This window comes from Desulfosporosinus sp. FKA (assembly GCF_002196785.1).
GTDB classification, from domain to species: domain Bacteria; phylum Bacillota; class Desulfitobacteriia; order Desulfitobacteriales; family Desulfitobacteriaceae; genus Desulfosporosinus; species Desulfosporosinus acididurans.
Window position 1 is genome coordinate 1 of sequence record NZ_NAHZ01000022.1, and the last position, 112,682, is coordinate 112,682.

General features: G+C 41.1%; 106 protein-coding genes, 1 other RNA gene, 3 pseudogenes and 4 riboswitches. Of the genes and pseudogenes, 90 read left to right on the top strand and 20 right to left on the bottom strand.

Features of this window, described 5'->3' with window-relative positions; genetic code table 11:
- The first annotated feature begins 353 nt into the window (after positions 1–353).
- The 7 genes and pseudogenes from B5771_RS06230 to B5771_RS06260 all read left to right on the top strand — a co-directional run bounded on the left by B5771_RS06230 (position 354) and on the right by B5771_RS06260 (position 6,059).
- Positions 354–569 (top strand): DUF5320 family protein, encoded by a 216-nt coding sequence (locus B5771_RS06230; protein ID WP_088186759.1) that lies wholly within the window; start codon positions 354–356, stop codon positions 567–569.
- A gap of 160 nt (positions 570–729) precedes the next feature.
- Positions 730–975, top strand: a pseudogene (locus B5771_RS06235) (NifB/NifX family molybdenum-iron cluster-binding protein); the annotation flags it as partial.
- Positions 976–1,183: 208 nt separating this feature from the next.
- Positions 1,184–1,381, top strand: a pseudogene (locus B5771_RS06240) (4Fe-4S dicluster domain-containing protein); the annotation flags it as partial.
- 88 nt (positions 1,382–1,469) lie between these two features.
- Positions 1,470–2,372: a YafY family protein gene (locus B5771_RS06245; protein ID WP_088186760.1), complete on the top strand. Its 903-nt coding sequence runs from the start codon at positions 1,470–1,472 to the stop codon at positions 2,370–2,372.
- Between the two features lie 71 nt (positions 2,373–2,443).
- Complete coding sequence (locus tag B5771_RS06250; RefSeq protein ID WP_088186761.1) at positions 2,444–2,902, top strand: GyrI-like domain-containing protein; 459 nt, start codon at positions 2,444–2,446, stop codon at positions 2,900–2,902.
- 64 nt (positions 2,903–2,966) lie between these two features.
- Positions 2,967–3,872 (top strand): radical SAM protein, encoded by a 906-nt coding sequence (locus tag B5771_RS06255; protein WP_088186762.1) that lies wholly within the window; start codon positions 2,967–2,969, stop codon positions 3,870–3,872.
- A gap of 399 nt (positions 3,873–4,271) precedes the next feature.
- Positions 4,272–6,059 carry a methyl-accepting chemotaxis protein gene (locus B5771_RS06260; RefSeq protein ID WP_088186763.1) on the top strand — a complete coding sequence of 596 codons (1,788 nt, stop codon included), beginning with the start codon at positions 4,272–4,274 and terminating at the stop codon, positions 6,057–6,059.
- A gap of 166 nt (positions 6,060–6,225) precedes the next feature.
- Here the strand turns inward: B5771_RS06260 and B5771_RS06265 are convergent, their stop codons facing one another.
- Positions 6,226–7,479, bottom strand: coding sequence for an MFS transporter (locus B5771_RS06265; RefSeq protein ID WP_088186764.1), 1,254 nt, complete (start codon positions 7,477–7,479; stop codon positions 6,226–6,228).
- Positions 7,480–7,653: 174 nt separating this feature from the next.
- A complete protein-coding gene (locus tag B5771_RS06270) occupies positions 7,654–8,223 on the bottom strand; it encodes a cysteine hydrolase (protein WP_088186765.1) in 570 nt (189 codons plus the stop codon).
- Between the two features lie 566 nt (positions 8,224–8,789).
- On the opposite strand from B5771_RS06270, the gene B5771_RS06275 reads away from it, so the two are divergent.
- Positions 8,790–9,503 carry a CsxC family protein gene (locus B5771_RS06275; RefSeq protein ID WP_088186766.1) on the top strand — a complete coding sequence of 238 codons (714 nt, stop codon included), beginning with the start codon at positions 8,790–8,792 and terminating at the stop codon, positions 9,501–9,503.
- Between the two features lie 207 nt (positions 9,504–9,710).
- On the top strand, positions 9,711–10,532 hold the full coding sequence (locus tag B5771_RS06280; protein WP_088186767.1) for a CsxC family protein: 822 nt from the start codon (positions 9,711–9,713) through the stop codon (positions 10,530–10,532).
- Between the two features lie 125 nt (positions 10,533–10,657).
- Here B5771_RS06280 and B5771_RS06285 read toward each other — a convergent pair whose 3' ends face one another.
- The 3 genes from B5771_RS06285 to B5771_RS24200 form a co-directional block, all read right to left on the bottom strand.
- Positions 10,658–11,116 (bottom strand): hypothetical protein, encoded by a 459-nt coding sequence (locus B5771_RS06285; protein WP_088186768.1) that lies wholly within the window; start codon positions 11,114–11,116, stop codon positions 10,658–10,660.
- 212 nt (positions 11,117–11,328) lie between these two features.
- Positions 11,329–11,454, bottom strand: a complete 126-nt coding sequence (locus B5771_RS25050; protein WP_282433325.1) for a hypothetical protein — start codon at positions 11,452–11,454, stop codon at positions 11,329–11,331.
- A gap of 70 nt (positions 11,455–11,524) precedes the next feature.
- The gene (locus B5771_RS24200; protein WP_047810665.1) at positions 11,525–11,674 is read right to left on the bottom strand and encodes a hypothetical protein; all 150 of its coding nucleotides are present in this window, start codon (positions 11,672–11,674) and stop codon (positions 11,525–11,527) included.
- Between the two features lie 378 nt (positions 11,675–12,052).
- Between B5771_RS24200 and B5771_RS06290 the strand changes: the two genes are divergently transcribed.
- The 13 genes from B5771_RS06290 (at position 12,053) to B5771_RS06355 (ending at position 23,298) form a co-directional block, all read left to right on the top strand.
- On the top strand, positions 12,053–12,712 hold the full coding sequence (locus B5771_RS06290) for a TetR/AcrR family transcriptional regulator (RefSeq protein WP_088186769.1): 660 nt from the start codon (positions 12,053–12,055) through the stop codon (positions 12,710–12,712).
- Positions 12,713–12,785: 73 nt separating this feature from the next.
- Positions 12,786–13,250: a hypothetical protein gene (locus tag B5771_RS06295; RefSeq protein WP_047810669.1), complete on the top strand. Its 465-nt coding sequence runs from the start codon at positions 12,786–12,788 to the stop codon at positions 13,248–13,250.
- A 200-nt stretch (positions 13,251–13,450) separates the two neighbouring features.
- The gene (locus B5771_RS06300; protein WP_088186770.1) at positions 13,451–14,125 is read left to right on the top strand and encodes a response regulator transcription factor; all 675 of its coding nucleotides are present in this window, start codon (positions 13,451–13,453) and stop codon (positions 14,123–14,125) included.
- On the top strand, positions 14,122–15,150 hold the full coding sequence (locus tag B5771_RS06305) for a sensor histidine kinase (RefSeq protein ID WP_088186771.1): 1,029 nt from the start codon (positions 14,122–14,124) through the stop codon (positions 15,148–15,150). Before B5771_RS06300 ends, B5771_RS06305 begins: the two co-directional genes overlap by 4 nt.
- Positions 15,151–15,308: 158 nt before the next feature.
- Positions 15,309–16,076: an ABC transporter ATP-binding protein gene (locus tag B5771_RS06310; protein ID WP_088186772.1), complete on the top strand. Its 768-nt coding sequence runs from the start codon at positions 15,309–15,311 to the stop codon at positions 16,074–16,076.
- Between the two features lie 66 nt (positions 16,077–16,142).
- Positions 16,143–16,712, top strand: coding sequence for a TlpA disulfide reductase family protein (locus tag B5771_RS06315; RefSeq protein ID WP_088186773.1), 570 nt, complete (start codon positions 16,143–16,145; stop codon positions 16,710–16,712).
- A 9-nt stretch (positions 16,713–16,721) separates the two neighbouring features.
- The gene (locus B5771_RS24710; RefSeq protein WP_088186774.1) at positions 16,722–16,856 is read left to right on the top strand and encodes a CD1871A family CXXC motif-containing protein; all 135 of its coding nucleotides are present in this window, start codon (positions 16,722–16,724) and stop codon (positions 16,854–16,856) included.
- Positions 16,857–16,881: 25 nt separating this feature from the next.
- Positions 16,882–17,694: a 4Fe-4S binding protein gene (locus tag B5771_RS06325; protein WP_088186845.1), complete on the top strand. Its 813-nt coding sequence runs from the start codon at positions 16,882–16,884 to the stop codon at positions 17,692–17,694.
- A gap of 35 nt (positions 17,695–17,729) precedes the next feature.
- A complete protein-coding gene (locus B5771_RS06330; protein ID WP_088186775.1) occupies positions 17,730–19,619 on the top strand; it encodes an ABC transporter permease in 1,890 nt (629 codons plus the stop codon).
- Between the two features lie 502 nt (positions 19,620–20,121).
- Positions 20,122–20,622, top strand: a complete 501-nt coding sequence (locus B5771_RS06340) for a MarR family transcriptional regulator (protein WP_088186777.1) — start codon at positions 20,122–20,124, stop codon at positions 20,620–20,622.
- Positions 20,623–20,895: 273 nt separating this feature from the next.
- A complete protein-coding gene (locus tag B5771_RS06345) occupies positions 20,896–21,465 on the top strand; it encodes a flavodoxin family protein (protein WP_088186846.1) in 570 nt (189 codons plus the stop codon).
- A 253-nt stretch (positions 21,466–21,718) separates the two neighbouring features.
- Entirely contained in the window at positions 21,719–22,102 is a 384-nt protein-coding gene (locus B5771_RS06350; RefSeq protein ID WP_088186778.1) for a hypothetical protein, read from the top strand.
- Positions 22,103–22,353: 251 nt separating this feature from the next.
- The gene (locus tag B5771_RS06355) at positions 22,354–23,298 is read left to right on the top strand and encodes a sensor domain-containing diguanylate cyclase (RefSeq protein WP_088186779.1); all 945 of its coding nucleotides are present in this window, start codon (positions 22,354–22,356) and stop codon (positions 23,296–23,298) included.
- 685 nt (positions 23,299–23,983) lie between these two features.
- On the opposite strand, the gene B5771_RS06360 is transcribed toward B5771_RS06355, so the two are convergent.
- Positions 23,984–24,424, bottom strand: a complete 441-nt coding sequence (locus tag B5771_RS06360) for a DUF2680 domain-containing protein (protein ID WP_088186780.1) — start codon at positions 24,422–24,424, stop codon at positions 23,984–23,986.
- A 163-nt stretch (positions 24,425–24,587) separates the two neighbouring features.
- On the opposite strand from B5771_RS06360, the gene B5771_RS06365 reads away from it, so the two are divergent.
- The 16 genes from B5771_RS06365 to B5771_RS06440 all read left to right on the top strand — a co-directional run bounded on the left by B5771_RS06365 (position 24,588) and on the right by B5771_RS06440 (position 45,749).
- The gene (locus B5771_RS06365) at positions 24,588–25,280 is read left to right on the top strand and encodes a response regulator transcription factor (protein WP_047810681.1); all 693 of its coding nucleotides are present in this window, start codon (positions 24,588–24,590) and stop codon (positions 25,278–25,280) included.
- On the top strand, positions 25,246–27,207 hold the full coding sequence (locus tag B5771_RS06370) for an ATP-binding protein (protein ID WP_348982938.1): 1,962 nt from the start codon (positions 25,246–25,248) through the stop codon (positions 27,205–27,207). The genes B5771_RS06365 and B5771_RS06370 overlap by 35 nt, the downstream gene beginning before the upstream one ends.
- Before the next feature lie 81 nt (positions 27,208–27,288).
- Positions 27,289–27,633: a toprim domain-containing protein gene (locus B5771_RS06375; protein WP_088186781.1), complete on the top strand. Its 345-nt coding sequence runs from the start codon at positions 27,289–27,291 to the stop codon at positions 27,631–27,633.
- 323 nt (positions 27,634–27,956) lie between these two features.
- Entirely contained in the window at positions 27,957–28,406 is a 450-nt protein-coding gene (locus tag B5771_RS06380) for a C-GCAxxG-C-C family (seleno)protein (RefSeq protein WP_088186782.1), read from the top strand.
- Between the two features lie 92 nt (positions 28,407–28,498).
- A complete protein-coding gene (locus B5771_RS06385; RefSeq protein WP_242966763.1) occupies positions 28,499–28,714 on the top strand; it encodes a DUF3231 family protein in 216 nt (71 codons plus the stop codon).
- A 383-nt stretch (positions 28,715–29,097) separates the two neighbouring features.
- Entirely contained in the window at positions 29,098–32,904 is a 3,807-nt protein-coding gene (locus B5771_RS06390) for a phosphoribosylformylglycinamidine synthase (protein ID WP_088186784.1), read from the top strand.
- A 379-nt stretch (positions 32,905–33,283) separates the two neighbouring features.
- Positions 33,284–33,604 carry a hypothetical protein gene (locus B5771_RS06395; RefSeq protein WP_242847162.1) on the top strand — a complete coding sequence of 107 codons (321 nt, stop codon included), beginning with the start codon at positions 33,284–33,286 and terminating at the stop codon, positions 33,602–33,604.
- Between the two features lie 48 nt (positions 33,605–33,652).
- Positions 33,653–34,009 carry a DsrE family protein gene (locus tag B5771_RS06400; protein WP_047810686.1) on the top strand — a complete coding sequence of 119 codons (357 nt, stop codon included), beginning with the start codon at positions 33,653–33,655 and terminating at the stop codon, positions 34,007–34,009.
- A 278-nt stretch (positions 34,010–34,287) separates the two neighbouring features.
- Positions 34,288–35,040 (top strand): carbonic anhydrase, encoded by a 753-nt coding sequence (locus tag B5771_RS06405; RefSeq protein WP_088186785.1) that lies wholly within the window; start codon positions 34,288–34,290, stop codon positions 35,038–35,040.
- A gap of 390 nt (positions 35,041–35,430) precedes the next feature.
- Positions 35,431–37,659 carry a YcdB/YcdC domain-containing protein gene (locus B5771_RS06410; protein WP_088186786.1) on the top strand — a complete coding sequence of 743 codons (2,229 nt, stop codon included), beginning with the start codon at positions 35,431–35,433 and terminating at the stop codon, positions 37,657–37,659.
- Positions 37,660–37,916: 257 nt separating this feature from the next.
- Positions 37,917–39,062 carry a M20/M25/M40 family metallo-hydrolase gene (locus B5771_RS06415; protein ID WP_088186787.1) on the top strand — a complete coding sequence of 382 codons (1,146 nt, stop codon included), beginning with the start codon at positions 37,917–37,919 and terminating at the stop codon, positions 39,060–39,062.
- 268 nt (positions 39,063–39,330) lie between these two features.
- The gene (locus tag B5771_RS06420; RefSeq protein WP_088186788.1) at positions 39,331–40,320 is read left to right on the top strand and encodes a MetQ/NlpA family ABC transporter substrate-binding protein; all 990 of its coding nucleotides are present in this window, start codon (positions 39,331–39,333) and stop codon (positions 40,318–40,320) included.
- Positions 40,321–40,335: 15 nt separating this feature from the next.
- The gene (locus tag B5771_RS06425; RefSeq protein WP_088186789.1) at positions 40,336–41,091 is read left to right on the top strand and encodes an ABC transporter ATP-binding protein; all 756 of its coding nucleotides are present in this window, start codon (positions 40,336–40,338) and stop codon (positions 41,089–41,091) included.
- A complete protein-coding gene (locus tag B5771_RS06430; RefSeq protein ID WP_088186790.1) occupies positions 41,088–41,861 on the top strand; it encodes an ABC transporter permease in 774 nt (257 codons plus the stop codon). Before B5771_RS06425 ends, B5771_RS06430 begins: the two co-directional genes overlap by 4 nt.
- Positions 41,862–42,241: 380 nt before the next feature.
- Complete coding sequence (locus tag B5771_RS06435) at positions 42,242–43,996, top strand: ABC transporter transmembrane domain-containing protein (protein WP_088186791.1); 1,755 nt, start codon at positions 42,242–42,244, stop codon at positions 43,994–43,996.
- 1 nt (position 43,997) lies between these two features.
- On the top strand, positions 43,998–45,749 hold the full coding sequence (locus B5771_RS06440) for an ABC transporter transmembrane domain-containing protein (protein WP_088186792.1): 1,752 nt from the start codon (positions 43,998–44,000) through the stop codon (positions 45,747–45,749).
- A gap of 127 nt (positions 45,750–45,876) precedes the next feature.
- On the opposite strand, the gene B5771_RS06445 is transcribed toward B5771_RS06440, so the two are convergent.
- Together B5771_RS06445 and B5771_RS06450 are read right to left on the bottom strand one after the other, a co-directional pair.
- On the bottom strand, positions 45,877–46,068 hold the full coding sequence (locus tag B5771_RS06445; RefSeq protein WP_088186793.1) for a PspC domain-containing protein: 192 nt from the start codon (positions 46,066–46,068) through the stop codon (positions 45,877–45,879).
- Between the two features lie 355 nt (positions 46,069–46,423).
- The gene (locus B5771_RS06450; protein ID WP_083996164.1) at positions 46,424–46,591 is read right to left on the bottom strand and encodes a DUF1540 domain-containing protein; all 168 of its coding nucleotides are present in this window, start codon (positions 46,589–46,591) and stop codon (positions 46,424–46,426) included.
- A gap of 172 nt (positions 46,592–46,763) precedes the next feature.
- On the opposite strand from B5771_RS06450, the gene B5771_RS06455 reads away from it, so the two are divergent.
- The 6 genes from B5771_RS06455 (at position 46,764) to cbiD (ending at position 53,239) form a co-directional block, all read left to right on the top strand.
- Positions 46,764–47,582: a flavodoxin family protein gene (locus B5771_RS06455; protein WP_088186794.1), complete on the top strand. Its 819-nt coding sequence runs from the start codon at positions 46,764–46,766 to the stop codon at positions 47,580–47,582.
- Between the two features lie 80 nt (positions 47,583–47,662).
- Positions 47,663–47,838: riboswitch (cobalamin riboswitch) on the top strand.
- A gap of 94 nt (positions 47,839–47,932) precedes the next feature.
- Positions 47,933–48,679, top strand: coding sequence for an AIR synthase related protein (locus B5771_RS06460; RefSeq protein WP_088186795.1), 747 nt, complete (start codon positions 47,933–47,935; stop codon positions 48,677–48,679).
- 117 nt (positions 48,680–48,796) lie between these two features.
- On the top strand, positions 48,797–49,312 hold the full coding sequence (locus B5771_RS06465) for an ECF transporter S component (protein ID WP_088186796.1): 516 nt from the start codon (positions 48,797–48,799) through the stop codon (positions 49,310–49,312).
- A gap of 27 nt (positions 49,313–49,339) precedes the next feature.
- Positions 49,340–51,142: an energy-coupling factor transporter ATPase gene (locus B5771_RS06470; protein ID WP_088186797.1), complete on the top strand. Its 1,803-nt coding sequence runs from the start codon at positions 49,340–49,342 to the stop codon at positions 51,140–51,142.
- The gene (locus B5771_RS06475; RefSeq protein ID WP_088186798.1) at positions 51,136–51,948 is read left to right on the top strand and encodes an energy-coupling factor transporter transmembrane component T; all 813 of its coding nucleotides are present in this window, start codon (positions 51,136–51,138) and stop codon (positions 51,946–51,948) included. Before B5771_RS06470 ends, B5771_RS06475 begins: the two co-directional genes overlap by 7 nt.
- A gap of 166 nt (positions 51,949–52,114) precedes the next feature.
- Positions 52,115–53,239 (top strand): cobalt-precorrin-5B (C(1))-methyltransferase CbiD, encoded by a 1,125-nt coding sequence (gene cbiD / locus B5771_RS06480; RefSeq protein WP_088186799.1) that lies wholly within the window; start codon positions 52,115–52,117, stop codon positions 53,237–53,239.
- 180 nt (positions 53,240–53,419) lie between these two features.
- Here the strand turns inward: cbiD and B5771_RS06485 are convergent, their stop codons facing one another.
- On the bottom strand, positions 53,420–53,848 hold the full coding sequence (locus B5771_RS06485; protein WP_088186800.1) for a YtxH domain-containing protein: 429 nt from the start codon (positions 53,846–53,848) through the stop codon (positions 53,420–53,422).
- 347 nt (positions 53,849–54,195) lie between these two features.
- A riboswitch (cobalamin riboswitch) is annotated at positions 54,196–54,376 on the top strand.
- A 132-nt stretch (positions 54,377–54,508) separates the two neighbouring features.
- Here B5771_RS06485 and cbiE point away from each other — a divergent pair.
- From cbiE to B5771_RS06570, 15 genes are all read left to right on the top strand, one after another.
- Positions 54,509–55,750: a precorrin-6y C5,15-methyltransferase (decarboxylating) subunit CbiE gene (cbiE, locus tag B5771_RS06490; RefSeq protein WP_088186801.1), complete on the top strand. Its 1,242-nt coding sequence runs from the start codon at positions 54,509–54,511 to the stop codon at positions 55,748–55,750.
- Positions 55,747–56,478: a precorrin-2 C(20)-methyltransferase gene (gene cobI, locus B5771_RS06495; protein ID WP_047810701.1), complete on the top strand. Its 732-nt coding sequence runs from the start codon at positions 55,747–55,749 to the stop codon at positions 56,476–56,478. The genes cbiE and cobI overlap by 4 nt, the downstream gene beginning before the upstream one ends.
- Positions 56,465–57,253 carry a precorrin-4 C(11)-methyltransferase gene (cobM, locus tag B5771_RS06500; RefSeq protein ID WP_088186802.1) on the top strand — a complete coding sequence of 263 codons (789 nt, stop codon included), beginning with the start codon at positions 56,465–56,467 and terminating at the stop codon, positions 57,251–57,253. Before cobI ends, cobM begins: the two co-directional genes overlap by 14 nt.
- A complete protein-coding gene (locus tag B5771_RS24715; protein ID WP_242966764.1) occupies positions 57,250–58,695 on the top strand; it encodes a cobalamin biosynthesis protein in 1,446 nt (481 codons plus the stop codon). The genes cobM and B5771_RS24715 overlap by 4 nt, the downstream gene beginning before the upstream one ends.
- The gene (gene cobJ, locus B5771_RS06520) at positions 58,692–59,381 is read left to right on the top strand and encodes a precorrin-3B C(17)-methyltransferase (protein ID WP_242966765.1); all 690 of its coding nucleotides are present in this window, start codon (positions 58,692–58,694) and stop codon (positions 59,379–59,381) included. The genes B5771_RS24715 and cobJ overlap by 4 nt, the downstream gene beginning before the upstream one ends.
- 11 nt (positions 59,382–59,392) lie before the next feature.
- Positions 59,393–60,160 carry a precorrin-6A reductase gene (gene cobK, locus B5771_RS06525; protein ID WP_242966766.1) on the top strand — a complete coding sequence of 256 codons (768 nt, stop codon included), beginning with the start codon at positions 59,393–59,395 and terminating at the stop codon, positions 60,158–60,160.
- Positions 60,157–60,522, top strand: coding sequence for a CbiX/SirB N-terminal domain-containing protein (locus B5771_RS06530; RefSeq protein ID WP_047810706.1), 366 nt, complete (start codon positions 60,157–60,159; stop codon positions 60,520–60,522). The genes cobK and B5771_RS06530 overlap by 4 nt, the downstream gene beginning before the upstream one ends.
- The gene (locus B5771_RS06535; RefSeq protein ID WP_088186805.1) at positions 60,519–61,163 is read left to right on the top strand and encodes a precorrin-8X methylmutase; all 645 of its coding nucleotides are present in this window, start codon (positions 60,519–60,521) and stop codon (positions 61,161–61,163) included. Before B5771_RS06530 ends, B5771_RS06535 begins: the two co-directional genes overlap by 4 nt.
- A 113-nt stretch (positions 61,164–61,276) precedes the next feature.
- Complete coding sequence (locus B5771_RS06540; protein ID WP_172408177.1) at positions 61,277–62,812, top strand: cobyric acid synthase; 1,536 nt, start codon at positions 61,277–61,279, stop codon at positions 62,810–62,812.
- Positions 62,813–62,822: 10 nt separating this feature from the next.
- On the top strand, positions 62,823–63,782 hold the full coding sequence (gene cbiB, locus B5771_RS06545) for an adenosylcobinamide-phosphate synthase CbiB (RefSeq protein WP_088186807.1): 960 nt from the start codon (positions 62,823–62,825) through the stop codon (positions 63,780–63,782).
- A 38-nt stretch (positions 63,783–63,820) separates the two neighbouring features.
- Positions 63,821–65,314 (top strand): cobyrinate a,c-diamide synthase, encoded by a 1,494-nt coding sequence (locus B5771_RS06550; RefSeq protein WP_088186808.1) that lies wholly within the window; start codon positions 63,821–63,823, stop codon positions 65,312–65,314.
- Between the two features lie 5 nt (positions 65,315–65,319).
- Positions 65,320–65,877 carry a cob(I)yrinic acid a,c-diamide adenosyltransferase gene (locus B5771_RS06555; protein ID WP_088186809.1) on the top strand — a complete coding sequence of 186 codons (558 nt, stop codon included), beginning with the start codon at positions 65,320–65,322 and terminating at the stop codon, positions 65,875–65,877.
- Positions 65,877–66,794, top strand: coding sequence for a GHMP kinase (locus B5771_RS06560; protein WP_088186810.1), 918 nt, complete (start codon positions 65,877–65,879; stop codon positions 66,792–66,794). The genes B5771_RS06555 and B5771_RS06560 overlap by 1 nt, the downstream gene beginning before the upstream one ends.
- A gap of 7 nt (positions 66,795–66,801) precedes the next feature.
- Positions 66,802–67,872: a threonine-phosphate decarboxylase CobD gene (cobD, locus tag B5771_RS06565; RefSeq protein WP_088186848.1), complete on the top strand. Its 1,071-nt coding sequence runs from the start codon at positions 66,802–66,804 to the stop codon at positions 67,870–67,872.
- A gap of 344 nt (positions 67,873–68,216) precedes the next feature.
- Positions 68,217–69,260 (top strand): ATP-binding protein, encoded by a 1,044-nt coding sequence (locus B5771_RS06570; protein WP_088186811.1) that lies wholly within the window; start codon positions 68,217–68,219, stop codon positions 69,258–69,260.
- Positions 69,261–69,371: 111 nt separating this feature from the next.
- Here the strand turns inward: B5771_RS06570 and B5771_RS06575 are convergent, their stop codons facing one another.
- Positions 69,372–69,974 (bottom strand): methyltransferase domain-containing protein, encoded by a 603-nt coding sequence (locus B5771_RS06575; protein ID WP_088186812.1) that lies wholly within the window; start codon positions 69,972–69,974, stop codon positions 69,372–69,374.
- Positions 69,975–70,060: 86 nt separating this feature from the next.
- Entirely contained in the window at positions 70,061–70,453 is a 393-nt protein-coding gene (locus B5771_RS06580) for an Rrf2 family transcriptional regulator (protein ID WP_088186813.1), read from the bottom strand.
- Positions 70,454–70,674: 221 nt separating this feature from the next.
- Between B5771_RS06580 and ssrA the strand changes: the two genes are divergently transcribed.
- Together ssrA and B5771_RS06590 are read left to right on the top strand one after the other, a co-directional pair.
- Positions 70,675–71,025: a transfer-messenger RNA gene (gene ssrA, locus B5771_RS06585) on the top strand.
- A gap of 230 nt (positions 71,026–71,255) precedes the next feature.
- A complete protein-coding gene (locus tag B5771_RS06590) occupies positions 71,256–71,915 on the top strand; it encodes a hypothetical protein (protein WP_088186814.1) in 660 nt (219 codons plus the stop codon).
- 266 nt (positions 71,916–72,181) lie between these two features.
- Here the strand turns inward: B5771_RS06590 and B5771_RS06595 are convergent, their stop codons facing one another.
- The 9 genes from B5771_RS06595 to B5771_RS06635 form a co-directional block, all read right to left on the bottom strand.
- Positions 72,182–72,544 carry a hypothetical protein gene (locus B5771_RS06595; RefSeq protein ID WP_088186815.1) on the bottom strand — a complete coding sequence of 121 codons (363 nt, stop codon included), beginning with the start codon at positions 72,542–72,544 and terminating at the stop codon, positions 72,182–72,184.
- A 225-nt stretch (positions 72,545–72,769) separates the two neighbouring features.
- Positions 72,770–72,970 (bottom strand): hypothetical protein, encoded by a 201-nt coding sequence (locus B5771_RS06600; RefSeq protein ID WP_088186816.1) that lies wholly within the window; start codon positions 72,968–72,970, stop codon positions 72,770–72,772.
- A 576-nt stretch (positions 72,971–73,546) separates the two neighbouring features.
- On the bottom strand, positions 73,547–75,115 hold the full coding sequence (locus B5771_RS06605) for a recombinase family protein (protein WP_088186817.1): 1,569 nt from the start codon (positions 75,113–75,115) through the stop codon (positions 73,547–73,549).
- Positions 75,116–75,552: 437 nt separating this feature from the next.
- Positions 75,553–78,156 carry a hypothetical protein gene (locus tag B5771_RS06610; protein WP_088186818.1) on the bottom strand — a complete coding sequence of 868 codons (2,604 nt, stop codon included), beginning with the start codon at positions 78,154–78,156 and terminating at the stop codon, positions 75,553–75,555.
- A gap of 172 nt (positions 78,157–78,328) precedes the next feature.
- Positions 78,329–79,333 carry a hypothetical protein gene (locus B5771_RS06615; protein ID WP_088186819.1) on the bottom strand — a complete coding sequence of 335 codons (1,005 nt, stop codon included), beginning with the start codon at positions 79,331–79,333 and terminating at the stop codon, positions 78,329–78,331.
- A gap of 815 nt (positions 79,334–80,148) precedes the next feature.
- A complete protein-coding gene (locus tag B5771_RS06620; protein WP_088186820.1) occupies positions 80,149–80,580 on the bottom strand; it encodes a CopG family transcriptional regulator in 432 nt (143 codons plus the stop codon).
- Positions 80,581–80,708: 128 nt separating this feature from the next.
- Positions 80,709–81,032: a DUF960 family protein gene (locus B5771_RS06625; RefSeq protein ID WP_088186821.1), complete on the bottom strand. Its 324-nt coding sequence runs from the start codon at positions 81,030–81,032 to the stop codon at positions 80,709–80,711.
- 15 nt (positions 81,033–81,047) lie between these two features.
- Entirely contained in the window at positions 81,048–81,506 is a 459-nt protein-coding gene (locus B5771_RS06630) for a JAB domain-containing protein (protein WP_088186822.1), read from the bottom strand.
- Between the two features lie 66 nt (positions 81,507–81,572).
- Positions 81,573–82,055 carry a hypothetical protein gene (locus B5771_RS06635; protein WP_088186823.1) on the bottom strand — a complete coding sequence of 161 codons (483 nt, stop codon included), beginning with the start codon at positions 82,053–82,055 and terminating at the stop codon, positions 81,573–81,575.
- Between the two features lie 463 nt (positions 82,056–82,518).
- Between B5771_RS06635 and B5771_RS06640 the strand changes: the two genes are divergently transcribed.
- The 29 genes and pseudogenes from B5771_RS06640 (at position 82,519) to B5771_RS06765 (ending at position 112,073) form a co-directional block, all read left to right on the top strand.
- Positions 82,519–82,995: a hypothetical protein gene (locus tag B5771_RS06640; RefSeq protein ID WP_088186824.1), complete on the top strand. Its 477-nt coding sequence runs from the start codon at positions 82,519–82,521 to the stop codon at positions 82,993–82,995.
- Between the two features lie 476 nt (positions 82,996–83,471).
- Positions 83,472–85,262, top strand: a complete 1,791-nt coding sequence (locus B5771_RS06645; RefSeq protein WP_172408175.1) for a deaminase — start codon at positions 83,472–83,474, stop codon at positions 85,260–85,262.
- Between the two features lie 550 nt (positions 85,263–85,812).
- Positions 85,813–86,541, top strand: a complete 729-nt coding sequence (locus B5771_RS06650; RefSeq protein ID WP_088186826.1) for a DUF4145 domain-containing protein — start codon at positions 85,813–85,815, stop codon at positions 86,539–86,541.
- 14 nt (positions 86,542–86,555) lie between these two features.
- Positions 86,556–87,488 carry a hypothetical protein gene (locus B5771_RS06655; RefSeq protein ID WP_088186827.1) on the top strand — a complete coding sequence of 311 codons (933 nt, stop codon included), beginning with the start codon at positions 86,556–86,558 and terminating at the stop codon, positions 87,486–87,488.
- Between the two features lie 413 nt (positions 87,489–87,901).
- Positions 87,902–88,291: a hypothetical protein gene (locus tag B5771_RS06660; RefSeq protein WP_088186828.1), complete on the top strand. Its 390-nt coding sequence runs from the start codon at positions 87,902–87,904 to the stop codon at positions 88,289–88,291.
- Positions 88,284–88,631, top strand: coding sequence for an IS66 family insertion sequence element accessory protein TnpB (gene tnpB / locus B5771_RS06665; RefSeq protein ID WP_088186829.1), 348 nt, complete (start codon positions 88,284–88,286; stop codon positions 88,629–88,631). Before B5771_RS06660 ends, tnpB begins: the two co-directional genes overlap by 8 nt.
- Positions 88,632–88,750: 119 nt before the next feature.
- A complete protein-coding gene (locus B5771_RS24720; protein WP_242966767.1) occupies positions 88,751–89,089 on the top strand; it encodes a hypothetical protein in 339 nt (112 codons plus the stop codon).
- Positions 89,090–89,141: 52 nt separating this feature from the next.
- A complete protein-coding gene (locus tag B5771_RS25185; RefSeq protein ID WP_348982939.1) occupies positions 89,142–89,507 on the top strand; it encodes a transposase in 366 nt (121 codons plus the stop codon).
- A gap of 865 nt (positions 89,508–90,372) precedes the next feature.
- A riboswitch (molybdenum cofactor riboswitch) is annotated at positions 90,373–90,503 on the top strand.
- A 172-nt stretch (positions 90,504–90,675) separates the two neighbouring features.
- Positions 90,676–90,870, top strand: a complete 195-nt coding sequence (locus B5771_RS24730) for a hypothetical protein (RefSeq protein WP_242966768.1) — start codon at positions 90,676–90,678, stop codon at positions 90,868–90,870.
- On the top strand, positions 90,870–92,354 hold the full coding sequence (locus B5771_RS06675; protein ID WP_348982940.1) for an ABC transporter substrate-binding protein: 1,485 nt from the start codon (positions 90,870–90,872) through the stop codon (positions 92,352–92,354). Before B5771_RS24730 ends, B5771_RS06675 begins: the two co-directional genes overlap by 1 nt.
- 16 nt (positions 92,355–92,370) lie before the next feature.
- Complete coding sequence (locus tag B5771_RS06680) at positions 92,371–93,402, top strand: iron ABC transporter permease (RefSeq protein WP_088186830.1); 1,032 nt, start codon at positions 92,371–92,373, stop codon at positions 93,400–93,402.
- Between the two features lie 49 nt (positions 93,403–93,451).
- Positions 93,452–94,579 (top strand): ABC transporter substrate-binding protein, encoded by a 1,128-nt coding sequence (locus B5771_RS06685; RefSeq protein ID WP_088186831.1) that lies wholly within the window; start codon positions 93,452–93,454, stop codon positions 94,577–94,579.
- A gap of 30 nt (positions 94,580–94,609) precedes the next feature.
- Positions 94,610–95,395 carry an ABC transporter ATP-binding protein gene (locus B5771_RS06690; RefSeq protein WP_088186832.1) on the top strand — a complete coding sequence of 262 codons (786 nt, stop codon included), beginning with the start codon at positions 94,610–94,612 and terminating at the stop codon, positions 95,393–95,395.
- 36 nt (positions 95,396–95,431) lie between these two features.
- On the top strand, positions 95,432–96,577 hold the full coding sequence (locus B5771_RS06695) for an ABC transporter substrate-binding protein (protein WP_242966770.1): 1,146 nt from the start codon (positions 95,432–95,434) through the stop codon (positions 96,575–96,577).
- A gap of 51 nt (positions 96,578–96,628) precedes the next feature.
- On the top strand, positions 96,629–97,294 hold the full coding sequence (locus B5771_RS06700) for a class I SAM-dependent methyltransferase (RefSeq protein ID WP_088186833.1): 666 nt from the start codon (positions 96,629–96,631) through the stop codon (positions 97,292–97,294).
- A 305-nt stretch (positions 97,295–97,599) separates the two neighbouring features.
- A riboswitch (molybdenum cofactor riboswitch) is annotated at positions 97,600–97,732 on the top strand.
- 150 nt (positions 97,733–97,882) lie between these two features.
- Positions 97,883–98,059, top strand: a complete 177-nt coding sequence (locus B5771_RS24205) for a hypothetical protein (RefSeq protein ID WP_172408176.1) — start codon at positions 97,883–97,885, stop codon at positions 98,057–98,059.
- Between the two features lie 176 nt (positions 98,060–98,235).
- Positions 98,236–98,445, top strand: coding sequence for a hypothetical protein (locus tag B5771_RS06705; protein ID WP_088186834.1), 210 nt, complete (start codon positions 98,236–98,238; stop codon positions 98,443–98,445).
- A gap of 426 nt (positions 98,446–98,871) precedes the next feature.
- Complete coding sequence (locus B5771_RS06710) at positions 98,872–100,413, top strand: hypothetical protein (RefSeq protein ID WP_242966771.1); 1,542 nt, start codon at positions 98,872–98,874, stop codon at positions 100,411–100,413.
- Positions 100,414–100,642: 229 nt separating this feature from the next.
- Positions 100,643–100,741 (top strand): annotated as a pseudogene (locus tag B5771_RS25190) (RNA-directed DNA polymerase); the annotation flags it as partial.
- A gap of 329 nt (positions 100,742–101,070) precedes the next feature.
- Entirely contained in the window at positions 101,071–101,280 is a 210-nt protein-coding gene (locus B5771_RS06720) for a helix-turn-helix transcriptional regulator (RefSeq protein ID WP_088186836.1), read from the top strand.
- A 684-nt stretch (positions 101,281–101,964) separates the two neighbouring features.
- Positions 101,965–102,675: a VTT domain-containing protein gene (locus B5771_RS06725; protein ID WP_088186837.1), complete on the top strand. Its 711-nt coding sequence runs from the start codon at positions 101,965–101,967 to the stop codon at positions 102,673–102,675.
- A 1-nt stretch (position 102,676) separates the two neighbouring features.
- The gene (locus B5771_RS06730) at positions 102,677–103,714 is read left to right on the top strand and encodes an AI-2E family transporter (RefSeq protein WP_242966772.1); all 1,038 of its coding nucleotides are present in this window, start codon (positions 102,677–102,679) and stop codon (positions 103,712–103,714) included.
- Positions 103,715–103,890: 176 nt separating this feature from the next.
- Entirely contained in the window at positions 103,891–104,580 is a 690-nt protein-coding gene (locus tag B5771_RS06735; RefSeq protein WP_088186838.1) for a response regulator transcription factor, read from the top strand.
- Entirely contained in the window at positions 104,573–105,925 is a 1,353-nt protein-coding gene (locus B5771_RS06740; RefSeq protein ID WP_088186839.1) for a HAMP domain-containing sensor histidine kinase, read from the top strand. The genes B5771_RS06735 and B5771_RS06740 overlap by 8 nt, the downstream gene beginning before the upstream one ends.
- Before the next feature lie 526 nt (positions 105,926–106,451).
- Complete coding sequence (locus B5771_RS06745) at positions 106,452–107,294, top strand: zinc metalloprotease HtpX (protein WP_088186840.1); 843 nt, start codon at positions 106,452–106,454, stop codon at positions 107,292–107,294.
- A gap of 305 nt (positions 107,295–107,599) precedes the next feature.
- Positions 107,600–109,339, top strand: coding sequence for an ABC transporter ATP-binding protein (locus B5771_RS06750; protein ID WP_088186841.1), 1,740 nt, complete (start codon positions 107,600–107,602; stop codon positions 109,337–109,339).
- Positions 109,336–111,204, top strand: a complete 1,869-nt coding sequence (locus B5771_RS06755; protein ID WP_088186842.1) for an ABC transporter ATP-binding protein — start codon at positions 109,336–109,338, stop codon at positions 111,202–111,204. The genes B5771_RS06750 and B5771_RS06755 overlap by 4 nt, the downstream gene beginning before the upstream one ends.
- A 278-nt stretch (positions 111,205–111,482) precedes the next feature.
- Positions 111,483–111,695 carry a hypothetical protein gene (locus B5771_RS06760; RefSeq protein ID WP_088186843.1) on the top strand — a complete coding sequence of 71 codons (213 nt, stop codon included), beginning with the start codon at positions 111,483–111,485 and terminating at the stop codon, positions 111,693–111,695.
- Positions 111,696–111,710: 15 nt separating this feature from the next.
- The gene (locus tag B5771_RS06765) at positions 111,711–112,073 is read left to right on the top strand and encodes a hypothetical protein (RefSeq protein WP_088186844.1); all 363 of its coding nucleotides are present in this window, start codon (positions 111,711–111,713) and stop codon (positions 112,071–112,073) included.
- The last annotated feature ends 609 nt before the right edge of the window (positions 112,074–112,682 follow it).

Consider the following 112,682-nt stretch of genomic DNA (forward strand, 5'->3'; position numbering starts at 1 on the left):
TCGGTAGATACCCTCAAAGAAACTACCAAATTTTTCACGAGAGAGTCGCTTTTAAGTTTATATCAGGGGGGTCAATTTTGAGTAAAAAAATTTAGAAAAAGGGGTCAAATTTCATTGACAATCAACACGCCGTATGTTTAGAAACGTCATGTACGACATCAGACAAGGAAAAAGGTGAAGAAGGGATACTTCGAACTTTATAGCTTCATATCGGTTGCTAAACGAAGTGTTCAAAATTAATAGTCAAAAAACTTATGACTGTAGATGCTTAATAATAATTGACATATGTTCAAAAATAATTATAATGGAAAATGAATAGGGCATATGCCAATAACTAAAAGGAGGTAAATACGATGCCAGGAAGAGATGGGTCTGGTCCAATGGGACGTGGATCAACGAAGGGAAGAGGCTTCAATGTTCGTTCTGAAGGTAATGTACGTCGAAGGGGAGCTGGTTTAGGTCAGGGACAGGGTCAATGTCAGGGTCAGGTGCAAGGTCAAGAAAGGGGTTACAGACGAGGTTTTGGAAGAACACTTCTGACAGATCCTTCCGCAACAAAAACACAATAAGAATTGTTTGAAGAGAAAAATTACTTGAAAGTAACCTTAATTTAAAAGCGAAACTTGTTAGCTTCTAATCAGTAATAAAGCAGCAGGAATCCCCTGCTACTTTATTACTGATTAAAAAGCTGACATGACAAATAGAGAAGGACATCTGCTTGCCGGATCTATACCAAACCCTGGACATAAGCCTGGTTTTTTACCAAATTTCTTAAACGATATGGGAGTTAACGTTGTGATTGCCGGGGGCATGGGTGGCAGCGCCGTCAGCATCTTCAACGATAAAGGTATCGAGGTTATTACAGGTGCATAAGGAATCGCTGAAACCGCTGCAAAAAGCTATTTGCAGGGTGTGCTTAAATCTACGGGCGCTGTATGTCACGAACATCAGCATCATGATGAATGTGGTAATTAAATGAGGAATCGGTGCTGATAAAATATTATACTTTTAGTTGACTTAACGGTAACCATATTAGTTTATAGTTACCGTTCTTTTTAGATTTCACACACTATTACGATTAATAACACGTGCTAATTTCGGTAAAAAGCGTATAGACGATGATTATCTGGTACAAACACAATTGCCCTGCGAATATTAATTAAATGTCGGAGGCGACTGTATGATGGGAGAACCAATAAGAGTTAAAAGTTTAGATCCAACCTTACGTGTTGAAGTGGCAGCATTATTGAATGGCTATGATTTTTCTAATTGTCTTACCTGTGGTATGTGTACAGCTGGTTGTATTTATAGTAATCTACATGCGGATCAAGATCCCCGTAAATTTATACGAAAAGTTGTCTTGGGTATGCGAGAAGAAGCGTTTTAGGCGTTTCCGGTTTCTTTTTGTACAATTAATATGACATAATGATGTCATATACTCGTGCTATGATATATGTAGGTGATGAAGTATGCAAATTAATCGACTGCTTGAAATCATATACATTCTTTTTGATAAGAAAGTAGCAACAGCTAAGGAATTAGCAGAGCATTTTGAAGTATCGCAAAGGACAATATATAGGGACGTGGATGCATTAAGTGCAGCAAGCATACCCATTTATGCAAACAAAGGGAAAGGGGGAGGCATTAGTCTTCTCGATAACTTTGTGATTAAAAAATCAATACTTTCTAAAAAGGAACAGACTGATATTTTAGCCTCTTTGCAGGGGATGAAAGCTTTAAATGTTCTCGATGTAGAGCCAGTTCTAAAAAAATTAGCAGCAATGTTTGATGCGAATTGTTCCAGTTGGATAGATGTTGATTTTTCTCATTGGGGTAGTTGTTCGGATGATAAGGAAAAATTCAATCTGCTTAAAGTAGCTATTATAAACAAAAATCGCGTAGAATTTGACTACTACAGTTCTTTTGGAGAAAAGACAGAAAGAAGCCTTGAACCTTTGAAACTTATATTTAAAGGCCAGGCTTGGTATGCTTATGGTTTTTGTACGGTTAAGAGTGACTATAGAATATTCAAAGTAACTCGGATAAAAAACCTTGCCATATTAGATGAAAAATTCACAAGAAATGTACCTGAAGATATCTGGAAGGAATCTAACGAAGTTACTAACAAAATTATTACGCTTGTCATGAGAATTGAAAAGAGCATGGCTTATAGGGTATATGATGAATTTGGACAGGACGCAATAACAAAAAACGCAGATGGAAGCTTTATAATAAGAACAAATTTACCGGAGAACGAGTGGGTATATGGGTATATACTGTCATTTGGCGATTATGGAGAGGTTTTAGAGCCGGTGCATGTCAAGAAAATCATTAAAAAGAAACTTGAAAACAGCCTAAAAAAATATTCATAATATGACATATAGTTGTCAAGTTCAGAGTAATATACTGATTTCATATACAATATGAAAAGGGGTATATGAAAATGAATTACGAATTAGTACTATTGGAAGCAAAAAAGGTAGCAGGATTTAAAATCAGAACCGGCAACAGTGATCCAAACATGAGTAGCAGTATTGGCATAGCTTGGCAGAGGTTTTTTGCAGAGGGGATATATCATTCCATACCTCATAAGAAAAATGATAAAAGCTTAGGCCTTTATACGAATTATGAAAATGGTGTCAGCGGGGCATATGATGTAATGATTTGTTGTGAAGTGGAAGATACAGTAAGCCTACCTGAGAATGTACAATCAGAAATCATTACTTCAGGGAAATACGCAAGATTTGTTATACATGGACATGTGCAAAAAGCAGTGGAGGAATTTTGGACGAAGCTTTGGTCTATGGACCTAGATAGAAAATACTCCTGTGATTTTGAAGAGTATCAAGGCGGGGGTGATATGGAGAACGCCGAAATACATATTTATATATCTTTGAATTAGAGGACCAAGGGAAAAAATGGCTTCAAGTAAAATGACGAATTTTTTTGAGGAAAAAGGTTTGTAGATGGAATTTATTAATGCGAAAACAATAATATCGGGGTATTCGGAAAACAACTCTTGGTTTGGCAATAACTATAACATGAATATCTATAAGGGTTGCAGTCATGGCTGCATTTACTGTGACAGCAGAAGTGAGTGCTACCGAGTCGATAATTTTGATAGGGTAAGAGCAAAGGAAAATGCTCTTGCCATATTAGAAAGTGAGCTTAAATCAAAGCGCAAAAAGGGAGTTGTTGGAACAGGAGCCATGAGTGATCCATACAATCCATTTGAAAAAGAATATAAACTTACAAGAAGCGCTTTAGAACTTATTAATCGCTATGGGTTTGGCGTATCAATTGCCACAAAAAGTGATTTACTCATTAGGGACATTGACATTTTAAAAGAAATCTCAAAACACTCTCCGGTACTGATAAAAATTACAGTTACAGCGGCTGATGATGCCTTGTGTAAGAAAATTGAACCACGTGTAGCTCTATCATCGCAAAGATTTGAAGCGATTAAAAAGCTTTCTGCCGAAGGTATTTTTACTGGAATATTAATGATGCCCATACTTCCATTTATAGAAGATACTGAGGACAATGTTGGCCAGATTATAGAATTTGCTCAAAGAAGTGGAGCAAAATTTATTTATCCTGCTTTCGGTGTAACTTTAAGACAAAATCAAAGGGATTGGTATTATGAAAAACTGGATGAACTGTTTCCTTCAGCTAAAGAGAACTATATAAAAATTTATGGAAATGCGTATGAATGTCGTTCTCTTAAGACAACGGAGTTGTGGAGTTTATTTCAGGATAAATGTAATAAGTATGGGATTCTTTATAAAATGAAAGATATAATAAAGGAATATAGGAAGCCTTACCAAACGGCACAGCTTTCATTATTTGATAATATTGAAAATGGCAGGTAGTTTTAGGCGATATCAATGTGTATTTTTTCAGATTGAGAGCTTGAAGGTTAATTTTGTTAGGAAGGTTGAGTTGTGAGAATACATTTAAAAGGTATATAGACTATTTCGGAATAGTTGCCGAGTCAGTTTGTTGGACTTGCACAGAATTAAATTGGACATTTTTTGTTCATACAGCTAAAGCCCCCAACTCTCATTTAGTTCTCAACTAAAACGGTGGGGGCTTTTACTATGACTTCTAATTATTACAAGAAGGTTTTAATTCTTATATTTATCGACTATATTTGACATCGAAGGAAGGAATTATGAAAATAATGTTGAAATATAAGAGACGTTATAAACAAATCGCTAATTCATAACTACATCGCAGCAGTTTTCAGAAACAGAGAGGAAGCCGGTAGTATGTTGAAACGACCAAAACTTAACCGAAGTATCTTAGCCTTAATTATTGTATCGGTCTTAGTCGCCCTGGGGGTTGGCACAATAAACATTTATAAAACCGAAGACAACAGCAAACAAAGTATGGACCTTTATACAAAAACTCTTAATGAAAGTTATGATCAAAATATTCGCTTTGTCACTCAACAAGCTATTAGTACCTTGAATGGCATTTATACTCAAGAGCAGCAAGGAAAACTCACGGAAGCGCAGGCCAAACAGTTAGCGGTAACCGTTATGACAAAGATTCGTTACGGAGATACTAATCAAGGCTATTTTTGGGGAGATACGATTGACGGCCTTTGCGTTTTTCATGGAACAAATCAATCTTTAATAGGGACTAATCGTAATAATGCCCAAGATTCCAAAGGCAATTACTATATTCAGGAGATCCGAAAAGCCGCTGTCGCCGGCGGAGGTTATATCAATTTTTGGTTTCCCAAAGCTGATCCTAACGATAAAACTCAATATCCTAAACGTGGCTATGCCTTGGAGTTTAAGCCCTGGCAATGGATTATTGGCACAGGAAATTATGTGGATGATATCCAAAGGACAATAGTCCAGCGTCAAGCAGCAGTTGATCAGGAAAATCGAGTATCAATTGCTTATACGATTACAGGAATGTTGTTAGTAATACTTGTTTCCGTGGGCTTTTCTTTACTCGTAAACCGGAGGCTAACGAAACAGCTTGAGCCCATGGCAGAAACTGCGATTGAAGTTGCTAAGGGAAACCTTAATGTTCCGGAAATTAAAGCGGAAGGCGACGATGCCATTGGGCATTTGGGTAAGTCTTTGAACACTATGGCAAAACAATTACGAGACCTTGTGCAACGAGTTAGTTTATCATCAGAACAAGTTGCTTCGACATCAAACGAACTGAGTAGTGGAGCAGAACAATCCGCTCAGGCGTCTAACCAAATCACCATGGCAATAACTGAGGTTTTCCATGGAACAGAGAAGCAGCTTGCAACCGTTGAAAATTCCAGAAATGTTGTTACCACTATTATGGATGGCATCAAAAAAATGCTATCTTCTTCGCAAGGCGTGGTGAGCACATCGGAAAAAGCCGCAGAAGCTGCTCTCCAGGGAAGTAAGGCGATTGAGCAAACGATCGAACAGATGAATATTATTGAAAAAATAGTGGGTGTCTCTGCAGAAGTGATCCAAGAACTGGGCGACGAATCGAAAGAGATCAGCCAGATTGTTGATATGATATCGAATATTGCCTCACAAACCAATTTACTGGCACTAAATGCCGCAATTGAAGCGGCACAGGCAGGGGAACAAGGCAGAGGTTTTGCGGTAGTTGCCGATGAAGTAAGAAAATTGGCTGAACAATCCGGTCAAGCCGTCCAGCAAATTGCAGACTTAATTTCATCAGTTCAAAGTAACACTCAAAAAGCGGTAACAACTATGGGGCAAGGGACCAAAGAAGTGTCCATTGGTATGGATGTCGTAAGAAGTGCGGGTCAAACCTTCAATGAAATCAGTGAACTAGTGAATTCAACGTTACTCGAAATACGGGGAATTTCTGAAGAAATAAAGCATACAGCGTCTGGAAGCAATCAAATTGTCGATGCAATTCAAGAGTTGGATGAGGCAAGCCTAATTATCGTGAATCAAACACAGACTGTTTCTGCATCAACTCAAGAGCAGGCCGCTTCCATAGAAGAAATTGCAACGGGGAGCAAAGTGCTTTCTGATATGGCCCAAGAACTAAAAGCTGCTACAGAGATGTTTCAATTGGCTTAATATTAGCTAATTTCATTTTTGGAGTGTTTGACATTGAGGCTATCGATGCCAAGACAGCTGAACTTCAGCAAGAATTGATGAATACGGTTCGGAATAATCAGGAATTAAGGCGATGGACGAAATGGGGGGATATGTCGGCAAGGAACTAGGGGAAATTTAGATCAATTCAAGAATTTTGTGGAGGGAGATCATAATCACGGAATAGCTTTCCATACAAAATAGTGGAAAGCAGTTGCAGGCTTCCGGCTATAAAAAAAGGGAGCGTAAGGATATCTATATCTAACATATAACCTGACAGAGTAGGTCCAACTGCAGAAGCTAGACGCACTGCCAGAGAGTTCATGCTTACAGAAAATCCTCGTCGCTCATCTCGTGTCAAACTGCTACTGAGAGCAGATCTCGCCCCTTGTGTACCCCGACTTAAAGCAGAGCGAATAATATACATGCTGGAGGCTAACCAATAAAATGGCATGAGTGGCAGTATCAAAATTAGTACTATGCCCGCTAAGCGAAACCATACAACAGATCTTACCAAGCCAAACCGTTGAGATATTATGCCAGTCACAACTGAGGACCCGCCAGCGAAGACAAACGAAAGTGCAAGGGTCAATCCAATCTCAGAGGAGGAAACGCCAAATCTTGTTGCAAACCAGTAAGAGATCATTGGACCTATAAAACCAGCGGCAAGGCCATTAAACAGATTGACCACTGCTAATTTTGCTATGCTTTTATTTTCTTGCCGTCGAATTGTTCGTTCCTTAGATAGTGACAAAGAAGATGAACGTAGAGCCTTTTCCTCTACGTTCGCATCTTTACGACATGGCCCAATTCCAGACGGAGCGGTAGCTACAACAATCATAGATGCGATAGCAGAGAGAAACATGAGGAAAAAAAGAGGATAGAAGCTCGATGCTCCAGGAAATGCTCTGTTCCAAAGGCTCGTTGCACCAGCAAGTAGGGAGCCTGCTGCCATTCCAAAATAGCCAAGTGCGGTATTTGTGCTAAAAACACGAGCCCGTAAGTGCAGTGGAACACAAGAGGCCATCCAAGCCTGTTCAGCAGGTGTAAATGGTCCTGCCGCACCATTCTGACCTCTGCCTAAGCCTGTAATTAGAATTATGACGGTTAGAAAAATAGGGTTGGAAGTCATAATCATCACTAATGTGGCCAAAGCCACCAAAGTTTCATAGAACAGAAGAAAGGGTTTTCGTCCTAGCTTGTCACTTATAATGCCAACAAGTAGAATTAATCCTGCTCCCGTGATGCCTGCAGCAGAAAGGACGCCGCCGATCGCAGTTGCGGACCAATTCAAATCTCGTAAGTAAAGGGTTAAATCAACAATGGCAATTCCTTGGCTAATGCTTCTTAACGTTCTTGCAATTTGTAAATGGAGTATGACTCTGTCTGAGCTAGTTCTCATCCTTTCTCCACCTCTATTTTTGGTAATTATTTTCAATTGCTACAAATGAAAGATAATCGAATGCCATAATTTATCTGGAAGATTGACTATTTTCTACTTCAGTAGACAAGCGCCTCTTTGGGACGAAATCCCAAAAAGGCGCTTACTTGTTAAGTTTGCTGAAAAGTTGCGCTTTTACCCTAAGGAATCGATCCAAGCGTCAACCGTAAGCACATCCGCCTGGCGGGGGAACACTTTCTCTGTAAGAATACGGTGAACTTCTGGGTCAGCATCTAGGCATGCATCTGAAAGCACCTTAAGCGCATAGTCTTTATCTGCAGCTTCTCGCAATGTTGATAGAACGACACCACTTGTTGCAATTCCACTTAGGATTAACGTTTCAATTTGACGAGATCGGAGAACGACTTCGAGGTTGCTGCCTGCAAATGCGCTAACTCTATACTTCGTAACGATAGGTTCGTCTGTTTTCGGCTTGACGGATTCGTGAATTTGAGTTGCAATGTCTGAAACAGTCATTCCACTAGATTTGGAAATTGCTGAGAACGCTTTGTTTTGAGGATTAATTTCGGGATAACCTTTGCTAAATGCAACTCGAACAAAAATGACAGGAATAGAGTGTCGGCGAGCGGCTTCGACGGCTCTTTGGATCGAAAGCACTCCTTTCTCGTGTTCTGCAAAACGCGATACGATACCGTTTTGCATATCCATGACCAACAGGGCAGTCTTGTTATGATTGGTTTGCAATGTGTTTTACAACTCCTTTTCTCAAGTTAAAATAACAGGGGAATTCTCCACATATTATAACTGGAGAGCTCTCCACATGTCAACAATGTATATTAAAATAAATTATAGGATCTCAAGGGGGCCTTGAGGCAGTGAATGTTGGTTTAGAAAACTGTTAGGAGCTAAGAATCGCCAGACTGTTCCATATTTTGTGGACGGTCTGGCTTCTTTGCTTTTCCTGGGCAGAATGATAACTTTAACGTCAATATCTGGCTGTACTAATGTCCTAAGGCGATTTTCATTTTACTAAAATATCTTTATCGAACTTGATGATTAAAAAATGTATTGAGATGAACTTCCTTCAAACCTGCGCGAAGTTTTGATTACTATTGAAATTTCAGAAGCTGCCAAGTATTTTGTAAAGTTTATCCATATTTATGGGACAGCACTTCGATGTCAAGCATAAACTGGGAGTAGAAAGTGGTTTAAGGTGGCTAAAGTACCTTTATTTATCAAAATTAGGTAGATAAAGGGGGAAATGTCATCAAGCCAAATTCATTATCATTATTAAGAAAGGAAGAGATTTTATGCCTTCTGACCCTAATCCTGCTTTTATCACAACTGCAAGTTTAGTACAATGTGCTCCACTGGCAGTTACTCAAACAGCTCCCGGCACAATATATGTTACAGTATCGATTCCGGCAGAATCAGTAATTACCCTGCCAACGCCAGCGCTTGAAATCAAGAGAGTCTCTAAAATGTTGAAAATAACCCAATGTCGGTTTTTTAATCCCATTCCGCCAATAGCTGCTGGTAAACCGGCCGATACTGCTAAGTTGTTCCTCGGAGGCTTTGTCCGTAAAGATATTCAGTATACGGAAGTGACAGCAGGCACCCCAACGCCTACGACAGTGGCTGGTACTATCAGAGATTTTGTCATAGATATTCCGGTTTCCTGTGTGGCAAACCTTGGCACTGGGTTTGCCTTACCACCTCAAAATTTTGATCAAGAACAAATATACGAGTATTTTAATAGCTCATCACTACCGTCAGGGTTTTCACCTAAAGACAAACTGCTATCAGGTGACCTTTCGGAATTTAACGTTGTAAGCAACAAGTTCCTAAATGTTCTTCCGACATGTGAATTGGTTTATAGTCAAATCAACGAAATGGATGATGCCCTCAACCGTGTACCACTAGCAGGAGGTCCTTTTGAAGAAGGTACTTTCACAACATTACAAGAAAAAATGGTTGTCGTCGCGCAAGTGAAAGTAACATTTCCCACGGTAATTGATCCGTGAAACTCATAGGACTATCGCCCAATAATACGATTGGAATTTTTCACACCTTAGCACTACCAGAAAATAGGTGAATCATAATTGGCCCCGGAGAATAATTCTCTTCGGGGCACAAAACACACCTGTTCAATTAAACTATAGTACGTGATTTGTTTGTGCCAGTTGTAACGGGGGATAAAGTACGAGTTTTTAGGGAGGAAATAAGATATTATGTGTGAGTGTTATTCTTCAATCGTGAAGATCCCAAAACCTTATTCTATTCCTGCTCAGGCCTTTAATTCTAATGATCTGACAAGTTCGTCTCTTATTGAACCGGTTGACCAACCTCAGTCTAATCCATCCTTTCCAATAACTGCAACTCTACCGGTATATAGACCAATGGCAGTCACACAAACCGGAAATACTGTGTTTGTTACAGTATCAATTCCAGCTGAGTCGTCCATTACTTTACCTGAACAAGCCTTGCAAATTAAAAAAGTTTCAAAAGATCTCAAAATAACTCAGTGTCGGTTCTTTAATGCAATTCCTGCGATTGTCGCTGGTAAGCCGGCTGATACACCAAAGCTGTTCCTAGGTGGATTTGTGAGAAAAGATATTCAATATGCGAATGTGACAAAGCTATCAGCTTCGACCGTTGAAGGCCAAATTAAAGATTTTGTTGTTGATATCCCAATTTTGGGTGTGATTGACCTCGGGAATCACCTGAATGTGCCGTCTGTGTTATTTGATGATCAACAAGTATATCAGTATTTGAAGACTCTTCCGCTTCCTTCTGGGTTTGCCGGAAAAGATAGGCTTATGGCAGGTGATATGTCAGAATTTAATGTTATGAGCAACAAATTTATGAATAAATTGCCCGCTTGTGAACTAATCTATAGCCAAATTAATGAAATGGATGACGCAGTCGATAGGGTTCCATTACATGGAGGGCCTTTCGAAGAAGGCATCTTCACAACCCTACAGGAAAAAATGGTCATTGTGATACAAGTAATCTTAACCTTCGAACCTGTGGTCGATCCCTGTCGTCATTAAGACACCACGTTTAGATAAAGTCACAAGCAAAAGATAGACTAAGATTTCTTGAATTATTGTAAGATGGCCCCGGGGAGAAACACAATTCCGGGGTCTTCGCGTGATAAGCAAAAATCCTAACAATTTTATTTCGGTAAATCTCCAGGATGCAAAACGCCGCCAGTATTGTACACTTTCCACTCTGAGTTGATTTTTATTAAGTTGAAGAAGTAGTAATTCTTGTTAGTAGTTGGATACCACAGCATAATATGTTCCGGTCCGTCTTGTCTTTTCTCTGCGAATTTATCATTTAAAAGTATAGAATCGTATTCGGGAATTAAAGTTTTTGAATTGGCCATGAAATCAACATATTGTTCAAATGATTTCCAAAAGGTTCGGTAAGCAGGTGACATGCAATCCCATGCGACGCTGTATTTTCCAGTCCTCTGCGCTTCATAAAACTTAAAGGCTACGAATTCTGGCTCTTGAACTTTTTGTGTAGACTTAGGCTGTATTTGATTGTTCGGAACAAAGTAGGGCGATGAGCATCCAACTTGCCCTAGCAGTATTAGTATTACTAATAGAACAGTTAACCCTTTTTTCACGCTATTCCCCCCTTGAGAGGATGATGTTAAATTATATGAACATTATTTAAGTATAGTCTAGTAAATATAGCAACAATAACCCACGAACGAAAATAGGGATAGGATGATGGCTGATTAATTAGCTTATCTCAGTCCACGAATAAAAAAATAGTTCCTGCTTGTTCAATTTTTCTCTAAAAAAAGAGGGGTTTAGCCCCTCACCTTTAGCATATCTAGTACCATCCGTAGGAATATGGGTTATAAGCATAGGGATAGGCTGATGGATAATAGAGGGGTCTTGTCATTGTAGCCCCTATTCCCAAACCCAGAGCAAAAGGAAGAAATCCAAAACCAAGCATGTGATCAACTCCTTCAATAAGAACGAACTGGCTATCACCAATTAAGATGATAGCCCTCAAATAGTGTTTATTAGAAAATAACGCCTAAAGCGATAAGAATTAAAATAGCGATGGCAATAATTCCGGCACCGATGCAGCTTCCTCCGCCACCAACTGGAGCACAACATGCTCCGCCCATGCCATATCCACCATAGCCCATTCCATAGCCCATTCCGTACATCGATTTTCCTCCTTCCTTAATTAAAATACGATACCCATTGCAATAAGCAGAAGAATAATTACGACAACTATACCGATTCCAGCTCCATAACCAAAGCCTGTTCCACCAGCACCACCAACGCCACCGAATGCCATTTGCATTTCCTCCTTTTTTTAAGAGATAGTATATAATATGTTAGAGATGGATTAATTGGAACAATATGGAAATGCGAAAGTATAAAATAAAGAGTTGTTTGGTTCATGATATATCGTAGGCAGTGTGAGAGAGCGGGGTCCTTACAACGTAGATTCCGTTTATGTCAGTATTATGCGGAATCACAATTCCGTTTGTCAATAACCAATTATTCAAGTAAACTTAGAAAAGAAAGGGGGGACCTTAATGCAAAAGAAGGAGAACTCTATGAACCAGTCGGCCAATAACCAACAGGCAAATGCGGATAATTTTGCCAATAATTCAAAATCATTGCGGGCCGATGCCAAACAAAACAGAGAGCAGATACTGGAAGCGGCTCATAAGAGTTTTGCCCAAAAAGGGCTTTCAATTCCAATTAGTGAAATTGCGAGCCAAGCGGGTGTAGGTATCGGTACATTATATCGTCATTTTCCGACCAAAGAAGCATTGTTTGAGGCGGTAAATATCAGTTATAAGCAGCAGCTTACAAAAAAGGCCAAGTCTCTAGCGAATCATGCCGATCCTGGTAAGGCTTTTTTTGATTTTTTTTCATCTATTATAAAAGATGGTTTTACCAATAGAGCATTGAAAGAGGCATTTAAAAGTGGTGCCTTTAATACGCAGGCAGCAAATTTCGGTGTGATTCAAGATTTTCACTCAGCATATGCAACGCTTCTTATTAGGGCTCAGCAAGCGAAAGCGGTACGGGAAGATATCGATGTGCAGGATTTAGGCACTCTTTTGATTGGTCTTCTGCTGGCGATAGAACAGCAAGGAGATGCAACTGATATTAACCGATTTCATAGATTGCTATCCATTGCCATCGAGGGCCTTCGTTATAAGGATACGTTTAATGAATCAAAGTGAGTAATGATAAGACGCTGAAACAGCGTCTTTTAACAATCGGAAATAATCAGCAGGTTAATCGAGGTGGGAGTTTATGGGATACAATGTTGAGGATATCATTGAGAAAACCATAAAAATTGCGGTGAGAAGAAGAGCAATATATGAAAATATCAGACAGGATAAGAGTGACATTGTATCTGTAAAAATATTTTCAAGTGTTTTAGCAAAACAAATGGATAAAACTGTTGAATATTATGAATCATTGTTAAATGAAATAAAGGAAGTAGAATTTGAGGAAATTGATTTTTCAACTTACGATAAAATGTCATCATTAATAAGTAACTTCAATACTAGAATAAATCTAATCGATATTTCTAGTGGTAGGGAGTTCTTAGAGTTTTCATTTAGCTTAGAAAAGGCTGTATATTCATTGTTAGTTGATATACAAGGTAGATTAGTGAAAAATACAGATGACATTCACACAAAAACATACGAAATATTATCTGATATTATTGAGACTAAGGCCAGGCAAATTGAAATGATTGAAAGAATGTTGTGACTCAAGAATTGGGTTCCCGTTTTCCAGTTGCAGCCTGGGGATGTGATGGTTACACCATCGACCGACCCGGGCTGGATGCATTTAATATAGGGCTATTATTGGTTAGCTTTGGGATTAACCTATCACTCTTGAGTAAACTATCTTATAGTATTATAATCTAAAATCAATCTAACTCATGCCACAGCTTAGGAGATGATTGCATGTTTAAGATTATGGTAGTGGAAGATGATCCCAAAATAAGGGACATAGTCATAGAAAATATAAAAAAGTGGAACTTTCAAGGGTTAAGCGTGAATAATTTTAATGATGTATTAAATACATTTCTGGAGTATGAACCTGACCTTGTGCTTATGGATATAAACCTCCCCGCCTATGACGGATTTTATTGGTGCACCAGGATAAGAGAAGTTTCCAAGGTACCTATAATTTTCATATCCTCAAGAAACACTAATATGGACATAATAATGGCCATAAATATGGGCGGGGACGATTTTATCCAAAAACCTTTTTCCCTCGATGTCCTGGTAGCAAAGATAACGGCTATTTTAAGAAGGACCTATTCTTATGCAAATGTAGAGTCAAATGTGCTGGAATATAAAGGTGCTGTGCTAAACTTGAAGGATTGCAACCTTATGTATCATGATAAAAAAACTGACCTCACCAAAAATGAATTCAAAATATTGTATGTACTCATCAAAAACAACAGTCAGGTCGTCAGCAGAGACAAGATAATGGAAGCTCTCTGGGAAGATGAAAGTTTCGTAGACGACAACACATTGACCGTAAATATAAACAGGTTGAGGAAGAAATTGTCTGATCTGGGTTTGACGGATTTTATTCAGACCAAGAAGGGACAAGGATACATAATTCAATGAGGATAAAGGAATATTTAGCAGACAGAATCAAGCTTTTTATTTTTTACATAGTCCTCATGGGTGTTATATCTGCTGTAATGTACTTGAATGGAGCAATAAAAATTGGCCTTGGAAATATAATATATATCAATTCCCTAGGCCTGACTCTCTTCCTTTTGTATCTTTTGTACGAATACCTTCCTTTGAAAAAATATTACGGTAGTATAAGCTGTCTATCAAAGTATAAAGCAACTGAGATTATCAATAATTTGCCCAAAGCCAAAAGCCATGAGCAGACTTTATGGACTGAACTGCTGATAAGGATAGATAAAGAACATGGGCAGAGGTTTCAAAAATTCAAAGAGGAAAAACGGGAGAGCTCAGAGTTTGTAACCACATGGGTCCATGAAGTGAAAACCCCTATTGCCGTAAGCAGGCTTTTAATTGAAAACAGCCGAGATAAGTTTGACAGTGAAACCTTGCGCAGTATAGAAGAAGAAGTTGACAAAATAGACAACTTCGTAGAGAAGGCCCTATACTACTCCAAAATAGATGATTTCTCAAAGGATTACTTTGTTACAGAAAACAACATTGAACAAATAGTAAAGGAAGTCGTTAAAAAGAATGCTAAAACTTTTATTAATAAGAGGATAACTATAAAGTTAATGAACCTGGATGTTAGCATCTCCACTGATAAAAAGTGGCTGATGTTTTTAATCGACCAGGTTTTAGCCAATGCTTTAAAATATACGGATGAAGGCGGAAAAATAATCGTAAGCACTGAAACGAACAGCAAGGAAGATGTTTTGATTATAGAAGATAATGGAATAGGTATAAAAGAAGAAGATATGAAGCGGGTTTTTGACAGGGGTTTTACGGGATATAACGGGAGAAATGAATATAAATCTACAGGAATGGGGCTGTATCTGGCTAAAAAACTGGCTGCCAAACTGGGCCATGACATAACTGTAGAATCGGTTTACGGTAAATACACCAGGGTGAAGATCCGCTTTCCTAAGCTTATGGATTATTTCAATGTTACATAAATGTAAGTTTATAATCTTTTTTTGTAAGTTGAAAAAATGGATAGCTACTCAAGGATTAGATAAGATAAGGTTAAAGCTTAATTATAAGTTTTAACCTTATTTTTATCCGATGTCACTTGATGCAGACATCTAATAGGAAAATATCAGGAGGCGATACTATGGACATCGTGTTGGATGTAAAAGCCCTGAGTAAAGTATATGGTTCAAAAGGAAATATATATACTGCCCTTGATCATATCGATTTGCAAATTGAAGCAGGAGAATTTGTCGGTATCATGGGGCCTTCCGGAGCAGGAAAAACAACCCTTTTAAATGTAATATCAACCATAGACAAACCCACTTCCGGAACCATTACTGTTGGCGGTGAAAATATAGAGGCTATGAACGAAAATAAATTAGCCTCTTTTCGCAGGAATAAACTTGGATTTATATTTCAGGAGTTTAACTTGCTGGATACTCTGTCTTTGAAGGAAAATATTATACTTCCTTTAACACTTGCCAAAATGAGGCCGGCATTAATTGATAAAAAGGCAGCAGAGATATGTGAGATCCTTGGTATATCTGAAATCCTGAGCAAATATCCATATGAAGTATCAGGAGGGCAAAAACAGAGGGCAGCTGCTGCCAGGGCTATAATTACCGAACCGGCATTAATACTGGCCGACGAACCAACAGGGGCCCTGGATTCAAAATCTTCGCAGGAGCTCCTTCAATGCCTTTCGGAAATAAATAAAAGCAAGAATGCCACGATCATGCTTGTGACTCATGATGCCTTTGCGGCCAGTTATTGCCATAGAATACTTTTTATCAAAGATGGTAAATTCTTTGCTGAGCTGGTTAAAGGGAATAACTCCCGAAGAGAATTCTTTCCCAAAATATTGGACGTATTGGCTGCAATCGGCGGGAAGAATAACGATATGATTTAAGTATTTTTAAAACATGGCCTGTGGCCTACTTTGTTTCTTAAAGAAGTTCTATGGAAGGAGTCTTAAATGAAAAAGATCACTTTTATAAGCTTATTATTAATTGTGTGCTTAAGTTTAGCCGGCTGTGGTCTATATAATGATAAGTCTGTCAATGGGAACAGTACAATTAAAGGCGAACTAACTCAAAAAGGGACCTTCGCAGATTTAAAGGTCATGCCTCAATTTAAAGTCAAAGATATCAATGACCATGAAGTTACCAACGATATATTTAAAGATAAAAAACTCACTATGATAAACATTTGGGGAACCTTTTGCAGTCCATGTATCGATGAAATGCCGGCACTCCAGGAACTATACAGTAAATATAAGGCGCAAGGTTTTAACCTGGTAGGTGTTGTTTCCGACGGCGATATGGATGAGGTACAGGCCTTGCAAATCTTAAAAAAATTGAAAATAGGTTATGTGAATTTAATACCGAATAAGAAGTTCTCTAGTGATTTTGTGGGCAAAACGATGATTGTTCCGGTTTCAGTATTTGTAAACAGCCAGGGTGAAATTCTGGAAACTGTGGCAGGTTCGAAAAGCAAAGAGGACTATCAAAAAATAATTGAAACAGAGCTTCAACAAGTCAGGTAGGTACAGCCAGTGCAGCACAGGATTAGAGCAGCCTTAATCGTCGGAGGAATATTGTTCATTTGTGTCGGAATATATCGGGGAGAAGTTCAAATTGTATTAATAAAAGCAATAAATATATGCCTGGAGTGCATCGGAATTGGCTAAGTTCAAAAGAAAATTGGTCCAGTTTATGTTGCTTATAAGTACCAATGGGTACTTTAAGGGATTTTTAGATGGCAGCATCTACAGGGGGGAATTGAAAAGTGTCTGTGTGCCAGGGCTTAACTGTTATTCCTGTCCTGGAGCCTTCGGGGCCTGTCCCATCGGCTCATTGCAGGCTGTCGCCTCCGATCTAAGCTATAGGTTTTCCTTCTATTTAGCAGGTTTTTTAACCCTCATGGGCATAACTATGGGAAGGTTTGTCTGCGGATGGCTCTGTCCCTTCGGATATATACAAGAGCTGCTGCATAAAATTCCTTCACCAAAATTCAAGGTTGGTAAACGGTTTCAAAATCTAAAATACCTAAAGTATATAATACTTTTGGTCTTCGTAATTTTACTTCCTATGTTTTGGGTCAATGCTCTGGGAATGGGAAGTCCAACCTTCTGCAAATATATATGCCCTGCTGGGACTCTTGAAGGGGGAATCCCTCTTACGTTACTGGACACCACATTAAGATCAGCCGCAGGTTTTTTATTTGCCTGGAAGGTATGCCTTCTTATAGTTACCATATTGGCATCGATAATCATCTTTAGGCCATTTTGCAGATTTGTATGCCCCCTTGGAGCCATATATTCTCTTTTTAACCCCATAAGCATTTATCGATTTAAAATAGACAAGAATAAATGTACAAGCTGCGGCATTTGTATTGGGAAATGTAAAGTGGGTGTAGAGGTTTATAAAAAGCCAAACAGTCCGGAGTGTATAAGATGCGGCGAATGCAAGTCTTCCTGCCCGCAGGGCGCTATTAAGGTATTAATAAACATGAAAGATGAAAAATAGTTAAGTTTCAAAATACAAATCTTTGGAGGATAAAAATGTTAATTTCATTAGCTCGGAGAAATGTAAAAAACAACTTTGAAAACTATTTTATTTACTTTTCATCGATTGTATTTAACGTATTAATATATTTTGCCTTTGAAAGTATAAGCTTTAATAAACAAATTTCAGCATTGCTGCAAAGTAACGCGACAATCCTTTCAATATTTAGGGGCGCGTCTCTGATCATTGCCATATTTTCTGCTGTGCAGATGCTATATTCTAGTTCTTATTTTATTAGGAAGAGGAAAAAGGAAGTAGGCCTCTATTCCTTATTAGGGTTAAAAAAGAGACAGGTAGGGGCCCTCTTGTTCTTCGAGAATATCATTACAGGAAGCCTTGCGCTGATTGTAGGTATATTGCTGGGAGGGTTATTTTCCAAACTGTTTATGATGGCCCTAGTTAAATTTATGGGAGTGAATATGGACATATCCTTTTCCATAAGCGTTAATGCTGTTCTAAATACGGCCATTGTTTTTGGAATACTATTTCTGCTGGTTTCGATAAACGCCTATGCCATCATTTATAGATTCAGGCTTATTGAGCTGTTTAAAGCCGAAAATAAAGGAGAGAAACAGCAAAAGTCGTCGTCCTTTCTGGCAGTTCTGTCATTAGTCTTATTCATAATAGAGGTCTGCGCTGTAAGGAATGTTACTGATTCCTCTACATTTACAAGGAATATGCCTATTGTTCTCATAAGCTCCATAGCAGGTACTTTTCTTTTCTTCAGATGGTTTTTGACAATGATCATAAAGTTCCTGAAAAATAAGAAGAGGTTATACTATAAGGGAAGCAACCTGATAAGCATATCCCACATACTGTTCAGAATAAGGTCTAACAGCCGGAATCTGTCTGTAATTGCTTTGCTTAATGCCGTGGTTATTACGTCGATCGGTTTTGGGTACGCTTTCCATTATAACGTCGAGAAACTTGATAAATTGCAAATGCCCTTCTCATTTTACTATGAAAGTAATAATTTATCCTTGGACAAATCAATTGAAGCGTTGCTGAAAAAGCATCCGGAAAATAAGCTTATCGCCTCAGAGGAAGCAGAACTTGTGAAAGTAAAGGCTGACCTGTCGGGGATTTCCAGTAGGGACCAAAGTATTTATTTGATATCACAAAGTAAAGTCGAAGAGCTTGATAAATTCAGAGGGCTAAGAAATGAATTCAACCTTACTTCTCTATCTGAAGGAGTACTATTTAAACCTGGCACTGAGCCGGACAGCGCTTATAAAGACAAGACCATTAAAATTTCCAATCATAAGCTGAACAGTTCTATTAAAATAGCAGACAGGAAGAATTATGCCCCCATGGACGTTTCCGATGACCACACACTAGTTTTGATGGTACCGGACGAAGTTTACAAAGAATATTATAATAAAGCAGATGTCGTTAGAATTAAAGGCTATGTGATAGAGAATCAAAGAAACAGTAAATCATTGATGAAAGATATTGTAAGAATTATTCCCGACGATGTGGATTTTACCTATGAAGCACAAAATCTGGGCGTTCTAGCCATTTCATCTGTAATATCGTTTATAGGTATTTTCATTGGGCTGGTGTTTTTGGGTGCCACAGTAAGCATCATTTACTTCAAGCAGCTTACGGAAGCTAATGATGATAAGGAAAGATATGGCATGCTGAAAAAGATCGGTGTAGGATCTAGCGAAATAAAAAAATCAATACGCAAACAGGTGTTTATAGCGTTTGCCTTGCCCTTGCTTATTGGAATGTTTCACAGCCTGACAGCCTTTGCCTTTTTCAGCAGCATTGCGCCTGCAATGAATGTGGTTCTGCCTGCGCTTGTGACGATGATTGTTTATAGTTTAATTTACACTGTCTATTATTTCCTGACTGTAAACTCATATCTGAAAATAATTGGATGAATTGCCTAAGGGATGTGTCAAACGGTGTCGGAAAAGTTAGTTCCGAAAGTTTGGGCGTGGAAAATACCATTTGAAGAGGTGGATGACTTGAGTTCCTTGTTTGTCATGCTATTGCTGTTGCTGTGGCTTATTCCGATACTTGGATTGTTTTGGCTTTGGAAGGATGCGTCATCTAAAAGAGGGAGCCATATTGGGTGCCTTTGGGTACTTATTGTATTTGCTCTAGGTCCTATAGGCTTTATAGCGTACCTCATTGTAAGGAATTCAGATTGACGGAAATTCATAAAATTATTGGGCCATCAACAGTTATGTAAATTGTTTCGCAGCCAATATATAACGAAATTAAGGTAAATGTCGCATGAGTTTGGCACTTGTCTCAATTCGGTTCAATCCCTATGATTTAAACCAAATCCTAGTGCGTTATTAATCCGAAATATTGTTGACGAGGACACAAAAAATCAATATAATGTTGCTGAAACGCTTATGGGTGGGGGAACAAACCATGAACAAAAAAGAACAGATTATGAAGGATTTCAGAGACTTATTTAACAAGATAATGTGGCTTGATAGCTTTAAGATGAAAATCAGCCTTAAGAATTATAATCCTTCTGAAATACATTGTATTGAATATATTGGACAAAATGCAGATTCCAACGTGACAAAACTTGCGGAGTACTTTTATATGACAAGAAGTGCCATAAGCAAATTAACTAAGAAGCTCATAGAAAAAGGACTGCTCGAAAGCTACCAGAAGCCAGATAACAAGAAGGAAATCTACTTTAGACTTACTGAACAGGGAAAAGCAATTAACAAAGTCCATGAGAAATTGCACGAAGAATCTCAAGAACGTGATAAGGCTGTATTCGAGAAGGTAACCGAGGAACAATTTGACATTATGCTTAGTTTCGCGGAAAAGTATAATAGGCATTTGGATGCAGAAATAGAGAAACTGGGTGTAGATATTACATCTGGATTTATGGTGGGTATTTGGATGCAGAAATAAAAAAACCGGATGCAGATATTTCGTTAGGGACTATGATAGACTTTAATTTTACCTAACTCATTTTGAAGAGCTCTATGAAATGGGAAATTATATAAATAAATGCTTAGTATTGAGAATGGGCTGCTTTGTGACTGTTTTGTTGACAAGGACTCAAAATTGCGCTACAATTTTTTGTGTCCTAAGACTCAAAGATATCTCAAGAGGAGATTTTACTTGAGTTTACAATGTACAGAACAAACTTTAGACAAAACAGACAGGCAAGGAGCAAAAAATATGAATATCATTGGAATTATCGCAAGTCAGCGTAAAGAAGGCAATACCGCCTTTATCGTAAACAAAATACTCGAAGGTGTGAAGGAACAGGGTGCCGAAACGAGTATCTTTGGTTTCGCCAATCTTGATATCAAACCGTGCCGAGGTTGTTGGGGCTGCCACAAGAGTGATCGGGGGTGTGTTATCAAAGATGACATGCAGAAAATTTATGACGCGCTTGAGCATGCAGATGCCATTGTTTTAGGTTTGCCGATTTACATGGGACAGATGAGCGCCCAAGGAAAGATATTCACCGACAGGCTGTTTGCACGATTTTCTCCGAGGTTCTCCCCGTTCTTCAAAGAAAATGCCGTGAAACAAAAGCTGATCCTTTCGTTTAATCAGGGCAATCCTGATGCCGACTTGTTTAAAACGTATATTGATTATACAAAGCAAATGTTTGAAATGCTGGAATTCGATGTGAAAGAGGTACCTGTCGTAACCGGCTTGCGAAATGGGCCGGCACACGAAAGAGAAGATCTGCGTACGTGCCTAAAGGAATTTGGTTCAGCATTGGTGGTATATCCATAGTCACAATAATAACTATATTTTTCGTATAGTATGAATGGTATGTGCTGATAAGAAGACAGAAGTGGAAAACAGTTTCAAACTGCAATTCACTTCTGTTTTAATTTCCTATTCCCTAGACCCTGATTAAAATGTTCAGGGTCCTTATTCATGAGAAATTCACAACTTGTTCATGAGATAGTCGTATCCAAGGGTTACACTAAGAACATAGAAAAGCAGATAAATATTGCGAAAATAAAATATAGGGGGAATAACAATGAAAAAGTTAACGAAGAAACTTACAGCAATCGTAGGGGCCGCAACTTTGGCAGTAGGGCTTATGGCTTTACCGGCTTTGGCAGGAACGACTCAGGGACAGGACAATGGCTGGTTTGGTCAAATGCAAAACTATATGCAGCAAACATTCACCGGTTCATCTTCCGTACCCGGCTCACCAAATGTTCCAACGTCAAGTTCGGGTAGTGTAAATTCACCTTATAGATATGGAATGATGGGTGCTTACAATGGTTCAACCAGCTATGGTGGATATGGAATGATGGGCGGTTACAACGATTCAAGTAACTACGGTGGATACGGAATGATGGGTAGTTACAACGGCTCAAATAGCTATGGTGGTCGTGGCATGATGGGTGCTTGGTAATAGGAACATCATGGCAGTTAGCGAAGGTTACAAAGAATATGTAGTAGACCAATGTTCTATAATTTTGATTGACGCCAGGAAGCGTCTTTTTTTGTTTTTTGTGAAGGAAATGCGTTGAAAAGCGTTGAATTATAGATAAATCTTTGGTATAAAAGAAAAATTATGTATGTTCAGATCGTAGTCTCTAAAGCCAATCAATAGAAAAACTGTCGAACTATTATTTCGAACTATTAAATGAATGAGGGGCAAAAATGAAGAACGATCAAGAACTTCAATCAGAGCAACTTAAAAGATATAAGTATATTATTGAGAATATAAAAGATGTCATTTGGGAAATGAATATGGACTTTGTCTTTACTTTTGTAAGTCCAAATGTTCATGATATGTTGGGTTATGAGGTTGAAGAAATAGTGGGACGCAAAATGCCTGACTTTTTGATAGAAGAGTCTAGGAATTATTTCTTCAATGAATCAACGCCACGTACAAAACGCCGAATTGACGGGGATACTGAAGGGATATTTTTATATGATGTTCAATTCATTTGTAAGAATGGATTGGTCAAATGGGTCCAAGTATCAGCTAAACCGATGTTTGGCGCCAAAAAATTTATGGGCTATATAGGTTCAACCCGAGACATTACTGAAACGAAAGAATATGAAAGTCAGTTAAAAGAATATATTGAGGAACTTAGGACACTAAATTCAAAGCTTGAAAAAATGGCTACCCTAGATGTTTTGACAGGAGCATATAATAGGAGAAAATTTGATGACGACCTAAATGCATTAATTGTAGAAAAGGAAAAGCACGGTATCATATTTTCTTTGATATTCTTTGATCTAGATCATTTTAAAACTATCAATGACTGCTATGGACATAAAACTGGTGATATAGTTCTACGGCAAATTTCTGAATTGGTATTAAAGAATATAAGGACGACCGATCGTTTATTCCGCTGGGGAGGAGAAGAATTTATTATACTTTTAAATGGATCAAATTTCAAAAATGCTAAAAAGGTTGCCGGAAAACTATGGCGAATTATACAAAACCACGATTTCGGAATTAGCCGAAAAATTACAATTAGTATGGGTGTTGGAGAGTATAAACTGGGCGAAACAACTGACCAAATAATAATTAGGTTGGATACAGCATTATTGAAAGCCAAGTCTGAAGGGAGAAACCGTGTTATATCTTGTTGACAGCAATTTTAATACCAAGTTATTTCATCAACCATAATACACTTCATTAAATTCGAACACATAAGACGATGAGCGATGCAGAGCGTTGCTTGACAACTTCATTTATAACTATACCATTGGGCATTTTGGGTAACGCTCTGAACATAGGTTACACATTAGAAAATTGAATAAAGAAAATAATGTTTTTCTATAGACCTGGAGTATTTAGAGAGTTAAGATTTATCTAAGTAATCTAAGTAGAGGAAACATTATAATTAAATTTGTGAATGTACGTACAATATCAAGTTTAGGTTTGCGTACTGAAACAAAAATAAGAGGGATCGAGCCGAAATAATCGGTTGAAATAGCTAAAATGAAGGTGGAGGTTAACTATGAGCTGCCAATGTCGAGAGTGTAGAGGAAAATCCTGTGTATGTATGCTCTGTTCTCAAATGAAAAATTGTGGATATGCAATGTTGGATGATTGCCGGTGGGAGGTTATACAAGAAGATGCGACTAGAGTCGGAACAATAAAGTTTCAAATATTTTTACGCAATACTCATATGGATATTCCTGGACGAAATGCCACTATCATGAGTTAAACAATACTATACCATTTCAAAACAACATTAGTAACTTTCCCAGGCAATAATAAAACGCTGTCTGATTGATCTTCAGACAGCGTTAATATTAACGTGTAAATTGCTTAAGGATATAAACCAAGCCTACAACCCATTCCCATACCGCTTCCCATTCGATTTCCTGCACCGCGTCCCATACCTTGTCCGCCCATGAGTCCGGAACAATTGCCAGTTCCATTACATAAGGCTTGATTGCTTTTTATTCTTTCATAGATTTGATCCGCCTGTTGTTGGGTTAATTGGCCATCCGTAACCCTTTGCTTAAGTATGGCCTTTTTTTGTTCTAACATTTGAGCTTGAAATTCTTCTAACTTTCCGGCTTCTTTAGCAATAGTCCCATAAGTTTTACCTGAAGCTCTTTCTTGATTGACATCAGTGATTGATTTTCCAGTGACACTTGCCGCTATGTCCGCAGGTGTCTGATATACAGCGGCATAAGCTGTCCCGGCAACCCCTAACATTCCCAACATAGTTAAGGTAACTGCAAGTTTTTTGTAGATTCTCATCAATCCACATCCTTTCAATAATTTATTGCAACTCAAGCTTACAAGGAAATTGTGGCAAAAATATGGCAAAACTTTGAACCTGTTTTGACATTAAGTGTGCCACAAATTTGTCACAACCATGAAACAAATTAATGGTAAAATTAATTGGAGTAGGGGGGATATTATGAAGAAGTTTCTTTTAATTGCCGATGATAATGAGGGTATCCTCGATATCTTAAAAACCTATGTGAGTAAAGAAGGCTATAATCCGATCGTTGCCCGTGATGGGGAAGAAACGCTCCTGAAATTTGCAGAGTATCAACCTGTGCTGATTCTCCTAGATGTTCTGATGCCTAAGAAAGATGGTTTTACAGTTTGCCGAGAAATCCGTCAAAATTCGTCAGTCCCAATTATTATGATTACAGCAAAAGGGGAAGATGGGGATCGAATCATGGGTTTAGATATCGGCGCAGATGACTATATTGTCAAGCCATTCAATCCCAGTGAAGTTATGGCTCGAGTCCGAGCAGTTCTTAGAAGGCTTGATATTTCAGAGGAACAAAGCGGCGACGTGATTCACTACCCTGGGCTTGTTATTAGTCTTTCAGATTATGAAGTACAAATTGAGGGACGGCCAGTTTCCTTAACGAAAAAGGAACTTGAACTTTTATGGGTTTTAGCCTCGAACCCGGGAAAAGTTTTTTCGAGAGACAACCTTCTCAACAGTGTTTGGGGCTATGAATATTTTGGTGATGCACGGACCGTAGATACTCATATTAAAAGACTGAGATCAAAAATGAACATTCCAGACAAACTTCCTTGGGATATTAAGACGATATGGGGTGTTGGTTATAAGTTCGAGTCTCAGAGTCGTTAATAAAATCAATAACTTAATAAAAAACAAACTGGCCGTTAAATTGGCCTTGAGTTTTATTGTAATAATCACTATTTGTATGATTACCATTGGTGCCTTATTTATGCAGCTTTTTAAGCAATATGCCTTTGAGAGCCGAGAAAAAACAATGGTTACAAGTGCGAGAAGCATCGCAGCCATGGCGGCTGAAGTGATGGGCAATTCTATAGGCAAGACAGCAGGCCCGAGTAATCCCCTGAGAGGTTTTGGCGGTTATCTTCGTTCACTCGACACCATCACTGAATCCAAGGTTTGGATTACGGATAACAAAGGCAATCCCGCCGAAATTTCCGGCCGCATGCAAGGGCAAGGAATGGGGCAAGGAATGGGGCAAGGCCGAGGATTTGGCTATGGAGCAGGACAGGGAGGGCCTATGGGAAGCGGTGCCGGACAAGGCATTTCGACGAATGCAGGTCCTTTGCCTCCAGAGGCTGAAAGAGTAATTCAGGATGTTCTTCAGGGCCAGGAATCTACCAGCGAAAGTTTTAGCAGCCTGTATCACGAAGCTACGATTACCGTTGGTGTTCCAATTTTTGATCATCAGCATAAAGTTATAGGAGCAGTCCTTTTACATACTCCTGTGACTGGAATCACCAGTGTTCTGAACAAGGCTGTTGGTATTCTAGCTGTCAGTCTATTAGTGGCGCTACTCTTAGCTGCGGCTTTGGGAGTCATGTACTCCATTCTTTTTACACGTCCTCTAAAAGCAATGAACCGCACGGCTCTTGAAATTACTAAGGGGAATTATCAGGCAAGGACAGGCATCACGCGAGACGACGAACTAGGTCAACTTGGGAATTCTCTCGATCTTTTAGCGAGAGAACTTGGTTCAACGATTAACCAACTCTTTCAGGAAAAGGGAAAACTCAAAGATATTATATCCAGCATTTCTGAGGGTATTATCGCATTTAATATTAATCTCGAGCCTGTAAGTGTTAATTTTGCTCTTGCAGACATCATGAATAGGAACGATCCTTATTCCTTAGACGATATTGACAGAGATTTGCAGGAGTTAGAGATAAAATCTAAAATGGTTCAAGTGATGAAAACTAAGGAAACTTTACAAATTCTCCGCACTCGGTCGGATAAGGTATTGCGATTTACGATTTCCCCTATCATTGATAAACATGATACCATTACCGGGTGTGTTGCTTCAGTTCAGGATATCAGCGAAAATGAGCGCCTCGAACAATTGCGTCGAGATTTCGTTGCAAATGTATCCCATGAATTTCGTACTCCTTTGACAGTCATCCGAGGGTACCTTGAAGCGATGGTTGATGGAACTCTGGATTCGCGAGTGGATTTTCAGCAGACTTACCAAAAAATGCTCCAGGAAACTCATGGTTTAGAACGACTAGTTAAGGATCTTCTCGAACTTTCTCAGCTTCAATCAGGTAAAATATCTATAAGCCAGGAAGTGATTCATTTTCCAAGCCTGCTTGAAGATACCATTAAAAATTTGCAAACACTTGCCGATAAAAAATCCATTAAATTAAGCTATTCCATTAGAGAAGAAGTTCCTCCTTTTATGGGAGACTACAATCGATTACGTCAGCTCATCATTATTTTCCTCGACAATGCCATCACTCATTCCCCCAATAATAGAGGAGTTTATATTGAGACCAATGTGGAGGATAAGAATGCTTTGATACTTCGGATAAAGGATGAAGGATATGGCATAGCTGCAGAGCAACTGCCGCATATTTGGGAACGCTTTTACAAAGGAGATCAGTCACGAAACAGTAAAGGGACAGGACTTGGTTTAGCAATTGCCAAGGCCCTAATTGAATTGCTGGAAGGTAAGATTGAAATCCATAGTGAGTTGAACCAAGGTACTAGGGTAACAATAAAGATTCCCCTTCAATTTCTCTCTTCCTCGATGGTCGAATAGCTCTTTGGGAATATTTCCTTAACAAAGCGCAGAGTCTAGTTTCAAGGCCAAAAATCAAGATAGGAAAGTTAAGGTGGATTCATGGGAAAAGTGATTATCGTTGAAGGAAAGACAGATAAGCAGCGGTTACAAGAAATTCTGGACGAACCTGTAGAAATTGCATGTACCTATGGCACCATAGGCGAAGATAAATTGGAAGAATTATTCTCTGTGTATAGTGAGGATGAGGTCTTTGTTCTGTTGGACGCAGATTATTCGGGGGACAAAGTCAGGCGTTTATTTAAACAGGACTTTCCCAATGTGCGTCACTTATATACTCATAGGATGTACCGTGAAGTGGCAACAACCCCCTATCATGTATTAGCCCAAATCCTTGAGGGCGCCCATTTTATTGTGAAATCTCCGGAGGATCAGGAGGATAATTAGATTTTATCACTGCAGCGTAAGATAAAACGACTGTAACGATTTGCCCTCGTTACGGTCGTTTTTACTAACACCCATTCATTGCAAAGGAGTACCATAGATCGCGAAAAAATCGATTGTTTCTAAAATCCATAAATTCCTTGGAATTTTGTTATTAATTGAATAAGAATTAAATATCTATAAGATAGGAATTTGTATTGAAGCTGCCAGGAAGTATTTCCATCGCACCTAGAAAACTTTTTAATTTGAATAGTAGGAATATTAAGATATATCTAGAATTATTAGGTAAGCTTTAATTAAATTAATTTGTATTAAGGAGGTTACCTATGAACGATGACGTGGTTTTAGAGGCTCGTTCGCGGGCTGGAAACAAATTTAAAGAAGGTTTTAATTGTTCGGAATCAATTCTTCATGCCTTTAACGAACTGCTTAACAATCCCCTAAGTTCTGAGAGCTTGAAAATGGCGACTGGGTTTGGAGGAGGGCTAGGGTATGCCGGCTGCATGTGCGGTGCCTTGACAAGTTCGGTGATGGTTTTGGGGCTTTACCAAGGACGCATCACTCACCAACAAGATCGGGAACCGCTCTATAATCTAGCCCACGAATTTCATGACCGTTTTTCCGACCAATTTGGAGGAACATGTTGTCGAGTTTTAAATCCCCACGATTTTGATTCCCCGGAACATTTAAAGCATTGTTTAAAACTGACGGGAGGAACTGCCAAACTTTTGATGGAGTTCATTTTGGAAAAAAAGCTGACATTAGCGGAGAAATAGCTGCTTTACATGAGGCAAAAACCTAAACGTAATCTTAGCACAATCCTATCTGTAGAAATCATGAGTTCTACTTAAAGGGTTGTGCTAAAATTTTGTTGTTGTTTCATACAACAACAATTGTCGCCTATATTCTTTCAGCTTATGGGACTGGGCTTTCGAGAATTACGAGAAAAGATGTCATTGCAACCTATATGAAGCTTATGACTGAGATACTAGCTATTGCTAAAAGCGGTTCGGATTTATTGATTAAAAATGGCTGGATGGAAAAGGTCCTAGAAACTGCAAATCGTCGAAAATTAACTCATTAATTTTGAGGGCAGAACTTATACATAATTACCCCAATAATAAAAAGAATGGGAATAAGGATAAAAAGAGCATGGATTCTCTTTTTTTATCCAATCGTAAGACTCCTACTTCTTGTAAGTGGGAGTGGGTTTCCCGTACGAGACATTTGTTATAAGGCGTTTAGAGGAATGCGTCACACTTTTCACAAAGTTGCCAATTCAAAGAGCGGCTTTTATTTCTGTTCGAATCATGGTATTATGCAAGCAAAGCCATAACAAGTTATCGATGATGTGAGAATACTTGGCAACAAGGTCATAGACAAAGCGCTATGGCCTTAAACATATTTTAGCAATTAAGCCTTAAAAACATATTTATAGTTCAAGGCAAATGAAGGTTGGAGGTAAGTATGGAATCACAAACTGTCAAGAGGATCTATGTTGAAAAAAAACCTGGTTATGATATCGAGGCTCAAGGATTATTAAGCGATCTGCGCGAAAACTTAGGCATCAATTCGTTGTCAGGTGTCCGGATTATCAATCGTTACGACATTTCCGGAATTACAGATGAAGAATACCAACAATCCTGCTCAATCATTTTTGCTGAGCCGCCTCTTGATTCAATTTACGATGAACGCTTGGATATCTCGGCTCAAGACAGAGCTTTTGCCATGGAATACCTCCCCGGTCAATATGATCAGCGGGCGGATTCAGCTGCTCAATGTCTTCAAATTCTTACGCAGAAGGAACGGCCGGCGATTGCTTCTGCAAAAGTTATTATTTTAACAGGCTCGTTAACTGAAGAAGATTTTCAAGCCATTAAACATTATTGCATCAATCCGGTGGAATCCAGGGAAGCTTCTTTAGCTAAGCCCAATTCTCTGGAATTTGAATCCGTCCTTCCGCCAAATGTAGAAGTGATTTCTGATTTTACGCAAAAATCACCGGAAGACCTAAGGAATTTTTTTCATGAAGCTGGTTTAGCTATGAGTTTTGAGGACTTGATGTTTTGTCAGTCCTATTTTCGTGATACCGAGAAGCGGAACCCAACGCTTACCGAAATTCGAGTCATTGACACATACTGGTCAGACCATTGCCGGCATACTACCTTTAATACCAAAATAGAAGAAGTTATCATCCCTTCAGGGGACTTTTCCGACCCTCTGCTTAAGTCCTATCAAGACTATCTAGCATCTCGGGATTTCGTCTATGCTGAAAAGAAAGACCATCGCGATATCTGCCTTATGGACCTGGCGGTTATAGGAATGAAAGAATTGAAAAAGAAGGGGCTGCTTACTGATCTCGATGAATCGGAGGAGATTAATGCCTGCAGTATAGTTGTTAACTTAGATCATGATGGCCAGTCTGAAGAGTGGCTAGTCATGTTTAAAAATGAAACTCATAATCATCCTACAGAAATAGAACCGTTCGGGGGCGCGGCAACTTGCTTGGGAGGAGCTATTCGTGATCCACTGTCAGGGAGGACCTATGTCTACCAGGCAATGCGCGTCACAGGAAGCGGCGATCCCAGAGGCAAACTGGAAGATACCTTAGAGGGGAAATTGCCTCAGCGAAAAATTACGCAGGGTGCGGCCGCCGGTTATAGCTCTTACGGCAACCAAATAGGATTGGCAACAGGACAAGTTGCCGAAGTCTATGATGAAGGTTTTATGGCTAAACGGATGGAAGTTGGGGCAGTTATAGCTGCGGCTCCCCGCAAAAATGTTGTCCGGGAGGTTCCAGAACCAGGAGATGTTGTCGTTCTGGTCGGCGGAAGAACCGGCCGTGACGGATGCGGCGGAGCAACGGGTTCGTCTAAAGAGCACACCTCGGAGTCTTTGTTAACCTGCGGGGCTGAGGTTCAAAAAGGAAATCCTCCCACGGAACGTAAGATTCAGCGCTTGTTCCGTAAGCCGGAGGTTAGTACGATGATAAAACGCTGCAACGACTTCGGAGCAGGCGGCGTTTCTGTCGCTATCGGAGAATTAACCGAGGGTTTAGAGATTAATCTCGACGCTGTTCCGAAAAAATATGAAGGACTGGATGGTACAGAACTGGCGATTTCTGAATCTCAAGAACGGATGGCTGTCGTCATCAGTGCAGAAAATTTAGAACCCTTTATTGCCTTTGCCCGCGAGGAAAACTTAGAAGCGACCTTAGTTGCTCATGTAAGTTCTAACCCAAGACTTAAAATGTCTTGGAGAGGTGAGACCATCGTTGATTTGAGCAGAGAGTTTTTAAATACCAATGGTATTAAACAAACGACTAAAGTACGGGTGAATCTGCCGGAGTCATCCCGTAATTACTTTAAAACGCTGCCCGCTGCCCTTAGTTCCTTCAACACTAAGACGAAGGATGCCAATCTGCTTGTCAAGGCATGGCTTACGAACTTACAGGATCTGAATGTATGCAGTCAGAAAGGTCTCGTGGAGAGGTTTGACAGCAGCATTGGCATGTCGACGGTGTTAATGCCTTTAGGCGGAAAATACCAGGCGACACCTGCTGAGGGAATGGTTGCCAAACTTCCGATGCAGAGCGGTGATTCGAAGGCTGCCACAGTAATGACCTATGGCTATAATCCACAGCTGGCCAAATGGAGTCCTTTCCACGGAGCTCTCTATGCTGTTGTCCATGCTGTTACTAAAATCGTCGCCTTAGGAGGAGACTACCGTAACGTTCGTTTAACCCTTCAAGAGTATTTTGAAAAACTCGGTTCTGATCCGGAAAAATGGGGAAAACCCTTCAGTGCTTTGTTAGGAGGGTTTTATGCTCAGAAAAAACTCCAAATACCGGCTATCGGCGGGAAAGACAGTATGTCAGGGACCTTTATGGATTTAAATGTACCGCCCACCTTAGTAGCCTTTGCCGTTAATGTTCTTGATGTGGACAAGGTTGTATCTCAAGAGTTCAAAAAAGTTGGCAGCAAGGTGGTCTTAATTCCTTCCCTGCGCGATAACCAAGAAATTCCTAACTTTGACCATCTTGCTAAAAACTACCGTAAAGTCTCTGAACTAATCCAAGCGGGATACGTTTTAGCTTCACACACCGTTGGCATGGGTGGAATTGCTGCTGCTGTCAGTAAAATGTCCTTCGGGAATCGCCTAGGGTTAACGATTACGGAACCAATGGACTTCCAGCGTCTCTTTAGCGCCGATTATGGATCTATCATTCTCGAAATTCAAGACTCCATTGAATTGGATCAGATCTTTGGGGATGTCGTCTATGAATTTCTCGGGACAACCCAGGATAATCCGATGCTTACAGTTAATGGATTTTCTTTTGCGATAGAAGAAGCCCAAAAGGCCTGGGAACAACCTTTAGAGAAAATCTTTCCTACTCTGACCGAAATCATGCCTGAACCAAGATCAATACGTTTTAATTCACGCAATATACAAAAACCATCCTTAAAAATTGCCAGACCGAAGGTCTTGATTCCTGTTTTTCCCGGTACCAACTGTGAATATGACTCAGCAAGAGCCTTTGAGAAAGCCGGAGCAGATGCAGAAACCCTAATCATCCGCAATTTAACACCTTCCGACGTAGAACAGTCCATTATGGAATTGACGAAAAAGATTGGTCAAGCCCAGATCGTCATGCTGGCAGGTGGTTTCAGCGCCGGAGATGAACCTGACGGTTCCGGTAAATTTATTGCCACAATGTTCCGAAACCCTCGGATTAAAGAGGCGGTTTCGGAGCTTTTAAACAAACGTGACGGGCTTATGCTGGGAATTTGTAATGGCTTCCAAGCGTTGATCAAGCTTGGCTTAGTACCTTACGGAGAGATATTAGATTTAACTTCAGAAGCGCCGACTCTGACTTACAATAAGATTGGCAGGCATGTTTCCTGTATGATTCAAACCAAAATTGTTTCCGTTTTATCGCCGTGGTTTAGCGGAGTGTCTCTCGGTGATATTCATACAATCCCGGTATCCCATGGAGAAGGGCGTTTTGTTGCTAGTCCAGAGGTCATTGAGACGTTGGAGGCCAAGGGACAAATTGCGACCCAGTATGTGGATTTCAAGGGTGACCCGAGCAACCACATTGAGTATAATCCCAATGGTTCATACGAGGCAATCGAAGGAATTACCAGTCCTGATGGAAGAATCTTAGGCAAGATGGCTCATTCTGAAAGAACGGGTTATGGAGTGGCGCTTAATATCCCCGGAGACAAATATCAGCCGATTTTTGCCGGCGGCGTAAATTATTTTAGAGGATAAATCTTAAGTATTTCCGCAGGTAAAGCCACCGAAATGGGTAAGGTTAAGCAAGGACGATATACAGTAATATTTTAAGAAAGCATTTCTTTTGCAGGGTTTCAGAATTGTATGTCGAAGACATATGCTTAGTCAATTTTTATGGGCATAATTTATCCGGTTTTTGCGACCCCCATTTCCATTAGTGGGGGGGGCTTCGTAAACTTCAGGCGGGGTAGAGTCCTCCTTCGCCGCTAAGCATCTCTATTGGGAAAGGCGGCTCGGCAATAATCTCCACTGGACATTATTGTATCTGAAGCCCCGATATTCAGCGTTAGCTGAACGAGTTCACTGTTATTGTTATTGAAAAATTCACACTGATCTTCAACACAAGAATTAGGAGATGAATGACTTGGAAAGTAAATTTGAAGCAGCTGTCGTAACAGAACAAGGTAAAACTATTGCGGTGATTTCAGTACAACGCCCCATCTTCCGTGACTCGGATAATGCGATTATGATTATTAAAGCTATGCTTCCGGTATTTCCTGGCATGCCGGTTGTCCTTATGACACTCGACCCCCAAGGAAATCCGGCTTATTTTGGCAGATCGGATCTTATACTTTTACTGGAATCCATCAACATTAAAGAAGCTGATTGGAAAGAGATAACTGCAGAAATAGATCTCAGCAAGACTTGCCCAACCAAAGAAGTGGAGGATGTATAAGATGATTTGATCTCCCTATCCCCAAAAACGTAGAGGAGGAAATTAGCTATGGAAAAATTTCTATTTGTGCTGAGTCGTGGACTAGAGGATCCTGTTCGCGCTACAAGGGCTTTTCAACTGGCGAAAGTCGCCAAGGAAAAAGGGCATGAAGTTAATATTTTCTTAGTTGATGATGCCGTTTCTTATGCAATTTTGGGACTGGCAGATGGTGTAACGGCACCGACAGGAGATAATGCGAAACAATATCTGGACTATCTCATCAGTCAAAATGTTTCCTTTTATGTATGCACTCCCTGTGCTCGAACCAGACTCTTTGGGGAGGATCAATTTATCAAAGGCGCACAATTATCAACCGCCGGTAAATTAATCGATCTGGCGGCAGAATCAAAAGTGTTCTCATTTTAATTGCCTGACCACTTTAAAAGGACATAATAAGTAAGGAACAGGAATATTAGCTGTACCCTATAGTTGGACACAGATAAGACGCTGTGTCGGCCAATCTATAGGGTATATTTTTATCCAATCGTAAGACTTCCACTTCTTAAGTGGGAGTAGGTCTCCCGAGTTCGCTTGCGATTTTCTTTCATTCATACCTCTTTAATAGTTACTTATCATTGATTAGTACTAGGCTAGTTTGGGTTACACTGAAGATATAAATTATCTATGATAAAGGAGAGATTTTCATGAACCGGTCATCTTCCTATATCTGCGTAACCCTGTTAGGTCTGTTGATTCTTCTAAGCGGATGTCATCAGTCATCATATCCAACGCCTGCGATTCCTTCAGCCGACAAGAACAGTACTGTTCTAGAAACCTCTAGCGTTCCAGTTTATCAGCGAATGGAAAAGGTTACCTCTCCTGAAGCGGCAATGCAGCTTCTTCTGGAAGGAAACCAGCGCTTTAAAGCAGGAAAGGTGTTAAATAAAGATATTAGTATAACCAGACGCACTGACTTATTGCGGAATGGGCAGCACCCCTTTGCAGTGATTGTCAGCTGTTCAGATTCAAGAGTCCCTCCCGAAATGTTATTTGATCAAGCTCTTGGCGATTTATTCGTCATCCGGGTGGCAGGAAATGTCATAACACCGGTTGAACTGGGGAGCGTTGAATATGCCGTTGAACATCTAAAGGTACCTTTAGTCGTCGTGCTTGGCCATGAAAGCTGCGGGGCGGTCACGGCTGCCGTAGAAGGAGGAGAAACGAAGGGAAGCATTTCTGCTGTGATTGCTAAAATTACTCCTTCAGTTATTCGAGCAGAGTCAGATGGCCTATCAGGAAACCCATTGATCGAACAATGCGTGAACTTGAATATTCAGAGCTCTGTTCAAGACCTTAAAAAGAGTCTAATCCTAAAAGAAGCGCTCGAGAAAAAACAGCTTCAAATTATTGGATCGAAATATGACTTGGACGAAGGGGGAGTATCAATTCTGAATTAGGGCAATGTCTTCAAGAAAGTTCTATAAAACTGAATTAAAGAATAATTAATACCATAGGCAGTAATGATCAAACTTCGATTGTTACTGCCTATATTTATGAAACTATCCATTAATTATGGCAGAATCAGGTGATCTCGCTCTTGCCAACTTGAAAACTGGATAAATATGCAATGCGATTATTGTAAATTGGTGTCGGAAAATTTTCTGTTGGAAAAGCCGATGTTCCAACTTTCTATATTTTATAATAAGAAATATGAAGCAAGCTTTATTATCTGAGCAAGGAACTGATTCGATCTGGAAAACAATTGCTAGTTATGAAAAAATTATCATCTGAAAAGGAGGGTAATCAATTATTAGTTTTAAGTGAACTGAAGAAAGGTAGGAATAAGGATGATTCGAAATTATACAAAGGCTTTGGCAGGGGTTGTGACGATGGCTTTTTTATTCCAAATGTATTCATTTCCCGTTTTGGCAGCTGAAAAGACTTCCACTTCTTCGACAATAGCCGTTTCCGTTGGAGTGACATCGCCTGAAATCACGCTAGAAAAAGCTCTTCAGATTGTAAAAGCAAATTTTAACATACCAAGTGATTTGTCAAACTTTACATCTAATTACAGTACCAATGACGAGCGGCAATCTTGGTCCCTTCATTGGAATAATCCGGATAAAGGCGGAGATTTTTCAGCTGAGGTAAATGCTGTTAATGGGGATATTTTGAGTATTAATAATTGGAAAAATGATGATCCGGCGTCAAGTTCAGGCCTTCCGAAGGTTTCCAAAGCTGAGGCCCAAAAAATCTGCGATTCGCTATTGACTCGGCTCTTGCCAGAGCGGGCCAAAGAGATCAAACAAATAACCAATGACCAAGAGGTTGTACCTCTTAATAATTACGGACCGGTTACCTATATGTTTCATTATCGGCGACTGGTTAACAATGTTCCTTTTGCGGGCAATGGTGTAGATATTCAAGTTTCCGGCAGTGACGGACACATCATTTCCTATATGCTAAATTGGAGTGATATTAACTTCCCGGAGAATAAAAATGCGATTAGTGAAGCTCAAGCGAATCAAGCTTTTGCTTCATTACCGTTTTTTAAACTTCAATATTGGATGCCCACACCTTACCGGATCCTGACAACGGGGCAAAAGCAAGATGCAAAACTCGTTTATCAATTATCCAGCCCGAGCGCTGGAGCGATTGATGCCCTGACAGGTGAACCTCTTAAGCTAAATCCCGGTGACTGGATTGCTCAGAACTCAGTGAATGGCGGCATGGGAGATAAAGCGAGTAGTACCAGTTCTGCTTTTCATAGTTCACAAAGCTTGACTCCTCAGGAACAGCAAGAGGTAGATAAGACCGCGAAACTCATAAAACAGGATGAAGCTATTGCAGATGTAAAACGTTGGCTTAGTATACCGGACAATTTAACTCTGCGAAGTGCGAACTTAAGTACCGACTGGCGCAACGGAAACAATAGTGTTTGGAGTTTTGATTGGTTCACCCCCAACCCGGAAACCTCTGAGGGTAAAGCTCAATATCTGAGCGCCAGAATCGATGCTGCAACAGGAGAATTATTGAGTTTTAATCGTGGCTATCAACCCTCAGAAAAAAGCGAACCCAAACTAGACCATACAGCTATGCAAAAAATAGCTGAGGATTTTCTTAAAAAAGTTCAGCCAAGCCGTTTTAGTCAAGTAACTTTTGATGCGGACGACAATAGTGATCAGGCTAAAAAAGCCGTTTTACTTTATAATGGGAACAATTTCACCTACCATCGCATTGTCAACGGAATTGATTTTTTCAATAATGTAATGACTGTTTCTGTAGAACCTACTGACGGGACCATTGTTAATTACGATTTGAATTGGTCAGAACCTGCTTTCCCTGATCCGACAGGAACATTAAGTAAAGATCAAGCAGTTCAGGATTTTTTAAATCTGTGTCCCATGACGTTGACCTATGTGCGAATTTATTCCAATGGGATTCCTGGAGATGTCCGCTTAGTATATCTTCCTAAGGCAGAGGATCAGAGTACTCAGACTTCGAATGTTCTTGATGCCAAGAGCGGAGAATTGCTCGATTTTCAAGGCCGACCCCTTGATAAAGGGCCAAAGCCTTACATCTTTAACGATATATCAGGAGTTGAAGGTGAGCAAGAAATCGTAGCCCTCGGAGATGCAGGCTTATTCACTGATTACGGGAATAGTTTTAAACCTAATGATAAGATAACTCTCGGTTCACTCTTAAGGGCTATGTATTTAAGCCGTTATGGTGTGATGGGCAATACCTCCTTGTCTGACATGGATATTTTGACCCAAGCCAAAGAACAAGGCTGGTTAAAAGAAAATCTGCAGTCAGGAGATTATGTCAGCCGCGAATTATTATGCAGACTTCTTCTGCGTTATCTTCAGCTTAATAAATTTGCCGAATTAAAAAATATCTATCAGGTAAATTACCAGGATGCGGCGGACATATCCTCTGATGCTTTAGGCTATGTCGCCGTGGCGACAAGCACGGGAATTGTCAACGTCAAAGGTCAGAATTTTGCTCCCAGCGAAGGTGTAAGTCGTGCTGAAGCCGCCGCTGATTTATTCAGAGCTCTGACCTGGCGCAACTAATTAGGCTCCATGCAAGTATAAGTCACTAGGCAGCCGTCTGCTCCAGAAGCTTGACGGCTGCCTAGTTTTCTTTGCGGGATCTATTTTTGAAGTGTTAAATAGCAGAATAGATTTAGCTCTCTTGATTAGCCCAACGAGTTTAGAAGGAATTGAACTAGAATTGTTGAATAATAGATAAATATGTTTGTGAAACTAGGGCAAGCAATAATTCGACAACGATCCAATCAACAAATCTAGTAAAGAGAGGGAAATGTTAAATGCCCAATCGTCAACGATTGATAGCTGAATTTCTAGAATTAGTAAAAATCGAATCTCCAACACGTCAGGAAAGAAAAATAGCTGACATCCTTAAAGAGCGTCTAAGTGATTTAGGCTTGACAGTGAGTGAAGATCAGGCTGGGGAGGCAATTGGCGGCAACTGCGGAAATATCTTTGGCTATTTGAAAGGTAATCTTTCGGAAGCTCCAACTCTATTATTATCTGCTCATATGGATACAGTGAAACCCTGTCAAAACATTGAACCCTTTCAGAAGGAAGGAATAATAGGCTCTGCCGGAGCAACAATTTTAGGGGCAGATGATAAATCCGGCCTTGTACCAATTTTGGAGGCTCTAAGAGTCATTAAGGAAGAAAACCTTCCTCACGGTGATATCCAAGTAATCTTTAACATTGCCGAAGAAGGCGGCCTGAATGGTTCCAAGAACCTTGATGTCTCAAAACTGAAAGCCGATTTAGGCTTTGTCTTAGATTCCGGGGGAACACCCGGAAAAATCATTCTTGAAGCTCCTGGCCAAGACAGAATTAATGTATCCATTAAAGGCAGAGCGTCCCATGCTGGAATTGTTCCTGAAGAGGGGATTAATGCTATTGTAGCCGCGGCGAAGGCCATCGCCAAAATTCCCTGTGGACGTCTTGACGGGGAGACAACTTCAAATGTTGGCACAATTCAAGGCGGTATAGCGACAAACATTGTGGCCGAAAATGCGGAGGTTGTCTGTGAATCAAGGAGTCGTGACTTAAATAAACTTGAGCGTCTGACTGCAGAAATCTGTGCAATCTTCCAAAACTCTGCGCAGGAGATGGGGGCTGAGTCAGAAATCAAGGTTCAGCGCTTATATACACCGTTTAAACTGGCTAAAGAATCAAATATTGCTGTTTTAGCGGCCAAAGCAGCGGAAGCGGCCGGCCTCACTCCTGAATTTATTGCCACCGGAGGAGGCAGTGATGCAAACAATTATAATAAGTACGGTGTTCCCTGTCTCGTATTATCTACGGGTATGGAAAAGCTTCATACAACGGATGAATACATTAGGGAAGAAGACCTGGTGAGAACTACGTGTCTTGTTCTGGAGATTATCAAAGCCACAAGTTTAAAAACTAAAGATTTAACAGTAAAAGACTAAAGATTATAGACAGGATATTAAGCTTTAGCTTTAATCAAAATGATTCGAATTAATTGCTATGGCGTTAAACTTAAAAGGCGTGACCATACGAAATATTGGATCGTTTAGAGATTTAACTGAATAGCCAAAAGCTCTTGCTCTTAATATTTAATGCTATTAGGAAAAGGGGCTGATTCTTTGGGCTTTATAACCGATAAATAGTAATTGCTAATAGAAATCTATATACAAAATTATAAATTAAGCCAAACTTGAGGAGTGTAGAGAACGTATGAAAAAAAGCAGTCTTTGGTTTAAAGTTATTCCCTTTCTTCTAGGGTTAGCCTTGATTGTCTCCGGATGTGGAACTGCTGCATCGTCGACAACAAAACAACCATCAGCAAAGGCGAGTACTCCCATAAAAATCGGTGTGCTGCCGATTGAAGATAATCTTCCTTTCTATGTGGCTGAAAAAGACGGACTTTTTGCCAAGGAAGGGGTTCAAGTTCAATTAGTTAGTTTCTCAAGCGCTGTTGAACGCGATACAGCCTTGCAGGCTGGTCAAATTGATGGCGAAGTTGCAGATCTGGTTGCAGTTGCTTTGCTTAAAAAAATTGGAACTGATGTAAAAATAGCGACAATTGGCCTTGGCGCCACCCCGCAAGAAGGGCGTTTTGCCATTTTGTCGTCACCCAAATCTAATATTCGTGACCTCCAAGGCCTAAAAGGAGCTACCTTGGGAATCTCCGAAAACTCTATTATTGATTATGTCAGTGATCAGATGCTCAAGGACAAAAGTGTACAACTAAGTGATGTCAAGAAGATGTCCATTCCTAAAATGCCTGTACGTCTGGATATGCTGCTTTCCGATCAAATTAATGCCGCTTGCCTGCCTGATCCCCTGGCTTCTTTGGCTCAGGCTAAGGGAGCACACTTAATTGCTGACGATACCTATCGCAATATATCGCAAACAGTGCTTTTGTTCCGCACGAAAAGCATTCAGGATAATCCCGAGGGTATAAAGGCTGCCGTTCGTGTTTACGGTTTAGCCGGACAAGCTTTAAGCAGTCATCCAGAGCAATACCGAAGTTTGTTTTTAGAAAAAGCTCAGGTTCCTGCCGCTATTCAACAGAGCTACAAAACACCAACTTTTTCTAAGCTGCAGCTGCCTACTCCAGAAGAAATAGATAGTGTCATGAAATGGATGGAAGACAAGAAGCTGATCCCCCAAGCGTACAGTTATAACGATTTAGTTGACAAAAACCTCGTGCCTAAAGAATAAGGAGAAACACAGCCCGTGATAGAAGTGACGAATTGTAATCTTGCCTATGTTCAAGGAACAACATCGGTAAAGATTTATAATGATTTTAACTTAACCATTGAGACTGGTGAAAGTCTTGTCCTTATCGGTCCTTCTGGCTGCGGAAAAAGTACCCTGCTCTATCTTCTCGCGGGATTACTACGACCGACGGGGGGAGAGATTACAATTGGCGGAGAACTCTTAAAAAAGACACGCCAGCAGACCGCCATGATTCTTCAAGAGTATGGCCTTTTTCCCTGGCTCAATGTTGAGCAAAACGTTCGACTTGGTTTGAAGGTACGACATCAGCCTAAAAGAGTCTACCAGAGCCTGGTCGATGAAATAATTCACAAAATGGGGCTGGCAGATGTCCGCCATCATTTTCCCAGTCAATTAAGCGGCGGACAAAAACAGAGAGTGGCTTTAGCAAGGGCCTTAACTCTTAAACCCGATCTGCTCTTGATGGACGAACCATTATCTGCCCTTGACGCCCTTACTCGTGAGCGCCTGCAGGAACTTTTACTGGAGATCTGGCAGGAAGAGAGGCTGACAACGGTTCTGGTCACTCATAGTATTGAGGAGGCTGTTTATCTAGGGAGCCGTATCTTAGTGCTTAAAAATGGCCGCCCAACAGAAATAGTAGGAGAAATTCATAATCCTCAAGTTGGACAAAAAGGTTATCGGCAGACCTCCGAGTTTTTTCAAAAGGCAACCTACATCCGTTCTCTCTTAGAAGGAGGAACGGCAGAATGAAACAAGGCCAGGATAACGTTCGAAAACAATTTTTGGGTTATTTGGGTGCCGGGTTATTTCTGCTGGCACTTTGGCAGTATGGTGCCTGGGCTCTTAAGACACCACTTTTACCAACACCAGGCGCAGCCATTAGAGCAACGCTGCGCCTATTGCACGGAGATCTTGGGGCACACCTTTGGATTAGTACTTACCGAGTTCTGGCTTCGACTTTAATTTCCCTGTGTTTGGGACTGCCCCTCGGTTTGGTGATGGGATTTGAGAAGAGGATTGACCGCTTTTTAGCTCCTTTAATTTACCTTCTTTACCCAATCCCTAAGATTGTCTTTCTTCCTCTAATTCTTTTACTTCTAGGCTTGGGAGATCAATCCAAGATTTTTCTCATTACTCTGATCGTCTTTTTTCAGATTCTTGTAACGACACGGGATGCCGTCCGCAAAATACCATCCGAAACAATTTCCTCCCTGCGTTCGCTGGGAGGAAACCGGGGGCAAATCTATCGTTATGTGCTCTTGCCTGCAAGTTTACCGGATGTTCTAACCTCACTGCGTCTCAGTATGGGAACGGCGATTGCCGTATTGTTTTTTGCCGAATCCTTTGCTACGACAAAGGGGTTGGGATATTTTATTATGGATGCCTGGAGCCGGGCGGCACCGGATGAAATGTTTGCCGGGATCATTATGATGGCTATCCTTGGGGTTGGCTTATTTATCATTGTCGATTTACTGGAGACTTTTTTATGTCGTTGGCAGCATGTCAATAATCGTAACTAACAAATCTGCCATGTTATGCATCATTAGTTTAGTAAACAGGATAAAAGTGAACCTCTCATTCTTTGAATGAGAGGCCTCTTATTATTTAAGATCTATTTCTAGTTCTTAAAATAAGAACAGACAATCCTTAATATGATATAATTTTAGAGATCTGGCATTAGTTACTATTAAGCTTTCCCTTAAAACAATCATCCTCTTTGCGGTCGGTCAGTTATTAGTTTAAGAGTTTGGCCTTAAACCATAAATTGAACTCGTTCAGCTAAAGCTGAAGGATGGACTCTCTCCCAAGGTATGGGAAGTACTCCCACTTAAGAAATGGGAGTCTTGCGATAGGATAAACCATAATAAATGACGCTTGTTTGATTATGAGAGGAGATTTTATGCTTCTTTTTAAAGATCTCATGTGGTTTTTTAAGCTGGAGAAAAAAAGCTACATATCCGGGATAGTTGTCCTAGTTCTCGTCGCCTTTCTTAATTTATTTCCTCCCTATGTAGTTCGAGTTATTATTGATGAAATCAGCCGCGGAGTCCTAACGTCAATATCGCTGCTTCATTGGACGTTGTTGCTTGTAGGGACTGGCCTGGTAGTTTATGTTTTGCGCTTTTCTTGGCGTTTAATGATTTTCGGGGCGGCCAGTCGTTTAAGCAGGCTGTTGAGAAAGCAACTTTTTGATCACTTTACCCTTATGTCCCCGCAGTTTTATCAAAAGCAGCGAACCGGTGATTTAATGGCCCATGCGACCAATGACATTCAAGCCGTTGAAATGACCGCCGGTATGGGAGTATTGACTCTGGTCGATTCTTTAACGACCGGCGGATTAGTGATTTTATCCATGGCTCTATTTATCAGTTGGAAACTCACGCTGATTACACTGTTGCCCATGCCGTTAATGGCTTGGTCTACGAGTCGTTATGGGACGATGCTCCATAAGAGGTTTCATCGAGCCCAAGCTGCCTTTTCCGATCTTAACGATAAAGTGCTGGAAAACATTAACGGCATGAGAGTTGTCAAAGCTTTCGGAGAAGAAGAGACAGAATTAGAAGCTTTTCGCAGCTTATCTGAGGATGTGGTAGAGAAGAACATTGCTGTTGCAAAAGTGGATGCTCTCTTTGATCCGACAATCCAGCTTATTATCGGGATTTCTTTTTTTCTGGCTCTTATTTTTGGTTCAATTGATGTAATTAATGGAAGTTTAACCTTTGGACAGCTCACTCAGTTTACTATTTATCTAGGCCAATTTATCTGGCCAATGCTCGCTTTCGGCTGGTTGTTTAACATCCTTGAACGGGGCAGAGCGTCCTATGACCGAGTAGATACCTTATTAAAGATTAACCAGAAGATCAATGAAAAGGATGGAGCTCTTGACCGATTCGACAATGGTGATGTCACTTTTGCCAAAGCTTCATTTACCTATCCCGGAGGAAAGACACCCATTTTGCAAAACATTAGTGTTCGGGTCCGACAGGGCCAAACTCTGGGAATTGTCGGTAAAACCGGGAGCGGGAAAACAACGTTCCTCCGGCTTCTTCTGCGCGAATTTGACCTTAATGATGGAGATCTTCAACTAGGAGGGACTTCAGTTTACGATGTAACTCTCCAATCGTTACGCAGTAAGATAGGTTATGTACCTCAAGATCATTTTCTTTTCTCCACTACTATTGTTGAAAATATTGCCATGGGGAAACCGGAGGCCTCTTTTGCCGAAATCCAGAATGCGGCAGGAATTGCCGACATTCACGACGATATTTTGGGTTTCCCAGAAGGATATAATACGTTGGTTGGGGACAGAGGGGTTACTCTTTCTGGCGGGCAAAAGCAGAGGATTTCCATTGCCAGAGCACTTTTGTTGGAACCGGAAATTCTTATTTTAGACGATTCTTTATCAGCTGTTGATGCGAAAACAGAAAAGTCAATTTTAGAGAGTCTGCGCCAAATGCGGGTTCAAAAAACCACGTTTATATCGTCACATCGTCTTAGCGCTGTCGAAGAAGCAGACCTAATCATCGTGCTTAAAGACGGACAAATCAGCGAACAAGGTTCTCATTCAGAACTGATGGCACTCAATGGCTGGTATGCTGCCACTTATCGAAGACAACAGCTGGAATCCTTGCTTGAAGAGGGGGCGGAACATTAAGATGGTGATTCGACGCTTGCTTAACTATCTTGTCCCCCATAAAAAAGCTTTAACGGTTGCTTCTTTCCTCCTAATCCTTGCTACCTTTTCGGATGTCATCGGTCCTGTTTTGGTTAAGATTTTTCTCGATCAGCACTTAGTGCCGCGTTCCTTTAATCGGGGGTCACTAATCATCTTAGCCTCAAGTTATCTTGGCTTGAACATACTGTCGGCAATATTGCAGTATCGTCAATTAGTCAGTTTTAATGAAATTGCTCTCAAAATTGTCCAGCAGCTGCGAATTGATGTTTTCAGCCATGTACAGCATCTGGAATTTAGGGTTTTTGACAAAACTCCGGCCGGTGCCTTAATTTCTCGCATAACTAACGATACGGAAGCCATTAAAGAGCTGTTTGTGGGAGTTTTGGCTGCTTTCGTCCAGAATGTGGTGTTTATGCTTGGCGTTTTTGTGGCTATGTTTTACTTAGATGTGCGTCTAGCCTCTTTTTGCCTGATCCTTCTTCCTATTATTATCATCCTCATGATTTCATACCGCAAAGTTAGTACCAAGGTTTACCGTAGATTACGCAAAGAACTTAGTTATCTCAATGCCAAACTGAATGAATCCATCCAGGGAATGTCTATTATCCAGGCTATGCGCCAGGAGAAGCGCTTTCGTCAGGAATTTCAGACCATCAACGATAATTACTATCGGGAAGCAATGGCTAACATTCGTTTAGAAAGTTTGTTTGTTCGTCCGGCTGTTGACCTGATCTATACTTTGGCCCTAATCATTGTCTTAAACTATTTTGGGCTCCAATCCTTGACGGGGCCAATTGAAATCGGGGTACTGTACGCTTTTATCAACTACCTGGACCGTTTCTTTGAACCTGTCAATATGATGATGCAGCGTCTGTCTCAATTTCAACAATCTTTAGTTGCTGCTGAACGGGTTTTTGAATTATTGGATGATCACCGAATCACCTCGAAGGTCACTGCGCCGGATTCACCTGCCATAAGTCAGGGAAAGATAGAATTTAAAAATGTCAGTTTCGCTTATGATAGTGATGCCAGGGGAGCAATGGCCTTAAAATCAATCAGTTTTACTGCCTATCCAGGGCAAACTGTCGCTTTAGTCGGGCATACAGGCAGCGGCAAGAGTACCATTGCCAATCTGCTCATGAGGTTCTATCCGGTCACTCACGGCGAAATTCTCATCGACGGAATTCCTTTATCTAACCTCTCTGATCAGGAACTGCGGTCAAAAGTAGGACTTGTGGCTCAAGATCCCTTTCTATTCGTTGGTACTATTTCCAGTAATGTTGTTCTTTCCAGATCGGAAGTTAAAGAAACAGAAGTTCGAGACGCTGTTTCTTTCGTTCAAGCCGAAAGCTTTATAGGCAGGCTGCCTCAGGGACTTCAGGAGCCGATGGGTGAACGGGGGGCAACGTTATCCAGCGGACAGCGTCAACTTATCTGTTTTGCCCGGACTATTGCCGGTAATCCCAAGATTCTCGTTTTAGATGAAGCCACAGCCAATGTAGATACAGAAACAGAAGAAGCCATCCAAAACGCTTTAAGAAAGATGCGTCAGGGACGAACAACCATCGCTATTGCTCATCGGCTTTCAACGATTCAGGATGCCGATCTTATCTTAGTCCTCCACCATGGTAAAATTGTGGAGAGGGGGACTCATGCTGAACTCTTGGCTCAAGAAGGGTTATATTACAAGATGTTTATTCTGCAGCATGGGAGCAAAGATAAAGAAGAATAGTCAGTGAACTCGTTCAGCTAAAGCTGAACATCGGGGCTTCGATGGCGAAAGTCTCCAGTGGAGAAGGTATGGGATCATCCTCACTTGAAGAAGTGGCTATGTTATTAATGCCAGCGGAGTTCATAAGTTAGGTATTTTTGTCACTTGGTATTATGAACCAGGCCACAAGATAGGCCAAAAAACCTGTTCCACCCACTAAAAGAAGAAGTAAAGCACCTATCCTAACAAGACTGGGATCCAAATCTAAGTATTCAGCTATTCCGCCGCATACGCCGCCAAGCTGTCGATCTTGACTCGATCTATACAAACGTCTCGACATAAGATTTCCTCCTTTACCTTTAGGAAGTCTCTTGGGCCTAAGTGAACTCGTTCAGCTAAAGCTGAAGTTAACGAAGGGCCTTAAAAACTGGATAAATATAATCTCTCACTTTAATATGCATGAGGACGTAGAGATGTGACTAAGACGATAAAAATTTAAAATACGGGATATCCTGATTTTGTTACGAGATTACCTTAAGGATAAAGAAAACTTGGCACCAAGCCTCTGGTGCAGGCGGCTGCCTAGATGCACTTACTTTCCGATAGTAAAATAAAAAAGTCTAAGGCTTGTCTTTATAAAACTAGCCTTAGACTTTCCTATTTATGATAAAATCATGGTAAAAAATCTTCTAGGGTTATTCGGGAAGGAAGGTAGCGCAATCTGTCATTGTAGTAGTTGTTGCATTGGGGGATTGAACTTCGATTTTCTCTGCATGGCAATGATCTCCTGTACCATAATAATGACAGGTGTTAACAACACATTTAATTCCGGTATTAGGTTGAGGCATTTTCTTAACATTCATGTGGGCTATTCCTCCTTAAATTTAATTCTCTATTAGATTCTCCAGAATTAGAGTTTTAATGAATCCATTTACTTGTAAGACAGTAATAAGAATATATTGATGGTATAATATGGTACATGCTTGATTTATAGAGATAATTAAAAAATATGATGATAATAAGGAGGATTTAAGCTTGAGAAAAGTATTGGGAATTGTGGCTTCCCAGCGAAAATTAGCCAATGGGGAAATTCTGATTAAAGAAGCCGCCGCTTCCGTGGGAGAGGAGGTGCAGCTGGACCTAGTAAAGTTGACAGAGTTAAAGCTGCTGCCGTGTAAAGCTTGTTATGCCTGCTTAGGCCAGGATAAGCGCTGTTCCTTGGATGATGATTTATATTCCTTATTTGACCGGATCAAAGAAGCCGATGGAGTTATTTTTTCGTCGCCCTGCTACGCTTTGGGTCCCGCAGGAATTACAAAACTTTTCGGAGACCGGATTATCGCTCTTGCTCAACAAATTGATCAGATTTGGGGAAAGCCTTGTGTAATTATCGGGACAGCTGGAATAAAAGGTTGGGAAGGGTATACTCTTTCTGCCCTTATTACTTATGCACGGTTTTTGGGGTTGAACGTTAAAGACGCCCATATGTTTATCGGTGCTCTTCCTGGTGAAGCCTTAGTTGATCCGGAAGGCAAAGAGCGAATTAAAGCTCTCGGACAATCCTTGTTCGGTAATCCTCATCAGCTGGAAACCGGACGATGTCCTACCTGTTGGTCTGATCTCTGGAAATTCCCTGCTCCCGATCACGCTCTATGTCCCTTTTGCGGCCAAGAAGCGACGATCTTGCCCTCGGATCAGGGGAATTCCTGGCATTGGGAGTTTGGTCCTTCCGGCAGCCGCTTGACAAAAGATTATTTGAAGGAACATTTTCAAGTCTGGCTGAAAGACCAAGTTCAAGAATTTGTCAAGAGGCGTAAAGAATTAGCTCTGATTAGAAATCAATATAGGAGCTAATGCTCAGCAGGAGGCGGCTTTTGGTAGGTCGAAGATTCAAAAAACTCTTGTAATCTCAACCTCTATGGATTAAAATACGATTAATTAAAGACATTATAGGTGCCCTTAATAAGGGAGAATAGGGAACTGGGTGAGAATCCCAGACGGACCCACCACTGTAAACGAGGAGACTTATGCTTAAGCCACTGGGAAGCCGGGAAGGCGTATAAGTCGTTGATTCTAAGTCAGGAGACCTGCCTATAATGTAGAACATGAATCAAGGCAAAGTTCATGGTCAAAATTCTGTCTTTCAAGGCGGATTTATGACTATGAACTTTTTGTTTTGTTTGGGGAAAGGAGTTGAATAAGAGTTGGGGTATCAGGGGCGGGATATTGAAGCTGTTTTAATTAATCCGGAACAATATCTCATTGTGTCTTGTGATTCCTGTGGAGCAATTGGACAGAAGGATTTCGATGTCGTTAAAGTATCTTGGCGAGTTACAGGAAGAATGACCACGAGGGTTGCCTTATCAGAAGTCTTAGCTGTGGGCGCAGAGCCTCAAATTATGACCGTTGCCATTTCTAACGAACCCGATCCAGCAGGTGATGAACTATTAAAGGGGGTGAAAGAAGAATTAGCTTTTGCCGGTCTTTCTCTCTCCATGGCTGTAAGCACTGAGAAAAATATGCCAACCCAGCAGACTGGCCTTGGTATCAGTGTTATTGGTACTGTTGCTAAAGATCGGCTGCGTATTGGAACTTCACAAGCCGGAGATCAGGTATATTGTTTGGGTTTGCCGAAAGTTGGCTCAGAACTTAGCGATCCTGAGGACCCGGAAATAGTACAGATCATGGAGATAAGAAAACTCTTGGCAACTCCCGGGATCCATGACATTATTCCTGTAGGCTCAAAAGGGATTTTAACAGAAGCCCAGCAGCTTGCCTCAAACGCTAAACGGCAATTGTTTATTCATCAATCCTGCGGTTTAGACTTAAGTAAATCCGCCGGTCCGTCGACATGTCTTGTTTTCTCGGCATCTTCAGCTATTAGAGGAGACTTTATCACTTCGAACCTAAATCAATTAATGCTGGTCAAAATTGGTGAGCTGATATATTAAACATAAAGCAAAAAACATAAAAGATTGTAGTCATTCAATAACTGATTCGGTTCAGATAGTAGGATGAAATTGTTTTTCGTAAAAAAGTACAATGAAGTATTAGGGAGGAAAAATTCGATGAGTCAAATTAACGTAGAAGCTAAGGACGTCAAGCTGTCCGCCTGGAATGTTAAACGGCTTTCGATTATGGCTATTTTTCTGGCCTTGAGTTATGTGGGGGCACTGATTAAGATTCCCAGTCCAGTGGGAACCATTGGTATGGATTCGGCGCCGGGATTTTTCTGTGCTCTTGCCTTTGGAGGAATTGAGGGAGCAGTAGTCATTGCTTTTGGCCATTTATTAACATCGGCTGTTGTTGGCTTCCCTTTGACAATCCCCGTTCATATTTATATTGCTGTGCAAATGGCCTTATGGGCCGTGATTTATCGTTGGGTGAATAAAACTTTCGGCCTTATTCCGGCAGCCATTGCAGGCATAATCCTCAATGGAGTTGTATCCTCCTTTGCGATGCTGCCGATTATGGGAATGGGAGGGACTCTTGGGTTACTGCCCTTTCTCGTCATCGGTTCGGCCCTTAATGTAATTATTTCGGCGCTAGCCTATAAAGCAATCAAAGGGACACGGCTCATTTAGGCTCGTAAGGAGGAAACTGAGGAAACAATGGTAATCGAAACAACAGCAAGAGATCGTATTCACGACGGAAATGACAAAGCCATTGAACTTAATAATGTTTCCTATCAATATCCAAATTCTCTCCAACCAAGTTTACAAGGTATTAATCTCAGCCTAAACAAAGGACAGTTCGTTGTCCTGATGGGAGCTGCCGGAGCCGGGAAAACAACCTTGAGTCTATGCCTCAACGGACTAATACCTCAGCTATTCGAGGGGGAATTAACCGGCGAGGTTAAAGTGGCAGGCAGAAACGTGAGAAAAACACCTGTCCAGCTTATGTCCACAATTTTGGGCCTTGTCCTTCAAGATCCGGAAACTCAAATCCTTGGCCGTACCGTGGAAGAAGATACGGCCTTTGGTCCCCGTAATATTTCAGTTCCCTTAGAAGAAATCCAACATCGAGTTGATCGTTCCCTAGAAAAAGTACGGCTTAAAGGATATAACCAGCGTTTGACCGAGGAATTATCCGGGGGTGAGAAACAACGTTTAGCCATTGCAGGAGTCTTGTCCATGGAACCCGAAATCTTAGTACTTGATGAACCAACATCAGAACTTGATCCTGCAGGACGCTTAGAGATCTACGCAACCCTTGATGACTTGCGCCGAAAAAGAGCTTTGACCATCTTATTGGCGGAGCATTCCAGTGAAGAAGTGATCAACAGGGCGGATGAAATAATTGTATTAAATCAGGGGCAACTGGTTTGGCGTGGTGAACCATCTCAGCTTTTTCGCAACATTCCTTTATTGCAGCAGTATGGTATAAAACCTTTGCCTGTTAGTCTTGTAGGATGGAACTTATATGAAAAAGGATGGATAGCCTTCGACGAAATCCCCTTGGATCTCCCGTCAGCGGCACGTCTTTTGGAAAAACTGTTATCGAGTCCTAAGCAGTTTGCTGATAGTGTAAAGCAATTTTCCATCCAGCCGAAACAGCAAGCTTGGAAAGACCATCAGTTTGCGGAGGCCAAAGCCGTCGAAATCAAGGACTTGTTTTATCAATATCAAGCGGGAAAACCTATTCTCCAAGGAATTAATTTAACAATAGACAGCGGCGAATTTGTCGCCCTGATTGGCCAAAACGGGGCCGGTAAAACGACCTTAGCAAAACATTTGAACGGTTTGTTGAAACCGACAAGCGGAGAAGTCCGTGTCCACGGCATGAGTACCCAAAAGTATGATACTGCTCATTTGGCAAGAACCATTGGCTATGTTTTTCAAAACCCGGACCATCAAATTTTTTCCACCACCGTTGAGAAAGAAATTGAATACGGTTTGAAAAATAACGGTTTAACGACGGCACAAATCAAAGAACAGATTAATCAGGTCCTCAAGGAAACCGGCTTAGAGCGCTATCGTCATATTCATCCCTTTACCTTGGGAAAAGGGGAAAGGCAGATGATTGCCGTAGCCTCAATCTTAGTGTTGAAACCTCGAATCCTAATTGTTGACGAACCGACAACCGGTGCAGATTATTCTGGTGTACAGGCCATGATGAGGTTGATAAACCAACTTCATCAAGGGGGTACGACGATAATTATGGTAAGTCATGATATGGATCTTGTAGCTCAGTATGCTCAACGAGTTATCGTCCTGAAAGAAGGAAGTGTTCTCCTTGATGGACATCCTCGCGCAGTCTTTGCTCAAGAAAAGTTATTAGCGGATGCCGCCATTATTCCTCCGCAGCTCTGCCGCCTTTCCGCCTGCTTGAGTGACGTCGGCTTCTCAGAGACATTACTCTATCCCGAAGAATTTACGGCACTGTTCGAAAGAGGGGAAATGACAAAATGTTAGCAGCCTCTTCAGCGGAAAATAGCTTAATGCATCGTTTAGATGTTCGCAGCAAGATGCTGGGTTTTTTAGTGATTATCATACTTACTTTCCTTTTCCAAAATCCACTTTATCAGCTGGCAATTATCTCAGGTACAGTTTTTTTAGCCTTGGCGATAAATATCCCGCTGCGAAAGATAACCGGCCTTATCATCCCTCTGCTGCCAATTGTTATTTCCATCATTCTGCTTACAGGCTTTTCCTACTCGCCTCAGCACTTTGTCCATCTTTCCAACCGGAAAATTCTCTTTTATCTTTTCCCCGGGAAACATATAGGGGCTACTGTCGGGGGATTTTTAATGGGGACAACCTTTCTGCTTCGGATATGGAGTTTATTGATTGCTTCTTCAATCTTAACCTTCACAACGTCCCTCGAGGATTTTACTCAATTTTTTCAATGGTTGAAGGTTCCTGCTGAAGTATCCATGATATTGACGACAGCGCTGCGTTTTATTCCGACCTTAGACAAAAAAAGGTCCCTTATTCTGGAAGCTCAAATGGCAAGGGGAATGAATCTGCATGGGAAAGGAATTAGAGGTTCAATTCGTTCCTATGTTCCGATTATGATCCCCTTGTTTATTAACTCCATAATAATGGCTAATTCCTTATCAATGGCTATGCTGAATAGAGGGTACGGTTTATCTCAGGCCTGGCCGGTTCAGCCTAAAAAAGCCATTGCAGCTAGAGACTTATGGGCAGTTACGGTTATTATTCTCTTGTCTTTTTTAGCTTTATTTGTACGCTTTAAATTACGCTTCGGACTCTTATAATAAATTTAAGATTTGATTGACTGATGGTCTCTATAGGCGGTGAGATGAATGCCGCCCGTCAAATCATTGCCGAACACTAGTTCTAAATAGGTACTTGTTGTGGTAAAATAAGCGCAGTGGGATAATAAGTTTCTGAAATTTTAATAATTTATAATAGGAGATAACTATGGCGCGAAATAAAGATCGACATACCTGGCGCGAGGGATATACAACAGGCAGCTGTGCTGCAGGTGCTGCCAAAGCAGCTTGTCTTCTCCTGCGTGGAGATTGTTTGCCGGAACGAATCGAGATACCTTTGCCCAATCAAGCACGTTTAGGGATGCCGATCCATTCCGGAAGCCTTGAAGATTCGAAGGCGACAGCAACTATTATCAAGGATGCCGGAGATGATGCCGATGTAACGGACGGCCTAGAGATTCGTGTCTTCGTACGCATGCTTGCGGCTCAAGGAGAGGTTCATATTCGGGGTGGACAAGGTGTGGGCACAGTTACTAAAAAAGGTTTGGATCAACCTGCAGGTGAAAAGGCTATTAACTCGGTCCCCAGACGAATGATACGCGAAGCAGTACGGGAAGTTTTTCCTCAGGAAGAACTTGAAATCACCATTGAAGTTCCGGGTGGTGAAGAGACTGCTAAACGCACTTTAAACCCCCGTCTGGGTATTGTGGGCGGGATTTCAATTCTGGGAACGAGTGGAATCGTTCGTCCCATGTCCGAAGAAGCCTTCAAAACCTCAATTTTACCGGAGTTAGACCAGGCAGTGGCCTACGGGCATAAAGCAATTGTTTTAACTCCAGGACATTATGGATTTCGTGTGGCGACAGAAGGCTTTGATGTTCCCACAGAAGCCGTTATTCAAATGAGCAATTTTGTCGGTTACCTTTTGGAAGAAGCTGTTTACCGGGGTATTGAAGATGTCGTTTTATTGGGCCACATCGGCAAATTGATTAAAGTTTCGGGAGGTATCTTCCACACACATAATCGTGTGGCTGATGCGCGGACGGAAATTTTACTGGCTCATGCTGCCCTCTCCGGAATTAAGGCCGAAACCTTAAGAGCATTGGCAGAGTTCCCCACAACGGAGGGAGCTGCTATAGAACTCTTAAACCTTGGTCACCAAGCATTGCTTCATCATTTAGCTCATCTGGCCAGCGAACGGGCACAAGCTTTTACGTTTGGCCGTCTTCGAGTGGGAGCCATCATGACCTTACTTAATGGTCAGCCCGTAGGCTGGGATATGAATGCTCGAGAGATCGTTGAAAAACAGCATTGGAACGCTGGTAAGATTTAAGGGCTTGAGAGTAAATACGTTTATCCAGTTTTTAAGACCCCCACTTCTTGTAAGTGGGGGTTGGTCCTGATGTTCAGTTTGAGCTGAACGAGTTCACTTTGTTAAGAGAAGCCCTAAAATCGTGTGCTCGATTTTAGGGCTTCTTGATTATTATGGAATCTACGTAAGGATTTGTGTATATTAGGGCAGTGTATCAATATCATCTTGAATTGAAGTTTCAACAGTTGGCGACTCAGAAGAGAACGTAACATCTTCAGCTTCGGATTCGGATTCTGAGTCCACCTGAATATCTACCGCAGAAGAGCGGGCAATGTCAATGGAATTTAATTTTTTGGGTTTCAAGTCCTGCCAGAGGACTTGAAGATCTTCTTTAATTTTCTTTCCCTTATCGAGCAGGTTAGAGCCTGTTTCTTTTAAAGCCTCTGTTTGCTGAACTGTGCAGTCTTGAACTTGTTCGGCAAGATTTCCTGCTTTTGTTTGAATATCCTTACGTAATGCTTCCCCGCTCTTTGGTGAGACCATTAAACCGACAAAGGCGCCGGCCACTCCGCCAACAAGCGCCGCTATGGCGACGGAGCCGATACTCGCAGTTTTTTTACCTTCGGGCATATTATCATAAACTCCTTTCTTTGCACGTTATGCAAAATATCTTATTCTTTAAGAGTCAGTGAAGTGCTAAATAAATTATGGTATAATACAGCAAAAATGGATAATAAGGGTATACCCTTAACAAGAGAATTTTTTTTAACTGCTTAAATTGGCTTAAAACTAATTGCTAACATTGCCTAATTAAGAAATAAACTATAAAATAGATTTTAATCAATGAAAATGGAAAAAATCAGTTTAAATTATTTTGAAAAGAGGAATTTTGCTAATACTTATAGAATACTCAGATAATCAGATGACATGACATAATAAAACATCTATTTAATGAAACATCATTTAGGGTTTATAATTTTATAACAAGTACTTAAGGCTCCTCAGTCAACGAGGATTTAAAAGGGGAAGCCGGTGAAAATCCGGCGCGGTCCCGCCACTGTGAACAAGGAGTTCTCTTCCATTCCTTTAACCGTTTTGAATAAAGGAAGAGGATGATGATTTGAAGTCAGAAAACCTTCCTTAAGTAATTCACGGTCCTACGAGCGATAGGAGATGTGTGTGTTTATTAAGGATAAACCATACGAGCCGCTCAGGCTCTTTTTTAATTGTCCCAAAGTTCCAAGGCAGGTTTTGGCCAAACGTTAGTCAACCATGGAAGAAGGGTAATCAATGTTAAAGGTAATTGGAATCGGGCCCGGAAGAACAGAATGGCTGCCGCCGGCCGTTAGAGATTTGGCTATGAACTGTGACGTTTTAATTGGAGGATCTAGAGCTCTCAAGCTTTTTCCTGATTTTTTGGGTGATCAACACTGTTTAATAGGAGACCTTAAGGCCAGCCTTGAGGTCATTAGAACGGCCTTATTGGCTAAGAAAGATATCGGCGTTCTTGTCTCGGGTGATCCAGGTTTTTTCAGCCTTTTGCCCAGATTAAAAAAAGAATTTCCCGGGGAGCAAATCGATGTTTACCCCGGTATCAGTTCTCTTCAATTTGCCTTTGCCCGGGCAGGACTCCCTTGGCAAGAGGCTGATTTTGTAAGTGTCCACGGACGAGATCTATCAGTACTTCCTACTCAAATAAGGCGTCTGACGGGAGTATTAACCGGAGGGTCGAACACTCCGCAAAGAGTCGCCCAATTTTATCTTGATCTTGGACAAAATCCAAATATTTCAGTAGGGAATGCATTGGCTTACCCCGAAGAGCTATGGCAAACTATGGATGCCAATCATTTGGCTCAAGAAGCTGCCCCCTTGAAGAATGCAATTCTTATTTTGCATCCGGAGCTGACTTCGCTGATCGACGATCAGGCAAAGAATTCAGCGAATAACGTACGCGGAGGACGAATAGGGATACCGGATCAGGAATTTTTGCGGGGAAACGTTCCTATGACCAAGTCAGAGATTCGAGTTCAAGTACTCGCTAAAGCTCAAATTACCAGATCTGACAGTATTGTTGATATTGGGGCGGGTACTGGGAGTATTAGTATTGAAGCTGCCGGCTTAGTTCCGGAGGGAGTTGTCTATGCTATTGAACATAATCCCGAAGCTCAAGCCTTGATTCTTGCTAATCAGGAGAAGTTTGGTGTTTCTAATCTTCGTTTGATTCCCGGAAGCGCACCCGATGTTTTTCCGGAACTTCCGCCGGTTAATGTCTGTATCATTGGAGGAAGTAAAGGGCGGCTGGAGGATATTTTATTAAACGTTCCGCTCCTTGAAGGGGGAAGGGTCGTCATTACAGCCGTCACCCTTGAAACCATGTCTCAGGGAGTAAAATTACTTTCAGAACTGGACTATCAGGATATTGATATTGTTTCTCTTCAAGCTGTCCGCTGGCAGCCTGTTCATCATCTGCATATGGCCCAAGCCTTAAATCCTGTCTTTATATTATCTGCACGAAAAGGGGTAAGATCATGACAACAACATGGGGTAAATTTTATGGAGTCGGAGTCGGGCCAGGTGATCCTCGCCTCTTAACTCTGCAAGCTGTTGAAGTCCTGCAAACAGTAGATTTGGTGGCTATTCCCAAATCGAAAATGGAGAGAGAAAGTGTTGCTTGGGACATTGCTAAAGTCCACTGTCCTGCTAATGCTCGTTTGCTGGAATTGGAAATGCCCATGACGGCTGATCAGGAAGTTTTAGCCAAGGCCTGGCGGGACGGAGCAGAAATGCTCTTACAGGAGCTGAAGCAGGGCAAATCAATCGCCTTTATTACGTTAGGCGATCCCTCCTTATATAGTACTTACAGTTATCTGCTGAACCTTCTCCAAGAGCAATTACCGTCCGAATTAATTACGACTGTTCCTGGTATTACAGCCATGGCAGCCGCGGCCGCGAAAATCAATTTGCCGCTTGCTACGGGAGATGAGCCCTTAGTGGTCCTGCCGAGTACGGAAGACGTTGGCCAATATCTTGATTTTCCCAATTTGGTATTGATGAAAGTTTCGCGCAGGCTTCCGGAAATTCTCAACCTTCTCCAAGAGCGAGATCGAAAAGCTGTTTTACTCACACGTTTAGGTCAGTCCGGGGAGCAAATCTGCTGGGAACCGAAACCGGAAGATTTCCAATCCACTAAGATCGATTACCTTAGTCTGCTCCTGGTGAAAAAGAATTTATTAGGGAGGGAAAACGGTGAGCGAAAATAAACCAAAGGGAGAAGTTATCTTTGTGGGTGCGGGTCCGGGAGATCCGGAACTGATCACCCTCAAAGGGTCCCGGGCTTTGGAGAGAGCAGATCGGGTCATTTACGCCGGCTCTTTAGTCAACCCGGATTTGCTTAAGCTCTGCCGGCCGGGAACGCCTTGCCACGACAGTGCCTCCTTGACTCTTGAAGAGGTGGCCGCATTAATGCTCGAAGGCACAAAAAAAGGAGAAACTATTGTACGTCTCCATACGGGAGACCCGAGCATGTACGGCGCAATCAAAGAACAATTCGATCGCTTAGACCAAGAAGAAATTTCTTATTCTGTGGTTCCGGGAGTCAGTTCAGTTTTTGCCGCTGCGGCGGCGGTCAAACGGGAGTTCACCCTGCCGGATATCAGTCAAACCTTGATTCTTACCCGTTTGGCCGGACGGACTCCCGTACCGGACCGGGAAGCCTTAACCCTTTTAGCGCAGCACCAATCCAGCATGGCGATTTTTCTAAGTGTACAAGATATGGGGTCTGTTGTTGAAGCCTTACTTGAGGGAGGGTACCCCGTTTCCACTCCCATCGCTGTGATTGCTAAAGCCAGCTGGCCGGATGAAGAAATAGTCGTTGGAACGTTGGAAACGATTGCCGATAAAGTAAATGCTGCCGGAATTCGCAAGCAAGCTCAAATTCTTGTGGGAGATTTTCTGGATCCGGCAGGAGGATATGCCCGTTCCAAGCTTTATGACCCAACGTTTACTCATGAATTCAGACAGGGAAAAGAGACGTGAAAATAGCGTTACTGGCTCTAACAGATCGAGGCTTGGCAACGGCCTTGCGCATTGGGGAGAATCTTCCTGCTTCAGCCCTATTGACCTTTTATCTGCATGAAAAAGCGCTCACAGTCAGCGCAGGAAAAATCCCCGAGATGATCCCAGTGCAATCCTTTCAGCATTTACGCGAACTCGTCCCAACGTTATGGCGGGATTGTTCAGTACTTATCTTCATCATGGCCTCGGGCATTGTGGTTCGGCAGATCGCCCCGCTCATCGACCGGAAGGACCGGGACCCCGCCGTACTGGTTTTAGACGAGGCAGGAAATTTCGTGATTCCCTTGCTTTCCGGTCATTTAGGGGGAGCGAACGCCTGGGCGAGAGACATCGCCCAGCATCTCCAAGCCCAGGCGGTTATTACCACGGCCACAGACGGCCGGGGAATTACGGCACCTGATGAATATGCTCGAAGGTTTGGCTGGAAGGTTGAACCAATTGACCATTTGCCCGTCGTTAACCGGTTGCTTTTGGAGCGAGGTTATCTTAATGTACTTAAACCAAATGATTTTTCGATTGATCAACGTTGGTTGGATGATCCTCACTATTGTTTTAGAGATTGTCTAAGAAGATTCGCTAAATCTACGATTGGGTCGGATAATCCTATAGATGCCAAGGATGTTAAGGACATTAAGGACATTAAGGATATTAAGGATATTAAGGATATTAAAAACGCTGAGGATGCTGAGGATACTGAGGATACTGGGGATACTGGGGATACTGAGGATACTGAGGATACTGAGGATACTGAGGATACTGGGGATACTGAGGATACTGAGGATACTGAGGATACTGGGGATACTGAGGTTACTGAGGATACCGAGGATACTGAGGATACTAAGGATACTAAGATTACTGGGGTCGCTGAGAGCTTCAATATATCTCAAGAAACAGCTCTGCATGAATTTCAAAATAACCCAAACGTAATTATTGATGCTTTTCCCCGTGGCGATACTAAAAAAGATTGTATTTATTTAATCCCTCCGGTCTTAAGTGTGGGGGTCGGATGTCGCCGGGGAATTTCCAGTAACGTGGTTTTAGATGCAATCACCTCAGTTCTGGATCAAATTGGGGCCTCATTAAAGGCCATATCCGGTCTTTATAGCATCGATTTAAAAGCTGATGAAGCAGGTTTGCAGGAAGCGGCTAAATTCCTCGGGGTTCCCTTCCAAACCTTTTCGGCCGATGAACTTCAAGCAATAAATAGCCAAGAAAATTTAACGCGCTCAAACTTTGTAAAAGAAAAGATAGGAGTGGACGGAGTATGCGAAGCAGCGAGTATCCTGGGAGCACACAAGGGGCACCTGATTCTGCCCAAGACCAAGGGGCAGGGAGTCACGGTGGCCATCAGCATAGCAAGCTCTATGTCGTGGGGCTTGGCCCCGGAGACCCCGAGCATATGACAGCACGGGTCCAATCTGTACTAAACGAGGTTGAATACATTGTAGGCTACAAAACTTACATTGAGTTAATTCGCCCTTTTTTAACTCATCAGGAAGTCGTTGCCACAGGCATGCGGCAGGAAATTGATCGCTGCCGGGAAGCGATTCGCTTGGCGGGAGAAGGACATCGCGTTGCCGTTGTAAGCAGCGGTGATGCCGGCGTCTACGGGATGGCCGGAATTATTATTGAATGTATGGAACAGGCGGGGCTTTTGGACCTGCCTCTGGAGATCATCCCGGGTGTTACGGCGGCTTCGGCGGCAGCATCCATGCTTGGTGCACCGTTAATGCATGATTTTGCTGTTATCAGTTTGAGTGATTTGCTTACCCCTTGGGAAGTCATTGAAAAACGAGTTCGTTTAGCCGCTGAAGCGGATTTCATTTTTGCAATTTATAATCCGAAAAGTCAAGGTCGTACCCAGCACATTGAAACAGTCCGGGAAATCCTTCTGCAATATCGCCGGCCGGATACTCCCGTCGGCCTTGTTCGTGAAGCCTTACGGGGTGACGAATCCAGTGTTTTGATTACGAACCTTAATGAATTTACAAATCACCCTATCGATATGCTGACGACGGTCATCGTTGGAAATTCCCAAACCCGGATTGTGGGACCTTACATGGTTACTCCTCGAGGTTATAAGCTGTGAGGCTTTTTGTCTTGGCAGGAACGGAGGATGGACGTAGCCTGGCTGAAACCTTAAAGACTCGGGGACATGAGGTTTTAGTGTCGACACTAACTGCTTACGGTGCAAATTTAGCAGCAGAATCTGGGCTGGACGCCCGTTCAGGAGCTATAAATGCCAAGCAGCTTACAGACCTTCTACGCAGCGGATCTTATTCTGCTCTCGTCGATGCCACTCATCCTTATGCCATACAAGTCAAGGAAACAGCCCAATTCGTTTGTTCTGAACTAAAAATACCCTATCTGCGCTGGGAGCGTTTACCACTGGAACTTGAGGATCATCCTCTGATTCATTGGGCCGAGGATGTCCCAGATGCGGCTCAAAAGGCCGCTGACCTGGGGGAACGCATCTTGCTTACCACCGGGAGCAATTCCTTGCCGGAGTGGAGGGCGCAGTCCTGCCTTAACGACAAAAACCTTTTTATTCGTGTCTTGCCGACATCTCAAGTTTTAACACGCTGTGAAAACTTAGGCTTCAAACCCAATCAGATCATTGCTGCTCAAGGGCCGTTTTCTCAAGCCTGGGACGAAGCCATGTACCAACAGTTGAAGATCGATGCTGTAGTTGCTAAGGAAAGCGGCAAAGTTGGAGGAACCTTGGAAAAAGTACATGCCTGCCGCAGGCTGAATATTCCTTTAGTCTTATTAAAGAGGCCGCCGGTGAATTTAAATAATCCAGATATCCAAACAATAGTGGCTCATTCAATACCGCAATTTCTTAAACAAATGGAGGAACTCTTATGAAAACTGAGATCATTCTTTTAGGACATGGAAGCCGACGTGCTGAGGCGAATCAAGGTCTTTTAGTAGTTGCTGAAAAAGTAAGCTCATTGCTTGGCCAACACGTTACGCCAGCTTATATGGCTCACGATAAGCCCAGTCTTCCCGAAGCAGTGGCGGAGAAAATCAAGGAAGGTGCCTCTCGAATTATTATCATGCCGCTGTTTCTCTTTCGCGGGATTCATGTCACCGTCGATATTCACGAAGAACTGCGCGAACTTCGCGAGCAACATCCCGATGTTGAGATCGTCTATACCAGAGAATTAGGAGCTGATGACGGGATTGCCGGCCTGGCCTCTGAACGCATCAAGGAGGCTATGGGATGACAGAGTTTATTTTAGATCCCCAACAAATTGAAGCCAAAAGCATGAGTATCATTCGCTCCGGTCTCACCCGCAACTGGCTGGAAAAAGAGTATCCCGTCGTGGAACGCTTAATTCATACGAGTGGGGATCCATCGTTGGAACAGGTTATTGCCATCCATCCCCAAGCCATTGATTGCGGGCTTCGAGCTCTGAAAAACGGAGTAAGGGTTATTACGGACGTGGAAATGGTGCGCGCCGGCATAGCTAAAGAGAAACTCAAATCGTTAGGCGGAAGCGTTGAGTGTTATCTGAATGCACCGGAAATTGCTCAACAAGCCAAAGAATGGGGAATCACCCGTTCTATGACCGCCTTTCGGTTGCATCCTGAACGCTTGCAGGGGGCTATAGTTGCTGTCGGCAACGCTCCTACAGCCCTGTTGGAGGTGCTTCGGCTTGGTGAGGATCCCGAAACACGTCCGGCTTTAATCATTGGCATTCCAGTCGGCTTTGTCGGTGCCAAGGAATCTAAAGATTTGCTTTGGCAGCACCAAGAAATCCCTTCAATCACTGTTCTGGGAACCCGCGGGGGAAGCCCTCTGGCGGCAACCGTGGTTAATGCCTTGATATATACTGCTTTGCGGCAGGTCAATGAGATAACGTGAAGGTATGGGAAGCACTCCAACTTGTCGAAGTGGGAGTCTACGATTAAATAAACACCACCTTAGAAAAGAGGGTGAGGATATTGTCTCCAGAGAAACAAACAGCGGCCAGGCTCATGGTCCAGGGAACCTCCTCCAGTGTGGGGAAAAGCGTGTTAGCGGCTGCTTTTTGCCGGATCTTTTATCAAGAAGGTTATCGAGTGAGTCCCTTTAAAGCCCAAAATATGGCGCTTAATTCCTTTGTTACCGCAGCAGGGGGAGAAATGGGGCGGGCGCAGGTGGTTCAGGCCCAAGCGGCTGGAGTCGATCCTGATGTGCGCATGAATCCGATTTTATTGAAACCCAGCGGACCCAAAGGTTCTCAAGTCGTCATTATGGGAGTATCCCAAGGAAATGTGACGGCCCTGCGTTATCACGGGGAATACCAGCGTTTGACTTGGCCTCATGCCCAAAAAGCTCTGCATGAATTACTCAATGACTATGAAATCGTTGTCATCGAAGGGGCAGGAAGCCCGGCGGAAGTAAACCTTAAATCCAATGACATCGTGAACATGCGCGTAGCCATGGAGGCGAAAGCCCCTGTCCTGTTAGTAGCCGACATCGACCGCGGCGGAGCTTTGGCCTCTGTGGTGGGGACGTTGGAATTAATTGAACCGGAAGAACGAGCTTTGATTAAGGGAATTATCTTCAATAAATTTCGGGGAGAACTGGCTCTTCTTCAGCCGGCCCTGGATTTCATTGAAGAAAGAACGGGGATACCTGTTGTCGGTGTCGTTCCTTATTTTAAAATACGCATTCCCGATGAAGATTCTGTCGCCATCAGCGAGGCGGCTGAAAAGCCTGCCATGTCCAGCGCAGATCAGTTGGATATTGCAGTTATTCGCTTGCCCTATATTTCTAACTTCACTGATTTCGATGCTTTGCAGGACGAACCTGATGTTTCCGTACGTTATGTTACGGAACTTGGCAATTTAGGCCATCCAGATTTAATTATTATTCCCGGCAGTAAAAACACTCTCGCAGATTTGCGCTTTTTACACGAAAGTGGCTTGGGAAATCAGATTTTTGAGTCCTGGAAAGAGGATCTGCCCATCATCGGAATCTGCGGAGGCTATCAAATGATGGGGCGTTTGGTGAAGGACCCTCTCCATACGGAATCTGATTTGGAAGAAGTGCCGGGACTGGGAATTCTTCCTATGGTTACCGAATTTTATCCTCAAAAACATACGGTCCAGAGTAAAGGGACCATCCAATCCACAAGAAGCTTTTTCCAAGGGTGTACCGGGGAGTCTGTGGCAGGTTATGAGATTCATATGGGACGTTCCATACTTGATGAAGGCCAGGAACCGCTTTTTGAGTTAACGTCGAACGGGGTATCCTATCCGGACGGATTACAGGCAGGGAACGGGTACGGAACATATTTACACGGGATCTTTGACAATGATCATTTGCGAACGTCTCTTTTGAATTGGCTTTGGCAGCGCAAAGACCGCACACGCCCCTGCACAGCGACTCAGTCTCAGGCCGCCCTGAGGGAATCGGCCTTTAATGAATTAGCTGATCTCGTGCGTCAAAACGTTGATCTTGAACGTATCCGCAGGATGATGGGACTGCCGCAAAATGATCAATCATCATCTCAAGCAAATAGCTAGGAGAAGGATGATGACAGCAATTCCTTATCTGACTCTTACGGTTTTTCTCGGGTTTGTTTGCGATCAAATAATTGGTGACCCGCCAAATTGGCCTCATCCTGTGGTGATGATCGGCAAAATTATAGCCTTTTTAGAAGGAAAGCTTAATCATGGGCCAGGAAACTCAAGACGAAGGAAAGGCGTTTTGCTCACAGTTTTAGTTGTAAGCGGGAGCTATCTTGTGACATGGGCCATTATTTACGGAGCAAAGACGATCCATCCTATCCTAGGTTTTATCATCAGCGCCTATTTTATCTTTACAACATTGGCGGGCAAATCTCTCCCAGATGCAGGACAAAGTGTTCTAAAGCCCTTAGAACAAAGGAATATGGAAGAGGCTCGAGTCAAACTTTCCTGGTTTGTCAGCCGTGATACATCCAATCTCAGCGAAAAGGACATTGTCCGGGGTACGCTGGAAACACTGGCTGAAAACTTCGTCGATGGGATTCTCTCGCCGCTTTTTTACGCGGCACTGGGAGGGGCTCCTTTGGCAATGGCTTTTAAAGCGGTCAGCACTTTGGATTCTATGGTTGGTTACCGCAATGAACAGTATGAAGATTTTGGCTGGTTTTCGGCCCGCACGGATGATTGGGCCAATTATATCCCGGCACGTTTATCTGTTTTCTTCCTGCTCTTAGCAGGATGGTTCCAGAGACTTCCCGTCAGACGGGCCTATAAAATTTGGCGGCGAGATGCCTCAGGCCATCCGAGCCCTAATGGCGGAAATCCGGAAAGCATTGTGGCCGGATTGTTGGGAGTTCAGCTTGGCGGCATCAATATCTATCACGGCCGCCCGCACCACCGGGCAGAAATGGGAGATGTCTTGCATGAATCGAACTTCAAAGACATTATCCTCTGTCAAAAGCTGATCAGGTTAGCGACTTGGCTGTCCTTGCTGCCGGCACTGGGTTTAACTTATTGGTTACGTTAACGGAAATATTAGAACTAAACATAAAGGGGGGCGGTGACGTGAAGATTCCTCGCCTTGTTCTGGCAGGCACACACAGCGGCGTGGGTAAAACTACTCTGGCAACAGGATTAATGGCAGCGTTAAAAAAACGCCAGCGTCCGATTCAAGGGTATAAGGTCGGCCCCGATTATATTGATCCTAGTTATCATGCAGCTGCGACCGGGAGACCATCACGTAATCTTGACCGTTGGCTGCTGGGAGACCGTCTTCCTTCGGTTTTTCTGCAAAGTTCACAGGATCGCTGGGCAGTGATCGAAGGTGTCATGGGAATGTTCGACGGCATGAGCGGAACTGCCGGTTTTGGCAGTACCGCCGATGTGGCGAAGCTCCTCAAAGCTCCGATAATACTAATTGTTGATGCTTCATCCATGTCCCGAAGTGCAGCGGCTTTGGTGCATGGATTCAAAACCTATGATCCTGAGGTGAGTCTTCAAGGGGTCATTCTCAATCGCGTTAAGTCACCGGCCCAGGAAAAAATAATCCGAGAAGCCCTTTTAGAACTTAAAATTCCTGTACTTGGAGTCCTGCCGAAAGAAACATCATTTCACCTGCCGGAGAGACATTTGGGCTTAATTCCTGTTGGAGAAGGTGGCTTACTGGAAGGATTCATTGAGTCCCTCGCTGAATTTATGCAAAAGTACCTTGATCTTGAGCAGATCGAAAAAATCATGCTTCAGGCACCTGATTTCCCAGAAATCACGCAAGCTGACAATAATAATTACAATGATGGGTTATCCTTTGGTTTAAATCCTGGTATTGAGGACTTAAACCATATTGATATTTTTAAGAATAATAATCTGAAACAGGGCGAATCTGGATATGTAAATCGTAGGGGTGACTTATTAGATCTTAAGGCGTCCGACCATAAATTTCGTTTGGGGTTAGCTTGGGATGAGGCCTTCTTATTTTATTACCAAGATGCATTGGATCTTGCCGAAGGTTTGAACTGTTCGCTCATACCTTTTAGCCCTTTGCACGATCTGGCTCTGCCGGATGACCTGGATGGAATCTTTCTCGGAGGTGGCTTTCCTGAGCTGCACCTCCAAGAGTTGAGTGATAATATTTCCTTTCTTGACTCCCTGCGCGGCTTTGCAGCAAGCGGGAAACCTATTTATGCGGAATGCGGCGGCTATATGTACTTAGGGAAATCAATCACAAGTTTTGAAGGAAAAGAACTTCCCATGGCTGGTCTCATTCCTATGAAAGCAGAAATGGCGAAACGCTTGCAAGGTATAGGTTATCGCAGAGGTGTTTTCAGAGAAGATAATTTCCTTGGACCCAGGGGAACCGTGGTTCAGGGCCATGAATTCCATTACTCACGAGTTACCTATGAATCAGAAGTTCCGGCGGTTTACGAACTGTTTAAAGGAGAACAACCGGATCGCCTGGAGGGATATGTGCGGGACAATCTTGTGGCTTCTTACCTTCATCTCAACTTTGCCGGACAGCCTGAATTAATGCAGCATTGGTTTACCTCTCAACGGAGGGGATGATTAAAATGATTACAGTTTACACGGGTCAGGGCAAAGGAAAAACTACATCAGCGATCGGGGACGCGGTACTGGCCTATTCCGAAGGTAAAAAGGTGCTTATGGTACAATTTCTTAAGGGGAGTACGTATAGCGGCGAGCTTATGGCTCTTAATCGGTTGGGAATTCCCCTTGTTCAGTTCGGTGTAGGATGTCGTTGGTCGGGAATGATTCGCACCGGACTGAAGCATTGTACAGGATGTGGTGAATGCTTTCGTCAAAATCGCGACCCGGAGATCGCCAATGATCTTGTCAAGATGGCCTGCGACTATGTCATCAAAGAAGCTAAGAGTAACAGCTATGACCTCATTATTTTAGATGAAGTTAGTCATGCTCTTAATAAAGGTTTTTTGAGCTTCAAGCGACTGCAGGAACTTATTTCAGCTAACACTCTTATACGCTGGATTCTAACAGGCAGGGGAATGCCCGAAGCAATAGAACCTTGGGTAGATTCCTGGTGGGACTTAAACTCGGTAAAGCATCCTTTTGCTCAAGGGGTACACAGTCGTAGGGGGATTGAATATTAATGAATTTCTCGGTCGGTTTAGCCCGGTGTCCGGGAACATGCGGGGAATGGGTACAAGGGGCTCACGGGGGAGTTCCATTTCTTGTCGATTGTCCCATCGATCGTTTTGCGGAGATCAAAGTGACCCTTAACCCGCACGGCGGCCAATGGGATCTCCCTCAGCATAAAACGAAAGTTCTTCAGGTCCTGGAATTGCTCAAGGAAGATTTGGGCTTGAAAACGTTAGGGGGACAAGTCGAATTTCTTCAACAGCTTCCGGAAGGGAAAGGAATGGCCAGTTCAACGGCCGATATTTCAGCTGCTGCCGCCGCTCTTTTACTGGCCTTAGATCAAAATCCTGCTCCAGAGCAAGTGATGAAATTAGCTTTGCGCATAGAGCCAAGTGACAGTGTAATGTTTCCCGGAATTACTGCCCTTGAACATGTTCAAAGACATAACTATCGTTTTCTGGGATCTTCCATACCCGCCTTGTTTTTAGCTCTGGATTGGGGCGGTTCAATCGATACTAAAGCCTTTAATGCCCGCCCGGGACTTGGAGGACATTACCGTCGTTTTGAAGGTGCGATTCAAAGAGCCTACAAATTAGCTTTGGAAGGAATTGAGCAGGGGGATATCGAAAAATTAGCTATATCTGGGACAATAAGTGCTCAATGCAATCTTGAGATAAATCCCAAACCTCAATTTAAACCGTTTCTTGATTGGGTTCTGCAAAACGGTGGCTTAGGTGTAGTAACAGCTCACAGCGGAACGTTGCTGGCCGGAGTTTTTCCAGCCTCGGAATCTGTTGAACGGGCACTTCGCAGCCATCTGCAGCGTGAGGTTCAGCAGCGATTCAATCCTGTATATCTCGATGTCTTTAACAGCCATCCTGGAGGAATTATAACCAAGAATCTAAAGTATAGAGAAAATGCGGGGTGACATCATCGTGCACGGCGGTAATCTTAGAAAAGCTCAGGAAAACTATGGTTTACATGACTTTATCGATTTATCGGCAAATATTAATCCCTTTGGACCTCCACAAGGCGTTTGGGAGTCTTTGAACGAAAGTCTCAAGGAAATTGTAAGTTATCCTGATCCTGAGTGTTTGGCCTTGAGAACAGCCCTTGCAAGTCATTTAGAACTTCCTCTTGAAGAAATAATGGTCGGTAACGGTGCCGGTGAATTAATCTTTACTATTGTAAATGCCCTAAAGCCACGCAAAGTAGCTATCCCGCTGCCTACCTTTAGCGAATACGAACGAGCAGCTCGATCGGTGGGAGCTGAGGTGTGTTATATCACTTTGGGAGCAGAGGGCTGGAACGGCTGCCATTTAACAAAAGAACAATGGTCGGAAACGTTAAAGGACTGTGATCTTTTATTTCTATGTTCTCCTCATAATCCTACCGGAAGTGTCTTACAACAGGAAGCCTTCGCACAAATTCTTAAGCTTTGCGCAGAGATGGATTGTAAAATTCTTTTCGATGAGTCCTTTTTCGATTTTTTACCTCCCGGGCAGTACACATCTGCTCGCTCTTATTTAAGGAATTATAAACATCTTATTGTCTTATATTCCTTAACAAAATTCTACAGCATCCCTGGATTGCGTTTAGGGGCTGCTTTTGCTGAGCGATCACTGTTAGCCCAATTTGAAGGCTTTCGCGATCCTTGGTCGGTTAATGCCCTTGCTCAAAAAGCCGGGATTTCGGCACTTAAGGATCAGAAGTATTCAGACGAAGTACGAAATAAGATCGAAGCAAGCCGATCCTATTTTTATCACGAATTTGAAGCGGCTTGCTTCAATTATCTGCGGATTTATCCCTCGGCAGTGAATTTTGCTTTGCTTAAGGTTCTGGACTCTTCCATTTCCGAATTAATTCCCTATCTTGGGAAGAGAGGAATTCTTGTCCGTGATTGCCGCAATTTTGCCGGTTTGCAGGGGGATTTTATCAGAGTTGCCATTAAGGATATCCCGGCTATGCAGAAATTGATTGAAGGTCTTAAAGGTTTTTACCTATAGTTAAAGGATTTCTTTGATAGTAGTACCTCATCATCCTTCTTTTCATTGGCCTCTTTTACGGGAAACCTTCGAGATATTTGATATAGACCAACTAAATTATAAGGAGCGGCACGTTTATTCCGTGTCGCTTTTATAATTAATAACATGCTTTTGTTTCTGTAATTAAAGCTTAGAGGTTAAATAGCGAATCGATCTTTTTATATTTATTTTTAGAAACGACAAATTATGTAAATCTTGAGTTATTAGTAATGTTAAAATGTATGTGTTATTGTAGAAATCCAAATATTTTAAAGATATAGGCTGAATCATAAAAGAACATCTACAAGTTCAATTGGGGTGGCCAAATGATAAACAATTCAATTGATAGAGAATATAAACTTTTGGATATAGCATTCAATGCAAGTCCTTGCTTAATGGCTATAAGCACTATACCTGATGGATGTTATATAAAAGTGAATAAATGTTTTGAGGAATCAACAGGTTTCTCATCATTTGAAGCAGTTGGTCGGAGTTCAGTTCAACTTAACATTTTCGATACAACAACTAGAGTGAGAGTATCGGAATTACTAATTAAACAAGGAACATTAAAAAACGTTGAGGCTAATTTTAGAACAAAAAATGGGATTATTCGTTTAGGGTTATTTTCAGCTGATGTAATAGATTTTAATGGGCAGAAATGTATTTTAAGTGTAGCTAATGATATAACCGAACTAAGGAATTTTGAAAACGAAGTGTCAAAATTGGAAAGGATGAATTTGATAGGACAGATAGCTGCTAGTATAGGACATGAAATAAGGAATCCTATGACAACAGTACGTGGCTACCTTCAGCTTTTGGGCGCAAAAACTAAATACATTGAGGAAAAACCAAACTTCGATCTGATGATCTCAGAGCTTGATCGTGCTAACGAAATCATCACAGAATTTCTCTCGCTTGCCCAAACAAAAAGAATTGAGTTTAAATTTCAAAATCTTAATGATATCATAAGAAATTTATACCCACTAGTAGAGGCAGATGCTTTTACTCAAAATAAACAAGTTTGTTTCATTCCAGGGGTAATTCCCAATCAAAAATTAAACAGAAAAGAAATCTCCCAACTGGTTCTTAATTTAACCCGTAATGGGCTTGAAGCAATGGGAGAAAGAGGGTGCCTGACTATTAAAACGTATATTCAGGGGCAGCAGGTAGTTCTTTCAATTGAGGATGAAGGATGTGGTATTCCTTCAGAAAATCTTAATAAGTTAGGGACTCCTTTTTTTACGACTAAAGACAATGGAACTGGGTTGGGGTTGGCAACATGCTATAAAATTGCAGCGACACATAAAGCGAATATCCATATTTTTTCAAATGATAGCGGAACAAACTTCTGTGTGTTATTTTCTGTCTAAAATATAAAACATAAGTTTTTTCAAGTACGATCGATTAAAGTTTCTAACTTTCGGTCGCGACCGAGCATAGGTCGTGTAAGATAAGGACAAGGGGGGGTATTTTGTTTCCATTTAATTATTCTTTTTAACTGCTAAAACAGTATATATAGCATCATTAATTTTAGTCTTCTCTACAATGTCAAATCCGATTAATGACAATACTTTTTCGAGTTCCGTTGAAGCAATACGAATGGGCATTGGAGGACCTTCTATTATCAAGTCGTCCTTTTCATACTCCAGACATAACAAGTGCCCTCCTGCTTTTAATACCTCAAATATATTTGTGAGTGCTTTTGTCAGTGAACTTACTTCGTGGAGGATTAGGGATGCCATAACAAAATCAATACTATTATTTTGAATGCTCAAATTTTCAATATAATCTTGAATCAGTTCAATATTAGTAAGTCCTTTTTCCTTAGCCTTATCTTCTATGACGCTGAGCATACGCCTATCGGGATCCATAGCGTACACTATGCTAGATGTACTTTCTGCCATAGGAATTGTAAAAAAACCTGAGCCAGCACCGACGTCGAGTAGAGTATGGTTTTTTTGAATTGGCATTTGGCTAATAAGTGCTTCAGGTGGTATGAGCTGCTCCCTTTGCCTACTATCTAAAAAGGCAATTTTGCTTAAAAATTTTTGATCCAGTTCGTTGTGATGATGCATGTGATTCATAATAAAACCCCCTATAAAATATAATGTAGACTGTAAATATCTACAATTGTGCTAAAAAAGTGAGCAGTTAAAACTGCCTACGCTTCTTAACTCATTTTTGAGACAACGTCGAAGATACGTTGTTCTTTAAGATGGTTCTGCATTTTCTCTTCGGCGTCTCTCATAACCTTTTCTATGTGACAAGTTCGATTCTCGTCCATTTCACAAGTGAAAAGTGCACCACTGCCTTCAATGGCTTGAATGACATCAAAAAAACTTATTTCGGTTTTGGGCTTCCTAAGACTATAGCCTCCATTTACTCCTGGTGTAGACTGAATAAGGTCAGCCTTGACTAATTGAGTGAGTATCTTGGACAGGTAGGTAGGTGATATATTCATGTGACTGGCTAAAGGTTGAAGGCTTAAATTGTCTTTGCCTTCTTGCTTAATGAAATAGGCTATAATATGCAAAGCATAATTTGTTGCTTTTGTATACTTCATAGCAGCTCCTCCATAAAGATATTGCGGACTGTATTTGTCTACAATCATACATAATGAGTTTTGTTGTGTCAATATGAATTTTTAAGCAATTATAACGTTTTTGGCGTTCGCTGGTTATAACAATAAATATATTTCTTATTGAACAAAAATAACAAGAAAACCATAAACATCCAGTTGGCATTAAATTTTAATATGTTATACTGTGAAAGTAACATTCAAACGGGGGCGTTTTAGACTCGCTCGGGGAAGCGATGGCAAAGGTTGCGCGTCGAGATTCCACCTGGTCTCGTTAAACGGTGGACACAAATAGTTAACGAAGATAATTTCGCTTTAGCTGCCTAAGTGCCGCTAGCATCCTGCCTTCTGGCCTACGGTGAAGGGTCAGGGTGTCAAATTAGTAGGACGCTCTAATGTCAATGCTCGGCGACATTAGCTAAGATCATCGAGCTAGCCTGAAATGAATCCTTGCCTTTAGGAGTCATAAGCGGCGAAATTTAAAATAAAGGTTACACGCGTAGACGCTTTTGTGGCCGCTCTTCGATACAGGGGTGCAATTCCCCTCGCCTCCACCAATCAAACCCACGAATTAGGTGGAGATACATAATAACGAAGCCTTGAGGTACATGAAGTTGTACAGCTCAAGGCTTTTTGCATGAGAGGATCGTCGTTCTGATCTTCATCAAACTTTTTCATTGGTTATTTTTGATGAGATCGCTTTGCTCAATGATATGACATATCTAAAGAATCCATTGGTAATAGGACAAATCTCACTCTGAATACTTTCATTACGGGGGTGAGTATTTTGTTTGAGGATGAAATTACTGGTTCTCTCGATGAACTTGTTGTAGACCCTAAAGAAAAGAATCAATTTATTGCGTTCTGTAAAACTTACATGGATAAACTTGAAAGTATGAAAGGTAAAGCCTCTACCGCTAAAATGAAAATTGAAGATAATTTGTATGAACAATATGAGCTTATCAAAAGGAGAAAGAAATTAGATGGTACCACCGAAGAACGAGCGTCAAAGAAAATCGACGCGATAAACATAAAGAGCCACCTTAAGGATAGGCTTAAAGATAAATTTACCAAAGGAGAAATTAATTCATATCATATTCAAGATCTTTTGAAGACTGGTTTGGATGAGGAACTGGGGAAACTTGATAGCGATGCCCAAGAGGTAATTATTGAGAGAATAAAGAATAACCGAAATAAAATTAACCTTATGAATTCCGAAGAGATAGCTGCCTTCAATGTACAATTGGATAGTCCTTCTCGTAAGAGTTTGGATTTTTGGTACCAGGGAATGATGGTGGCATTACACAGAGTTAGATCTTTATCCAATCCTAGTGATAAGTCGCTTGAAGAATTATATTTGGAGCAAAAGGAAGGCTTGACTGTGGAAATCGCTGAAACACTTAAATCGTTAAATATTCTCGCTAGTAGGATTAAATTACTTTCTTGAACTTTATCATATCCTCTGGGGTGAAAAAATTGTAGTAGTTTCTAACAGGGGTGACATTGGTTATTCTTTGTAAAGATTAACGATTTTTTTATCTTCTTTCTTGGACATTTGAGATAGGGTGCTTGAAAAGACCTCTTTTTATCTTACTGGGGAATTTTGCTTTTTTCCATGTTGCCTGATCAACTTTCATCAAAAGAAATCACGAAATATAAGTGTTATAAAATGTAAATTGCCATTACTAAATAAATTAGTAATGGCAATTGTAATTACATGTATTCCTTTAGCTTCTCGTGTGTTATTGATAAGGGGCTTATGATTACAATGCTAAAATCAGAGCCACATAGGATAAGTGTATTGGTAAAGATTTGCCCGTCTGAGCAAACAACGGATTCTACATATTCAGGGATTACTTTTTCAAGATCAATGAAGAATTCGCTTAATAGTTGTTGTAAACTGGGCAGATCTTCTTTTGAAGATAGAACGACTACAAAGCCCCCGAAACCGTTGTTTGCTAAATGAGGCCCGTACTCTGTTTCTAGGATCAGAACGGTTTCAGTTATAACTTGTTGAACCTCATTTGGCATATCTAAGATTTGTGGTAGTTGATGGATTTTATTGATTCTATACATTTTTGGCATCCCCCTCAGTAATTTGTTAGGCTACGTGATACTCTTTAAACAGTTTTGATTTTGAAATGTTGGAACCGGATGTATATACAGTTGTACCTTTTTGTTGGACAAAGAGAAAAGACCACCTCAATGTGGTCTTTATAAACAAGAACTTTATTACGTAATTATCAACGAATTTCTTGCACTCCGGGATGTTTCTCTCCGTCACTACTGGCAATCTAAATCCTAATTTTCAATGGAATATATTATTAAATCTGGGTCATTTATATTAATCGAAACAAACCTGGCCTTGTCATTCTTTACCAAAAGGCCTGTGCCCTGGTAGCCCAAAACACTGTATCTCAAACCAGAATCCATAAGTAGGTCTGGTCTCTTTTTGGCTACCATAATGGTAATTTTCCGCATGAGTTGGATCCCAATTTCCATTTTATTTCCTCCTAACATTTTATGGGTAAATGGTAAAACTGATTATTGCCATTTGAAATATATGTCCAACATTTCCTTGCTCGCTTTGTTGTTGGAGTTTACATGGTAATCATTAAGCCTATGAAATTAAGTGTTGATTAAATCAATCTAAATTGTTATTAACTAATCTAAATAGTTAATGGCAATTATTTTACAATGTACTTCTTTAGATTCTCAGGAGTTAATGATAGGGGACATATTACAACTATGCTAAAATCAGAGACGCATAGGATAAGGATATTACTATAGATTTGTCCGTCAGAGCAAACAATAGTTTCTACATATTCAGGAAGAACATTGTCAGGATTTATGAAGTATTCGTTTAGTAGGCGTGTGAAGGGAATTAGATCAGATTCTGCTTGCAAAACGACTACAAAGCCACCGAAGCCGTTGTTTGCATCTAAATCAGGTCCATATTCTGTTCTTGGATACTAACCGCTTCAACTACTACTTGTTGCACTTAAACGGGCATTTCTTGAATGCTTTGTAGTTGGCTCATTCTATTGAGTGTATGCATTTGGACAACCTCATCTATTATTAGGCAACGTGATACTTTTGAAATAGCTGTAACTTCGAAATATTGGAATCGAACGTGTATGCAGCGATATCCTTTCCAAGACAAAGAGAAAAGACCACCTCAATGTGGTCTTTATAAACAAGAACTTTATTCACATAATTATCGATGAATTTCTTACACTCAGGAATGTTCTTTTCAGTTACGAATTGCTTGAACACTGATAGGATCTGCCGAAGGTTATCTTCCGTAATCTGAGTTGTCGAATTCTTAGCATTCAATTGCTGAATGAAAATCTCGATAGACTGTTTTTCATCTTCCAACTCAGACATCCGGGTTTTGAAGGATTCTTGGTAGAACCCCTTTTCAATGGCAGTAACGATATTACTGATTTGCTTTTTGACTTCTGCCAATCTAGTTTCCATATCTGAAGCCTCTTTATTTATCTTAGAGCTATATTTAGATTGGTAATCGTTTAGCATTTGAACTAAGTGAGGAATGGCCTTTTCATTAAAGAGCCGCTTCTCCAACTGGTCCAAGACGTACATCTCGATATATTCCCTGCGGATCTCTTTGTTGTCGCACTGTTTGGTTCTGTCACGATTCCCGCAGCGATAGGAGATATACTTTGGCCTAGTTTTACTTTCGCGCCTATGGTTTCCTTGCATGGCATGACCACATTCACCGCAAAAAATCAGCCCGCTGAGTAGATAGATTTCTTTAGCCCGATAGAAACCGGGTCTCTTTTTATTGTTAGCCATTTTAGTCTGGACAGTTTGGAAATCTTCCTTGGAGATAATAGCAGGGACTCCACCCTCAATTCTAATGATCGAATCATTATCTTTGTTTTGATGATTGTTTCTATTATTGAATGCGTCCTTGCTGGCAGAACGGTTGAAGACATAGGTTCCCGCATATTTTTCGTTCCTTAGAAGCTCATGGATGCTGTTTTTGCCAAAGGGTTTTCCCTTCTTGGTCTTGTAACCTTTCTCATTTAAAACGGTTATCATCCTTCTGTAACCGTAGCCATTCAGATACAGAGAGTAGATTTCACGAACTGCTTTGGCCTCAGCTTCATTGATAACGTACTTTTTTGTAGTTGGATCAATGTCATAACCTAATGGGGGAGTACCGCCAGTATGTTTGCACTGATAGGCGGTTTCCTTCAAGCCTTTCATGACCTCTCTGGCAAGATTTTTTGAATAATATTCTGCCATTCCTTCCAGGAGTGACTCCAGAATGACGGATTCGGGACTTCCGTCAAGGTTCTCTGTGACTGAGACTAGCCTGATACCATTCTTTTTTAACTTGCGTTTATAGGTAGTACTATCATATTTGTCGCGGCTAAAGCGATCTAGCTTGTGTACGATGACCACGTCGAACACCCCCAAGCTGCTGTCCTGAATCATTTGCTGAAATTGAGGCCTTTTATCGGTGGTTGCAGATTTGGCTCTATCGGCATAAATCTTGATAACGTCATACCCATTGTGTTTGCAATAGTCTTTGATAGCACGAATCTGTGCGTCGATAGACTCATCACGCTGATTATCCGAAGAGAATCTGACGTAGGCAGCTGCTTTTAATGTGTCCATAGTGCGAACACCTCCTTTTCTCTTGTACAAAGATATAATATAGGTCTAAAAGGTAGGTAAAAACGGGAACCTATTTTGAGCACATTAGAGCCAATAATTCAATAACTGAGCAATAATAGTTTTTTGGGCTCTCATTTTCTAACGTAATCGGAGTTGAGATAATAGTGTCGGATTCATAATTCTGCATTCGCAATTTTTCTCTGGAGATCGTTGTGGTAACAAAGTAAGTCATTGCTCACACACCCTTTTTAATTTGTTGCAAACAAGAAACGTAGTTCAGTTGAATTCGTTTTTGTTTTTGACCTAATTTGCCGACGGTGCTGATGGTAATATTTTTTCGATTTGATGGAGTGAACTTCGGCACCGTCGGCATTTTGGACGGAGATTTGGTGACGTGAATACTTCGGAATTTCGTCGCTTTTATTGTCCATCTACAACTAAGGCATGTCGTTTTCTTCTGGCAATTCTAACTGTGGTATATTAGATGACTTTCTTTTTTTCTTTTTTTTGACCATTGTTAAGCTTTTTATTTCATCTGCACTAAGTGTTGAACCATCCATCGGAACAACCTTTCCTTTTACTAAAGCTGTTTGAACATTGATGTTTCGAATCATTAACTCTTTTGAATTACCTACACGCTTATCAAAGTAAATTCCTTTATCTTCAAGATTTGACTTGATTTCATTGAGTCGACGGCTTAGGATTGATGCAGATTTTGGCCAGAGACCATGCCTAGTGTTTATTTTCTCTTTATCAGCGATAAATTCGAGAGTGGTTAATAGTTCTGTTGTTGTTCCAGCCCATTGTGATCGCTTGCGCATCATTGCGTCTATGGCTTCAGCCACAGGATGCGCTGCGACCGCTTCTTCATTTGCTTTACTTTGGTTTTTCTTGTATGCTTTGATAAATTTACTTCCGCCAATCCCAAGTACTTCGGCAATGGCGTAGCCCCACCGTGCGAAGTCAGCCATCCTTGGAAGGTCATCCAGATTAACAGTTGGGTGGATTATCATTGCCTTGGAGAGGGTATTGAGCGCAGCCCCAACGATCTGCGGAAGATCGCTGTTAAACTCATTCCATATTTGGGATTCAGCCTTGCGTTGGCTCTTTTCGATTCGCTCTAACTCGAGTACGATGGATCGATCGAGGAGGTCCGGCCTGGTAGCGACGACATTGATTCCGTTCACGGCAACGCATCGTTTGAAGGAGAGAATCGTTTCATCATCATCGGAATAGAGTTTACGCTTAGAGAACGATCCGCCAGTACTTGCCATACAGAGAATATCACTTTTTTCCCATGTGATCCGATCCAAATTATCAAAGCAGGGCATATAGCTGTTGGATAATGCAAGTACTAGATCGTCAATGCTATTTGGCATTATGAGAAGGTCCTGTCCGGCAGGGTCTACAACCGCCTTTGCCATTCTCATGGAAGTAGATTTAGCCGCCCCCTTTTCGCCGGAGAGAACAAGTACTGGATGTGGGATGTCCGGGACAAAGCAGGAGATAAGGTACACTGTGAAGAGAATCCTATCGTCTTCATCTTTGAAATGGAAGTGTTTATTGATTAGGTTGAAGTCACCATCGAAATCAGGCTCGACCTGCCCCTTCATGTTTTTAGATCGTACAAATAGTCTAGGAGGGCTGTTTAGGATACTGCATCTATTAGAGGCAATGCAGATAACTCGAGGATTTTGGCCAGCTAGATCATAGTAGAATTTGCCATCTTCTCCGGCAACCCGTCGGTTTGTAATGAGAAATTCACCATCGTAAAAAGCCTTCGCTTGTAGAGTATTGAGGGCTGCGGTCATTGAATCAGAACCTGGAGCTTTGCCTGTCTCGTCGAAAAACTCTTTTGTTAACCACATCTTGTATTTGCGACTATTAAGTTTCAAAATCTCAGTATGTCCATTGTTACTTATCTCGGCGTAGACATCTTCGACACCATCGTGCATGAGTTTTGTTTTTTGACCAATACGGATTAAGATATCACAAGCAGACTCTTGTTGTTCATCACCATTGTTGCTGTCTTGTTGAGAATTGCGCTGCCATCCAGGTTCATACTTGTCGCGCAGAGAGTGCCAGTCATTTCCTGAACAACTAGTATGATGGCATCCCGCAACAATCTGCCCCCCATCGAACTGAATGATGTAAGCGCTACGGTTCGTGTGATCTGGATTCCAAGGGCAGACCTTAGGAATGTACTTTGTAGCCTTGTTCTGCCATCGTGAAACAATAGTCGTTTCAATATCGTATTCTTTAAGTTTGTCTTTAACGTTGATCCCCGTTCCTTCGGATTTGCCTGTTTTCTTAGGGACGGTCATTTCTGGCATCAAGGCGGCAAGCTTTTCAAGAAGTTTTCGATTAACAACCTGAATCGAATCGGGACAATCTTTAATTTTAGATCTACGGTGAGGTCGATCAACCGTGTCGTCACCTTTGCAAGCCATTGTACCGTAAAGTTTCCATATCCTAGCCGGATTAAATGTGGTTGTGTCAACACTAATTGTTTGTCTGCTGAATTTTAGATCCAAGAGCTGAAGAGACTTTTTAATCAAATCCCTACTGGGTTCATCGTTAGGAAGGTCAACCCGGTAGAGGAGATGTGCCCCATTTCCAGAATCGGCATAGATCGGATCTGGAAAGCCGAGTTTACTGAGATACTTTTTAATAGTAAGCGCCATTTTATGAGCAAGCTCGTGCTCCTTGTCCATTGAAGAGATTCCGGATGGTCTTGATGGGTCTAAATCAATTGGAAGGTATTCAATGCGCTTGATGTCTGCATCCGAAGTAGTGTTACGTACTCTCGATGCTATCCGATTCTCCGCTCTGGACAGCAGAGCAGGGTTGACGGGATTAATGGTGAAGTAGACGTTGTTTTTTCCATCAAATTCTGCAGCGGCTTCGGTTAAGGCATCTAAGTCATCGAAATACCCTGAATATGTCCCCTTGTTTGTGAGGACTCGAAGTTCTCTCACGTCACCCGGCAGGAAGATGTTCACTAGCCCACGCTTAATTTCTTCGTATAGGTTATCGTCCATTTTGCAATTACCCCTTTTAATTCGCCTTTTGTCCCCAAAAATGCCGTCGGTGCCGAAAGTGAAGCTAATATTATTAGGGATATTCGCCACCGTCGGGATTTTAGGGGGGGTTGAATATCTTTAGGTAGCAATGGCCTAAGTGGTCATTGCTACTGCTTATTAATTTTAGAAATTAAAGTAAGTGGGCAAAGTCATATAAGTCAACGGTATTATCGGTCGCTGGCTCGATGGTCTTAAAAGAATTACAGTCAACTAGCTTTATTTTGTTTGATAAACCTAAGATGCAAGTAAACAGATAATCTGCTCGATTGAGGTGCTGAGGGTCGTCGTAGAACATGCCTCCGTTAAGTTTTCCAGTACCCAAGTTTAAATAGTGAATAAATTGCAGAAAGTTTAAGATTAGATTGATAGTGTCCTCATCCGAATTTGGAATGATTGGAGTAGGAAATTCCCAACAAGCTTCCAGACGGTTTCCCCAAACAAAGACTTGAGTTGGAGGTAAAATCACATTTTGAAGCTCGCTATAAAATTGGCGTATTGTATCAGCGAACTCCGCCGATGGAATATCTTCAAGCTCACGACCTCTATAAGAAAAAAACAAGAAAGACAACTTATAGATGGGGAATGCCCAATAGCGTATATCATCGAGAAACTCTTCCAGAATTGAAGTATCCTTGGGAAGAACGTTGTTTTTGCTACATAAATCATTTTGCAAAAGCACTTGCTGTTGAGTGATTTTATCAATAGGTCGGCGTATATCTAAGATACCTAACGTTTCTCCCGCTGACTGATGGACTTCCTCAATCTTGGAGAAATCGACGGGTCGAGATAGATGCTCAATTCCAAGAACCTTGTTATATTGTGACTCTCCAGTACAATTGGAAATGGCAGAGGGATTAAGGCAGAATTCAAGAGAGGAGTCCTTCAAAAGGCTTAAATAAGTTGCGTGAGCTAAGTAATCGTTAAAGTTAGCGAGCATGGTCTCCTTATCTTGGGCGCTAGAAGGGGTAACTCTAAATGGTAGATTCCAGTTCAGTATAGTAGAAGAGTTGCTGTTTCCAACTTGAAACGAATCTGGGCGAACGGCTAGATTTTTGAAGATATCACCTTCGAGGTTGACAGAAGTGTTTGGAAGTAATTTAGGATCATCCGTTTTCAAAATTAAGTTTGTAAACATTTTTTCATTCGCTCCTTCTTTTTGATTTTTCTCCCCTACACTTACTGATGCTTTTGGTACCGAAGGTGATGGTTATTATAGAAAGGACCTTTGTTACCGATGGGCATTTTTGATGTCGGGGACTTTGAGTTGTGATGAGGTTTGGTAAAATCGTGAGTGGCATCATGAGAAAAAAAAGACGCCACCGATGACCTCTATCAGGAAACTTCAGATCTTCTTTGGATCCGTGAATTTCCTTGAAAGGGTCATCGGTGGCGTCATATTTACCAATTATTTGGCATTCAAATGACTTTTGCCCGAGGTTCCAGTTAGGTCCCGAATGGGTCCACCCATGCGTGCCTCGCGGCCACCAATAACGATACTCCGTTTATCAGAGCAGGTTATCAGGGAGTATTGCTATCTCCCTGCAACGATTTTAACTTGTTCTAAGTATAGCTTTACTATACTTATCTAGCAAACCTCAGATTTCCTTGTTTTTGGTTGGAAATATTTGTATAATTCTTATTGTTCAAAGCTTTCCGCGAGCAAGTCCTCACGGAAAGGCCTCACAGCATATTACACTGAAATTGGACATTTCGTTTTTGCTCCGGAAATCATACTTTTATGCCTATTTTCTCTGAATTTCAAAGCTTGTTTTTCAAACTATACAGTCCTTTTTTAGGAACAAGTAAATTACTAATAACTGTTACATGACTTTCTGGCACTATCGACACCGTCGGCATTTTGGCTGATCCTTCTACAGATTAGAGGAATGGGGAACACAATTTTTTGGTTTTTATGCCACCAATTTTCTTTTGCAAACTTATCCCAATCATTCAATTACCTTTTTCAGTAAGGTAGTATATTAAGGCTTCGGTAACGAGCCAACTGATACTCGGCACAAATTTGGCCTTCTTGAGTGAATTTATGGCTTCAACCAAGTCTTTGTTCAGATACACAGTAATTTTCTGCCCCTCTTTTGAGAGTGAACGTGGCCTCTCGAGTGGCCCTACCGAAAGCTCCCTCCCACGGATGGATATTCGCTTAGACTCACAATCCTCTGGAATATTACCCGAGTTATTTGTGTTTCCGGTAGTCCTATTTTCGAACACTTCCATGTCGTCATCAGTGGGATCATACTGATTCGGGGACTCGGGCCAACTGATTCCGTGGAGGTGATTTTCCATTTCCGGGTTCTCATTTGGTGTTCCTAAGACAATATGTCGCCGTCTCCGCATGTTAAAGCCCGATGGCATGCACTCTTTCATTTTGATTGCCTCCCTTTAGTCGACTTGCTCGACGATTTTTTAGTCGACCATAGAGCCGACTTTAATATTATGTTTACGTTTGAGTGGGTGTCTGGAAAAAAGTAGGGGAGACCCTACTTTTAGCGAGCTTATACTTGCAAGTAATCTTCAGAGAACATAAGAGTTGTAAGCTCTTTTTCTCCATAGGCATATAGTGTTGCTTCTATTGGTTGATTCACTTCAAAGATCATTGTCTGCAGAAACTGGGGCTGCTCCTGTTGATGAGTCACTTGTTGCATTTCTTTACCATTTGCGATTGTAATTGACAGACTGAAGACCTGTAGATAGTCAATTTCGGCTGGTTCTCGGCGATTTATGAAGAGGTCTAGTATGTCCCAAACAAGCTTTTGAACCTCTTCCGGTACTTTTTCTATAACTTTTCTTGTCATATAGCGATGATCTTTTTCGAACATCTTCTATTTCCTTTCTCAATCAAGTAGTCCTTTTTCCTTGAGGCTGACATACCGACCATCGCTTCCGATAATGACATGGTCAAGTAGTTCGATGCCAAGGAGGTTACCAGCATTTTTCAGTACACGGGTTATTTCTATATCCTCTTTTGACTCTGTAGGAATACCGCTGGGGTGACTATGTGCTACTATGATGGCATTGGCATTTCCAAGAATAGCGGCTTTGTAAATTTCTCTTGGGTGAACCAATGTGCTATTCAAGGTTCCCTGGGATACCATCGCTAGGCTCGTGGGCTGATTTTTGGTATCAAGGCAGACTACACAAAGCCTCTCGCTAGGTTCATCCTCCAAGAAGACTCGCACAATGTTAGCGGCATCGGAAGGGCTATTCACATACCTTTCTTGATAGAGAAAGCTCGATTCTCTCACTAATTTTAGGCTTACCAAGTTGACTCTTTTAGCGGAATTGTTAATCATTGTTGAACCTCCTTGTTCTGATGTGAATAAAAAATGCCCCGTTCCCTAATGAATAGGAACGGAGCTTCAATGTTGGTTTATATTGTCAGTTTGGTCATCTTTAGTGGTTGCTAACTTTCGCCAAGATTGGCTCGTGAATAGCTCTGTTTCAAGGTGCTGTTCAGACAGCCAAGCCTCAACTTCGGGTTCAAGTTTTCCAACTTCGGAGATGAATGTTTGAAAGTATGCATTGTCGTATAATAACCCAATTTTCCATATCTCTTGGCCGTTTGAAAGTCGCTCTAATTCGACGTATTCCAACCACTCACCAAGCAGGTCACCTTCTTCTGGAGTCAGCCCTATGCCTTTGAGATTTCGAATATCGTCATCTTGTTCCAGTATTACAATATAACCGTATTCCTCCAAACTGAATTCTCCAATATTTTTCTCTTGACCTAATGCTTCGTACATCTGCTGGAATAGCCTTCCTACGTAGGTAAGGGACGCCTCACTGATCGCGCCCGAACCTACCAAGGCTTCTAGGTCGGCTATCGCTTTGATAGTTTTCACGTTTGTGTAATCTCTCCTTTCTTTGATCTATGATCCGGCGGACTCTCCATCGCGTCTGCAGGTCCTTACTATTATAATATCTGCTTTATTTCCGTATATTTACATGAAATAAAGGGTTGGTTATATCCGTTTCTCCTGTAAATGACCAGTATTTTTACCTTAATTTTCCTTCGTAGGGTTTCAAGAGCTTGATTATTCCCTTATGTCTTCTATGTTTGGTAAATCCGCCGCATATCTTGCGTAATAGTAGCCACTAAAGATGCAATGTAGGCTGCCTGTCGGGTCTTCATAGTGGCTTTCTAGGTTTTTTCTGCAATCAGAATCTGGGCTTGCCTATCAAAGTTTTAGTTACTAGTACTACTTGTTTTTGTGGTGAAATATAATGAATATTAGTAGAAATATCGTAATATTAACTAAAGAAAAGGTTTATAGTTGAGATTGAATAAAGAAAGGGGCTTTATGTATGGCTTGGACAATATTAAATTTCGGTAAGTACCAAGGTAAAACTCTTCCTCAAATTTTATTCCTTGATCCAGATTGGTTTTACTGGGCTTATGATGAAGGGGTATTTAGGAACAAGGGTCAACTTTTTAACGAGGCAGAAGAAATATACCAAAAGGCATCTTCGATAAAAATACCTAATTTAGATGACATTGAAAGGGTAGCTGAGTATGTAATTCATGCTCCGACCGGGAAATTTGGAAAGCTTGAGCTCGTTCCAGTATCCAGGCCTCCTCATGTAGGAGGTAGCCCTACATTTAGAAAGAATGTAATAGATTTGAGCGTTCCAAGGCAAGTAGCTCATTATGATAAAACTGGCTGTGCTTTACTACTTGGAAACGTTAAATACTATTTATTTGGGGCAAATGTCAGGATGACTAAGAAAAAGTGTGAAGACTTTTTTAATGATAATGATAATTTCAGGTTGAAAAATGCTTAGTGTGATTCGGTGTTAAATTAATGGCTTCTACATAAATGTAAAAACGGGCAAACCCACCTCCGTTTATGGACGTAAGGGTTTGCCTATATTAACCAGTATTTACTCGCTGCATTGTGTAGAGAATGCAGCGAGCAGATTTAATCCGCTTTCCTTGGTATTCATGCCTTTGGAAGGTAAGGTATTAATCAAAAATCTTTTGAAGTTAGTTTTCCTAAGTTTTGCAGCTAGTGACTGCTTTTTTCAAAGCAAAAATGTATAGTTGTTGGCCTTCGTTTTAGTAACTACTTTGCAAGAACCTATTTATTGATAATATTTTGGAGGATTTTCATATTTATTGTGGAATAGTGTGAAAGTAGGAAAAACATGGGCCCTAGCAACTTAGATCAATACCTAGTAAGGTGTCAAGAAAGTCACAGAATATGAATCATACCGATATCCATTTAGATTTATCCGTAAGAGAAAAGAGGAGATTATTTGTGGAGATTCCATTTTTAATTTTGGGATTTACAGGACCGATAGGAGCAGGATGTACTACTCTTGCTAAGATAATCACTCGCACCAATCCATCGGTTTTAGTAAAGAGAAAACAGTTCTATGAGAATGTCATTAAAAACATGGAAAATATCAGTGACCAAATGAAAGAAGCTACGTGTGAACTAGAACTCGAAAATTATAGTAAACAACTTAGGGAATTGTATCACCAACGGGCATATCTTAGAGTACTCCATCAAGTTAAGGATCCCAGGTTTGTATATGTTTCAATGTCTGCGATTATTCTCAAGCTAGTTATAGAAACATCATATGCACAAGAATTCAATAAGTGGTCAGAAGCGTTTCCTCAATTGTCAGAAATAATCATGGAATTTAGAAAAAAGTGGATTGAAATTATTCATATATATAATATAAGTGATAAGAAATTTGAGAAATTATCGGATAGTGAGTTAAATAGTATAGATGAAATGTTTAAAGATCTAGATAACATACGAAAAGAAATAACGGATATTGAGTTAGGAGATTTTTTTAACAATAGGATTGACGAGTTACATCTTCAAATCTTTGGGAACAACATACGTAAGACGGGATCTGCATTTATATCAGACGACTCTAAGGGAGATTTAGAAAATCTTCCCCTAATAGCGATAGAAGTTAATAGGTATATCAAATATTATCGGAATAGAGCAGATAGTAAAAAGGCAAATTGTTTTGTTGTAGATGCATTTAGGAACCCTGCTGAGGTAGAATTCTTTAGAAGATATGATCAATTTTTTCTAATTTCCTTGTATGCAAGTGAAAAAACTAGACAAGAAAGGTTAGGCAGTACAATTCTTGGAGGTTCTTTTCATAAAAGGGAAGATTTTGCTGACATATTCAAAAAGATTAATGAGCGTGACTGGGGTGATGACTCTAACATAAAAGACTTACATAAACAGAATGTTTCTAGATGCTTTTATTTAGCTGATATAGCCATTAATAATGATAAATCAAATGAGGAATTCGACATGAAGCTATTCGATAAATTCCTTCGTTATTATGCTTTAATTGCTTCACCAGGGTGTGTTCAACCTACCAAAGAGGAAACGTTTATGAATCTTGCATATTCATTGAGTCTACGTTCATCATGTATCTCGAGAAAAGTAGGGGCAGTAATTACTGATAAAGCGGGCTTTGTATTAGGTGTAGGTTGGAATGACGTCGCTCACGGTCAGATAGGTTGTGGATTAAGGCAAAAAGAGGACTTTTTAAAAGAAGAAAATGAATTGTTTTCTATGGAACTCTTTAAAGGACTTCTCACTAATGAAGATTTTGAACAGTTTTCAGAATATGACTCAATTTGCTTTAAGGATGTACTTTCTGAAAAGAAAATCAAAGAAAAACTTGCTAAAACTGATATGAGTCAGACCGAAAAGGAAAAAGTATTACAGGTTCTTAAAATTAAGAGATTAGAATACTGTAGATCTCTTCATGCAGAGGAAAATGCACTTTTGCAAGTAGCTACGAGAGGAGGTATGGGGGTACATGGCGGTGAGATTTATACAACCACTTTTCCATGTGAATTATGCGCAAAAAAAATTAACCAATCTGGTATTACTACGGTCTATTATACCGAACCCTATCCGAATAGCATTTCTGAAAGGCTATTTCTAAAAGATGGAATTCGGCGTATTGAAATTAGGCAATTTGAAGGTGTAAAGAGTTTTAGCTATTTTAAATTGTATAAGCCTCTATACGATAAAAAAGAAGCTCAGAAAATTGATGACTTAGTATAATGGACAAAAGTTGTTACTTTATGAAATATTGTAGATTTCGAGCAAACCCTAAAGGCCTAATAGTAACAGGGATAAGATTTTTTAGTAGAATAACAACCGGTGGATTATTTTTTCCTCTTATCTATTACAGAGACACATCTACCTAATATTGTTAATATATATCTTCTTTGTTTTCAGGGTGCTGATCAATTATTTGTATTATATGCTTTCAATAAAAGCAAGAATTTTGGACAAAAGATATAAACGTGAGTATGGTTAGGAAAGGAGGCCACGCTTTAACTAAAGTTTTTTACTCAGTTATCGCATCTTCTAAAACACTTGATTTCAACTGTAACTCCGTTTAGACTAATTATATGAAAATATTAACAGTTTAGAGAAAACTATATTTTAGATAGGGAAGCGGCTGCTAAATGGAATATATCCAAAAGATGTGTGCATTTCTTTGCGCACAGAATTAGTATAGAACGTGTTTTTGAACTAGGAAGAGTTGAGTAATACCTGGAGATGCAATAACAAAAAATATTTTATTTGAAGAATCGGGAGAGATAGAATGAACCTTTTTCAATACATAACCGCTGTTAGCCTATCCGAAAAAACTGAATTGGAGAAAATACGGCTGTTGGCTTTTTATCAAAATACAACTGATGGTACTACTTCGTTCTTCCTGGACGGTATTTTGCAAATTCTAAAAGAAATAGGACATCCAGTATCTAATGTCTCTCGAATAAAAGGATATCTCGCCAAATCAAAGGACTTTAAAAAGAACGGAACAGAAAATGAGTATATGATAACACCATTAGCCAAGCAAAAGTTGCAAATTGAATTTGGCCATATATTCGATAACACCGAAGAAATTATATCTTCAAGCGAAGTCTTAGACGAAACTCTGTTTGTAGGGAAAAGAGGATTTTTAGATATACTAATAAAACAGATCAATAGCAGTTATAACAATAACTGTTACGATGCTTGCGCTGTTCTTATGAGACGCGTTTTTGAGATATCTCTAATATTAGCTTATGAAAAGCAAGGTGTTCAAGACCAGATTAAAGATGGAAATGGCGACTATGTTATGTTAGAAAGAATTGTAGCAAACGCTATTCAAAATAAAACTCTCCATATTTCAAGATCACGAAAAGAATATGACTTAATACGTGATTTAGGGAATTTCGCTGCTCACAAAATCCATTTTAATACTAGAAAAAGTGATATTGATAACCTAAAGCAAACATATAGAGTTTGTATAGAAGAATTATTCTATATTGCGGGGTTAAAAGTGTAGGGGGATGAAAAATAATGTCTAATAGAGTTAGGATCAAATTGGGGCCCATCGAATTTGAAGTTGAGGGAGATAGTGATTTAATTGAACGCGAAAGGGCGCAATTTTTTAGCTTGTTGCCACAAGCAATAACGGCTGTTTCGCCTGTGGTTTCAAATTCCTCCCAAATGCTTGAGGCAGCAAAGGATATTATTGAAATATCTGATCCCCCTTCTTTACCTACCTCTGAATTACACGATAATCCTCACTCATATGATTCCATAGTAGCCTTTTTAAAAGAAAAATCGTTTAGCTCAGATTTAGAACGAGTTTTAGGAGTAACTTATTATATTGACCAATTGGAAGGTGTAAGCCCTTTTACATCGAGAGATATTGAAGCCAAATTTACTGACGCAAGGTTAACAAAACCAAGTAACATCAGCCATGCTATTAACAAGAATATAGCTAAGGGTTTCCTATGTGAATCCAAAGAAAAGAAGGAAGGCCTTAAATCATTTTATTTGTCATTAGCCGGTATTGAATGGTGTCAAAACTATACTCCTTCGGAAACTTCAACACCTAAGAAAATCCCAAAAAGTCGAAGACTGAAAACCAATACGGAATCCTTTTTGATAAATATTCCCTTGGAAGACTTACATCTAGATAATTATTGTGATGTTCCTTCGCTGAAGAATCTTGATGAACAAATTCTAGTGGTAATGTTTATGTACACTAAGGAGAAAGATGTTGAGTATTTTTCTTTTGAAGATATTGTATCCATTCTAAAAACTAAGTTTAAAGTCTCTGCTACCTCAAGACAAGTGCAATATTTCTTTGAAAAAGGTGGTACAAAGTTCGATAAAAAGACCGAAAAAAAGCGGGCTTATCATAAGCTCATGTCGATTGGAATTAAGGAAGCTGAAAAAATTATCTCTCAGCAAAAAGAAAGTACCATTGTTTCTGCAGATTAATCGTGCCCTTTTTGTCACTATGTGTTGTTTGAGCTATGGGAAATTAAGCATCTAATAAATGTAGCTTAAATATGTTCGAGGGTTTGGATAAGCGCGCCTCGCTTCCACCATTAAAAACCCTGTAGGTTATGTTTGCGTCAAGATTATCGATATTGTTAGATAAATTAACAACTATCTTATCTACATATTCTTGAAGAACCCTTTTCTTTTCTTCTTTATCGGTGGAAAAGAGAGAGTTCTTTTTTTGTTCTATTACTGAATAGATGTCTTCTTTATGTAAACGGTAAATAACGAGTACCTGTCTTAAAACTACTTGCCATGGTAACCTTGGATATATGAATCTCTAAAAACTTGAAAACTTCTAATGACAGTTTTTCAAGTACTAGAAAAACTATAATCAAGGAGCTGTGCGTGTGGACAATAACGTGAAATCATTAACCACTCAGTATCGTTATGATCGATGGGTTGGTATCATTTCAGAACGCAATGCCAGTGGATTAAGCATCAAAGATTGGTGCCGGCAGAATGACGTAAAGGAAACATCTTATTATTATTGGCTTAAAAAAATCCGTCACTCTATCGTCGAGTCCTTAGAACCAGAGGATCACAAGGATGAGCTTACTTTTGTTCCCATGCTATCACAACCGAAAACCAACGAATTAAATCATGTTAACGATGATAAAACGAGTTCGGCACCGCACTCAGAAGTCATTCTCAAACTCGGTGAAATCACCATCGAGTTTGGAAGTCAAGCCTCGCAAGAGCTCATCTTAAATGTACTGAGGACCCTTAGAAATGTTTAATAGTGCTTCTGAATTTGATCAAATCTATATTGTCACTGATTTGAGAAGCGGGATCGATGGGCTAAGTGCCCTCATTCAGCAGAAGTTTCAGCTCAATCCCTTTCAAAATGTACTTTTTTTGTTTTGCGGGAGAAGAACTGATCGAATTAAGGGACTGGTATGGGAAGGTGACGGTTTTCTAATGCTCTATAAACGTCTTGAGAACGGACAATTTCAGTGGCCTCGTACGGAAGAAGCTGCTCGAAACATTACCCTACAACAATTTCGTTGGTTGACCAAAGGTCTCACACTCGACCCCAAGAAAAAGGTATGTCAATCATCTCCCAAACGCGCCATTTAGCCAAACTACCTGTGGATAAAATGATTGAAATTTAAGTTTGTCCACAGATTTCAAAAGGGAGCTCCTGACTTCTGTACACGGCATCTTCCGTGTGATAAAGTGAACTCTTGGAGAAAAAATTGACTGAAAAACAACTCACGAACTATAGTAAGGAAACCATCGTAACCATGTACATGGCACTTCAGGAAATCACAGAATCCTTAAAGAAAACTAGTGACATGCAGCAGGAGCAGATGAATGTCCTTTATAAAAAGATCGATTTATTACTGGAGCAGGTGGCACTTGCCAAGGTCATCCATCATGAAATGAGTGACCTTGAACTAAAAGAGATCTTTGGTGACAAATGGCGTAGGCTACCCGACGAAGTATATAAAAGACTTGCTTTCCACCCAGCGACCTTTGAAGTGGTGCAGACAATCAAACCATCGTTCGTGCGAAGCGCGATTAAGATCTTCTAAGAAACAGCATCGTGACGCCGTCGCTGCAGGCGGCATCTATAATGGCAAGTATGTGAATGCACTACCGCTTTATCGCTTGGAGCAAGAGTTCAAGCGACATGATATGAACATTTCTAGGCAAAACATGGCGAACTGGACAATCCAGTGCAGTGAGCGTTATCTTTCTTTGCTTTATGATAGAATGCATCAGGAGTTACTTGAGAGTCCTGTTTTGCAAGCAGATGAAACGCCTGTAGAAGTGAGTAAAGACGGCAGAGCTGCCGGAAGCAAAAGTTATATGCAGAGTAATCTTTTAAGAACGTTCTGGGATGGTCTGCTTTTCTGGTTCGCTCATACAAGACGATGGGTGCCTTATCATACATTTTTCCTGTGCGATAAACCCTGCATTTTACTTTTTGCTTATGTATGGAAACTTTAGATACTGGATAACAGGACTGTATAGTAAAGAGTACGCGGAGACTCTCTTTATGAATAATATAGTAAATACGCTTGGAGTTATTGGTGTAGTTCTTCTTTTTCTTTCATTTATATGCATTAGGATAGATGTTTCATCTTCTAAAAACGTTTTATAAGGTATTACACAGTAGACCAATTATGCGCAATAAGCGCTCCAAATAAGGAGCGCTTTTATTATACCTAAAATTGAGAGGACCGTGATCATAGATTTTAGTGAAGGGTGTGAAGTTGGAGACTTCTTTGATGGAATACTACACCCTCACCAGGCTGATTTCATGGGCCTGAGCCAATCTCGTTAAATTGACCTGTGTGACAGGTGAAGGGGTACCAAGGGAGCTGAGACTGTAGTGACGGTAGATTTAACAAAAAGACGACGGAACTCTACTACGCCTTACAAATGCTGGATTATGATAAGGAGCCTAAGAACAAACATGAAGTGGCATGGCCCATGGTACTAGCACACTGGAGGAGTAATTATCAGAAAACGAAATAGCTAGAGCCCACTACAGCTCTGACTACAAAGTTATACCGCCATCTCTTTTAGAGACTGCCGTGGATTCTGACTACGATAGCCGAATTCAATTTGTCCGTAACAAGGGAATTGCTCTTAGGGATGCTAGTGAAACATGCCAAAGGGTAGGCAGTTTGGATTCTATTATGAGAAAGTGTGATTAGATCTAATGTAGTAAAGTGAGCTTAGGATGAAAATAGATAAAAGAGCTTTATAAGGAATATATTTCAAAAACTATTGAAAACAAATATAACACAAATTATAATTGTGTTATATTTAGTTTAGTTAGCATATGTTTGGAAGAATTGGAATTGCATATACCACTACTCCGAGCCAGAATGACCTAAGGATAGTATCTATGGTATTCTGGCCAGGGCTATAAAGCCCTCAGGGTATACCTGGAAACAGGTGTGCCTTCACATTTTGAAAAGGAGGTGGATAGGCTGAGCTTTGCTTTGCAATGATTAGTTTTAGCTCCACCATCGACGGTGGAGCTTTTATTTTTCTATTCAGGACGCTATTTAAAATTTATTCTATGCATGAAGACCATGGAGGTTAAAGAAGCATTGCAGCAGGCGAAAATGCCTTAATTTGCAGTAAAAAGGGATGAGGCGGGGTTATGGATAGCTATCAAGAAGCCGGAAAGTTAAAATGTTCTATTTGTGAAAGAGGCTGTGTCGTTCCGGAGGGAAAGACTGGGGTATGCGGGCTTTATCAAAACGATAGTGGAAATATCAGGGAGTTATTTCCCGATAAATACTTAACGGTTTGTCCGATTTCTATTGAAACCGTGAATTATCTCCCCAACAAGTAGTGGAGGAAGCGGTAAAAAATGATTGCATTGGCGTAGCCTTTTTGCTCAATGATCCTCTGGCATGTTATCCTACTTTTCTTAGAGTCGCTGACGCTGCCCAAAAAAGTGGATTATTAGTGGGCTGTTCTTCCAATTCGTATTTTACCGAAAGTTCACTAGCAGAAATCAGTCCGCTTATAGATTTTATTAATGTCGGGGTAAAAGGATTTTCTCCCCAGGCTTATCAGGAATGCGGCGGCAGCACAGTTGATCCGGTTTTGCGCAACATAGCCAAGCTATATGAAAGCGGTGTCCATGTGGAAGTTTCTTGTGTTTTGCGAAACAACAACATGGAAGAAATTGCGGACCTGACTGCGTACATAGCCAATATATCACCGGATATACCCTTTCAGTTAATGCGCTACATCCCTTTGGAAGGGGCAGATACATCCTTGGAACCATCAATCCGTGCTTCCGAAGCCTTTTATCAAAGGTTAAAAGACAAATTACACTATGTTTATCTGTTCAATTCCCCGGGGACGGATTATCTCAATACTTTTTGCCCCGGCTGTGGGGAAGTTATCTTTAAAAGAGACTTTTACGGCCCTATGGGCTCTAAACTGTTCCTATCGGAGTCCAGCCCGATTGGAAAGACTTGCCCGCATTGTAGTAAGGAGATGCCCATAAAAGCCCCACCGGCTGAGAAAAAGTACCAGGAGGGGGACTTTGAAGGAGGCTACCCCTTTACCAGAGCGCTTGAAATGATGGAAGCAATTCTAATCACCCTTGGCGTCACGGACGTTAAAAAAGTAGTGCAAGTCTGGGAAATCGTTCTGGGCCAAAAGGGGTTACCCAAGTTGCACAGGGACATTCAAAATATCAGTTCATACTTAGAGATCATTCGGTATTTTGGTCGATTAATCGGAATGGAGGAGCAAGCTTCCAGGTTGGTTGCTTATATGGAAGAAAAGGTTTGCTCAATTCAACAATCCCTGCCCCCTTCGGAAAAAAGACCGCGAGTATATTATATCATGGGGAAACCGCTCTTTTGCCTGATGGGAGAACGCTTCGAAAATCAGTTGGTTGAGGCAGCCGGTGGAGTTAGCGCCAATAAAGAAATAGCATGTTCAGGCAGACCGGGCAGCCTTATTTCCGCGACGGAATTGAATGCCCTTAATCCGGAGGTTATTTTCGTCTCGGCTTTTCTGTCGTCCTCCGCAGAAGATGTCTATGCGGAGTGCTGTCGGGCCGGGGTAAACATCGAGGCGGTCAAGAACAAACGCATCTACACCTATCCGGCAGCCGGCTGGGACTTTGGCAGCCCTCGCTGGATTCTGGGCTTGATGTATATGGCTAATATGCTGCATCCGGAGATTTACCACTTTGATGTCCAAGCCGAGGCTGGCTGGTTTTACAGCCAATTTTACGGGATGGATTTTTCACCGGAGGAAGTAAACCGTTCTTTCAGCAAGCCCAGTAACCGCTGGCAATGGCAGAAGGGATAATGGGAGGCAAAAATATATGGAGAAAAGCCACGAAGCTCGGACGTCCGAGTTACTGCGAAAAGAACTAATTCTTGTCATAATAGCAATCGCGGTTTTCCTTTTGTCGTTCCCTTTAGGCAGATACTCAATCTCACCGGGCGATTTAATAATGATTCTGGCTGCCAAAGTAATTCCTATACACCATACCTGGCCGACGACCATGGATATTGTGGTGTATAATGTCCGACTACCCAGGATTCTTGCCGCTATGCTGGTGGGTGCTGCTCTATCAACTTCGGGGGCCGCTTACCAGGGAATGTTTAAAAATCCTCTGGTTTCGCCGGATATTCTAGGGGCATCTGCCGGGGCTGGATTTGGTGCTGCTCTAGGTATTTACTTTTCTTTCAGCTATTTGGGGATCCAGTTGATGTCCTTTGCCTGCGGTCTGATTGCAGTATTTATGGCCTATACCATTGGGCAAAAGGTGCGGCATGATCCGATGCTTGTGCTGGTATTAACCGGAGTTCTGGTGGGGACTTTGTTCAGTTCAGGGACCTCATTAATTAAATTTGTGGCTGATCCCTATGACAAACTGCCGGCTATTACTTTTTGGCTCCTGGGCAGTCTGGCTGCTATCACTCCTCATGACGTTCTGTACGGCTTTATTCCGATATTGCTGGGTGGCATTCCCTTATATATTCTCCGCTGGCGCCTGAACGTATTGTCTCTGGGTGAAGAAGAAGCGATGGCCATGGGTCTGGAAACAAGAACGCTCAGGTTGATTGTCGTTGTCTGCTCGACCCTCATGACCTCAGCAGCTGTTTCCATCAGCGGTCTGGTCGGCTGGGTGGGCCTGATCATACCACATTTGGCCAGAATGATCGTCGGCCCAAACTACAAAGTGCTCCTGCCTGCGTCAATGCTGATTGGCAGCGCTTATCTTTTGCTGGTTGATGATTTGGCCCGCTGCGCTTCTTCGGTGGAGATACCGCTGGGTATTCTCACATCCCTGATTGGTGCCCCGTTTTTCTTCTATTTTCTGGTCTCTGGCCGAAAGAGCTGGAGCTGATAACTGGTTATTGATTGATACTATATTCTTTATACGAGGAGTGAGGGAAATGGACAAAAATAGAACTAGTGGCTTACTGGGAATTATGCTTATCGCCTTATTAATGCTCAATCTGGCGGGATGCAGTCAAGCTGCCCTCACCCAGGCGGGGCAGAAGCCTGCAACTCAGAACGGACAAACAGCGGATGCCCAGCGCACTATTACAGACATGGCAGGTCGGTCAGTAAAGGTTCCGGTGACAATCAAAACGGCGTTCTCAACCAGCCCTGTGGCGGCCATCATGCTTTACGCCCTCTGCCCGAATAAAATGGTGGGCTGGAACTATGATTTCCAGCCTGGAGATAAAAAGTTTATAGCTCCTAAATATCAGGCCTTGCCCAATCTAGGAGGCTGGTATGCCAAAAATACAGGCAGTACAGAAGAAATATTGAAAATCCATCCCGATGTCATAATTGACATGGGAGATATTACGAAAACGGAAATGAGCAATGCCGATAAAATTCAAAAACAGTTAGGAATTCCCGTCGTCCTGGTCCAGTCTGATCCGATCTCACAGATGGACAAAGCCTGCCAATTTCTGGGCGGCCTGCTTGGCGAGAAGGCCCGTGCCCAGGAACTGGCGGACTATTGCCGTCAGACAGCTGCCGATGTTAAGGCGAAAGCATCCACAATTCCCAAGGATAAACAGGTCAGAGTCTATTACGCAGAAGGCCCTAAAGGTTTACAGACCGAACCGGATGGTTCCATGCATATTGAAACCCTGAACATAGTAGGCGGCATCAATGTCGCCCAGGGCGTTCAGCGGGCTGGGCAAGCCGGTCAGTCGCCGGTGTCCATGGAACAGGTGCTGTCCTGGAATCCCGATGTGATCATGGCTTGGGGAGACAGTCAGGGAGGGTACTATCATAAGATTCTCTCCGATTCTGGCTGGAAAGATATAAAGGCTGTCCAGCAACATCGGGTCTATCAAATTCCAACGGCTCCTTTTAATTGGTTTGACAGACCACCTTCAGTCAACCGGATTATTGGGTTCAAATGGCTGGGCAATTTACTTTATCCCGATATCTTTAATTACAATATGGTCTCGGAAGTCAAGCGGTTTTACGGCTTGTTCTATCATTATAATCTCACCGATGATGAAGCTAAAGCTTTACTGGCCCAACCGACAGGGAATTAAAACAACATCTAACAGAGGGGGGGTATTCTGATGAAGCTGGAAATCGAACACGCTTCTTGCGGCTACGACCAGAGAGATGTCCTGAAAGATATTTCGCTGAAACTGGAATCCGGAGAAATCCTCTGTCTCCTGGGACCTAACGGAGTGGGGAAAACTACTCTATTCAAGACCATCCTCGGTTTTCTCAAGCTGCGCGGCGGGGAGATTTTACTCGACGGAGAAAATATCCAGAACTGGCCGCGCAAGCGTCTGGCCCAAGCGCTGGGGTATGTGCCCCAGGCGCATACTCCGCCATTTCCCTTCACAGTCCTTGATGTAGTGGTAATGGGGCGGACCGCCCATTTAGGAATGATTAGTTCGCCTTCCCAGAATGATCTGGCAATCGCGGAAGAAGCTCTGGAAATTCTTGAGGTATCCCATCTCAAGGACCGTATTTATACCGAAATCAGCGGCGGTGAACGCCAAATGGTTTTGATCGCCAGAGCGCTGGCTCAGCAACCGAAAATCCTGATTATGGACGAACCTACTTCTAATCTGGACTTTGGAAACCAGATCCGGGTGCTGGAACAGATTAGGCGGTTGGCACAGAGAGGGCTGGGAGTCATCATGACGTCTCATTTTCCGGATCACGCTTTTCTCTGCTCGACGAAAGTTGCACTTCTGCAAAGAAATAATACTATTTCCGTCGGCAGCGCCGACGAGGTGGTGACGGAGAAAAATCTGAAGGCGGCTTATGGAATAGACGTTAAAATAACTGAGTCATTTAACCATAAAGGGGAAACAGCGAAAGCCTGCATTCCTTTGTTGGCCGGGTGAAATATTATTGGTCACCGAAGTATTGAGGAGGATATATTGATTTCAATTTTAGTTAACAGAAAGAGAGGGAGTAGTTTGAAACGATTGGTTAAATCTATGGTTGCTTTTGGGTCGATTGTCTGTATGCTATGTTTCAGCGGCTGCGGTTCTCAGACGACTGGCAGTTCTCAACAGGCGGTCAATAATTCCATGTCCGGCACTTCACAGACTGCGGAAAAAACAATTGTTGACATGTCTGGGAAATCAGTAAAAATTCCGTCAAAAGTCAACAGAATTGTAGTTACCTGTTACGGCGGGGCCAGCAACGAAGTTGTCGTCCTTGGCGCGGCCGATAAAATTGTCGGTCAGCCTTCCCAGGAAAATTTCCGACAATTGCTCAAATTTGAACCACAATTTAAGAAAATACCGGATTGCGGTTCCTTTGACAACATCAGTGTGGAAGAAATTATTAAGCTCAAACCGGATGTGGTGGTCGCCAGCGTTACCTCTCCGAAGGGCAACAAAAAGCTGGAGGATGCTGGCATACCGGTTGTGACGGTGTTGACAGGCCGGGCTACAATTGATGGTTTGCATAAAGAATTTAAGATGATGGGAGAAGTATTAGATAAGGAAAGTGATGCCAATGCCTTGCTCGGATTCTGGGACAACGGGCTGAAACTGTTGAAGGATGATACTGCTAAACTGCCTGCGGATAAGAAGAAAGTATACTACATGTTGGGCACCCCGCTGCAGACCGATGGCACCGCCTGGGGTGAAGATTTAATAACAACCGTCGGGGGAGTTAACGTGTCTAAGGGATTGGGCAATGCCAATCAGATTTCCGTTGAGCAACTATTGAGCTGGAACCCTGATTCAATAATTATGAGCAGCAATATTGGGCCCACTAAAAATCATTTCATCATGGCTGATGATTTACGAAATAACCCACAAATGAGCAATATCAATGCAGTGAAGAATAATCAATTATATGAATGCCCTATCGGAGCTTTTTGGTGGGATCGCCCTTCTCCGGAGTCGATCCTGGGAATGATGTGGCTGGCGAAGTCCCTTTATCCGGATACTTTTGCCAATATCAATCTGGAGCAGGAGACTAAGGACTTTTTTCAAAAGTTTTATCATTATTCTTTAACCAGCGAGGAGTATAATTCTTTTCTCAATCCGCAAACAGCGGCGAATAAGTAAATGACCTATTATTCGAAATGCTTACCAAAAATGACTTATTAGGAGGATTATATGACGACAAATGACAATGCCAAGCGAATGGCGGAAAAAAAGTTGGCAGAAAAGAAAGAGAAGGCCGCAGAGATGGAAAAAACAGCAAGAGGTCCATTCGCTCCCGTCTATCCTGTGTTAGCTGAAAGATTTCATCGGGAATCTAACCTAAAAAACGGATTGTGCATCGACATCGGAAGCGGAGGGGCGCAGTTAGGTCTGGAAATTGGAGAAATCAGTGACTTTAATATTATTGCCTTTGACATCAATGAACATGCTTTAGAATATGCCCGGGAAAATGCTGAGTCTAAAGGACTTGGCGATAAGTTTTCGGTGCTTTGTGGTGATGTACAACAATTACCGTTGGAAAGCAATAGTGTTGATTTAATTGTGAGCAGAGGAGCTTTATGGTTTTGGCCGGATGGAGCAAAATCCTTTGGCGAAATTTACCGAATATTAAAGCCTGAAGCTAAAGCGTTTATTGGGTGTGGATTTGGAACAATAGAAATTTTTGATGCAGTGGTTGAACAGATGGAAAGTTTCAGACCGGAATGGAATTCTATGCGGCAAAAACTATTTAAAGACAATCCCGTCGAACTATTTGAGGGGTACTTAAAATCTGCAAATATTAAAGATTATATAATTGAAGAAACCACTTCGGACAGATGGATTATTCTTACAAAGTGAGATAATTGAATCACAATAAGGTGGTGGGATTACGCATTAATAAAAAATTAACCTTACTCAATAATCGCCTGACCAACATAATATTAACTACTTCCGATGGTATCTTAGTAGTTGATAAAGCGGGAATCATTAAATACAAATGAGAAATATAACATATACAAAATAACTCTACTTAAGTTGGGTGACCGATTATAAAATTAGAGACCTGCAAACAATGGTTAGCTAAGGGTTAGCTGGAAACATGATAAACTCGAAAACAAATAAAAGAAATGCACAATATGAAGATGCGTAGTTAATGTGAAAATTGAATTATTGATCTCCGAGCCAGATTGACCTAAAGAACAATCCATGGTCGCTGGACAGGGCTTTAGGCCCTCAGGGTATACCCGGAAACAGGTGTGCCTTCACGTTTTGAAAAGGAGTAGCAAAATAGACTGGGATACCAGCCTATTTAGAGCTCCCTTTTTGGGGAGCTTTTTGTCTTTAAAATCTGTTTTGTGAAAACTTATCATATAGTGAGAACTATATGAACCAAGTACTGGAAGTCAAACTGTACAAAAAGTATAAGTTGGGTGAATAGAGTTAGAAATGGCAATTTTTAATCAAGAATTTCAAGAAATATTGGAAAAAAGCATTGAAACGCCAATAGATCGTAACGATGCCATAAATTTGTTTCAGGAGACAGAAGATGAAGTTAAAGCTGACCGAATATTGATATTGGTATGGTGGGTTGGAATCCAAGCGATTACCCAACTTCACTCATAGCAGGCAGCGGTAATAATGTACCTGGAATTCATATTAATCGTATGCCGAACCGAAAAAGAGGAACTCTCTTTGACGGGTTTTTCTATCGCGATAATATGGAATATCAGAATGCGATGAAAATGGTGAGAAAGTGTCATGAAGAAATGAGGATTACGATTATGTCGTAAAAGCTTATTGTGCAAAAGAACGGTAATGCTTTGGAGGAACTGAAAAAGGCAGCCAAACTTTATCCGGATTATACACAAGATATCGATTTGAAGAAGATTTCTAATGGTTATTTACGAAAGGCTTACGATATGATTCGTGAATTATATCAAACCAATGAGTTAACTCCAGCAAGACTTAAAAAAATTGGCTTCAGGAATAAATGGAACTCAATGATTTAGAACAGCTTATTAATTTGCAGTCATATATAGGATAGGATTTGTTTGAATTTCTAGAATGCCTGCTCTTGCGGCAGGAAATTCAAATGAACTCAGTCTGTTTGGCGGCGTTAAATGCTCTTTCCCATCCATTTACCTGTTTATAACTTTTGATAAGTAAAGTAGTTGCCCTACTTACGTTTTGCTAAGTACAGAATATCCGCTGAGTTTCGTGAAATTGCTGCCGCCAACATCCTTAATTTTTTTTGCAAGTAATCTGTCAAGCGTAGCTAATCAGAGCCTGAGGCTGCGGTCATTCGGAGACTCTATGAGCGATGGGTTGATACAAGTTATGGAGTCAATGGATCTCCTTGTAAAGCGTCAGCAAAAAAAGGTTAAGAAGTTGAAATAGTAAAATCTAAAATGGTTGTAATAAGGTGGTGAAAATGAATGATATGTATGAAAACTAAAGAAGAAGAACTCATGACGATTATTGCGAATAATAACGATGTCGAACCGAAGGAAGCAGAAGAATATTTTATCGCAATAGTTTCAGTTGCATTGTCTTTAAAGAACGAAATGAGGAAAGATATAACTTCTATATATAACCAGAACAAATTTGAATTTCTTGAAAAAGCCAGAAAATACTCAGGCTATAACCACATACTGCTAAATGGCGGCGACTTGGAGCAAGAAATTTGTGCAAAAAAAGCATTAGGCATTTTATTAAGCGCTGAGGAATCCGAGCTAATAAAAGGAAAGATTTTACGACTCATAAAAAAGTACTACAAAGACGTCTATGTATGTGTTCAAAATAATAATTACGAAAGCTTCAGGAAAAAACTGTACAAGATAGAGGACTCCGACAAAAGCCTTAAACTAACTGAGATGTGGATAGTTTTATATTTTTACACTATGAAATTGATGAATGTAGATTTGATCAACATAGCCGCGACGGAAAGTGCATTTACCTTGGCAGGTCTGTTTTATAACTTTAACCCTCTTAACGCTGATATTCAAGGCGAATTAAAACGAGAAAACAGATTAGCCAAAGTGGAAGGTATAATTAAAAATGAACTTGGGTTAATAAGGAATTCCTCAGATATTCTTTATACTAAGAATAACGAGTTGAAACCTATAATAAGTTATCTGCGCAACCTGTTTATAATCGATAAAGTAGATATTGATCGAATCGTATCCAAGGTTAACCAAGATGATTTGAATAAAGTTATGCTTGCGCTTTTAAAAACTTCCGCGGCTACAAAATTCGATAATACCCAAATTGTGCAGTCAGTTGTTTTCGGATACCTCGTAAAAATGCTTCTCAATCAATATTTAAAGGCAAAGGAGCTCTATTTCAGTCAGAATGAAGAAAATTTGAGTTCTGAGTTGAGAGTCCTAAAGGAAAAATATAATTGTGCGCTGCTTGAAAAGGACAATGCTGAAATTCAGGCAAAAAAGCTTACCCATGAGATTGCTAACTATGAACTCAAACTTAAAGACATGTTATTAAAGCAAAGTAAATCCTACGAAGAGAGGATTAACAAACTGAACAAAGAGGTTGATGGCCTTAAAAACAGCCTGGATAGAGAAATGAAAAATCGGCAGGAACTTTTTCAACTGCGGGAGTTTTTCTTTGAACTCAGAAACGATTATTTGCCCACAGAAACATCATTAGATTTATCAAAGATTATCACCGATAAAAAGCTTTTAATAATCGGAGGGACTCAAGAGTGGAGAAAAAGGCTGAAGGATAAATTTCCCGCAATCCTTACAATGGATGGCTTTAATGACAAGATTGAATTCAGAAGTTTCGGGGAGATAGATTTTGTTCTCTTTTATACTGGATATATGAGTCATAATACCTATTATAAGATCGTCGATTTCTTAAAAGAAAAGGATATTCCATTAGGCTACATTGGTAAAACAAATATTGATTTGGTCGAATGTGAAATAGTTGAACAATTAAATAGAAGATTTTTTGTTCAATAATCTGAATTTCCCGTGAATCTTAGCGTGAAGTACCTTTGCATAAATTTATTGCTAATCCGGACAACTCCGCTAACCAGCGGTTAACATAAAGGTTTTTAACCAACTTTCCTCCATTTTCCTCTCCACGTGAGGGGTCTTTTTTTGCCGTACTTTACAAAAGCGCTATTATTTTTGAGATAACTTTTTCATCTGTCTATAAGTTTTGAGAAAGGTTCTCACTGCAATATATGGCACGACCATTGACGGCCTTGGTGGCAGACGAATCGGGAAAATCATCGAATCCCTGAAAGACGAAAGCTACCAGCCTCACCCTGCACGCCGCGAGTATAGGGAAGGGACTTATTCGGGATTATGAATTTTGTGAAGTTTCCTGCATGGCTTAATATGTTATTATTAATATTTATTGCTTTTGGAATTTTGTTTTCATTTATGGTGCGAAATGGAGAACCGGATGATGAAATGTCAACTAAATAAGATGAAAGCTAATTCTCAGATTCTGAGTATTTTGCAATTTATATTGATCATTGGAGTATACTTTGCAATGAGAGACAACGTGTTAATTGTAGATTTACTTAAAATAGTTCCATTTGCACTAGGATTTATTAAACTACTGTTTTTTGGATTGTTTTTTTATTACGAGAAAGCAGGTGCTTACTAATGCCTGTATTAAGAACAAAAATACATGAGCTTAGAAAAGAACGAAATATGCAGCAGGCAGACCTGGCAGCTTTGGTAGGTGTGCGTAGAGAAACTATTGGTAATCTGGAGAATGGAAAGTACAATCCATCTTTAAAGCTTGCGATGGATATTGCAAAGGTATTTGACAAGCCAGTGGAGGAAATATTTCAGTTTGAAGAAGAACGCTAATATAATAATTGATTTGGAAGTATCTACTAATTACAGTTCATTTTTTTATACTTTAAATCCAGTTGGTTGAATCGCTTCATTGAGCAGTGAATCAACCAACTGGATTTACTTGTCTTCGGGGGTCATCTTTCCTACTCGGGGTACGACCCCAAGACAATGGGAAACAATTCTGTTTGCGCCAGGATAAGTCTGGTGAAGGGGGATGCAACTGCTGAAACCTTTAGTAGGAACCTTGCAGGGTGAAGTGACCTGCCCGGTAAAGTTTGGTCAACAGCCGGAAGCGAGTCTTGCATGTAAGAAAGCGATTTCTAGCGTGAAGCGTAGACAGCGAATGCAAAAGCCGTGTGATTGAGCCTCGAAAAGTTCATCGTTGGAGCTTTCGTTCTTCAGAATGCGGGGGCAGCACAGTGGTTACTGTATTGACCTGGTACCATTGTCCGACCGGGTTTTTAGATGAACTAGTCGATGAGGCTTCATTATCCGTAAACCATGGTTCTTAAGAAATCTTAAGATCTATTAAAGTTAAATCTTAAGATTTCCCCTTTATACTGCAAGTATTGAGCAATCCAATATAGTTTAAGCCGTTGCTTCGAAAAGGAATTCACGTTAGTTGACTTGACCTGATGCTCGCATTAAGACGAGTGACTCAATTTACTCACTAAGGAGGTTCGAAAAAAATACGATATGAAAAAGGACTTGCCACTTGTAGATAAATCAAAAAGACTGTTGTTCTACAAATTGTCATTAGTTTTACTAGGCGCTTTAGTAATCTTACTAACCATCAAATATTTGCCCTTTATTCTTGAGTTGTCCGTATCTCTCGATAAATTTCGGAATTACATACTTTCACTAGGCAATTTAGGAGCAGTAGTATTCATTATCTTTCAAATACTTCAAACAGTGATTGCCCCGATTCCGGGAGAAGTAATACAAATTGCCGGAGGATATGTTTATGGATTGGTTTTAGGACTTGTTTTAACAAATTTAGGGATGTTGATAGGCGCCTTTATCGTTTTCTATTTTACTAGGTTTATGGGCGGTTCTTTGGTAGAAAAACTTCTAAGAAAGGAAAAGTTCCATTGGATAACAGATATAGTCGAGAGTAATGAATTTTCAATTATTCTGTTTATTTTTTTTCTAATTCCTGGGTTGCCTAAGGACTTTTTAATATATGTTGCGGGGTTAACTCCTATTAAGCCATTAAGATTTTTCGGAATTTTGTTTGTTGGCAGATTTCCGTGGCTTTTGGCTTCCGTGAGCATTGGCTTTGATCTTCACCATGGGAATTATTCATCAACCATAATCCTATCAGTGATAGCAATATTGTCTTTCGCATTAGGGCTACTTTACAAGAATAAGCTTATCAGCAAATTCACACATAAAAAGGAGTATTAATTTGGAAAAGAATAAGTATCAATGTCAGAACCTAAAAGTTAACGTGAATTCTGAATTACCAGATATTTATAAAAGGATTATTTCTTTATGCATATTTATATTGGTGATAATTGGATTAAAAAGCATGATGAATTTATTTCTATTTACCTTTATTTTTACTTACATATTTTACCACGTACGAGAATTTATCTACAGGCGGGTTAATAAATTTTTACAATTGCCCAAGGTTATGGTAACGATTTTTGTATATTTAGTATTCGCTGCTTTGATTCTGTTTTCATTGTTTAAATACATACCGTTATTAACCACACAGGTAACTATATTGATTGATCAGATTACTAATTTTAATGTTACGAATTACCAATATGAATTAGACAGTCGATTGGTAGATTTGATTAAGATGGTTAATATAGAGTCTTATTTGAAAGAAGGAGGAGATTACTTTCTTCAAGCAATGACAAATATCGGAAAGTTTAGTCTTAACCTTTTTCTAGCGTTCATTTTGAGCCTGTTTTGTATGTTAGGAAAAAAGGAGATATTTGATTTTGGTCGAAAATTAGAGTTCAGTAAAATCTCTTTTCTATATGCCTATTTTAGGTATTTCGGCAGCAACTTTTTAAACTCTTTCGGAAAAGTTCTGCGGTTGCAAATTCTTATAGCATTTATCAATGCTGTATTGTCATTTATTATACTTTTCTTTTTGGGTTTTCCCCAAGTATTAGGCTTGTCATTTATGATTTTTATCCTGGGGTTAATTCCCGTGGCGGGAGTTATCATATCTTTAATTCCCTTGGGTATTATTGCCTTTACAATAGGCGGTCTTACAAAGGTTGTATATGTGCTTGTCATGATCGCGGCGCTACATGCTCTGGAAAGTTATGTTCTTAACCCTCAGCTTGCTGCTACTAAAATGAAATTGCCAATTTTCTTTACGTTTATGATCCTGATAATTGGTGAGCACTTCTTTGGTATTTGGGGGTTGTTAATTGGTATTCCACTATTTATGTTCCTGCTTGATTTGGTCGAAGTAAGAGTGTAAGCGGCGTCCATCAATAAGCACAATTCTTATTTGAGTGATATTAAACTATATACATTTGTTATAGATGTATAAATAATGGTGGTTTTATAGATTATCGCTAGGTATAACTTCAGCAAATGACAGCATTTTGACTATTGCAGATTTTGTATTGTTGATAACGAATGGAGAAGATGGTTATGAAGAATATTCTGATAGCAGATGACAATGATGAAATAAGAGAGGTAGTTCGAGTTTTATTGGAGAGTGAAGGCTATCATGTAATAGAAGCTGTAGATGGCCAAGATGCAGTATGCAAAATTGATGAAAGCATAGATTTAATTATCCTTGATATAATGATGCCTATTAAATCGGGTTTTAAGGCCTGTGTAGAAATTCGAGAAAAAACAAGTGCGCCTATTTTGTTTTTAACTGCGAAAACTCAGGATTCGGATAAATGCATGGCATTTTCTGCGGGAAGTGATGATTACCTATCAAAGCCGTTTTCATATACGGAGTTAGTTTCGCGAGTGAAAGCTTTGCTTAGAAGATATTATGTGTATAAAGGGAAAGATAGAGTAGATATTCCCGATTTAATTGATATCAACGGACTAACAATAAATATATCAATAAATGAAGTAATAATGGATGAGGAAGCGGTTACGCTGACTAATATCGAGTATAGGATCCTTTTGTTAATGGCTCAACATAGAAAGAAAATATTTTCAGCACAAAATATATATGAAAGTGTTTGGCAAGAACCCTATTTCTATACCTGTAATAATACAGTTATGGTGCATATCAGAAATCTCAGAAGTAAATTGGAAAAGGATCCACAAAACCCAAAATATATAAAAACAGTATGGGGGAAGGGATATAGGATTGAATAAGAACTATCGGAGGGGCAAACTGGAAATTAAATTAATACTATGTCTAGTGTTTTCATTCGCTATAGCTGTAGGCGTATTTTTCTTATTGCAAGAAATCGGAATGAGTATATTGAATAACCATTTCAATAAACCATATGTTGACAATCAAAGGAAGGAAGCCATTTCTCAATTTAGAAGTTATGTCTCGGATAAACATTTGACAATAAATGACAAGGATAAAATAGCAAGTTGGGTTCGCAATGAAAAGTACGTTAGTCTTTACATTTATAAAGATAACAAACCTGTATACGCTTTCGATATCGCCAATGACGGTGATGGAGACTATCCGAAAAGCCCGATTTTAGCGGAGAAATCACTTTATGATATTGTATTTGCAGACACAAAAGCTCAAATGTATATGGAGAGCTTTTTTCAATACAAGTATTACGATATGATCAGCTTTATAAATGTAGGAATTTCTTTTCTGGGCTTTATTATTCTGATGTTATTTTTCATAAAAAGAAAAACTTCGTATATCGTATCTTTGGAAAATGAAATAAAAATATTAGAAGGCGGTAACTTGACTTATCAAATAACGATGAAAGGAAATGATGAACTTTCTTCTTTGGCTCAAAGCATTAATGAAATGAGAAAATCATTTATTGAGAAATTGGATAGTGAAAATATGGCCAGGCTGGCAAACAGCGATCTTGTCACAGCAATGTCACATGATTTAAGGACACCGCTCACGGCACTTGTGGGGTATTTAGATATTATCGAATACAAAAAATATAAAACTGATGAGAATTTGAGACAGTATATTCATAATAGCAGAGAAAAAGCATATCAAATCAAAGATCTTTCAGACAAATTATTTGAATACTTTATTGTATTTAACACGGATGAGAATGATTTAGAAATGGAATCTTTTGATGGAATTCAACTAATAGAGCAACTGATAGAAGAACAAGTCATAATACTACAAAATAATGGATTTGATTTTGAATTAAACTTATGCTGTACACCTTTTTATATAGAAGTAAGTTTAATTTCAATACGTAGAGTTTTTGATAATATTTTCTCTAATATTATGAAATATGCCGATAAATCCAGACCGGTTAAACTTGAATCTTATATTAGAAACCGATTATTATTTTTAAGCTTCGAAAACAAGATAAATAACACTTTAAAGACAGCTAACAGCACAGGGATCGGCATGAAAACATGTGAAAAAATTATTGAAAAACATAAAGGTAAAGTCAGTTTTATTAGAACCGAGGATTCCTATTCAGTTCAGATCAGCTTAGCTATTGAAGAAATTACTGATGAAAATAGATATTGCCTTGCGCAGAAGTCAGTAGAATAAGCAAAGAATAGCAGAATCACGGAACCAGCAGCCTACCCTAAGAAGAAAACGGAGTAACGAGAAAATTTTGTCCAGACATCGTGGATATGTTTTGGCTTATTTTAACTTCTTTTGTTATAGGCTTTTTTAATACTGTCCGTTGGACAGGGTTCAGTTCAAAAGGAGCTTCGAAAAGAGGCTCTTTTTTGGTGGGTATATTTGATCGACTTGCTTATCAATTGCTCCATGTAGTCAACTAAATTGAAATTCTATCATTTATTACGACTTAAGAATTCTTAAGATTTATTATAGCCGGATCTTAAGATATCCTCTGTAAACTGCTAATTGTTTAAATAATCCGTGCTCCAAAACGGCCGTTCTAAAGGATTAGACGCTGCTGGGTCCCATGATGTTAAGCAGCCTCATTGATTTAGGCGGGGACAAAAAAGCGGATGGCGAGATCAGTGGAGAGGAAAACGCGGGTTTTGACTTCGGTAACTTCGGAGATGACTCTTAGTCAATACTTGGTTGGGAGGATAAGAATAGAATGAATACTATCAAGGTCTGGCTTTTTATGGGTTCTCTTACCATCTTGCTTGTGCTGCTGGGTAATGCCATCGGCGGTCAGTCAGGGGCACTGTTATTTTTTATAATAGCCACGGCCATAAATATCTTCAGCTATTTTTTCAGTGATAAAATTGCTATTAAAATGACAGAATCGTATCCTGTGTCCGAGGCCGAAGCGCCGGAGCTTTATTGTATGGTGAAAAGTCTGTCTCAGCGAGCGGGCCTTCCCATGCCCAAACTATATATAACGCCTTCCGAGCAGCCGAACGCCTTCGCTACCGGCCGTAATCCGTCACATTCGGCGGTGGCGGTTACCGAAGGGATCATGCGGTTGCTGAACCGTTCCGAATTGGAAGGCGTTCTGGCCCACGAACTGGCCCACATAAAAAACAGAGACGTGCTGGTGAGCACTATAGCCGCCGCCCTGGCCGGAGCTGTGACCATGATGTCCAATGCATTTCAGGGGGCGGCGATATTCGGCGTGGGCAGCAGTGATAACGAGAAAGTCGGGAACATGGCGGGAGGCTTGCTGATGGCGTTCCTCGCTCCGATAGCAGCTATGATTATTCAGCTTGCTATCTCCCGTTCCAGAGAGTACATGGCCGATGCTGCCGGCGCAGAAATTGCCGGTGCTTCCGACGGCCTCTCCAATGCGCTGTTAAAGATTGAGTCGGCTGCCCACAGTATACCCATGGATGTAAATCCCGCCGCTTCCCATCTGTTTATCGTAAACCCTCTTTCCGGGGCGTCTTTGATGAAATTATTCAGTACCCACCCGCCAATTATGGAAAGGGTGGAAAGACTTAGGAATATACGGCTGTAATCATAGGTGAAAGTTATGGAAAAAATAAACATTAACCGGAGCCTTTGTTTTTCTGGAAATGAGTTGAAATTACATAGGCACTATAAGCAGGAGCAACAACATCCTGCCCTTTCTTTTTTGGTTGGTTTTATTGGGAAAACAATCGTCCGCCGGAAAGGTTATGCTTCATGACAAGAATGCCTTTCTTGAGCAGTTGGCACGGCCCTAAATTCTCTTAAAATGGTAAATCACGCATCGATAGAGACCAGTTTAAAGGGTGACAATAAATAAATGCCGTTTTTGCATTCGTGTGAGGAGAATACTGAATGAAATATTTAGCGCAATTTTTAAAAGAAGAAAAGAAGATGATATTCTTAATCATCCTGGCAGCCGGCATGCAGGTATACGGAACCTTAATGGTTCCATATTTTGTCGCCGAAATGATCAATGTCGGTATCGCGCAAAAAAATGTACATTCTATTGTATTAATAGGACTAGAAATGCTGGCGGCGGCAGGCTTTACCGCTTTGATTTCGCTTTGGGGCAGCTATCTGTGCGCTGATCTCGCCGCCCGGACGGGAAAGCATTTGCGGGAAAGGATTTTTGAGAAAGCACAGATGCTTTCAGTCAATGATTTTAATTATTTCGGCACGGCTTCCATGATTACCCGCTCCACAGGAGATATCACGGTTATCCAGGAGGCGATGATTATGGCTGCGCAGATGATTTTGCCGACACCGCTTATTTTGGTTGCGGCTGTCGTCATGACCGCCGCCGCAAGCCCTACGCTGCTTTACATTCCGCTGGCCGCGATGCTTTTATTTTTATTGGTAGCCTATCTTTTGTTCAGGAAAGCGCGCCCGATATCCGCGATCATCCAGAAAAGAGTTGACGCCGTCAACCAGGTCGTAAGGGAATCCATACTCGGCATTCGGGTCATCCGCGCTTTTGATAATACAGAGTATGAGCGTCAAAGAGCGGACGACGCTTTTTCCGAATACGCGGATAATATGATTCGCTTGAATAGGACCTACGCCCTTTTTAACCCTGTAGTATGGGTGGTTATGGGGATCGCGATGGCCGCGGTGGTCTGGGTTGGCGGCTTCCTTGTGCTTCAGCAAACGATACAGGTAGGCAGTATTGTGGCTATATCGGAATATACCGTGATAATGTTGGTTTTCCTGATGATGTCGGCCATGGTGCTGGAGATGATACCGAGAGTTGCGGCTTGCCTGGAGCGTATCCGGGAGGTATTGGACACCGTTCCGGGAATAGCTGATCTTGCAGTAACATACGGACAGCTGGATACAGGCAATACTCAAAAAATAGAGTTTCAAAACGTCAGCTTTTCCTATAAGGGCGCTGAAGAACCTGTCTTGGAAGCGCTTAGCTTTAAATGTGAGCAGGGAAAAACAACAGCCATCATTGGGGGAACGGGTTCCGGCAAGAGTACCATCGCCGCGCTTATGCTGCGCTTGTATGATGTCCAGGACGGAAGAATCCTGCTGGAAGGAAAAGATATCCGCGGCATTACCCAGCATGATCTGCGGGAACATATCGGATATGTCCCCCAAAAAGCTTTTCTGTTTAGCGGTACGATTACGGATAACCTGCTCATGGGAAATAAAAATGCGACCTTGAAGGAATTGCGGCGCGCCGCGCGGATTGCCCAGGCCGATTCCTTTATCTCTTCTCTTGAGCAGGGATATGACAGCCTGGTAGCGCAGGGGGGGACCAATTTCTCAGGAGGACAGAAGCAAAGGCTCTGCATCGCCCGCGCCCTGGTTAAAAAGTCCCCTGTTTATCTATTTGACGACAGCTTTTCCGCCTTGGATTATAAAACAGACGCCGCTCTGCGAAACGCTTTAAAACATGAAATGCGGGATGCCGCAGTTGTGATCATCGCCCAGCGCATCAGCACCATTTTGGACGCTGATCAGATCATAGTCCTGGACGCGGGAAAAATCGCAGGGATTGGCAGACATGACGAACTGATAGAAAACTGCGGCGTATATAAAGAGATAGCCTACTCGCAGCTGATGGAAAAGGAGATAAACAGGACATGAGCGAAGAGTGGAATCAAGACAGTTCCGAATATGATTTTGATGTTACAGATGTTCCCAAAAATTCAAAAGCCACAATAAAGAGATTGCTGGCCTTGTTGCTGCAGCAAAAAGGCGCCTTGGTCGTTATTGTGCTTGCCACTTTGGTGAGTATGGGCCTGTTTGCTGCCACGCCGCTGATTTTAGGCAGGGCTATTGACCGGTTGATCGCAGGGATCGGCGAGCAAGGCTTTGGCGGCGGATTTAGCATGCTGGCGGAAATTCTGGGCTTCCCTCTGCTGCTGCTAATGGTCGCCTATGTACTAAGTTCCTGCTTTTCTTTCCTACAGGAATATATCATGGCCGGTGTGGGTGAAAGATTAGCATTGTCCTTGCGCCAAAAGATGAGTGGAAAAATCAACAAACTGCCCTTGCGTTATTACGATTCACATCAAACAGGGGATTTGCTAAGCAGAATCACTAATGATTTGGACAGGGTCGCGGAGGTTATCAATACAGGCTCCCTGCAGTTTATGAACGCCGTGTTTAACATTATCATCAGCGTTGGCGTAATGCTGAGCCAAAATCCTCTTTTGACATTGTTCATTTTAGCCGCTATGTCCCTAAGCGTATTTGCCACCAAGTGGATTTCGGGCAAAAACTTTGCAATCGCGTCTGAAAACCAGGCTGTTTTAGGCGAACTGAACGGAAGAATTGAAGAGTTCTATTCGGGCAACCTGATTCTCAAAAGCTTTAATCAGCAGGAAGCGGTAACTGAAACTGTCAGGGAGATCAGCCAAAGACAGTACGTCGCCAATAAAAAAGCGCAGTTTGTTATGTTTGCCATTTATCCCGCCATTCACTTTCTGACCCAGTTAGGATTCGTGATAACGGCCATTGTCGGCGGCATCTTTGTCGCGGGCGGCAGCATGACGATTGGCACCATACAGGCGTTTTTACAGTATGTCAACCAGATTTCTGAGCCGATTACCGAATCGTCTTACTTTCAGAATTTCCTTCAGGCGGCATTGGCCTCGGCGGAACGGGTCTTCGAGTTTCTGGACGAAGAAGAAGAGGTCTCGGACGCAGCCTCGCCTAAGCATCGTTTCGCTCCCCGAGGAACGGTGGAATTTGAGCATGTCTGCTTTGGCTACCAGCCCGAGGCCATACTCATGAAGGATGTCAATATCAGCGTGAGACCGAATGAAACGGTGGCCATCGTCGGACCCACCGGGGCAGGGAAAACAACGCTAGTCAACCTGCTCATGCGGTTTTATGAATTGAACGGCGGCAGAATTCTCATCGACGGAACGGATATCCGGGAGTTCCCCAAAAGCGAGCTGCGCAAAATGATTGGCATGGTATTGCAGGATACCTGGCTCTTCAAGGGCACCATTGCCAAAAATATTGCCTATGGAAAAATGGACGCTTCCCGCGAGGAAATCGAAAAAGCGGCAAGAGCGGCAAGATGCGATCATTTTATCCGCACGCTGGAAGACGGATATGATACGGTGATTTCTAGCGAGGATGGGAGCATCTCCCAAGGGCAGATGCAGCTCCTGACCATCGCTAGGGCGATGCTGACCAACCCTGCCTTGATGATTCTTGACGAAGCGACTTCCAGTGTTGACACCAGAACGGAAGCGGAAGTTCAAAAAGCGATGGCTCAAATCATGAAAGGGAAAACAAGCTTTGTGATTGCCCACCGGCTTTCTACCATAAGATCAGCCGACGTTATTCTGGTTATGAAAGACGGCGCTATTATTGAAAAAGGAAGCCATGACGAATTGCTGGCCGGAGACACGTTTTATGCGGAGCTATACAACAGCCAGTTAGCTGGCGAAAGTGCAGTCGACTTAAAAGATAACTCAATCATTGATACGACTTAAGAATTCTTAAGATTTATTATAGCCGGATCTTAAGATATCCCCTGTAAACTGCTGATTATTGGATGATTTGTGCTCCAAACGGCTGTTCTATAGGATTACGATAGAAAAAAGGACTAAGCGCTTGTGGATATGTCATTAGCTTTACTGGGCGTTTTAGCAGTTTTGCTAACGATTATATATTTGCCTTTTATTCTTGAGTTGTCTGTATCTCTTGACAAATTTCGAGATTACATCCTTTCACTGGGCAACTTGGGAGCAGTGGTATTTATTTTTTTCAAATGCTCCAAACAGTGATTGCCCCGATTCCGGGAGAAGTAATACAGATTGCCGGAGGATATATTTACGGGCTGCCCTTAGGAGTAATTTATACAATTTCCGAGATGTTGCTCGGTGCAGACATCGTGGATATGTTTTGGCTTATTTTAACTTCTTTTGTTAAGAATTTAAGTGCTGGTAATCTGCTTGACCAAACTAAAGTAAAAAAACGGTGAAGGAAGTGAATTTGCATGTTTACTAAATCAGATAAATACTACATACTCAATTCGGCTCTGATCGTCATCACGATAGTTTGTGTCTTTACAGGAATAAACTTCAACAATCGCTTAAGATTTGCCCATGAAATCGCGGGTTATCTCATGACCATAATTATTGCAGTTCATTTGGCATTACATACTCAGTGGATAAAAACAGTCACCTTGAGTATTATTGCTGACAAAAAGAAGCTGATGGCTCTCATGCTAACCTTGCTCATTACGATCGGGGTCTGTTCATATTCGCTGTTCCACAGTTCTGCTAACCAACGTGGCGGAGGACATTTTGGAAGACAGCATAGAAATTGTCAGAACTTTAACCCGCAAAACCTTCCTTAGAACAAACTCATTTTAAAGGAATGTCTTTAAAATGAATTGTTTCAGTGTTTTTCGTAGGCTTTTTACTCCTTCCTTTTTCATTTCTCCACTTGCTGTTGGCGTTGAAGATCAGCTTAAATCAGCAGGCAAGACAGGTAATGGGAATAAACTAATTTCGAAATTTCAAGAATGTCTGCCATACCTAATGCGTTATAAATAATAATTATGCAAAAGTGACTTTTAACAAATTGATGATTCTTTACTTAACTTGTATCACAATACCCAGTCTCATCACGTTTAAAAAGTATAGTTTAAAAAGTATAGAAAGAACAAAATTAATTATACAAGTTGGTCTTCACAGAACGACTCGTTAAGGTATTTAGGCGAATGATAGCAGAACGACAGTATTTTGAAAGTGAAGGATGATAAGTCTGAAATCGACAGTAACTGTCTCCACCTAAGTAAATGGACATAGCAAATAAGCCATCGGGCGATGACTTAATGTAATTTCACGGTCAACTGGAAGAACATTTGATTTTTTATACAGATCCGGGTTATAGGGTTCTTTCTTCTTTAAGATGTGATAAATGGACATTAACAGCATTCGCGAAATGGCAATAATGGCGCGTT

Coding starts and splice junctions, on each gene's coding strand:
- B5771_RS06230 (WP_088186759.1), top strand. CDS start 354: ATGCCAGGAAGAGATGGGTCTGGTCCAATGGGACGTGGATCAACGAAG.
- B5771_RS06245 (WP_088186760.1), top strand. CDS start 1,470: ATGCAAATTAATCGACTGCTTGAAATCATATACATTCTTTTTGATAAG.
- B5771_RS06250 (WP_088186761.1), top strand. CDS start 2,444: ATGAATTACGAATTAGTACTATTGGAAGCAAAAAAGGTAGCAGGATTT.
- B5771_RS06255 (WP_088186762.1), top strand. CDS start 2,967: ATGGAATTTATTAATGCGAAAACAATAATATCGGGGTATTCGGAAAAC.
- B5771_RS06260 (WP_088186763.1), top strand. CDS start 4,272: ATGTTGAAACGACCAAAACTTAACCGAAGTATCTTAGCCTTAATTATT.
- B5771_RS06265 (WP_088186764.1), bottom strand. CDS start 7,479: ATGAGAACTAGCTCAGACAGAGTCATACTCCATTTACAAATTGCAAGA.
- B5771_RS06275 (WP_088186766.1), top strand. CDS start 8,790: ATGCCTTCTGACCCTAATCCTGCTTTTATCACAACTGCAAGTTTAGTA.
- B5771_RS06280 (WP_088186767.1), top strand. CDS start 9,711: ATGTGTGAGTGTTATTCTTCAATCGTGAAGATCCCAAAACCTTATTCT.
- B5771_RS25050 (WP_282433325.1), bottom strand. CDS start 11,454: ATGCTTGGTTTTGGATTTCTTCCTTTTGCTCTGGGTTTGGGAATAGGG.
- B5771_RS24200 (WP_047810665.1), bottom strand. CDS start 11,674: ATGTACGGAATGGGCTATGGAATGGGCTATGGTGGATATGGCATGGGC.
- B5771_RS06290 (WP_088186769.1), top strand. CDS start 12,053: ATGCAAAAGAAGGAGAACTCTATGAACCAGTCGGCCAATAACCAACAG.
- B5771_RS06295 (WP_047810669.1), top strand. CDS start 12,786: ATGGGATACAATGTTGAGGATATCATTGAGAAAACCATAAAAATTGCG.
- B5771_RS06300 (WP_088186770.1), top strand. CDS start 13,451: ATGTTTAAGATTATGGTAGTGGAAGATGATCCCAAAATAAGGGACATA.
- B5771_RS06305 (WP_088186771.1), top strand. CDS start 14,122: ATGAGGATAAAGGAATATTTAGCAGACAGAATCAAGCTTTTTATTTTT.
- B5771_RS06310 (WP_088186772.1), top strand. CDS start 15,309: ATGGACATCGTGTTGGATGTAAAAGCCCTGAGTAAAGTATATGGTTCA.
- B5771_RS06315 (WP_088186773.1), top strand. CDS start 16,143: ATGAAAAAGATCACTTTTATAAGCTTATTATTAATTGTGTGCTTAAGT.
- B5771_RS06325 (WP_088186845.1), top strand. CDS start 16,882: ATGTTGCTTATAAGTACCAATGGGTACTTTAAGGGATTTTTAGATGGC.
- B5771_RS06330 (WP_088186775.1), top strand. CDS start 17,730: ATGTTAATTTCATTAGCTCGGAGAAATGTAAAAAACAACTTTGAAAAC.
- B5771_RS06340 (WP_088186777.1), top strand. CDS start 20,122: ATGAACAAAAAAGAACAGATTATGAAGGATTTCAGAGACTTATTTAAC.
- B5771_RS06345 (WP_088186846.1), top strand. CDS start 20,896: ATGAATATCATTGGAATTATCGCAAGTCAGCGTAAAGAAGGCAATACC.
- B5771_RS06350 (WP_088186778.1), top strand. CDS start 21,719: ATGAAAAAGTTAACGAAGAAACTTACAGCAATCGTAGGGGCCGCAACT.
- B5771_RS06355 (WP_088186779.1), top strand. CDS start 22,354: ATGAAGAACGATCAAGAACTTCAATCAGAGCAACTTAAAAGATATAAG.
- B5771_RS06360 (WP_088186780.1), bottom strand. CDS start 24,424: ATGAGAATCTACAAAAAACTTGCAGTTACCTTAACTATGTTGGGAATG.
- B5771_RS06365 (WP_047810681.1), top strand. CDS start 24,588: ATGAAGAAGTTTCTTTTAATTGCCGATGATAATGAGGGTATCCTCGAT.
- B5771_RS06375 (WP_088186781.1), top strand. CDS start 27,289: ATGGGAAAAGTGATTATCGTTGAAGGAAAGACAGATAAGCAGCGGTTA.
- B5771_RS06380 (WP_088186782.1), top strand. CDS start 27,957: ATGAACGATGACGTGGTTTTAGAGGCTCGTTCGCGGGCTGGAAACAAA.
- B5771_RS06390 (WP_088186784.1), top strand. CDS start 29,098: ATGGAATCACAAACTGTCAAGAGGATCTATGTTGAAAAAAAACCTGGT.
- B5771_RS06395 (WP_242847162.1), top strand. CDS start 33,284: ATGAATGACTTGGAAAGTAAATTTGAAGCAGCTGTCGTAACAGAACAA.
- B5771_RS06400 (WP_047810686.1), top strand. CDS start 33,653: ATGGAAAAATTTCTATTTGTGCTGAGTCGTGGACTAGAGGATCCTGTT.
- B5771_RS06405 (WP_088186785.1), top strand. CDS start 34,288: ATGAACCGGTCATCTTCCTATATCTGCGTAACCCTGTTAGGTCTGTTG.
- B5771_RS06410 (WP_088186786.1), top strand. CDS start 35,431: ATGATTCGAAATTATACAAAGGCTTTGGCAGGGGTTGTGACGATGGCT.
- B5771_RS06415 (WP_088186787.1), top strand. CDS start 37,917: ATGCCCAATCGTCAACGATTGATAGCTGAATTTCTAGAATTAGTAAAA.
- B5771_RS06420 (WP_088186788.1), top strand. CDS start 39,331: ATGAAAAAAAGCAGTCTTTGGTTTAAAGTTATTCCCTTTCTTCTAGGG.
- B5771_RS06430 (WP_088186790.1), top strand. CDS start 41,088: ATGAAACAAGGCCAGGATAACGTTCGAAAACAATTTTTGGGTTATTTG.
- B5771_RS06435 (WP_088186791.1), top strand. CDS start 42,242: ATGCTTCTTTTTAAAGATCTCATGTGGTTTTTTAAGCTGGAGAAAAAA.
- B5771_RS06440 (WP_088186792.1), top strand. CDS start 43,998: ATGGTGATTCGACGCTTGCTTAACTATCTTGTCCCCCATAAAAAAGCT.
- B5771_RS06445 (WP_088186793.1), bottom strand. CDS start 46,068: ATGTCGAGACGTTTGTATAGATCGAGTCAAGATCGACAGCTTGGCGGC.
- B5771_RS06450 (WP_083996164.1), bottom strand. CDS start 46,591: ATGAATGTTAAGAAAATGCCTCAACCTAATACCGGAATTAAATGTGTT.
- B5771_RS06465 (WP_088186796.1), top strand. CDS start 48,797: ATGAGTCAAATTAACGTAGAAGCTAAGGACGTCAAGCTGTCCGCCTGG.
- B5771_RS06470 (WP_088186797.1), top strand. CDS start 49,340: ATGGTAATCGAAACAACAGCAAGAGATCGTATTCACGACGGAAATGAC.
- B5771_RS06475 (WP_088186798.1), top strand. CDS start 51,136: ATGTTAGCAGCCTCTTCAGCGGAAAATAGCTTAATGCATCGTTTAGAT.
- cbiD (WP_088186799.1), top strand. CDS start 52,115: ATGGCGCGAAATAAAGATCGACATACCTGGCGCGAGGGATATACAACA.
- B5771_RS06485 (WP_088186800.1), bottom strand. CDS start 53,848: ATGCCCGAAGGTAAAAAAACTGCGAGTATCGGCTCCGTCGCCATAGCG.
- cbiE (WP_088186801.1), top strand. CDS start 54,509: ATGTTAAAGGTAATTGGAATCGGGCCCGGAAGAACAGAATGGCTGCCG.
- cobI (WP_047810701.1), top strand. CDS start 55,747: ATGACAACAACATGGGGTAAATTTTATGGAGTCGGAGTCGGGCCAGGT.
- cobJ (WP_242966765.1), top strand. CDS start 58,692: ATGACAGCACGGGTCCAATCTGTACTAAACGAGGTTGAATACATTGTA.
- B5771_RS06530 (WP_047810706.1), top strand. CDS start 60,157: ATGAAAACTGAGATCATTCTTTTAGGACATGGAAGCCGACGTGCTGAG.
- B5771_RS06535 (WP_088186805.1), top strand. CDS start 60,519: ATGACAGAGTTTATTTTAGATCCCCAACAAATTGAAGCCAAAAGCATG.
- B5771_RS06540 (WP_172408177.1), top strand. CDS start 61,277: ATGGTCCAGGGAACCTCCTCCAGTGTGGGGAAAAGCGTGTTAGCGGCT.
- cbiB (WP_088186807.1), top strand. CDS start 62,823: ATGACAGCAATTCCTTATCTGACTCTTACGGTTTTTCTCGGGTTTGTT.
- B5771_RS06555 (WP_088186809.1), top strand. CDS start 65,320: ATGATTACAGTTTACACGGGTCAGGGCAAAGGAAAAACTACATCAGCG.
- B5771_RS06560 (WP_088186810.1), top strand. CDS start 65,877: ATGAATTTCTCGGTCGGTTTAGCCCGGTGTCCGGGAACATGCGGGGAA.
- B5771_RS06570 (WP_088186811.1), top strand. CDS start 68,217: ATGATAAACAATTCAATTGATAGAGAATATAAACTTTTGGATATAGCA.
- B5771_RS06575 (WP_088186812.1), bottom strand. CDS start 69,974: ATGAATCACATGCATCATCACAACGAACTGGATCAAAAATTTTTAAGC.
- B5771_RS06580 (WP_088186813.1), bottom strand. CDS start 70,453: ATGAAGTATACAAAAGCAACAAATTATGCTTTGCATATTATAGCCTAT.
- B5771_RS06595 (WP_088186815.1), bottom strand. CDS start 72,544: ATGTATAGAATCAATAAAATCCATCAACTACCACAAATCTTAGATATG.
- B5771_RS06600 (WP_088186816.1), bottom strand. CDS start 72,970: ATGGAAATTGGGATCCAACTCATGCGGAAAATTACCATTATGGTAGCC.
- B5771_RS06605 (WP_088186817.1), bottom strand. CDS start 75,115: ATGGACACATTAAAAGCAGCTGCCTACGTCAGATTCTCTTCGGATAAT.
- B5771_RS06610 (WP_088186818.1), bottom strand. CDS start 78,156: ATGGACGATAACCTATACGAAGAAATTAAGCGTGGGCTAGTGAACATC.
- B5771_RS06615 (WP_088186819.1), bottom strand. CDS start 79,333: ATGTTTACAAACTTAATTTTGAAAACGGATGATCCTAAATTACTTCCA.
- B5771_RS06620 (WP_088186820.1), bottom strand. CDS start 80,580: ATGAAAGAGTGCATGCCATCGGGCTTTAACATGCGGAGACGGCGACAT.
- B5771_RS06625 (WP_088186821.1), bottom strand. CDS start 81,032: ATGTTCGAAAAAGATCATCGCTATATGACAAGAAAAGTTATAGAAAAA.
- B5771_RS06630 (WP_088186822.1), bottom strand. CDS start 81,506: ATGATTAACAATTCCGCTAAAAGAGTCAACTTGGTAAGCCTAAAATTA.
- B5771_RS06640 (WP_088186824.1), top strand. CDS start 82,519: ATGGCTTGGACAATATTAAATTTCGGTAAGTACCAAGGTAAAACTCTT.
- B5771_RS06650 (WP_088186826.1), top strand. CDS start 85,813: ATGAACCTTTTTCAATACATAACCGCTGTTAGCCTATCCGAAAAAACT.
- B5771_RS06655 (WP_088186827.1), top strand. CDS start 86,556: ATGTCTAATAGAGTTAGGATCAAATTGGGGCCCATCGAATTTGAAGTT.
- tnpB (WP_088186829.1), top strand. CDS start 88,284: ATGTTTAATAGTGCTTCTGAATTTGATCAAATCTATATTGTCACTGAT.
- B5771_RS24730 (WP_242966768.1), top strand. CDS start 90,676: ATGGATAGCTATCAAGAAGCCGGAAAGTTAAAATGTTCTATTTGTGAA.
- B5771_RS06680 (WP_088186830.1), top strand. CDS start 92,371: ATGGAGAAAAGCCACGAAGCTCGGACGTCCGAGTTACTGCGAAAAGAA.
- B5771_RS06685 (WP_088186831.1), top strand. CDS start 93,452: ATGGACAAAAATAGAACTAGTGGCTTACTGGGAATTATGCTTATCGCC.
- B5771_RS06690 (WP_088186832.1), top strand. CDS start 94,610: ATGAAGCTGGAAATCGAACACGCTTCTTGCGGCTACGACCAGAGAGAT.
- B5771_RS06700 (WP_088186833.1), top strand. CDS start 96,629: ATGACGACAAATGACAATGCCAAGCGAATGGCGGAAAAAAAGTTGGCA.
- B5771_RS24205 (WP_172408176.1), top strand. CDS start 97,883: ATGGCAATTTTTAATCAAGAATTTCAAGAAATATTGGAAAAAAGCATT.
- B5771_RS06710 (WP_242966771.1), top strand. CDS start 98,872: ATGATATGTATGAAAACTAAAGAAGAAGAACTCATGACGATTATTGCG.
- B5771_RS06720 (WP_088186836.1), top strand. CDS start 101,071: ATGCCTGTATTAAGAACAAAAATACATGAGCTTAGAAAAGAACGAAAT.
- B5771_RS06725 (WP_088186837.1), top strand. CDS start 101,965: ATGAAAAAGGACTTGCCACTTGTAGATAAATCAAAAAGACTGTTGTTC.
- B5771_RS06735 (WP_088186838.1), top strand. CDS start 103,891: ATGAAGAATATTCTGATAGCAGATGACAATGATGAAATAAGAGAGGTA.
- B5771_RS06745 (WP_088186840.1), top strand. CDS start 106,452: ATGAATACTATCAAGGTCTGGCTTTTTATGGGTTCTCTTACCATCTTG.
- B5771_RS06750 (WP_088186841.1), top strand. CDS start 107,600: ATGAAATATTTAGCGCAATTTTTAAAAGAAGAAAAGAAGATGATATTC.
- B5771_RS06755 (WP_088186842.1), top strand. CDS start 109,336: ATGAGCGAAGAGTGGAATCAAGACAGTTCCGAATATGATTTTGATGTT.
- B5771_RS06760 (WP_088186843.1), top strand. CDS start 111,483: ATGCTCCAAACAGTGATTGCCCCGATTCCGGGAGAAGTAATACAGATT.
- B5771_RS06765 (WP_088186844.1), top strand. CDS start 111,711: ATGTTTACTAAATCAGATAAATACTACATACTCAATTCGGCTCTGATC.